Here is a 114,062-nt window from a genome sequence, read left to right on the forward strand (position 1 = left end):
ATTGGTGGAACAATCAGTAGATCACATATCTCTATGCCTGTCTTATTTTACCCGCCCATTACTGGGGATTCCTCAGCGCCGAAGCGGGATTTTTCTTTTTACCCTTTGCGACTCAAGGTCGCCTGACCCTTGCCTAATCCATCTGGGCCGTAAAACGCCTGCGTCTGGTGCGGTTTAAGCACGGCCAGCGCATCATGGGTATAGCGGATTTGATGCTGCAGCAGAATCCCATTGTGCGTATTGGTATCACGCAAACGACGGGTATGCTGCTGAATGCTCTGCCATCGGCGTTCACGATCGCTGTGACCACCATATGGCGCCTGGGTACCGAGTGATTTTTCGGTATTGCGGCGCATCTCGTCCAGATAATTCAACGTGGTCAGCAGCGCGCTTTTGTCTTCTGATATGCGCTGTAACAGGTTGCCATTAACCTGGCCGGCAGAAAGTTGCTGTTGCTCTTCATCCATCACTACGGTGAGTGAAGCCAGCACATCCTGCATTTTGTCTAAGGTGGTCAGCAGATTGTCCATTGGGATCAGTTACCCTCTAAATACGCCTTGGTATCGGCGATCAGCGCATCGGCGATCTTACCGGTATCCATTTTCAGTTCACCATTACGAATGGCGGTTTTCAGTTGTTCAACACGTGCGGTGTTGATGTCTTTACTGCCAGGCTGCATCAACTGCGCCTGAGCGGCACTCAACTTCACTTCCGCACCGCTTTCGCTGGTGGTGGTTGTGGTGGCAGACGTGGTGGTTTGACGCACCTTGCTGCTGTTGTCGTTGGTGTCGCGAGACTGTACAGTGCTCACCGGGTTTAATGGTTGCGTTCTTTCGATGCTCATGGTCTTGCTCCTGTAAGGTCAGTTGGGGGGCAGCCAACTGAGTCAGCATAGGGTAATGTCTTTGTTGATATCTCTATCGGCAGAACAGCAGGGTTCTTTAACGCTTTATAGCGATATCAGAATATTCCCATCCGCGTCGACGCGACCGCTGACCACCTGCCCATTTCCCATGCGTACACGCACCATTTGAGCTGCACTGGCGTTGTTCAGCGCACGTCCTTCGCTGCTGGCATTAAACCCGTTTCCACTCGCCACTACCATCACATTTTGACCCGCTTTAACACGCCATGGCTGACGCAACATGGAAGCGGTTACCGCCTGTCCTGGGGGGATATCGCGCAGCGCAATCGCATCGGCCACGCTGTTGTGATCAAACAGGGCGCGTGGCGGTAATTCATCCAGACGACCGGTTTCCATGCGGAAGTCATTTGGGTCGAGCGTTGTTCCGCGCATCACCTGACGACTGGCCACCAGATATTGCCCTGTGACCTGCACCTGCACCTGCAAAAAGCGACGATTCTGCGCACAGTTAGCTGAAATGCTGAGGTTACCCCACTGGCGGCTGTTGCCCGGGAGCTGCAGCTCCGGCGTATCGCACGTCGGCCACTGTTCTTGTGGCGTACGAATCACCACGGTCATACCCGCCGCGTGCTGCGGATCGCGCGCTTTAAAAAACTGGGTTAACTGAGCGGTTAAATCCGCTGAATAGCCGGGCAGCGCGATGGCCAACAAAAGGGTGGCCAGCAAGGGTGGAAATGTGCGCATAAACGCCTCCTGTCGAGAAGATGGCCTGAGTCTACTCTTCGCGCGAAAAATTCAATGTCAAAAATAGCCGTTATTTTTGCTGCTATTCAGACGATCACCCTTGCTTTTGTCCACTTAAGCTGTCAGCTCAAAATTCTCATTCGCGGAGGAAGCATGCTCGACAAACTCGATGCCGCGCTGCGATTTGGTACAGAAGCGTTAAACCTGCGTGCTCAGCGTCAGGAAATCCTGGCGTCAAACATTGCCAACGCCGATACCCCGGGCTACCAGGCGCGGGATATCGACTTTGCCAGCCAACTGAGCAAGGTGATGGAGAACGGTCGTGCCGAAGGCAGCAGCATGGCGCTGAAGGTGACCTCTTCTCGTCACATTGCGGCAGAGACCAATTCTCAGCCGTCAATGGACCTGATGTATCGCATTCCCGATCAACCTGCCGCGGATGGCAACACCGTGGATATGGATCGGGAACGTACGCAGTTTGCTGATAACAGCCTGAAATACCAAACCGATCTCACCCTCATCAGTAGCCAGATCAAAGGCATGATGAACGTACTGCAGGGGCAATAATCATGGCATTGCTGAATATCTTTGATATCGCCGGTTCTGCAATGACGGCGCAGTCTCAGCGCCTTAACGTCAGCGCCAGTAACCTGGCCAACGCCGACAGCGTCACCGGACCGGATGGCCAGCCTTACGTGGCGAAGCAGGTGATTTTCCAGACCGATGCGGCACCGGGTGCGGCAACGGGCGGTGTCAAAGTGGCTGGCGTGGTCAACGACCCAACGCCCGCCAAACTGGTGTATGACCCGGGCAATCCGATGGCGGATGAAAAGGGCTACGTCAAGATGCCGAATGTGGATGTTGTCTCAGAAACCGTTAACACCATGTCAGCGTCGCGCAGCTATCAGGCCAACGTCGAAGTGCTGAACACGGTGAAGTCAATGATGATGAAAACCCTGACCATGGGTCAATAACGGAGCACGATCATGAGTGTAGCAGTAGGCGTTAACGCCAATCTTGACCCAACGGTCCTCAGTTCTTCCAGTTCTACCGATACCGGCAACAGTGCACAGGACCTGCAGAACCAGTTCCTGACCATGCTGGTGACGCAGTTGCAGAACCAGGACCCCACCAATCCGATGGATAACAGCCAGCTCACCACCCAGTTGGCACAGATCAATACCCTAAGTGGTATTGAGAAGTTGAATACCACCCTGGGCTCTATTTCCGGTCAGTTGACCACCAGCCAGTCACTGCAAAGCACCACGCTGATTGGTCATGGCGTGATGATCGATGGCAGCCAGATCTTGGTTGGAAGCGGCACTACCACGCCATTCGGTGTGGAACTGACTACCGCTTCCACCGCCACTACCGCCACCATCAAAGATGCCAACGGAACAGTGGTGCGCACCATCGATTTGGGCGCACTGACGTCAGGTGTGCATGCCTTCTCGTGGGATGGTACTGATGCCAATGGCGCAACCGTGGCCGACGGCAAATATTCTGTTTCGATCGCCGCCAGTAACGGCAGCACACAACTGGTGGCCCAGCCGCTCAACTATGCCTACGTCAATGGCGTGAGTACGGTCGATGACACCGCAAAACTGGATCTCGGCACCATGGGCTCCGCCACTCTTGATGAAGTTCGTCAGATTCTCTAACTCAATTTAAGCAGGAGACACGCTATGTCTTTTTCTCAAGCTGTAAGTGGTATGAATGCGGCCTCCAGTAACCTGGATGTCATCGGTAACAACATCGCCAACTCCGCCACTGCAGGTTTCAAATCCAGCACCATCTCTTTTGCCGATATGTTCGCGGGTTCAGACATCGGTATGGGTACTAAAGTGGCTGCGGTCATTCAGAACTTCAACGACGGTACCACCACTTCAACCAGCCGTGGTCTGGATGTGGCACTGAGCGGTAACGGTTTCTTCCGCATGACCGATGCCGCGGGTAGCGTGTATTACTCACGTAACGGCCAGTTCACTTTGGACGAAAACCGTAACCTGGTGAACACCCAAGGCATGAGCGTGACAGGTTATCCGGCAACCGGTACGCCGCCAACCATTCAAACCGGTGCTAACCCAGTGGCATTGAGCGTCCCGACCACGCAGATGGCCGCGCGCGCCACCACTACCGCAGGTCTGGTTTCAAACCTGAACTCTACCGATACTGTGCCAACCGTGACCACCTTCAGTGCGTCTGACGTTGATAGCTATAACGCGAAAAGTACCGTGACGGTGTATGACTCACAGGGTAACGACCACGCGCTGGACCTGTACTACGTCAAAGATTCTGCGAGCAACAGCTGGACCGTACATGCGCTTGACTCGACCACTGGCGATGACCTGGGCAGCTTCAACATGCAGTTCAGCACCAACGGCCAGCTGACCAGCGTGACGGACAGCAATAATAATACGACTACCAGTACTGTTTCCCTCACTTTGAACCCATCAGCAACAGCGACTGCCGCTAACGGCGCAGCCGCTAACCAGGTGATCAGCCTGAGCCTGTTGGGCAGTGCACAGCAAAACACCGGCACCACCTCATTCGGAAACCCGACTCAGGATGGTTATGCGCCAGGCGATTTGACCAGCTACGCCATCAACGATGACGGCACCATCACCGGTACTTACTCCAACCAGAAGACTCAGTTACTGGGCCAAATCGTGCTGGCCAGCTTCTCTAACCCGGAAGGCTTGCAGTCAGAGGGCGACAACGTCTGGTCGGCAACCAACTCTTCAGGTCAGGCAGCGATTGGTCTGGCGAACACCGGCACTTACGGTTCACTGACCTCAGGCGCACTGGAAGCTTCCAACGTTGATCTGAGTAAAGAACTGGTCAACATGATTGTTGCGCAGCGTAACTATCAGGCGAACAGCCAGACCATCAAAACGCAGGATCAGATCCTCAACACCCTGATCAACTTACGTTAATACGCTAACGGGATTGCACTATGGATCACGCAATATATACCGCGATGGGCGCGGCCAGTCAGACGATGGAACAGCAGTCTGTGACCGCCAGCAACCTCGCCAACGCTTCAACGCCGGGTTTTCGTGCCCAGCTCAACGCGTTGCGCGCGGTGCCGGTGAATGGTTGGTCACTGCCTACGCGTACCCTGGTGGCGGCCTCTACACCGGGCGCGGACATGACACCCGGCGCGATGGACAACACCGGGCGCCCGCTGGACGTGGCGGTACAGCAAGATGGCTGGCTGGCGGTGCGCACCGCTGACGGTTCTGAAGCTTATACCCGCAACGGCAACATGCAGATCAGCTCGACCGGTATTTTGACCATTCAAGGCAATCCCGTGATGGGCGATGGCGGTCCAATCGCCATTCCACAAGGCTCTGAACTGACTATCGCGGCTGACGGTACCATCACTTCGCGTAATGCGGGTGATGCGCCGAATGCCACGGTACAAATTGGCAAGCTGAAGTTGGTGCGCGCCACGGGGAAAGAGCTGCAGCGTGGTGACGACGGCATGTTCCGTCCGACCCAGGCCACGCAGGCTTCGCGCGGTGCGGCACTGGCCAATGATGCCACTGTTGCCGTGATGCCGGGCGTGCTGGAGGGCAGCAACGTCAAGCCGGTGGAAACCATGGTCGATATGATCGCCAACGCCCGACGTTTTGAGATGCAGATGAAAGTCATCACTAACGTCGATGAAAACGAACAGAAAGCCAATCAACTGCTCAACATGAGCAGCTAAGGCGTAAGGAAAACAGCATGATTCGTTCTTTGTGGATCGCGAAAACCGGTCTTGATGCCCAGCAAACCAATATGGACGTCATCTCGAACAACCTCGCCAACGTGTCGACCAACGGGTTTAAACGTTCACGTGCGGTGTTTGAAGATCTGATGTACCAAACGCTGCGTCAGCCGGGTACTCAGTCCTCTGAACAAACAACGCTGCCATCAGGTTTGCAGATTGGTACCGGTGTACGTCCCGTGACCACCGAACGCCTGCATACCCAAGGCAACCTGTCGCAGACCAGCAACTCGAAAGATGTGGCGATCAACGGTCAGGGTTATTTCGAAGTGCAGATGCCGGATGGCACCTCTTCTTATACCCGCGACGGCTCATTCCAGGTTGATCAGAATGGCCAGTTGGTGACCAATGCCGGTTATCCAGTGCAGCCGGGGATAACCATTCCTGCTAACGCCACCAGCATCACCATCTCGCGTGACGGTGTGGTGAGCGTGACGCAGCAGGGGCAGACGAACCCGGCACAGGTGGGGCAGCTGACGCTGAGCACCTTTATGAACGATGCCGGTCTGGATAGCCTGGGGGAAAACCTTTACCAGGAAACTCAGGCATCTGGTGCGGCCACGCAGAGCACGCCAGGCCAGAACGGCGCGGGCTTGCTCTATCAGGGTTATGTCGAAACCTCGAACGTCAACGTGGCGGAAGAGTTGGTGACGATGATCCAGACACAGCGCGCATATGAAATCAACAGCAAAGCGATCACTACCTCTGATCAGATGCTGCAGAAATTAACCCAGATCTAATCTGGTGTCTTTGGGCCAGCCTGGCTGGCCCGATTAAGAACATGAATAAGGTCAGAACTCCGTGGCGAAGCAAGTGATTCTCAAGCCTGGGCATTGGTTAGTAGCCACGCTGCTACTGACACTTAACGGTTGTGCGTTGGTACCGCGCACGCCACTGGTACAAGGCGCGACCACGGCTGAACCGACGCCATCTGCACCTCCGGTGGTCAACGGTTCTATTTTCCAGGGCGTGGCGCCGCTGAACTACGGCTACCAGCCACTGTTTGAGGATCGTCGTCCTCGCAACATTGGCGATACCCTAACCATCACGCTGCAAGAAAATGTCAGCGCCAGCAAAAGTTCTTCCGCCAATGCCAGCCGCGATGGCAGCAACAGCTTTGGCGTGACCGGCGTGCCGACGGGGCTGAATGGACTGGTCGGTGCCAGCGGCGAGAAAGTGGGCGTCGATGCAACCGGCAAAAATGACTTCGCTGGCAAAGGTGGCGCAACCGCCAATAACACCTTTACCGGCACCATCACCGTTACGGTTAATCAGGTGTTGTCCAACGGCAACCTGCGCGTCGTCGGTGAGAAACAGATCGAAATTAACCAGGGCACCGAATTTATTCGCTTCTCTGGTGTGGTTAACCCACGCACCATCAGCGCCAGCAACGCCGTGTTGTCAACGCAGGTGGCCGATGCACGTATTGAGTACGTCGGAAATGGCTATATCAATGAGGCGCAGACCATGGGCTGGTTCCAGCGTTTCTTCCTGAACGTCTCGCCGATGTAATCGAGGTAATGATGAAAATAAACACTCTGCTGCGTCTGGGCCTGAGCTTACTGCTTGGCATCAGCCTGGTTGCCCATGCTGACCGCATCCGCGATCTGACTTCCGTGCAGGGCGTGCGCGATAACCAGCTGATCGGTTACGGCTTAGTGGTAGGTCTGGACGGAACCGGTGACCAGACCACGCAGACCCCATTTACCACGCAAACTGTCAGTAACATGCTGTCGCAGTTAGGTATCACCGTACCCACCGGCACCAATATGCAGCTGAAAAACGTGGCTGCTGTTATGGTGACGGCCAAACTGCCTTCTTTTGCGCGCCAGGGACAAAACATCGATGTGGTGGTCTCTTCACTGGGTAACGCCAAAAGCTTACGCGGCGGTACACTGTTAATGACGCCGATGAAAGGCGTCGATAACCAGGTTTACGCCTTAGCACAAGGTAACATCCTGGTCGGTGGTGCGGGCGCATCAGCAGGTGGCAGCAGTGTGCAGGTCAACCAGTTGAACGGTGGGCGCATCACCGGTGGGGCGACGGTTGAACGTGAGTTGCAGAGCAACTTTGGCAGCCAAAACACCATTAACCTGCAGCTGAATAATGAAGATTTCACCATGGCGCAGCGCATCGCCGATGCCATTAACAGCCGTGGCATGGGGTCAGCGCAACCTCTGGATGCGCGCACGGTGCAGATTCGCGTATCGCCAAACAACACCTCGCAGGTTCGTTTGCTCTCTGAAATCCAGAACATTGACGTTTCTGTGCCGCTGGAAGATGCCAAGGTGATCATCAACTCCCGTACCGGTTCTGTCGTAATGAACCGCGAAGTGACGCTGAACACCTGTGCCGTTGCGCAGGGTAACCTGTCCGTCACCGTGAACCAGCAGCAGAACGTCAGCCAGCCGAACACGCCGTTCGCCGGTGGTCAGACCGTAACCACCAACAATACACAGATCGATGTTCGTCAGAGTGGCGGGGCACTGCAGCGCGTAAATTCCAGTGCCAACCTCAACAACGTGGTGCGTGCGCTGAATGCCTTGGGTGCCACACCGATTGAGCTGATGTCGATTCTGCAATCGATGGAAAGTGCAGGCTGTCTGCGCGCCAAACTGGAAATCATCTGATGACTGATACGCAATCGATGATGAATGCGGCGTTTGACAGCCGCTCACTCAATGATCTGAAACGTGAAGCTGCCACCGATCCTAAAGGAAAGGCGCTGCAGGTGGCGAAACAGGTTGAGGGAATGTTCGTACAAATGATGTTGAAGAGCATGCGTGAAGCCTTGCCGAAAGATGGCATCTTCAGCAGTGATTCCACACGTATGTATACCTCGATGTACGATCAGCAGATTGCACAGGAAATTGGAAAACGTGGTTTGGGTATGGCGGACCTCATCGTCAAGCAGATGCAGCCGGCGCAGGAACCGGATGAAACCGCAGGGACAGTACCGATGAAGCTGGATAACAGCTTCATCTATAGCAACCTGCCTTCGAACCAGTTAGAGCAGATGGTGCGCAAGGCTGTACCGCGCTTGCCGGTTTCACCTTCCAGCTTGCCTGCGGACAGCAGCGATTTTATCTCGCAGCTGGCGCAACCGGCGCAAGTCGCTAGTCAGCAGAGTGGCATCCCGCATCACTTGATTCTGGCGCAGGCCGCGCTGGAGTCGGGCTGGGGACAACGTCAGATTCTGACGCGTGATGGCAAGCCAAGCTACAACGTGTTTGGTATCAAAGCGGGCGGTGACTGGAAGGGTGCCACCACCGATATCATGACCACGGAATATGAGGGCGGCGTGGCACATAAAGTCCGCGCTACCTTCCGCGTTTACGGCTCCTATATGGAGGCGCTGAGTGACTACGTCAAACTGCTCTCCAATAACCCACGCTATGCCGCGGTGGCCAATGCGGCTACGCCGGAGCAGGGTGCACGCGCCCTGCAGGAGGCAGGTTACGCCACCGATCCAAAGTATGCGCAAAAGCTGGTGGGAATGATCCAACAATTCAAAAACATGGGCGAAAAAGTGGTGAAGGCGTATAGCCAAGATATCACCGATTTGTTCTGATTTTTTGCCTCAAGTTTCACTTAAGCACGCCGATAACCAACATAAGCTGCGGGCGTTCTGGCCCGCACAATCGCACTGATGACTGCCAGCCCGGTTAACGGGAAATTAAGGAACCGAGATGTCCAGCATAATTAACTCAGCGATGAGTGGGCTGAGCGCCGCACAGGCCGCATTAAGCACCACCAGTAATAACATCAGTAACTACACGGTAGCGGGCTATTCACGTCAGACTATCCTGTTAAATCAGGCAAACAGCACGTTATCGGGCAACAGTTATTACGGCAATGGCGTGAACGTCACCGGCGTGCAGCGTGAATATGATGAGTTTATTACCGCCCAGTTGCGCGGTTCCAGCGCCAACTACAGTGCGGTGAACACCCAATATTCTCAGATCTCCAATATCGACGATCTGCTTTCAACCTCGACCACCAGCCTGTCGACATCCATTCAAAGCTTCTTTACCAACGTGTCAAACGTGGTCAGTAATGCTAACGATCCTTCAGCGCGTCAATCGATGCTGAGCTATGCGCAAGGGCTGGTGAATCAGTTCCAGACTACGTCGCAATATCTGACCAACATGCAAAGCAGCGTCAACACGGATATTTCATCCAGCGTTGATCAGATCAACACCTATACCGGTCAGATTGCCGATCTCAACGCGCAAATTGCCAAACTCACCACGTCAGATGGTTCGGCGCCTAATGATCTGTTGGACCAACGTGATCAACTGGTGAATAACCTCAATAACGTGGTCGGCGTTACTGTCTCGCAGCAGGATGGCAGCTACATCGTTTCTATGGGTAGCACTACGCTGGTCAACGGCAAAAACACCACACAACTGGTCGCAATGCCATCCAGCAGCGACCCATCGCGCACCACTGTGGGTTATGTTGATAAGTCTGCGGGCAATGTCGAGATTCCAGAAAAAACCCTGACCACCGGTTCATTAGGCGGGTTACTGGCTTTCCGAACTCAGGATCTCGACACTGCACAAAATCAATTGGGCCAGCTTGCGGCCGCTTTCACCACCAGCTTTAACGCGGTGCAAACCGCGGGTTACGACAGCAACGGCGATCAGGGCACAGACTTCTTTACCATCGGTAGCCCAACGGTGGTAAGCAATACCAAAAACACCGGAACCGCAGAGGTCACCGCAGCATGGTCCGACAGCAGTGCGCTGAAAGCCTCAAATTATACCGTGAGCTATGACGGTACGAATTGGTCGGTCACGCGTATGTCAGACAACGTTAAAGTTACCCCCACGCAGGGCACTGACGCGGACGGCAACACCACGTTAAGTTTCGATGGCCTTGACCTGACGGTCACCGGTGACGCGCAAGCTAAAGACAGTTTCCTGGTGAAACCAGTGCAGGACGTGATCGGTGGAATGTCAGTGGCGATTACGGATGAATCACAGATTGCCGCCGCATCCTCTGCGACCAGCGGTGAAAGTGATAACACCAACGCTCAGAAGATGCTGGATCTGCAGAACTCAAAACTGGTGAATGGCAATGCCACCCTGGCACAAGCCTATGCCACGATCGTCAGCACCGTGGGTAACAAAACCAGTTCGCTGGAGACGGCAAGCACGACCCAAGAGAGCGTAGTGACTCAGTTAACCGATCGTCAGCAATCAGTTTCTGGTGTCAACCTTGATGAAGAGTACGCCAACCTGACTAAGTATCAGCAGTTTTACATGGCGAATGCGCAGGTATTGCAAACCGCCAGCACCATTTTCAATGCGCTGATGGATATCCGCGGCTAAGTCAACAGAGGATAAAAACCCATGCGTTTAAGTACCAATATGATTTTTGACCAGCAGGTACGCGGTATCACTGGTTCACAAGCTTCATGGTTAAAAGTAGGCGAACAGCTTTCTAGCGGTCTGCGCGTTAATAATCCGTCTGATGACCCGATTGCTGCAGCAAGTTCAGTCATTCTGGCGCAGTCGCAGGCTAAGAGTAGCCAGTACGCCACCGCGCGTACCTTCGCGAATCAAAGTTTGTCGCTTGAAGAAAATACATTACAGGGTGTGACCTCTGCCATTCAGTCGGCGCAGACCACTATCGTTAATGCCTCTACCGGCACATTGAGTGACGATGACCGTGCATCTCTGGCTACTCAGTTGCAAGGCTTGCGCGATCAGTTGCTGGGTCTGGCTAATAGCCAAGATGCCAGTGGCCGCTATATTTTTGCCGGTTATAAAACCGAATCGGCACCGTTCAGCGACACAGGTACTGGCGTAACCTATGTCGGCAGCGACGATGCGATCAGTCAGAAGATCAGCGACAGCCGCACGATGACCGTCGGCAATACCGGTGACTCAGTGTTCATGTCTATCACCAGCAATGCCAAAGCCGAACCAGATGGTACTGACAGCGAAACCAATCTATTCACCATGCTGGATACTGCAATTGCTGCATTGAAAGTGCCGCAGGATGATGCCGATGATGCGACTAAGCAGACGTTCCAGGACGCAATGGATAAGACCAACCGTGGTTTGAGCAACTCCCTCAACAATGTGTTAGCCGTGCGTTCTGATGTCGGGATTAAAATGGATGAAGTGGATACACTTGATGCACAAGGCGATACCAATGACACCATTATGGCCACGCAGATGAGTAACCTGGTGGATGTCGATTACACCTCTGCGATCTCCAGCTACACCATGCAACAAACGGCACTGCAGGCGTCCTACAAGACCTTTACTGATATGTCGCAGATGTCGCTGTTCCAACTGAATTCTTAATAACTGACCTGAAAATTTGAGCGTGCTTAAACCGGGCGCGCTTAGTTTCTCCCACCGCCTTTCGAGGCCGTGGGATTTTTTTTGCGCAATTTATTGCGCTTCTTACCGGCAATAAAAAACCCCGAACCAGTCGGGGTTTTGTTATCGCTTTACGGCTTAAGCTTAAACGCTTTCTGGACGTGTAGCCGGTGCTGTCGCCTGATGAGTGGCGCTGTGGCCACCTGCAGAACCACGACCGTCAAAGTCGAACGGTGGGCGAACCCAGTCGCTGTGACGAACCGCTTCAGGTTCCCATGCCGGCGCCGGTGCTTTGGTCATCGGCGCAGTGGCATGATGCTTCCAGCGGGTTTCAGCGTTGTTTACAGCAGTGTCACGCGCGGCAGCGGGTGCATGCGGTTCCGCGACAGGCGCAACAGGCGCTTCAGCAGCAACCGGTGCACTCAGCACTTCTTCCACTTGCGATTCGACCGTTGGCGCCACATCTGCTGGGGTTTGTTCAGCGGTGACGACAGCTTCACGCACGACTTCTGCTGCAGGCTCAACTTCTGCCTCAGGTTCAGCATCTGCTACGGGTGGAACATCTGCGACGGCTTCAACAACAGGCTCATCAGCGGTGATGGCCGGGACCGCGTCTGCCGCCGTCTGTTGCGCAATCTGCTCATCAGCAGCCGGGATCACGGCAGGTTCTTCGTTGACCGGAGCGGCAACAGGTGCCAGATCATCCGTATTCACCACTGGCACTTCAGTGTGTGCCTGCGGTTCAGCGTGATGAACGATCTCTTGTGTTTCAGGCTGCGCGACTTCAGTTGATGCCGCTTCCGCTGCCACAGGTTGAGTATCCGGCTCACCAGTATGCTGATAGCTGTAATCTGGCATTTCGTTCAACGCTTCCGGAGAAGAGAACTGCTCGTGCGTCTGAGCAACCGGATAGGTAATCCAGACTTTGCCTGACGCCATTTCTGGCGAAGCAGAGGCTGATTCCAGCGGCATCGCAGACTGCGTTGGGTAACGCTCGTCACGATAGCGACGACGGCGCTGACCACTCACGCGCAAGTGACGAGGAGAACGACGTGAACGGCGCGGCATATTGGCGCTATCACGGTTTTCGTTGTCATCTTGCTCATCATGGGCCGCTTCAGGTTGCTCATTGAACTGAGTGCGCTGTGCAGTTTCAACCGCAGCGTCTGAAACGCCTGGGGTTGGAATCGCGGCGGTCACATCAGTGGTATCACCCACGCGGACACGCTGATTCAGCTGGCGCGGTTTACGACGCGGCATGACTTGAACGCGTTCTTCTTCCTGGGCAACGTTTTCGTCAACGATATCAGTCTGAACGGCATCAGCGGCTTTCTGATCCTGCTGCTGAGTGCGTTTTTCTTCCTGACGACGACGCTGACGCTCAGCACGCTGTTCACGGCGCTGCTGTTGCTGCTCATCACGCTGCTGCAACTGCTCTTCAGTCAGTGCAGGGCGCTCGCCACGTGGCTCGTTCTGACGCTTATTGCGGCGATTGTCTTGGTTATCACGAGGCTCACGTGCTTCGCGCGGTTCACGCGACTCGCGAGGTTCACGTGCTTCACGCGGTTCGCGAGCTTCACGACCCTGCGAATTGTCGCCATTACGCGGAGTGCGTTCACGGCGATTGTTACTGCGGCGGTTGTTACGACGTTCGCCACGCTGTTGATTGTTCTCACCTTCAGCGGCTTTCTCTTCTGGCTTAACTTCCGCTGGCGCTGCTGCAGGTGCATCACCCGCGAACAGTTTTTTCAAGCCACTCAGAAGGCGAGCAACAAAGCCGGTGCTGGCAACAGCAGGTGCAGCAGTGGCGGCAGGTTTAGCATCGGCTTTCGCCACAGGCTGGCTGGTTTGTTCAGCTTCAACCGGCGCAGGTGGTGCATCCGGCATCACGAACGCGGCAAGTGCTGGCTGCTCAGGACGACGACGCTCAGCATGCTCTTCTTCCGAAGGCAACGCCATCTCAGCTTCATGCAACTTCGGCAGGTGATAAGAGAGAGTCTGCGTCTCTTCACCTTTGCGCACGCGCAGCACGGAGTAATGTGGCGTTTCCATCTGATCGTTCGGCACGATAATGGCACGGACGCCACCCTGGCGCTTCTCGATAGCGCTGACTGCATCACGTTTTTCGTTCAGCAGGTAAGAGGCTACCGGCACAGGTACAATCGCATGCACTTCTTTGGTGTTGTCTTTCAGCGCTTCTTCTTCAATCAAACGCAAAATAGACAAAGAGAGCGATTCGTTATCACGAATGGTGCCGGTACCGCTACAACGTGGGCACACGTGGTGACTGGACTCGCCCAATGAAGGGCTAAGGCGCTGACGCGACATTTCCAGTAAACCGAAACGCGAAATGTGGCTGATCTGAATGCGTGCGCGGTCCTGACGGACGGCTTCGCGCAGACGGTTTTCAACCGCACGCTGGTGACGGACTGGTGTCATATCGATGAAGTCGATAACGATCAGGCCACCAAGGTCACGCAAGCGCAGCTGGCGCGCGATCTCATCAGCGGCTTCCAGGTTCGTATTAAACGCCGTTTCTTCGATATCACCACCGCGCGTGGCACGTGCGGAGTTGATGTCGATAGCGGTCAACGCTTCAGTGCTGTCGATAACAATCGAACCACCGGAAGGCAGACGCACTTCACGCTGGAAGGCGGATTCAATCTGCGACTCGATCTGATAATGGCTGAACAGCGGAATTTCACCGGTGTACAGTTTAATTTTGCTGCTGAAGTCAGGACGACCCAAGGCAGCGATATGCTGACGAGCCAGTTCCAGTACTTTCGGGTTATCGATAAGAATTTCACCGATATCCTGACGCAGGTAGTCGCGGAAGGCGCGCACAATGACGTTACTTTCCTGATGGATCAGGAAAGGTGCAGGGCGGCTATCGGCGGCTTTTTTAATCGCTTCCCAGTGTTTCAGTCGGAAGCTGAGATCCCACTGCAGTGATTCGGCAGATTTGCCCACGCCCGCAGTACGAACGATTAAGCCCATGCCGTCTGGCAGTTCCAGCGCGGAGAGTGCTTCTTTCAGTTCGGTACGGTCATCACCTTCGATGCGACGGGAAATGCCACCGGCACGCGGGTTGTTCGGCATCAGTACCAGATAGCTACCGGCCAGTGAAATAAAGGTGGTTAATGCAGCACCTTTATTACCGCGCTCCTCTTTATCAATTTGAACGATAACTTCCTGACCTTCACGCAGCACATCTTTGATGTTCGGACGACCATGTGCGTTGTAATTGGCAGGGAAATATTCGCGGGAAATTTCTTTCAGAGGGAGAAAACCGTGGCGTTCAGCACCGTAGTCTACAAATGCAGCTTCGAGGCTTGGTTCAACACGGGTGATTTTACCTTTGTAGATGTTGGCTTTTTTCTGCTCGTGTCCGGGGCTTTCGATATCCAGATCGTACAGACGTTGTCCATCAACAAGGGCAACGCGCAACTCCTCCTGCTGAGTTGCGTTAATTAACATTCTTTTCATCGTGACTTACTCGTTATTCTCACATGAGTGATAAAGCTGCGGGCATCGTTACCCATGGACGAGAATCAACCGATGGCCTCGTGTCTTAATGCACTGCCGTCAACCTCACGGTTGTCGTCGGCTAAAGAGGCGCAAATCTTGTCGGTGGCCTGTTTTTCATAAGGAAAACCAGCGCCTGAAGGTGGAATTGCTACAAAGTATTCAGAAATCCACACATCCTAGTCTGTCGTCCAGGCCGCAACCCGCAGCCCGCTAAGTGCCTGATTAAACATCACGTCTTACGCCATTGCTGCGTGTCAGTTTCATCCGGCAAAATACCTTAATTTCGCTCTTTTTCCTGCCTGACTCTTTCCAGGACAGAAACCCCTGCATTATTCCATTGCTCACCAACATATAGCAAGGCGACTTTTGCCGAGCTGTGAAGTTTGTGCATCCTTAACCTGTTCATTTGCAGGGCTTAACCTCACTTTGAGGAAAAAGTCATCATCAAGACCTTTTCCCAACGCGATAAAGAGAGAGTTAAGCACAGAAAAAGGGGTGGCGCTATCCAGGGACACTATTTAGAATCGCCGCCATGAAAACAGAGAATCCCGGCGTACAGTATGTCGCCATTACGGCTGAAAATGCCGGACAACGAATTGATAACTTTTTGCGCACCCAGCTCAAGGGCGTGCCGAAAAGCATGATTTATCGCATCTTGCGTAAAGGCGAGGTTCGCGTAAATAAAGGTCGCGTCAAAGCAGAGTACAAACTGGAAGAGGGCGACGAAGTTCGTATTCCTCCAGTGCGGGTTGCCGAGCGAGAAGAGCAGGCGGTATCGCCTAAACTCGACAAAGTCGCGGCGCTGGCGCATGCCATCCTGTACGAAGACGATCATTTACTGGTGTTGAACAAACCTTCAGGCACAGCAGTTCATGGCGGAAGCGGCCTGAGCTTTGGGGTTATTGAAGGTCTGCGCGCACTGCGTCCGGAAGCGCGTTTCCTGGAATTGGTTCATCGCCTTGACCGTGATACCTCGGGCATTCTGCTGGTGGCTAAAAAACGCTCGGCGCTGCGTTCGCTGCATGAGCAGTTGCGCGAAAAAGGCATGCAGAAAGATTACCTGGCACTGGTGCGCGGCGACTGGCCGTCACATTTGAAAGTTGTGCAGGCTCCTTTGCTGAAAAATATTTTGCAAAGTGGTGAGCGTGTGGTGCGCGTGAGTGCGGAAGGTAAGCCTTCTGAGACGCGCTTTAAAGTTGAAGAGCGCTTTGGCTTTGCGACGTTAGTAAAAGCGAGTCCGGTCACCGGCCGTACGCATCAGATTCGCGTGCACACGCTGCATGGTGGACATCCGATTGCGTTTGACGACCGTTATGGCGATCGTGAATTTGACCGCCAACTCGCGTCAACGGGTCTGGCTCGCTTGTTCTTGCACGCGGCAGCCCTGACCTTCACACACCCGAATACCGGGGAAGTGTTGCGGATGGAAGCGCCGCTGGATAATGCGCTTAAGCATTGCCTTGCACAGCTACGTCAGAAAAAAGCGTGATGCAACGGGCATCAACCTAATGCGTTGATGCCCACTTTTATGAGCATTTCATTCAGCGCAATCAGCGGTAGCCCAATTAATGCATTGGGATCGCGTCCCTCAAGCCGTTCAAACAGACAAATTCCCATCCCTTCACTTTTAAAACTGCCTGCACAGTTCAACGGTTGTTCCTTTTCTACGTAGTAGCGAATCTCTTCATCACTTAAGGTGCGGAAATGCACTTTAAAGGGCTCAACAATCACCTGCTGTTGCTGACTTTGCGGTTGCATCAACGCCAACCCGGTGTAAAAAGTGATCACCTTACCGCTGGCAGCCGAAAGTTGCTGGCAGGCATTTTCAACGGTATGAGGTTTTCCCGTAATCACACCATCCAATACGCAAACCTGATCTGAGCCGATGATCCAGTGGTCAGGGTAATCTTTTGCCAGTGCCTGAGCCTTGGCTAACGCCAGGCGTTGCACCAACGCATGCGCGGATTCATCGGGCCATGGGGTTTCGTCACAATCTGGGGCGGCGGCTATGAACGGCAGGCCAAGCTTAGCCAGCAAGGTCTGACGGAAAGGAGAGGTCGAAGCCAAAATTAACGGAGTCATCATTTTTTTTCAGAATAGATAGCGTAAAGATGACAGTCATTTTAAACTATGCGCCGCACTGGATGCGACTAACGGGTGAAAGATGCTGTAATCCGGCCTTTTTCTTTGACTCTATGACGTTACAAAGTTAATATGCGCGCCCTATGCAAAAGGTAAAATTACCCCTGACGATCGATGTGGCCCGTGCCGCGCAAAAACGCCTTGATTACCAAGGTGTGTATGCACCTGAATTGGTGGCGCGTTTGGCTGAAACGGTCGTGAGTGTGGACAGTGATGTGGAATGCACCATGTCGTTTGCGATTGACAACCAGCGCTTAGCGGTTCTTGAGGGAACAGCTGAAACGCAGGTGACTCTGTCATGTCAACGCTGCAACCAGTCGTTTTCGCATCATGTTCACGTAAGCTATTGCTTCAGTCCTGTCTCTTCTGATGAGCAGGCCGAGGCACTGCCGGAAGCGTACGAGCCAGTTGATATCAATGATTTCGGCGAAATCGACTTGCTGGCAGTCATCGAAGATGAACTCATCCTCGCGCTGCCTGTCGTTCCGGTGCATGATTCTGAACACTGTGAAGTGTCCGACGCGGACATGGTATTTGGGAAGTTGCCTGCAGAGGCAGAAAAACCAAATCCATTTGCCGTATTAGCCAGTTTAAAGCGTAAGTAATAGGAGTAAGGTCCATGGCCGTACAACAGAATAAACCAACCCGTTCTAAGCGTGGTATGCGTCGTTCACACGATGCGCTGACCACCGCAGCTCTGTCAGTAGATAAAGTTTCTGGTGAAACTCATCTGCGTCACCATATCACTGCGGATGGTTACTACCGCGGTCGCAAGGTTATCACCAAGTAATTCTTTGCGGTTACGCAAGGCGATACCTTGACACGTTTGACCCTGGCAGTTGATGCCATGGGCGGGGATTTCGGTCCCTGCGTGACAGTGCCTGCATCCTTGCAGGCACTGGCCTCTCATACGCATCTGGTTCTTCTTCTGGTCGGTGATCCCGACATCATCTCGTCATTTCTTGCCAAAGCGGATTCCTCGTTACTGGGGCGTGTGCAGGTGATCCCTGCCGAATCGGTTATTGCAAGTGATGCCAAACCTTCACAAGCTATTCGTAACAGTCGCGGTAGTTCAATGCGCGTGGCGTTAGAGCAGGTGAAAGAGGGGAGAGCACAGGCGTGTATCAGTGCGGGAAATACCGGCGCATTGATGGGCCTGGCAAAAATGTTATTAAAGCCGCTGGATGGGATTGAGCGTCCGGCGTTGATGACCGTCTTGCCGCATCAGCAGCATGGCAAAACGGTGGTGCTGGATCTGGGCGCGAACGTCGAATCCGACAGCGACATGCTGGTGCAGTTTGCGGTGATGGGCGCTGTCATGGCAGAAGAAGTGCTGGAAATTGCCAAGCCGCGCGTTGCACTGTTGAACATTGGTCAGGAAGAGACCAAAGGGTTGGAAACGATTCGCGCAGCATCTGCGGTTCTACGAGACACACCGCAAATCAACTATATTGGATATCTTGAGGGGAACGATCTCCTCACCGGCAAGACGGATGTGCTGGTCTGTGATGGCTTCGTGGGCAACGTCACGCTGAAAACCATGGAAGGCGTGGTAAGAATGTTTCTTTCTCTGCTCAAGTCGTCAGAGGATGGGAAAAAACGGGCCTGGTGGTTGAAACTGGTCGGGCGCTGGATTCAAAAGCGCCTGGCTAAACGTTTCGGTCATCTCAACCCCGACCAGTACAATGGCGCTTGTCTGTTAGGATTGCGCGGGACAGTGATCAAAAGCCACGGTGCGGCGAATCAACGTGCGTTTGCCGTGGCGATAGAGCAGGCAGAGCAGGCGGTGCGAAGGCAAGTCCCAGAGAGGATTGCTGCGCGCCTTGACGCTGTATTAGCCAGGAGTGACAAAGCGTAGATGTTTACCAAAATTATCGGTACGGGCAGCTATTTGCCTGAGCAGGTTCGCACCAATGCGGATCTTGAAAAACTGGTGGAAACTTCGGACGAGTGGATTGTCACCCGTACCGGCATCCGTGAGCGCCGCATTGCTGCGCCAGATGAAACCGTGGCCACCATGGGCTTTACCGCCGCGCAACGTGCGCTGGAAATGGCTGGCGTTGCTGCCAGCGATGTCGGTCTCATTATTGTGGCAACCACCTCTTCCAGCCACGCCTTCCCAAGTTCAGCGTGCATGATCCAGCAAATGCTGGAGATTAACGACTGTGCGGCATTTGATTTGGCCGCCGCTTGCGCAGGGTTCACCTACGCATTGAGCGTTGCCGATCAATACATCAAAAATGGCGTGGTTAAACACGCGCTGGTGATTGGCGCGGATGTTCTGGCCCGGACACTGGATCCGGAAGATCGCGGCACCATTATCCTGTTTGGTGATGGCGCGGGTGCGGTGGTGTTAGGTCAAAGTGAAGAGCCAGGCATCCTTTCAACGCATCTGCATGCAGATGGTCGCTATGGCAAACTGTTGACGCTGCCTTACCAGGACCGCGCGAATCAGAGTGAGCCCGCTTACCTCACCATGGCAGGCAATGAAGTCTTCAAAGTGGCGGTAACTGAACTCGCCCACATCGTTGACGAGACACTGCAGGCCAATAACCTTGACCGCGAAATGCTTGACTGGTTGGTGCCGCATCAGGCCAACTTGCGCATTATCAGTGCCACCGCCAAAAAACTCGGCATGGGCATGGACAAGGTTGTGGTCACGCTGGATCGCCACGGCAACACCTCCGCCGCTTCCGTGCCAAGCGCACTTGATGAAGCCGTGCGTGATGGCCGTATCAAGCCAGGACAACTGATTTTGCTCGAGGCCTTTGGTGGCGGTTTCACCTGGGGTTCGGCGCTGGTTCGCTTTTGATTGACAGGAACGAAAGATGACACAATTTGCTTTTGTTTTCCCAGGACAGGGATCGCAGACCGTAGGCATGTTGGCCGACCTGGCTGCAGAAAATCCGCAGGTTGAAGCCACATTCCGTGAAGCTTCAGATGCACTGGGTTACGACTTATGGCAGCTGGTGCAACAAGGCCCCGCTGAAGAGTTAAACAAAACCTGGCAGACCCAACCCGCCTTGCTGGCGGCTTCAGTGGCCATTTACCGTGTCTGGCAGAGTAAAAACGGCCCACAGCCTGAGCTGATGGCGGGTCACAGCTTAGGCGAATACTCTGCGCTGGTATGTTCCGGTGTACTGAACTTCGCCGATGCCATCAAGCTGGTTGAACTGCGCGGTAAACTGATGCAAGAAGCGGTGCCAGAGGGCACGGGTGCTATGCAGGCGATTATTGGGCTGGATGATGAATCCATCCGTAAAGCCTGTGAAGAGAGTGCTCAGGGCCAAGTGGTTTCACCGGTCAACTTCAACTCGCCAGGCCAGGTGGTTATCGCGGGCAATAAAGAAGCGGTAGAACGTGCTGGTGCCGCCTGTAAAGCCGCTGGCGCAAAACGTGCGTTGCCGTTGCCGGTCAGCGTGCCGTCGCACTGTGCGTTAATGAAGCCTGCCGCAGAGAAACTTGCCGTTGCGCTGGAGAACATAACGTTCAACGCCCCAGCCGTACCGGTAGTTAACAACGTGGATGTGAAGTGCGAAACTGAGGCTGCAGCGATTCGCAGCGCCTTGGTGCGTCAGCTGTACAGCCCCGTTCGTTGGACGGAAGCGGTTGAGTTTATCGCGACCCAGGGTGTTGACCAATTGCTGGAGATCGGTCCAGGTAAAGTCCTGACCGGTCTGACCAAGCGTATTGTGGATAGCCTGACCGCTGCTGCCGTGAACGATTCTGCTTCACTAAACGCTGCGTTTACACAGGAATAAGAGGAAAAACATGAGCTTTGAAGGTAAAGTAGCGCTGGTTACTGGCGCAAGCCGCGGCATTGGCCGTGCGATCGCGGAAACGCTGGTTGCACGCGGTGCGAAAGTGGTGGGAACGGCTACCAGTGAAAGCGGTGCGGAAGCAATCAGTGCTTACCTCGGCGATAAGGGTAAAGGTCTGCTGTTGAACGTGACCGATGCCGCCTCTATTGAGAGCGTGCTCGAGAAAGTTCGCGCTGAATTTGGCGAAGTGGACATTTTAGTCAATAATGCAGGCATTACGCGTGACAATCTGTTGATGCGCATGAAAGACGATGAATGGGCGGATATCCTCGATACCAACCTGACATCGGTCTTCCGCCTTTCTAAGGCGGTTATGCGTGCCATGATGAAAAAACGCGTGGGCCGTATCATTACCATCGGTTCTGTAGTTGGAACCATGGGTAACGCGGGCCAAACAAACTACGCGGCAGCAAAAGCAGGTTTGATTGGCTTTAGCAAATCACTGGCGCGAGAAGTCGCGTCACGTGGCATTACCGTAAACGTCGTGGCTCCGGGCTTTATTGAGACGGACATGACGCGTGCACTGAACGAAGATCAGCGCTCGGGCATTTTGGCAGAAGTGCCGGCAGGTCGTTTAGGCGACCCGCAGGAGATTGCCAATGCTGTTGCATTCTTAGCCTCTGACGAAGCCTCTTACATCACGGGTGAGACGCTGCACGTCAATGGCGGCATGTACATGGTCTGATAATCACGAAATCATTTGCATTATCTGCGGTAAACACCGCAGAATAGCGCAAAATCGTGGTTCGACCAGCCGGGATTTTGTTGCATCTTTTTCAACATTTTATACACTACGAAAACCATCGCGAAAGCGAGTTTTGATAGGAAATTAAATAGTATGAGCGATATCGAACAACGCGTTAAGAAAATCGTAGCTGAGCAGCTGGGTGTTAAAGAAGACGAAGTGATTAACACTGCTTCTTTCGTTGAAGACCTGGGTGCAGATTCTCTTGACACCGTTGAGCTGGTAATGGCTCTGGAAGAAGAGTTTGATACTGAAATTCCAGACGAAGAAGCTGAGAAAATCACTACCGTTCAGGCAGCGATCGATTACATCAATAGCCATCAAGGCTAATGAATATCTTCAGGCGGTCACTCGACCGCCTGAGTTTTATGTTTGCCCCACATAGCGTTATTTTTTCCCTCCCTGGAGGACGTACGTGTCTAAGCGTCGTGTAGTTGTGACTGGTCTTGGCATGTTGTCTCCTGTCGGCAATACCGTAGAGTCTACCTGGAGTGCTCTCCTTGCCGGTCAGAGCGGCATTAACCTGATCGACCATTTTGATACTAGTGCCTATGCAACACGCTTTGCGGGCTTAGTAAGAGATTTTAATTGCGATGAATTCATCTCGCGCAAAGATCAGCGCAAGATGGATGACTTCATCCAATACGGCATTGTTGCCGGCATTCAGGCTATGGCAGACTCCGGTCTGGTTGTAACCGACGAAAATGCCGGTCGCATCGGTGCGGCAATTGGTTCCGGCATCGGCGGACTGGGTTTGATTGAAGATAACCACAGTTCTCTGGTCAACGGCGGTCCGCGCAAAATCAGCCCATTCTTTGTTCCTTCGACCATCGTTAACATGGTAGCCGGTCATCTGACCATCATGTACGGTCTGAAAGGTCCAAGCATTTCGATTGCAACGGCTTGTACTTCAGGCGTGCATAACATTGGTCATGCTGCGCGTATCATCGCGTACAACGATGCTGACGTTATGCTGGCTGGTGGTGCTGAAAAAGCCAGTACCCCACTGGGTGTTGGTGGCTTCGGTGCTGCACGTGCGCTCTCCACAAATAACGAGAACCCGCAGGCGGCAAGCCGTCCGTGGGATAAAGATCGTGATGGCTTTGTGCTGGGTGACGGTGCAGGCATTGTGGTGCTGGAAGAGTACGAACATGCGAAGAAGCGCGGTGCGAAAATCTATGCTGAAATTATCGGTTTCGGCATGAGCAGCGATGCTTACCACATGACCTCTCCTCCGGAGGATGGTTCAGGTGCAGCAGCGGCAATGGTCAATGCCTTGCGTGATGCGCAACTGAATGCGGAGCAGATTGGCTACGTTAACGCACATGGCACCTCGACGCCAGCCGGTGACAAAGCTGAAGCGCAGGCAGTGAAGTCAGTATTTGGTTCAGCGGCCCGCAGTGTGATGGTCAGCTCTACCAAATCAATGACCGGACACTTGCTCGGTGCGGCAGGCGCCGTAGAATCGATTTATTCGATTCTGGCACTGCGTGACCAGGCCATTCCGCCAACCATCAACCTGGATAATCCAGATGAAGGTTGCGACCTGGATTTCGTGCCGCATACGGCGCGTCAGGTGAGTGGTCTGGAGTATGCTCTGTGTAACTCCTTCGGATTTGGCGGCACCAACGGTTCGCTGATCTTCCGCAAGGTATAATTCATACCCCGCCCAATAAAAGGCCCGCAATGCGGGCCTTTTTTATATTTTGACACGCAGTGGCGTGGAATCTTACGTTCGTCGATGGTATGTAAACAGGCACAGTAGCCAAGGGGATGGGTATGTTGATAAACGGCATAGAGCAGAACGTGCTCTCCGCAAGCGATCGCGCGGTGCAGTTTGGCGACGGCTGCTTTACCACTGCAGCGGTGGTTAGCGGCAGAATTCAGTTGCTGGATGCCCATCTGCAACGGCTGAAAGAGAGCTGTGAACGCCTGTTTATGCCGCTCCCTGATTTAGCATTATTGTCGGCAGAGATGCAGCAGCTGGCCAGTGGTCAGGCTCAGGCCGTATTAAAAGTCATTCTGACGCCTGGTGAAGGGGGCAGAGGCTACAGCCGAGCCGGCTGCGAGACGCCGACTCGCATTCTTTCGCTGGCACCCTGGCCGCAGCACTACGCACGTCTGCAGCAGCATGGCGCAACCCTCGTCACCAGTCCGGTGAGGTTGGCAAGAAATCCTTTGCTGGCTGGGCTAAAGCATCTGAACCGACTTGAACAAGTGCTGATCCGTCGACATCTTGATCAGACCGACGCTGACGAAGCGCTGGTGCTTGACACTGCAGGGACGGTGGTGGAATGCTGTGCGGCCAATTTATTCTGGCGCAAAGGCGAACGCATCTATACGCCGCGCCTGGAACAAGCGGGTGTGAATGGCATTATGCGCCGTTATCTGATGGCGCAAATGGCGATGGCAGGGCAGTGTTGTCAATTGATTGACGGTAGCAGGGACGATGTGCTGAACGCCGATGAAGTGGTGATATGCAATGCCCTGATGCCGGTTTTACCTGTGCGAAAAATTGACGATGTTTCGTTCTCCGCACGCACGCTGTACCAGCAACTGCACGCCAGTTGCCAGACAATGGAAGCAACATGACCCGAATGAAGAAAATCGTCGCCAGCGCCGTGGCGATTGCCGGCCTCGCGGCCGCCTTTAGTTATTGGCAAATCGAACGTTTAGCCGATACACCTTTGACGATCAGCCAGGAAACCATTTATACACTGCCAGCAGGCAGCGGTCGCGTAGTGCTGGAAGCACAGCTGGAAAGTCAGCACATTATTCCTGCCAGCATCTGGTTTGGCCCGTTATTGAAACTGGAACCGGAATTAGCCAAATTCAAGGCAGGTACTTATCGGCTGGAAAGCAATATGACGGTGCGCCAGTTGCTTGAGCTGTTGGCCAGCGGCAAAGAGGCACAGTTCCCGGTGCGCTTTGTTGAAGGCTCACGTTTGAAAGAGTGGTTGGCAGAACTGCGCAAAGCGCCTTATCTCAAACACACCCTGACGGATGATGAATTTGCCACCGTGGCAGCAGCTCTTAAACTGGATGCCAGCCAGCTCGAAGGCGCTTTCTATCCTGACACTTATCTCTACACCGCCAATACCAGCGATGTGGCACTACTGGAGCGTGCGCACGCGCGCATGAACAAACTGGTCGATGAGATTTGGCAAGGCCGCATGGACAATCTGCCGTATAAGAAAGAGCAGGATTTGGTGACCATGGCCTCCATCATCGAAAAAGAAACGGGCGTCAGCGAAGAGCGCGCGCGCGTGGCATCGGTGTTTATAAACCGACTGCGTACCGGCATGAAACTGCAAACCGATCCCACGGTCATCTACGGTATGGGTGACAGTTACACGGGCACGCTGACGCGTAAAGACCTGGAAACGCCAACCAATTACAATACCTATACCATTAGTGGTATGCCGCCAGGGCCAATTGCCATGCCGGGTAGGGCATCACTGGAAGCGGCGGCGCATCCGGAAAAAACCAATTACCTCTATTTTGTCGCGGATGGTAAAGGCGGTCACACCTTTACCACCAACCTCGCCAGCCATAATAAAGCGGTACAGGTTTACCGGCTGGCTATGAAGGAAAAAAATGAAAAGTAAGTTTATCGTCATCGAGGGTCTGGAAGGCGCAGGCAAAACCACCGCACGTGACGCCATCGTCGCGATATTGCATGAGCAGGGGATCAGTGACGTGGTTTTCACGCGTGAACCCGGCGGCACCCCGTTAGCGGAGCAGCTTCGTGTACTGGTGAAACAAGGTATCGAGGGTGAGCAGGTCACGGATAAAGCCGAGCTGCTGATGCTGTATGCCGCACGCGTGCAACTGGTAGAAAACGTTATCAAGCCCGCACTGGCACGCGGTGCCTGGGTTATCGGCGACCGTCATGATTTGTCTTCACAGGCCTATCAAGGCGGAGGTCGTGGGCTGGACACGCAGTTGATGACCACCTTACGCGATGCGGTGCTGGGCGATTTCCGTCCTGATCTGACGCTCTATCTTGATGTCACGCCAGAAATTGGTCTGCAGCGTGCACGTGCACGCGGTGAGCTGGATCGTATTGAACAGGAATCGCTGCGCTTTTTCGAGCGCACACGTGAACGTTATCTGGCCCTGGCAGCCGCAGATCCTACCATCACCACGATTGACGCGACGCAGAATATTGCAGACGTGACATCGTCACTTCAGCAGGCGCTGCGCAACTGGCTGGCAGGTCAGGCGGCATGAACTGGTATCCATGGCTGAACCAGCCTTATCGGCAGATTATTGCCCGACATCAAGCCGGTCAGGCGCATCACGCCTTACTGATTCAAGCCATCGAAGGGATGGGTGATGATGCGCTGGTTTGGGGCGTAAGCCGTTGGCTAATGTGCCAGCAGCCCGAAGGATTAAAAAGCTGTGGCCATTGCCACGGTTGCCAGTTGATGCAGGCGCACACTCATCCAGACTGGTATCGCCTGGAGGCTGAAAAGGGCAAGTCGTCGCTGGGAATCGATGCCGTGCGCGATGTGACTGAAAAGCTCTATCATTTCGCCCAACAGGGTGGTGCGAAGATTGTTTGGCTACCGGATGCCGCACAACTGACCGAAGCTGCGGCAAATGCCTTGCTGAAAACACTGGAAGAACCCCCGGCAAACTGTTGGTTCTTCCTCAGCGTGCGTGAGCCGTCGCGCTTACTGGCAACATTGCGCAGTCGTTGCATGACATGGCATTTGTCTCCGCTCGAAGAAGTACAAAGTTTGTCGTGGTTGCACAAACAACAACCGCAGCCTGAAGTCGTGCTGCGTGCTGCACTGCGTTTAAGTAATGGCGCACCCGCGGCGGCGTTATCGCTGTTGCAACCCGACCGCTGGCAGGCGCGTACCAGGCTGTGTGAAACCTTGCTCACCGCTGTTAATGGGGATGTGCTGCAACTGTTGCCGGCTCTCAATAGCGATGATGTGGCAGAGCGGCTGAGTTGGCTGATTTCGTTGCTAGTTGATGCCATGAAAGTGCAGCAAGGGGCCAGCCAATGGCTCAGTAACGGCGACAGAACCGATGTCGTTATGCAACTGGCACAACATCTCAACAGCAGTGCGCTGAATGCCAGTGCCCAGCAGTGGATGCAATGCCGCGAACAGCTGTTGCATGTTGCTGCGCTAAATCGTGAACTGATTTTGACCGACCGCTTGCTCGCCTGGGGACGATTGATGTCACCCGCGTTAGTCGGCTAAGTAAAAAAGAGAGAAGTATGTTTATTGTTGATTCGCACTGCCATCTTGATGGTCTTGATTATGAAAAACAGCACCGCGATTTGGACGATGTGATCGCCAAAGCGGCGGCCCGTGATGTGAAGTTTATGCTGGCGATTGCCACCACGCTGCCGGACTACTACAAAATTAAACAGCTGGTGGGTGACCGTGAAAATATCGCACTCGCGTGCGGCGTCCATCCACTCAATCAGGAAGCGCCTTACGATGTTGAAGAATTCCGTCGCTTAGCTGCGGAAGAGCAGGTGATCGCGCTGGGTGAAACGGGACTGGATTACTTCTACCAACAGGAAACCAAAGCGCAGCAGCAAGCCTCTTTTCGCGAGCATATCCGTACCGGTATTGCGCTGAACAAACCGATCATCGTTCACACCCGCGATGCGCGTGAAGATACGCTGGCGATCCTGCGTGAAGAGCAGGTTGAAAAGTGTGGTGGTGTACTGCACTGCTTCACCGAGGATCAAACCACCGCCGCGAAATTGCTTGATATGGGCTTTTATATCTCCTTCTCCGGTATTTTGACCTTCCGCAATGCGGAGCAAATTCGTGATGCCGCGCGCTACGTGCCGCTGGACCGCATGCTGGTAGAAACCGATTCTCCCTATCTGGCGCCAGTGCCACATCGTGGCAAAGAGAATCAGCCCGCTTTTACCCGTGATGTCGCCGATTATATGGCGGTACTGAAAGGGGTAGACATTGAAACTCTGGCTGCAGCAACTACCGAGAACTTTTCCCGCCTGTTCCACGTTCCTATGAGCCGTCTTGGCGGCTAATTCGTTTTATTTCGAACTATGAATTAATTGCCTATTACTGTCCTGTGCCGCGTTTAACGCGACGCAGGCAGTGTTTTATTGCTGCTTATTCAGGCAGGTCTGTAAGAAATCACTGAAAGCAATAAAATTTCATCGGCGAAACGTGATAGCCGTCAAAGTAACAATTCGCTATTTATTTTACCCTTCGTAATAAATCAAAAGACGCTCAGCGTCACCCTGGTAAAGGATCCTCCCCCTTTGCCATGCGCACTGCGCAAAAACGCACTCATACTCAGGAGTTTTTATGTTCAAGAACGCATTTGCGAACCTGCAGAAAGTAGGTAAATCGCTGATGTTGCCGGTATCGGTTCTGCCGATCGCCGGTATATTGCTCGGTGTTGGTTCTGCAAACTTCAGCTGGTTGCCAGCGGTGGTTTCTCATGTGATGGCAGAAGCGGGTGGTTCCGTGTTCGCCAATATGCCGTTGATCTTCGCGATTGGTGTGGCGCTCGGCTTTACCAACAACGATGGTGTTTCGGCACTCGCGTCCGTGGTGGCTTACGGCATCATGGTGAAAACCATGGCGGTGGTTGCGCCGTTAGTGCTGCATTTACCTGCTGCGGAGATTGATGCTAAGCACCTGGCGGATACCGGTGTGCTCGGCGGCATTATTGCGGGTTCGATTGCCGCCTACATGTTCAACCGTTTCTACCGTATCAAACTGCCTGAGTATCTCGGCTTCTTCGCCGGTAAACGCTTTGTGCCGATCATTTCGGGTCTGACCGCGATTTTCACCGGTATTGTACTCTCCTTTATCTGGCCACCTATCGGTACGGCGATTCAGGACTTCTCACAATGGGCTGCCTATCAGAACCCGGTCGTGGCGTTTGGTATCTACGGTGTGGTGGAGCGTTCGCTGGTGCCGTTTGGTCTTCACCATATCTGGAACGTTCCATTCCAGATGCAGATTGGTGAGTTCACTAACGCAGCAGGTCAGGTGTTCCACGGTGATATTCCGCGCTACATGGCGGGCGACCCAACCGCGGGCAAACTCTCTGGCGGCTTCCTGTTTAAAATGTATGGCTTGCCGGCTGCAGCGATTGCTATCTGGCACTCGGCTAAACCAGAAAACCGCGCCAAAGTGGGCGGCATAATGATCTCCGCGGCGCTGACCTCGTTCCTGACCGGTATTACCGAACCGATCGAGTTCTCGTTCATGTTCGTCGCGCCGATTCTGTATGTGATCCACGCGATCCTGGCAGGCCTGGCGTTCCCAATCTGTATTCTGCTGGGCATGCGTGACGGCACGAGTTTCTCACACGGCTTGATCGACTTCGTGGTGTTGAGCGGTAACAGCAGCAAAATCTGGCTGTTCCCGATCGTAGGTATCATTTACGGCCTGATCTACTACACCGTGTTCCGTGTACTGATTGTGAAACTGAACCTGAAAACACCTGGACGTGAGGACACGGCAATGGAACAGAGCAGCGCAACCGGCAGCGAAATGGCGGGCAAACTGGTGACTGCCTTCGGTGGTAAAGAAAACATTACCAACCTCGATGCCTGTATTACCCGTCTGCGTGTCAGCGTGGCGGATGTGGCGAAGGTTGACCAGGCGGAACTGAAAACCCTCGGCGCACGTGGTGTGGTGGTGGCCGGTTCCGGCGTTCAGGCAATTTTCGGGACCAAATCCGATAACCTGAAAACCGAGATGGATGACTATATCCGTAATATGTAACGGATTGAGACAGGGGGCGGCCAAATGGCTGCCCCCAACACATTCAGAGATAAACCCGCAAATACTCCGTCAGACACAACAGCGCCATGGCCTGACCATAAGGCATTGAGGTCAGGGGAACCTGACGATAGTAGTCCAGATCGCTGCCCATCGCGGTACCAAACGACACCTGTTTCAACTCCCCCTGTTCATCAATGTTGGCAATCACGCCACGCAGCGCCTTTTCTGCTATCGGACGATATTCCTCGGGTAAGTAACGCTTACGCACGGCTTTAAGAATGCCGTAGGCAAATCCCGCGGTCGCTGACGCTTCTGGATAGCTTTGTGGATCGTCGAGCAAGGTGTGCCATAACCCACTGCTATGCTGGCATTCCGCTAATGCCTTCACCTGGCTGGCCAGCACCTGCTGCAGGAAACGGCGCGTGGCGTGATGCTCAGGCCAGTTCATCATTTCGAGGAAGTCAGGGATCACGATGGTTAGCCAGCTGTTTCCTCGCGCCCAGCGAGCGTTGGCGAAATTGTGGCGGCCCTCAAACGTCCAACCGTGGAACCACAGACCGGTTTGACGATCCATCAAATATTGCGTGTGTATCAGGAACTGATAACTGGCTTCCTCGACAAATTCAGGGCGATCAAATAGCTGTCCGATCTTCGCCAGCGCCATCACGCTCATCATCAGCGTGTCATCCCACAACTGTTGGGTATTCTCATTGTTATAAACGATATGCTGCAAGCCACCCTGTTCGGTGCGCGGCATTTCATACATTACCCATTCGGCCCAACGTTCCAGCACCGGACGCCAGGCTGCGTTCCCGGTCTCCTGATAGCGATAAGCCAGTGTCAGGAAGGGGCACATAGTATTGACGTTTTTGGTGGGTGTCCCTTCCGCCAGCCGGGTATCAAACCAGTCATCGATTATTTTCAGCGTGGTCTTATCGCCGGTTTGCTGGGTGAAGTGCAGCATGCCGTACAGGCCGATACCGTGCGTCCACTCCCAACCGGCCCAGCCTTTGGTGTCTATCACGCGGCCATCATCCAGTCGCAGTAAAAACTCGCCGCTGTGATCGGTGATATTCACGAGATTGTCGGTCAGTTTATGGATTAGCTGTACCAGTTCGCTGCGCGGTAACAAAAATTCAGGTTGGCGCAGCAAAGCGCTGTGCTTTACAGGAAATACAGTCATGGTTCATTCCTATCGTTAATCAGGGTAGGGAGAGGTTGCAAAGGGCTACGGTGCGTGGGGAGCGGCGGTGCAGCAGTCTTGTGGCGATTGAGATAGCCCACATTGTTATTACCCCACAAATTTTCATACGGCATGCCCGCCAGCGTTTCGACGATGGTGCGCGCCTGCGGCGTAATCTGTTCCGGCACGACACGTCCGGCCGCGCGCATCTTCACCGTTTCCTGGCGTAAAACCGTGTGGGTGTGCAGGTTCAGTTTGAAGCGCAACGACACGATAAAGCCGCAGGTCAGCACACACAGCGTACCGACGCTGAGAATGAACAGGATGGTATGGCCTACGGCTGGGGCCTGCTCAGCTTTCCCGGAGGTGAATCCGGCTAACTGCAGCACAATACCCACCATCATGACGGCACCGGCTTGCGAGGCTTTGCGAGTCAAGGTCATGATGCCGGCGAAAATCCCCTCGCGGCGCTGTCCAGTGATCACTTCATCGACATCCGCAATGTAGGTATAGGTATTCCACGGAACGTAGTTGATGCCGCCGCGGCCCAAACCGGCTAAGGCGGAAATCAGCACCAGCAGCGCGAGATTATCATTCATGCCGGTGTACCAAAGCCCTGCGTAAGAGAGAGCGCTGAGGCCGAACAGTATCACCACCATGCGATAGGCCGGGGCAGGTCCAATGCGGATACACAGCGGAATCATCGCCATCACGGCAATAAACTGCAGTACCGCCATGGTACCCATCAGATTTGATGCGATCTGCGCGCTCTGCATCAGCACAAACACCACGTACCAGGTGAACACCGCATTAAACACGTCCTGCGCAATGTAGCCGCCCAGATACATGCCAAGGTGCTGGCGGAAGATGCGAATGCGCAACGTGGAGGCCAGTTCGACATACAAGCGCTTTAGGCTTTGCAGCAACGACAGCTGCGACTTTTGCTCCTCCGCCCGACGCGACTCAGCGGAGAAATCTTCGGGTGCACGTTCCCAGGTGAAACGCCATACCAGCGTCAACACCAGGGCGCAGATCACCGAGAAGACCAGGCTGGCATAGAAGAAGGAGACCGGGTTCTCTTTGCCAAACCAGCCAATCAGCACGCCGGGTAAAAAGGCGGCGAGAATCGAGGAGAGTTGTGCCAGTGCAATACGCGCACCGGAAAATCGGGTTTTCTGCTTAAAGTCATCGGTCATTTCCGGTACCAGCGTTTCATAGGGCACCAGAATCATGGTATAGACCACATCAAACAGCAGATAGGTCAGCAGATACCACCAGAAACTCATGTCACTAATCCACATCAAGCTATAACTGAACACGCAGGGGATGCCGAGCAGAATGAAAAATTTGCGGCGGCCAAAGCGTTTACCCAGCCAGGTGGAACCGAAGTTGTCGGTGAGGAAGCCCATCAAGGGGCTGACCAGCGCATCCAGTACGCGGGCGGCAGCAAAAATGAAGGTGGCTTCTATCGGCGAAAGTCCGCAGAAGGTGGTGTAAAAATAGAGCAGCCAGGCGGCAGTGAGCGCCGTGGTGCCTGCTCCGAGGAAATCCCCGGAACCGTAAGCCAGATAATGGCCCAGACCAATCTTACGAGACTGCATGGCAGGTTCTCCTTGAAATCGACGGATTGCACATCCCTCATTACTCCGTACTGCTTGCCCGGATTGGATAGAAAGTAGAGCGCTGTGACCCGGCAAACCTTCGTCATTTGGCAAGGGTTGGCGGGATAGTGGCAAAATCACAAAGAAATCGACGCGATACCTCTAATTTATAAAACAGTGTTTCATTTTTGTGTTGGTTGGCGATGCAGAAATGCGAGGTGCCGCACAGCGGTTAAGCCAAAAGAAAAAATGGTGCAAAGACAGTCATTCAATGCAAGAAAAGTGGTACTGAGGTTGTAAGAAACAGAATTCCTCACGCATACTGGCGGACTGAACTTAAGGCTTAAGGAAATGCACCATGGCTGAAGAAACGATTTTCAGTAAAATCATCCGTCGCGAAATCCCCGCCGACGTGGTTTATCAGGACGAACTGGTCACTGCCTTCCGCGATATCGCGCCCAAAGCGCCGACGCATATTCTGATCATTCCTAACGTATTGATCCCCACCGCGAATGACGTGCAAGAAGCGCACGAGCATGCGCTGGGCCGCATGATCACGGTGGCGGCGAAAATCGCGAAAGATGAAGGGATTGCCGAAGATGGCTACCGTCTTATCATGAACTGCAACCGTCATGGCGGCCAAGAGGTTTACCACATCCATATGCACCTGGTTGGCGGACAGCCGCTGGGCCCGATGCTGTCCATCTAACCTCAGGCGGACCTTGTGATGCGTCAATGGCTGTGTGGCATGCTGTTACTGACCCTGGCGGGTTGCAGCAGTAACAAACCGATGATCAACACCTCGCAATCGCTGGTGATGGAGTCTTCCGTGTTGTCTGCGGGTATCATCACCGATGAGCCCACGCTGGCAAGCCGTGACGGCCAGCAGCGTGCGTCAAGTGTGCTGTATAATCAGCGTGAAACACCGGTGACCGTGCACTATCGTTTCTACTGGTATGACGATAAAGGCCTTGAGATAACGCCTGAAGAACCGGTACAAACCCAAACCGTTCCCGCGCATGGCAGCACTGAAGTTGTCTCGCAAATCGGTAATTTGACCGCCAGCAAGGTGCGTCTGTATCTCTTTCTCTGAGGAGTAACCTGTGATTCGCAGTGTAAAACGTTCCAGCGCGCTGTTATTTGCGCTGATGCTCACCGGTTGTGTGGTGAAACAGCAAACCCCGGCGCCGGTTGAACCGACCCAGCCGACTACCCCGACGCAACCCGAGCAGCCACCAACGCCGCCGGTGCCACCGCCGGAAAACGTGCCGCAGCCGCCGAAACTGAAAACCATTAACTGGAGTGCCAGCGTGCAGCCGTTAGTGGCGAATATGGTGCAGTCAGCAGGCGTTAATCCTGGCAGCGTGCTGCTGGTGGATCGCATTAAAAACAGTACTAACGGTGCGTTGCAGAGTGATAAAGCCACTGACGCGATTCAAAGCGCACTGGCGAACAATGGCAAATTCACGTTGGTCACTTCCGATCAACTGGCGCAAGCCAAGCAGGCGCTCGGCCTGTCCGCGGATGACAGCCTGAACTCTCGCAGCAAAGCGATTGGCCTGGCGCGCAACGTCAACGCCCAGTATGTGCTTTACAGCAATGCGCAGGGCGATGTGAAGTCTCCGACACTGCAAATGCAGCTGATGCTGGTGCAGACCGGTGAAATCATCTGGTCAGGCAATGGTATTGCACAACCCTGATCTCCAGTTGCAACAACTGCTTCAGCAACAATGGCCGACGGCGCAAGCTGCCGGTCATTTTTTCGCGTTGCCGGGACTCAGTGGCAACAGCGTGCAGGTGCAAACAGATCAGGGCGAGTTGCTGGCGCGCCGCGTGCCGCTGCAACCGATTCCGTTTGTCGATCGTCAGCGTGAATATCGCATACTGCACAAAATGCGCCATACGCAGTTAGGGCCCGCGCCACTTAGCTGGCGTGCCCCCTGGCTTTTACAAAGCTGGTTACCTGGGGAAGTGCTAACCCCGGCGCAATTTAATCAGCAGCGTCCAGCCGTGCTGGCACTGATGCATCGCCTGCATCAACAACCACTGACTGGCTATCGTTTGCGTCTTGCGCCACTGCTACAGCGCTACTGGCAACTGTGTCAGCAACGCCACTGGCGCTGGCAGCACCAGCTGCAACGCTTAATCAAACAGGGCGAACCGCAGCCGTTACGCCTCGCGCCGCTGCATATGGATATCCACGCCGGTAATCTGGTGGCGACGCACGGTGGCCTGCGCCTGATTGACTGGGAGTACGCCGCCGATGGCGATGTGGCGCTGGAACTTGCCGCGCTGTGCGCGGTCGATGGAAAACATGAGGCGGACTGGATTGCCGGATATGCGCAACACAGTCAACTTGACGAACAGGTGCTGGCGCATCAGATGCGCCGCTGGCAGCCCTGGCTGCAACTGCTGATGGCGAGCTGGTATCAACTGCGCGCCGAGCAGAGCCATGATCACACTTTGCAGCAGCTGGCCCGATCCAGCTGGCAGCATCTTTAACTCAGGATTGTCAACATGACTATGAATACCCCCGGCCCGCTGATGTTGGATGTCGAAGGCTATGAACTCGATGCAGAAGAGCGCGAGATCTTGCAACATCCGCTGGTGGGCGGGCTGATTCTGTTTGCCCGCAATTTTCACGATGTCGAACAGTTAGCTGAACTGGTGCGCCAGATTCGTGCGGCTTCACGCAATCGTCTGGTGGTAGCAGTCGATCAGGAAGGCGGGCGCGTACAACGTTTCCGCGAAGGTTTCACCAAGTTACCCGCCATGCAATCTTTTGCGGCCCTGCACGATATGGCTACCGCCGGTGAAGTGGCGCAGCAGGCGGGTTGGCAGATGGCAGCCGAGATGATTGCGATGGACATCGACATCAGCTTTGCGCCGGTGCTGGATATCGGTCACATTAGCGCGGCGATTGGTGACCGTTCATTCCATGAAGATCCGGCAATTGCACTGCAAATCGCACGCCGATTTATCAATGGCATGCACGAAGCGGGAATGAAAACCACCGGTAAGCACTTCCCTGGCCACGGTGCGGTGAGTGCTGATTCGCATAAAGAAACCCCGCGCGATCCGCGTGATGCCGCCACGCTGCGTCAGCACGATATGGCTATCTTCAAACAGTTGATTGATGAGCAGTTACTGGATGCGGTGATGCCGGCACACGTTATCTATACTGAGGTAGATCCTTTACCCGCCAGCGGCTCACCCTATTGGCTGCAAACGGTATTGCGCAAGGAGCTGGGTTTCAATGGGGTGATTTTCTCTGACGATTTGTCAATGGAAGGCGCCGCGGTGATGGGCAGCTACGCCGAGCGCGCCCAGCAGTCACTCAATGCCGGATGCGACATGATCCTGGTGTGCAACCAACGTGCCGGCGCGGTGAGTGTGCTGGATAACTTGACGCCGATCCAGGCAGAGCGAGTGACGCAGTTATACCATCAAGGGCGATATACCCGTCAGACTCTGCTGGCCAGTGAGCGCTGGAAGCAGAATCACCACCAGCTCAGCGCATTGCAGGATCGCTGGCTGGAGCATAAAGCGTCGGGCAGATAAACGCCGCTGCCCGGATTTCATTCCACGCTGAGGATAATCATGATCATCTATCTGCACGGTTTTGATTCCAGTAGTCCGGGCAACCATGAAAAGGTGCTGCAACTGCAGTTTATTGACCCGGACGTCAGGCTGATCAGTTACAGCACGCTTCACCCCAAACACGACATGCAGTTTTTGCTGAAAGAGAGTGACAAGCTGCTGCAGCAAGGGGGCGATGCGCACCCGTTGATTTGCGGTGTGGGGCTGGGCGGTTACTGGGCCGAGCGTATTGGCTTTCTCTGTGGCATGCGGCAGGTGATGTTTAACCCCAACCTGTTCCCGTTTGAGAACATGGAAGGCAAGATCGATCGCCCGGAAGAGTATCTCGATATCGCCACTAAGTGCGTCAACGATTTTCGTGAAAAGAACCGTGACCGCTGCCTGACAATCCTTTCACGCCATGATGAGGCGCTGGACAATCAACGCAGTGCTGCGCTGTTACATCCGTTTTATGAGATTGTCTGGGACGAAGACGCCAGCCATAAATTCAAGAATATTTCCCCTCATTTGCACCGGATCAAAGCCTTCAAATCCCTTGTCTGAGCAAAAACGCGCCGTGTGATGCGGCGCACAGAATGTTTAACATTCTGATAATGCAGCTGAAAGATTGATGTACATCAATTTTCTTATGATCTGACGATTGCGCCGTGATATTCTGCCCTCAGCTCGCGATTTAACGTCGCCAACCCTATGTTTATTAAGGTTTTTAGTAACCATTAATTAACTATTGGTTTACAACTTTGAGGGGGTCTTTGTTGACTACATCTATGGAAAAAATCGTCATTATTGGCGGTGGTGCCGGTGGCTTAGAGCTGGCAACCCAGCTCGGTCATAAGCTTGGCCGCAAAAAGAAAGCCGAGATTATTCTCGTCGATCGCAATCACAGTCATCTGTGGAAGCCGTTGTTACATGAAGTGGCGACGGGTTCGATGGACGAAGGTATCGATGCGCTGAGTTACCTGGCGCACGCACGTAACCACGGTTTCCAGTTCCAGCTGGGATCGCTGACGCAAATTAATCGTGAAACCAAAACCATTGAACTGGCAGAGATCCGCGATGCTAACGGTGAGTTGCTGGTGCCACAGCGTGAGCTGGCCTATGACCGCCTGGTGATGGCGCTGGGCAGTACGTCTAATGACTTCGGTACGCCGGGCGTGAAAGATCACTGCATCTTCTTGGATAACCCGCATCAGGCCCGTCGTTTCCATAATGAAATGCTCAACCTGTTCCTGCGCTTCTCCGCCAGTGAAGGCAGCCTGGAAAAGGTCAATATTGCCATTGTCGGTGGCGGTGCCACGGGCGTTGAGCTGTCGGCTGAGCTGTACAACGCCGTCAAACAATTGCACAGCTACGGTTATAAAGGTCTGGATAGCTCCGCGCTGAATGTTACGCTGGTCGAAGCTGGTGAGCGCATTCTGCCCGCGTTGCCACCCCGCATCTCTGCGGCGGCACATCAGGAACTGACCAAGCTCGGCGTGCGTGTGCTGACGCAAACCATGGTCACCAGCGCCACCGAAGAGGGGCTGAACACCAAAGGTGGCGAGTTCATCAACGCGGATTTGATGGTGTGGGCGGCAGGGATCAAAGCGCCGGACTTTATGAAGGACATCGGCGGGCTGGAAACCAACCGTATCAACCAACTGGTGGTGAAGGATACGCTGCAAACCACGCTGGACGATGATATCTACGCGATCGGTGATTGTGCGTCCTGCGCACTGCCAGCTGGCGGTTTTGTTCCGCCGCGCGCGCAGTCTGCGCACCAGATGGCTTCACGCGCGCTGGAGAACATCCTGGCGCAGCGTAAAGGCAACGCGCTGAAAGCCTATGTCTATAAAGATCACGGTTCACTGGTGTCGCTGTCCCGCTTCAGTACCGTTGGCAGCCTGATGGGTAACCTGATGCGCGGTTCGATGATGGTAGAAGGGCGCATTGCGCGTTTTGTCTACATCTCTCTATATCGTATGCACCAGATTGCGCTCCATGGATATTTCAAAACCGGCCTGATGATGCTGGTGGGTAGCCTGAACCGCGTACTGCGTCCGCGCCTCAAGCTACACTAATGATTTCGGGGCGGTGCAATACCGCCTCACGCTTTCCTCCTGCCGTAACCCCCTGAAAAAAGACAGTTCAGCTTAAGGTTACGGCGGTATTTCACCTGCTCTCAGAACTCTCTGAAAAACTGGCCCTGACCGGTTTCCGCCTCGTTTCCTCCATTAATCTGATGTTGCAATTACGGACCATCTGTAAAACTTATATCCACAAACACGGCGCGGCGCGCACGCCGTTTATGCCTCGGCTACTCAGGATTGGGTAGCGGCAGGATTGCGCGGTAACAACCTTCAGGAGGACATTCCTGTGAATAAATCAATGTTAGCGGGTATCGGTATCGGTGTGGCAGCCGCATTAGGTGTGGCCGCCGTCGCCAGCATGGATGTCTTTGATCGTGGCCCGCAGTATGCACAGGTTCTCTCGGCAACGCCGATCAAAGAGAGCATTAAACAACCGCGACAGGAGTGTCGCAATGTGACGTTAACGCATCGTCGTCCGGTACAGGATGAGAACCGCATCGCCGGTTCGGTACTGGGTGCCGTGGCGGGCGGTGTGCTCGGTCACCAGTTCGGTGGCGGTCGTGGGCGCGATGTCGCGACGGTAGCGGGCGCGTTGGCAGGCGGTTACGGTGGTAATCAGGTGCAGGGTGCATTGCAGGATCGTGACACTTACACCACCAATGAGCAGCGTTGCAAAACCGTCTACGACAAACAGGAAAAAATGCTGGGTTATGATGTGACCTATAAAATAGGCGACCAGCAGGGCAAAATCCGCATGGAAAATGACCCTGGCACCCGCATTCCGCTCGACCGTAATGGTCAGCTGATCCTGAATTCGAATCAGGCCTAATTGGGCAAAGACACGTCACAGCAGCAGTAACGAAAAAAGCGCCGTAAGGCGCTTTTTTTATCACACTAAACCCGGTTCTTCGCCAACTCGCCAATAAAGCTCTGTACCCACTCCATGCGCACTTTGCGTTCTTCTAAATCACGCGTGAACTTCAAGCGGGTTGGGCCATCCAGCTTCCACTGCCTGGGATCTTTTTGCAGCAGGCCGATCAGCCAGCCTGGATCGACATGGTTCTGTGGTGCGAACTCGAAGAAGCCACCTTTTTCACTGGCTTCAATTTTGCGGATGCCCAGCTCACGCGCCTCCAGGCGCAGCCCTGCGACATCCAGCAGATTTCGCGCCGCATCAGGCAACTTACCAAATCGGTCAATCATCTCCACTTTCAGTTCCGCCAACTCTTGCGCATCGCTGGCCGAAGCCACGCGCTTATACAGTGACAAACGTGTATTCACATCCGGGATAAAATCATCTGGCAGCAGAGCGGGCATGCGCAGTTCGATTTCCGTCTGATTGCTGGTGAGATCTTCAAGTGAAGGTTCACGCCCGGCTTTTAGCGCATCCACGGCGTTCTCCAGCAGTTCCATGTACAGCGTGAAGCCAATGGTTTCCATCTGGCCGCTTTGATCTTCACCCAGCAATTCACCGGCACCGCGGATCTCCAGATCGTGTGTTGCCAGCGCAAAGCCCGCACCCAAATCTTCCAGCGAGGCGATGGCCTCCAGACGTTTCTGCGCATCGGTGGTCATCGCTTTAGGATGCGGCGTGAGTAACCAGGCGTAGGCCTGATGGTGCGAACGCCCCACACGGCCACGCAACTGATGCAACTGCGCCAGGCCAAAGTGATCGGCACGCTCAATGATAATGGTGTTGGCGCTGGGTACGTCGATACCGGTTTCGATGATGGTAGTACACACCAGCACGTTAAAACGCTGGTGGTGGAAATCGTTCATCACCCGTTCCAGGTCGCGTTCGCGCATTTGGCCGTGACCAATGGCAATACGTGCTTCCGGTACCAGATCCGCCAGGCGCTGCGCGGCTTTTTCGATGTTCTCGACATCGTTATACAGGTAGTAAACCTGACCGCCGCGTAAAATCTCACGCAGGATCGCTTCACGCACCACCAAACTATCGTATTCGCGGACAAAGGTTTTCACCGCCAGTCGGCGGGCTGGCGGGGTGGCGATAATCGACAGATCGCGCATACCGCTCATCGCCATATTCAGGGTACGTGGAATCGGCGTGGCGGTGAGCGTCAGAATGTCTACATCGGCACGCATCGCTTTAATCCGCTCTTTGTGTCGCACCCCAAAGCGGTGCTCCTCATCGACAATCAGCAGACCAAGGTCGTGCCATTTCAGATCGCTGGACAGCAACTTATGTGTGCCGATCAAAATATCCACTTTGCCTTCGCGCGCCTGCTCAAGCACCTGGCTCTGCTCTTTGGCGCTACGGAAGCGCGAAAGCATTTCGATGCGTACCGGCCAGTTGGCAAAACGATCGCGGAAGTTATCGTAGTGCTGCTGCGCCAGCAGGGTGGTTGGCACCAGCACCGCGATTTGTTTGGCATTCTCAACGGCGAGGAAAGCGGCACGCATTGCCACTTCGGTTTTACCAAAACCTACGTCACCGCACACCAGACGATCCATCGCCAGCGGCTGGCACATATCACTCAGCACGGCATTGATGGCCTGGCCTTGATCCGGTGTGGTTTCAAACGGGAAACCTTCGCAGAACAGCTGATACTGATCGCGGTCATGCTTGAAGGCGAAGCCGGTTTTGGCGGCGCGCTGGGCGTAGATATCCAACAGTTCCGCCGCGACATCACGCACTTTCTCGGCGGCTTTCTGTCGTGCGCGTGACCAGGCATCACTGCCGAGTTTGTGTAAGGGGGCATTTTCATCCGCACCGCCCGCGTAACGGCTAATCAGGTGCAGAGAGGAAACCGGCACGTAGAGCTTGGCATCACCCGCATAGGAGAGCATCAGGTATTCGGCAACAATGCCGCCGGCTTCCAGCGTGGTCAGGCCGATATAACGTCCCACGCCATGTTCCAGATGCACCACCGGCTGGCCGGGATGCAGCTCAGCGAGGTTACGGATCAGCACATCAGGGTTGATGGTGCGACGATTATCCTGGCGGCGGCGACTGACGCGTTCACCCAGTAAATCACTTTCGCAAATCAGTGCACGATGGCGGGTGCTGTCGATAAAGCCGCGCTCGCTGGCACCGATCATCAAACTGTGGGGGTGTTGACTCGCCTGATCAAAGTGCTCGATCGGCTGTGGGCGAAGCTTGATACGTGCCAGCAGCTCTTGCAGGCTTTCACGGCGTCCTTCGCTCTCCACTGAGAAGATAATCTGCCCATCGAACTGCTCGATAAACTGGCGCAGAAGATCAAGCGGGGCTTTGGCCTGTGCTTGCACCGCCAGTTCGGGCAGCGGCTGATAGCCCAGGTTGGTGTTGGCTGCTTTCTCTGGCAGCGTCTCATTGCTTAACTGCATACGCGGCCAGGCTTTCAGTTCACCGAGCAAGGCGTCCGGGCGCAGCCACAGGCTGGAAGGTTCCAGCAGCGGACGCATCGGATCGATACGACGATTTTCATAACGGGCATTGGCATCTTGCCAGAAACGATCGGCGCTGCCGTGCAGATCGCCGCTGTTTAGCACCAGCGTGTTAGCGGGTAGATAGCTAAACAGCGTGGGCAGTTCCTGCTCAAAGAACAGCGGCTGCCAGTATTCGATGCCCGCAGGCAAGGTGCCTTTGCTCACCTGTTGATAGACGTGTTCCGGCTCGCGGCGCACATCAAAAATTTCGCGCCAGCGGGTGCGAAACAGCTCGATGGCGGTTTTATCGGTCGGAAATTCATGGGCGGGCAGTAAATTGATGGCATCAACCGCTTCCAGCGTGCGCTGGCTGTCAACGTCAAACAGACGCAGACTATCGATTTCGTCATCAAAGAAATCAATACGATAAGGCTGGTCGCTGCCCATCGGATAGAGGTCCAGCAGCGCACCACGGGTGGCATATTCACCGTGTTCCATCACCTGATCGACATGGCGGTAACCCGCTTGCTCCAGTTGGTCACGCAGTGCATCGCGCGACAGTTTTTGCCCCTGTTTCATCACCAGAGCATGGCCGTGCAGGAAGCTGTGCGGGCAAACGCGCTGCATCAGCGTGTTAACCGGCATAATCAGCATGCCGCGCGTTAAATTGGGCAGTTGGTATAAGGTGGAGAGACGCGCAGAGATAATGTCCTGGTGCGGGGAAAAGCTGTCATAGGGCAGCGTTTCCCAGTCGGCGAGGTTAGTGACCGGCAGATCGGTGAACTGGCGAATCTCCTCCTGCAAACGCAGGGCAGACTGCATATCCGGGGTAATCATCAACACCGGACCGGGATGACGTTCAGTGATGCTGGCGCACTCCACCGCTTGCGCGGCGCCAATCAGTTCGCCGAGCTGACGATGATCGCCCGCTTTCGCAGGCAGGGTATAACGACGCTGTTCCGACATAAGGACTCGACATTCTCTCCTTGGATTCCAGGGCGTCATCATTCCACAATCCGCCTTAAGGATCATCTGTCGCGGTGCTATTTCTCATTGCCCTTCATACTTCGCGCTGTGGCGGCGCCTGCGAACCCCAGTTACTTACTGGATTGCTGTGTATAGTGCATGCGCGGACGATCAATATTGGCCCATGACAGCTCTTTCTCCAGATGGTAGCTGTGATTGCCGTCGTCCCACTTCACGTAATAGCCGGTTGGCGCATCTCCCTGTTCAAAGACGTTGACGATCTCGCCTTTAATTTCTCCCGATTTATGCTTAACGATACTGCCCTTCGGAAATCTGAACATGGGGTGATCCTCCTCGCCCTTCATACTTCGCGCTGTGGCGGCGTTGGCTGCGCCTGCGAACCCCAGTCACTTACTTCAGTAAGCTCCTGGGGATTCACAGGCTTGCCGCCTTGCCACAGCGAGAATTATTTTGGGCTGACTGCGGTGCCTATTAAAAAGGCTTAATGCGTTGCCGGATTAAAATATGTGCTGCATAAGAAAGTCTACCGCAGAGCGTGTCTAATAAACGCACAATAAGTATCATTATTTTGTCGCAATTTTATGCATTGACGCAGATCGTGACGTATTTAGACGTAACTTTGCCGCAGACTCAGAGGGTTAGAGGTTTCATAAAGCAGACGGCTCCTTTATCATCCCACTACTTATTTTCAGGCAACTGCCAAGACGGATCTCATGTATCAACCAGTCGCGTTATTCATCGGTTTGCGCTACATGCGTGGACGTGCCTCAGACCGCTTTGGTCGCTTTGTCTCCTGGCTTTCAACCATCGGCATCACGCTCGGCGTGCTGGCGCTGGTCACGGTATTGTCAGTGATGAACGGCTTCGAGCGTGAGCTGGAGGGCAATATCCTCGGCCTGATGCCGCAAGCGCTGGTGACCAGCGATAAAGGCAGCATCAATCCGCAGCAGATCCCTGCGCAGGACCTTAAGTTGCAAGGTGTGACGCGCATGGCGCCGCTCACTACCGCGGATGTGGTGTTGCAAAGTGCGCGCAATGTTTCTGTCGGCGTGATGCTGGGCATCAACCCTGACGAACAGGACCCGCTGACGCCGTACCTCGTCAATACCCAGCAGAGCGTGCTGCAACCCGGCCAATATAACGTCATCATCGGTGAACAACTGGCGTCGCAGCTGGCGGTGAAACGCGGCGACCAGTTGCGGTTGATGGTGCCTTCAGTCAGTCAGTTCACGCCAGTAGGGCGTCTGCCAAGCCAGCGAATCTTTACCGTTGCCGGGACGTATGCGGCCAACAGTGAGGTGGATGGCTACCAGATTCTGGTTAACCAGCAGGACGCCTCACGCGTGATGCGCTATCCGCTGGGTAACATTACGGGCTGGCGTTTATGGCTGGAAAAGCCGCTGAACATTGATGCGTTCAGTGAACAGCATTTGCCCGATGGGCTAATAATGAAAGACTGGCGCGAGCGTAAGGGTGATCTTTTCCAGGCAGTACGCATGGAGAAGAACATGATGGGGTTGCTGCTGAGTCTGATCATCGCGGTGGCGGCGTTTAATATCATCACCTCGCTCGGTCTGTTGATCATGGAAAAGCAGGGCGAAGTGGCGATTCTGCAAACCCAAGGCTTAACCCGCCGGCAGATTGTGGCAGTGTTTATGGTGCAGGGTGCCAGTGCGGGCATTATCGGTACCTTACTCGGCACGCTGCTGGGCGTGTTGCTCGCCAGCCAGCTTAACAATTTAATGCCGGTCATTGGCCTGTTCCTGGATGGCGCCGCGCTGCCGGTGGACATCAATGTCTGGCAGGTGGTGACCATTGCGTTGGTCTCTATGATCGTGGCGCTGCTCTCTACCCTTTATCCGTCATGGCGCGCTGCCGCCGTACAACCCGCTGAGGCTTTACGTTATGAGTAATACCCCTTTGTTGCAGTGTCGTGACCTGTGCAAACGCTATCAGGAAGGCAGCGTGCAGACCGATGTGCTGCGCAATGTGGCTTTTAGCCTGCAGCCAGGTGAACTGACCGCCATCGTTGGCAGTTCGGGTTCGGGTAAAAGTACCTTACTGCATCTGCTGGGTGGCCTGGATGCGCCAACCTCAGGTGATGTGGTGTTCGATGGCAAGTCACTGAACGCCATGTCATCTTCTGCCAAAGCTGAACTGCGCAACCGCGAGCTGGGCTTTATTTATCAGTTCCATCATCTGCTGCCTGATTTCAGCGCGCTGGAAAATGTGGCGATGCCACTGCTGATCGGCAAAACCGGTAAAGATGAAGCCGCCTCACGCGCGCGTGAAATGCTGGCGGCAGTGGGGCTGGAAAAACGTGCCGCGCACCGTCCTTCTGAACTTTCAGGCGGGGAACGTCAGCGTGTGGCGATTGCACGTGCGCTGGTGAATCGTCCGCGTCTGGTGATGGCCGATGAACCGACAGGTAACCTCGATGCGCGCAATGCGGATGCGATTTTTGAACTGCTTGGCGAACTCAACGTTCAGCAGGGCACGGCATTTTTAGTGGTGACGCACGATCTCAACCTGGCTAAGCGTCTCAGCCGCCAGATGGAGATGCGTGACGGTCAGTTGAACGACCAACTGACGTTGGGAGCGATCTAATGGCTTCATCATTATCCCTGTTGCTCGGACTGCGGTTTAGCCGCGGTCGGCGACGTGGTGGCATGGTCTCGCTGATCTCCATCATCTCCACCATTGGCATCGCATTAGGCGTGGCGGTATTGATCATTGGCCTGAGTGCCATGAACGGTTTCGAACGCGAACTGAACAAACGCATCCTGGCTGTGGTACCGCACGGGGAGATTGAGCCCGTGAATCAGCCATTCCGCAACTGGCAGCCGATGATCGCGCCGATTGAAAAAGTCCCTGGCATTGTGGCGGCGGCACCGTACGTCAACTTCACCGGTTTGATCGAAAGCGGGGCGAAGATGCAGGCGCTGCAGGTGAAGGGCGTTGATCCGCAGCAGGAGTCGCGCCTCAGTGCACTGCCGAGCTTTGTAGACGGTGATGCCTGGCAACAGTTCGCCGCGGGTAAACAGCAGATCATTCTCGGTGGCGGCATTGCGAAATCGCTGAACGTGAAGCAGGGCGACTGGATCACCATCATGATCCCTAACAACGATGGTGAGAACAAATTGCTGCAGCCGAAGCGTATTCGCTTGCAGGTTTCAGGCATTCTCCAGCTCAGCGGCATGCTCGATCACAGCCTGGCACTGGTCCCCTTGGTTGATGCGCAGAAGTATCTGGACATGGGCGACAGTGTCAGCGGAATTGCGCTGAAGATGAGCGATCCGTTCCAGGCGCAGAAACTGGTGCGTGATGCCGGTGAAGTAACGCACTCTTATGTCTACATCAAAAGCTGGATCGGCACTTATGGCTACATGTACCGCGATATCCAGATGATTCGCGCCATCATGTATCTGGCGATGGTGCTGGTGATTGGTGTGGCCTGTTTCAACATCGTCTCGACGCTGGTGATGGCAGTCAAAGATAAGAGCAGTGATATTGCGGTGCTGCGTACCCTGGGTGCTAAAGATGGGCTGATCCGCGCTATCTTTATCTGGTATGGCTTACTGGCTGGACTGCTCGGCAGCATCAGCGGTGTGGTGGTTGGGGTGCTGGTGGCACTTAACCTTACGCCGATAATCCGAGGCCTGGAGCATCTGACCGGACACCAGTTACTGGCCGGGGATATCTACTTCATTGATTTCCTGCCCTCTGAACTGCACTGGCTTGACGTGATTTCAGTGCTGGTGACGGCGATTGTGCTCAGTTTGATTGCCAGTTGGTATCCGGCGCGACGTGCCAGCCGTATCGATCCTGCACGCGTACTCAGCGGTCAGTAAAGCGATAAACGCAGCCGCCCTCGCGGCTGCGCACATTTTCAGCATCAGTGGCATGCAGCCGTCATGCGTAGCCGCTATTATCGGGAACCATTAACCCGAACAAAACACCCGACGTGCGGCGTTAATCGCCGCAGATTAAGGAGCCTTTATGCGCATACCGCGCCGACGCCTACGACTCGCCCGCGACAAGAAAAACCGCCGCAAAGTGCACCAGCGCTTTCGCCAGCGCATCTTTGAACGCGATCGCAAAGCTGAACTGGCTGCGCATCCGCAACCGCGCGTGGTGGTGCTAACGGGAGCGGGCATCTCTGCCGAATCCGGAATTCGTACTTTCCGTGCCGCTGACGGGCTGTGGGAAGAGCATCGGGTGGAAGATGTGGCGACGCCGGAAGGGTTTCATCGCGATCCGGCCTTGGTGCAAGGGTTTTACAATTCGCGCCGCCGTCAATTGCAGCTACCAGAGATCCAGCCGAATGCCGCTCACAAAGCGCTGGCAGAGATGGAGCAGGTGCTAGGTGATAACTTCCTGCTGGTGACGCAAAACATCGACAACCTGCACGAGCGTGCAGGTAGCCAACGCGTGCTGCATATGCATGGCGAGCTACTGAAAGTGCGCTGTGAGAGCAGCGGTCAGGTGTTGGACTGGACTGAAGATGTGACGCCAGACGATCGCTGCACCTGTTGCCAGTTTCCGGCGAGACTGCGCCCGCATGTGGTGTGGTTTGGTGAAATGCCGTTGGGCATGGAAGAGATTTATCAGGCAATTGAGAAAGCGAATCTGTTTATCGCGATTGGCACCTCTGGCCATGTCTATCCGGCGGCCGGATTTGTGCATGAAGCAAAATTGCAAGGTGCTCACACCGTTGAACTCAATCTGGAACCGAGCCAGGTCGGCAATGAGTTCGCGGAAAGCCACTACGGCTTGGCCAGCGAAGTGGTGCCGGAGTTTGTGCATACCTTTTTACGCGGACTTTATAAGTAGGCTGTATCCGGTTAAGCAATTCGCGCTGAGAACGCTAACCTAAGGGATAATGATTTGACGCAACATGGCGGGCTTCAAGCGCCATGATAATAACGCAGGTTCTTTAGAGGGATGACAAATGGATCAATTACTTGAGCGTTTTCTCAGTTATGTGGCAGTAGAAACCCAGTCAAAACCGCAGGCGCGACAGGTACCCAGCAGTGAAGGGCAGTGGACGCTGGCGCGTCAGTTACAGGAAGAGCTGATTGCACTGGGATTCGTCGATGTCTCCCTGAGCGATCATTGTTGCGTGATGGGCACCTTGCCCGCCAACGTAGACTGGCCGACCCCGGTGATTGGTTTTATCTCGCATATGGATACCTCACCGGACTTTACCGCTAAAAACGTCAATCCGCAGATTATCGAAAATTACCGTGGTGGTGATATTGCGCTGGGCAATGGCGATGAGATTTTATCACCGGTGATGTTCCCCATCCTGCATAAGCTGATTGGTCATACGCTGATTACCACCGATGGCAAGACATTGCTTGGGGCGGATGACAAAGCCGGCATCGCTGAAATCATGACGGCCATGGCGCGTCTGGCAAAAGGGGATATTCCCCACGGCGCGATCCGCGTGGCGTTCACCCCCGATGAAGAAATTGGCCGTGGAACCTCACATTTTGATGTGGAAGGTTTTGCCGCCGATTGGGCTTACACTGTGGATGGCAGTGATCTCGGCGAATTTGAGTTTGAAAATTTCAATGCCGCCACCGTGATGGTGAAAATCACCGGCAACAATGTGCATCCCGGCAGCGCGAAAAACGTGATGGTCAACTCTCTGGACCTGGCGATGCGTTTCCATGCGGAATTGCCTGCTAAAGAAAAACCGCAGTTCACCGATGGCTACGAAGGCTTTTTCCACCTGCACACCATCAAGGGAACGGTGGAACACGCTGAGTTGATGTATCTGATCCGTGATTTTGACGCCGACAGCTATGAGCAGCGCAAAAGAATGATGGAAGAAATCGGGCAGCGTATCAGTAAAGGTTTGCCGAATGAGTGCGGCGTTAAAGTGGAAATCAGCGACAGCTATCGCAACATGCGCGAGAAAGTCGAACCGCATCCGCAAATCATTGAGCTGGCACTACAGGCGATTCGTGATTGCGGCATCGAGCCAGTGGTGAAGCCGATTCGCGGGGGAACCGATGGTTCAGCGCTGTCATGGAAAGGACTGCCGTGCCCGAATCTGTTCACTGGCGGATATAACTATCACGGTAAACACGAGTTCGCATCACTGAATGTGATGTCGCAAGCAGTAGACGTGATCGTGCGCTTGTCAGCGCTGGCAGCGGAAAAGAAATAGCCATAAAAAGGCCCGCGCAGCGGGCCTTTTTATCAGCACGTTCTGTAGCGGCGCGATTCATCACGCCGCTACAAATCAGTGGCATGGCAAGCTATTGATTACTCACCAAAAAACCAATACCCGCTATTCACCAGTGCGGCAAGCTGCGCCAGCAGTGAAGGATCATCCAGCGCATCGCCAAAATCTTCCAGCGTCAACACCTGATTGTGTGCCAGTGCAGCCAGCACTTCAGGATGGCTGCATGCCACGCGTTCACCATTCACAAACACGCCATCGCCGAGGGTCAGTACGCGCAGCCCACCGAGACGCGTCAGCGCATCGCCTTGCTGCAGCGCATCGTAAATCTCGTCAGGTTGGTAGGGCGGTTCAGGCGGCGCGATATCCAGCTCGTGGCGTGACTGGGAAATGAACTCGCCAAACCACTGCTCAAACTGTTCCGGCTGATTGATCACATCCAGCATCACCTGGCGAATGCCTTCTACTTCGGAAGGCAGGATCTGCGACGGGCAATCACGTGAGGGTACATCCGGATCGCTGAAACGATAGCTGCCTAACTCATGCGCCAACATAAAGTCAGCAAAACCACTGATTAATTCACGGCCGTTGGGCGCGCGGAAGCCAACCGAGTAGTTGATGGCGTTTTCCAGCGAATACCCTTCATGCGGGAATCCTGGCGGAATATAAAGAATATCGCCGGGTTCCATCTCTTCGTCGATGATGGCGTCGAAAGGCTCAACCTGCAGCAAATCGGGATGCGGACAGTGCTGTTTCATCGGCACTTTCTCGCCCACACGCCAGCGACGACGGCCGGTGCCCTGAATGATAAACACATCATACTGATCGAAGTGGGGACCCACGCCACCGCCTGGAACGGCGAAGGAGATCATCAGATCGTCGATGCGCCAGTCAGGCAGAAAACGGAACGGGCGCATCAGCGCAGCAGAGGGTTCATGCCAGTGGTTAACGGCCTGAACCAGCAGAGACCAGTTACTTTCGCCTAAATGATCATAGCTTTCGAACGGACCGTGGCTGACCTGCCATTTGCCGTTGTGATGGCTGACAAGGCGGCTATCCACCTCGTTTTCCATTGCCAGACCAGCAAGCTCATCAGGAGAAATAGGATCAATAAAGTTTTTAAAACCACGCTTGAGCACCACTGGGCGTTTTTGCCAGTAGCGCTGAATAAAGTCGGGCCAGTTGATGTCGAGCTGATAGTCCATACGAGTGTTCCGGTTAGGGCCATGAATGCTGGCAAGTATAACAGCCCGCAGCCCTTTCTACTCGCGGTGATGTTCAACTTCCTGACGCTGGAAAATCACTTCCATGCGCGCACCGCCCAGTGGGCTGGTGGTAGCGATCACCTGGCCTGCGTACTGCTCGAGGATGTCTCGCACCACCGCCAGGCCCAAGCCCTGTCCGGGGCGTAAGGTATCTGCGCGCTGACCACGTAAAAAGATCAGGTCGCGTTTGCTCTCAGGAATGCCGGGACCATCATCATCGATAAACAGATGCAAGGCTTTATCAGTTTGCCGTGCGCTAACCTCAATAAATTCGAGGCAGTATTTGCAGGCGTTATCCAACACGTTGCCGAGCACTTCCATAAAATCATTCTGGTCGCCGATAAAGGTCAGCTCTGGCGAGATATCCAGCGTGATGTCGACCCCTTTGCGCTGATAAACCTTGTTCAAGGCAGAGCACAGGCTATCGAGCAAGGCCGAAACTGAGTGCAGATCGCGTTGCAGTGGGTTGTGGTCGGCTTGCATGCTGGCGCGATGCAGGTAGTAACCGATTTGCTGTGAAATACGACTGATCTGCTCCAGCATCACCGGTTCTGCCTGCTCCACGGTCAGCTCTTTTCCGCTGCGCAGTGAGCGTAGCGTACTTTGCAGCACCGCCAGCGGTGTTTTAAGGCTGTGGGTTAAATCCGACAGCGTGGTGCGATAGCGCGTGTAACGCTGACGCTCATTGGTCAGTAGCAGGTTGAGGTTACGCACCAGGCTGCGTAACTCCTGCGGTGGATTATCATCAAGATTTTCACGATGCCCGGTTTCGAGTTCACGGACTTGCGTCGTCAGATGACCAATAGGACGCAAACTCCAGTGCGCAGCCAGCCACAACAGTGGAATGACCAACAGCAGGTTGGCCGCCAGCACATAGCTAAACCATGACCACACTACATCAGAGTGCTGGAGTTCTTGCGGGATCGAATCCACGACCACAATGGTCAACGCTGGCAGATTGGTGGTGGCATCGTAACGGTTCACCGCAACAGAGTGGGTGAAGGTGTCATTGTTATCACTATCCAACTGCTGAAGCCGCTCTTTCACCTCGGAGTTGTTACCGATGGCCGCCAGACTGGTGCGATTGGTGGTGTCAATCTCATAGAAATCCGGCTTCAGAAGCCATTCACGACGGATATTCTTGCGGATGTCGGGCACATCGCGCTGTTGCCACAGCAATTTGCCGTGCTCATCGTAAATAAACACCAGCGTCGGGAAGTTCAGCGTCATGCGCTCGGGCTGCGCGATAGTCAGCTTATTGTTTTGCCATTGTGCGAGGGTAAAGAACAGATTGCTCTCACCACGCATCACGCGATACGTGTTTTTATCGAAGCTCACCACATAACCGACCACCGCCACCATGCCGTAAGAAAGCGACAGAAACAGGACGATAGCGGCTGTTGCCAGCAAAAAGCGAGCACGTAAAGAGAAGGGGCGTTGACGGCGTAACCAATTCATAAATCAGAGATCAAATCGATAGCCCTGGCCGCGCACGGTGTTAATCACTTCGGTCGGGTGGAGCGCGAGAATTTTTTTGCGCAGACGTCCCATCAGGACATCAATGGTGTGACTTTCACGCAGTTCGGCATCGGGATAGAGTTGCAGCATTAGAGAGTCTTTGCTGACCACTTTCCCGGCATTGCGGATCAGCGTTTCCACGATGGTGTATTCAAAAGCGGTCAGTTTGACCGGCTCATCATTTACCGTGACTTCACGGCGAGACAGGTCAACCTGGAACGGCGGCATGGAGATGATCTGCGAGGCGTGCCCGCTGTTACGACGCATCAAAGCCTGCAGGCGAGCCGCGACTTCTTCAATATGGAAAGGCTTGGTGACATAGTCATCGGCACCGGCTTCCAGCGCTTCGACTTTGGCCTGCCAGCCTTCACGCGCGGTTAACACTAGTATCGGCTGACGGATGGCATCACCGCGCCAGCGGCGAATTAATGACATGCCATCTTCATCGGGCAGACCTAAATCGACCAGCGCAATGTCGGGAATGTGTTCCTGAAGGAAATAGTCAGCTTCTTTCGCATCTTCGGCGGCATCCACCTGGTGGCCCATCTCACGTAACTGCACAGCGAGGTGATGGCGCAGCAGTGCATTATCTTCCACAACCAGAACACGCATAGTATTTCCTTACCTTCAAACTCAGTGATGATGGCAAGAGTATATGCGAAGCGAATTAAACAGCATAACAACGCTTGCCCGTCATGCGTCTGCAGTAGGGCAAGATTGCCATGCCAGGGGCAGCCGGTGGGCCGCCCGCAGGGGATTACTTCAGATCATCAACCATCTGGATAGCACGGCCGAGGTAATTGGCTGGCGTCATCTGCTTCAGACGCGCTTTTTCCTCTTCCGGCATCTCAAGACTGTCGATAAACGCCTGCATACCGGCGGCATCCACGCGCTTGCCACGCGTCAGCTCTTTCAGCTTCTCGTAGGGCTTTTCAATACCGTAACGACGCATCACTGTCTGAATCGGCTCTGCCAGTACTTCCCAGTTATGATCCAGTTCATCTAACAGACGATCGCGGTTCACTTCCAGTTTAGAGATACCTTTCAGGGTGGCCTGATAGGCGATCAGTGAATAGCCCACGCCGACACCGAGGTTACGCAGAACGGTGGAGTCGGTGAGGTCACGCTGCCAGCGGGAAACCGGCAGTTTGCTGGCCAAGTGTTGCATCATCGCGTTGGCCAGACCGAGGTTGCCTTCCGAGTTCTCGAAGTCAATCGGGTTCACTTTGTGTGGCATGGTAGAAGAACCGATTTCACCGGCAATGGTTTTTTGCTTGAAGTGGTTCAGCGCAACGTAACCCCAAATATCACGGTCGAAGTCGATCAGAATGGTGTTGAAACGTGCAATGCAATCGAACAATTCAGCAATGTAATCGTGTGGTTCGATCTGCGTGGTGTACGGGTTCCAGGTGATACCCAGTGAGGTCACGAACTGCTCGCTCAGCTGGTGCCAGTCCACTTCCGGATAAGCGGCGATGTGGGCGTTATAGTTACCGACCGCGCCGTTGATTTTGCCCAGCACTTCGATTTTGCCTAACTGGCGCAGCTGGCGCTCCATGCGGTAAGCGACGTTAGCCATCTCTTTACCCATGGTTGACGGGGTGGCTGGCTGACCGTGCGTGCGAGACAGCAGCGGAATATCACGATACTCGTGCGCCAGACCTTTCACCGCATCGATGATTTTGTTCCAGAACGGCACGATAACATCGCGGCGTGCCGTTTCCAGCATCAGCGCATGCGACAGGTTATTGATGTCTTCGGAAGTACAAGCGAAGTGGATGAACTCGGAAACGGCGTGCAGCGCTGCGACATCGGCCACTTTCTCTTTCAGGAAATATTCAACCGCTTTCACGTCGTGGTTAGTGGTGCGTTCGATGGTTTTGATACGCGCAGCATCTTCTTCACTGAAATTGGCGACAATCGCATCAAGGAAAGCGTTTGCGTCAGCATCAAATGCAGTAACTTCCTTGATCTCTGCGGTCGCGGCCAGTTTCTGTAACCAGCGAACTTCAACCTCAACGCGGAACTTCAGCAAACCGTATTCGCTGAAAATGGCGCGCAGTGGGCTGACTTTATCGCCGTAACGACCATCGACAGGTGAGACGGCGGTCAGAGAGGATAATTCCATCAGTGCAACTCCTGAATCGTTAACAATTAAGGGCAGGGCGGCGCTTAATACGCCGGGCCTAGCCGGGATAAAATAGTTTTGGCTTCACGCAGCAAGCGCTGACGCGAGAACATTAGCTGCAGGCGGCCACCGCCAACCTGCTGCCACAACACGGCAGCGCGAATACCGGCCAGCAGCGTGGCGCGGACTTTGCTCTGCACTTGCGAATTCTGTAGAACCTGTGGCGAACCGGTCACCTGAATGCGCGGACCTAATGGACTGATCACATCGACATAAATGCCCGCCATCGCGCTGGTGATGGTTTCTGACTCCAGTTCATAATGCGCCAACTGGCGATCGAGTTGACTAATACGCTGTGCCAGGGTGTTCAGCGCCGATTTGTTACTTTCCAGCTTGCGCTCCAGCACCATCATGCTCAGGGTGTAACGCGTCAGTTCAGCGCCCGCACCCTGACGACTGCCGCTATTCAGCACCGCCATCAGTGTTTCTAATCCCAAATGCAGATTGGCTTCATCGTTACCGAACACGGCAAGCGTCGAACCGGGATTAAGATCCAACAAACTGCGCAGTGATACATTCAGCGCGGCAGTGTTGCAGTTTCCTTGATGCGCTAACTGCTGCACCAAATGGGCGGCCTGGCAAACACCCGCTAACGCGAGCGTAATCTCATAATAGTTCTTAGCCACGCTTAACTCCTGTCATCGCGTCGGCAGCGCCGACCTTAGGCTTCTGCCAGTGGCAGGCGCTGTTCAATGATGCCGCCGCCGAGGCAAACATCACCCAGATAAAATACGGCCGATTGGCCTGGCGTGACGGCCGCAACCGGCTCGTCAAAACGCACTTCGATACGGTCTTCTGCCAGCGGAATAATCTGGCAAGGAATATCGGTCTGGCGATAGCGGGTTTTCACCGTGCAACGCAGCGGTGCGGTGATGGGCTGGCGATCAACCCAGTGCAGTTGCTGCGCAATCAAGCCAACAGACATCAGACGCGGATGATCGCCGCCTTGGGCGACCACCAGTCGATTGCGCGCCACGTCTTTATCCACGACATACCAAGGGTCATCATTGCTCTCTTTACGGCCACCGATGCCCAAACCTTTGCGCTGACCCAAGGTATGATACATCAGGCCCTGATGCTCACCGACAATCTCGCCGTCAACGGTTTCGATTTCACCCGGTTGTGCAGGCAGATAGCGGCCAAGGAAGTCGCGGAATTTGCGCTCACCAATGAAACAGATACCGGTGGAGTCTTTTTTCTTCGCGGTGATTAAATCCAGTTCTTCAGCGATACGGCGAACTTCTGGCTTCTCCAGCTCACCAACCGGGAACAGGCTTTGTGCGATCTGCTGGTGGCTCAGGGTGTAAAGGAAGTAGCTCTGATCTTTATTGCCGTCGAGGCCTCGCAGTAACTGGCTGGTGCCGTCGACATCGGCGCGGCGCACGTAGTGGCCAGTGGCGATGAAGTCGGCACCGAGATCGTCTGCGGCAAATTCCAGGAAGGCTTTAAATTTGATCTCTTTGTTGCACAGAATATCAGGGTTGGGTGTACGGCCCGCTTTGTACTCTTCAAGGAAGTGCTCGAAGACGTTATCCCAGTACTCAGCCGCGAAGTTGATTTTGTGCAGTTTGATGCCGAGTTTGTCACACACGGCTTGTGCGTCAGCCAGATCATCTGCGGCGGTGCAATACTCCTCACCGTCGTCTTCCTCCCAGTTCTTCATGAACAGGCCTTCAACCTGATAGCCCTGCTGTTGCAGTAACCAGGCGGATACGGAAGAATCGACGCCGCCGGACATCCCGACGATCACTTTTTTCTGGCTGTTGTCAGACATGACGCACTCTATGATTACGATAAAAACAGGCGGCGCATTCTATCATGCAGAAGCCGGGCGCGCACCCTCGTGAAAAGGCCACTGGAACGGTGCGACCAGTTGCAGCGGATAACGCTCACCTTGTTGCCACAATCTTACGCTCTCGGCCACCAGCGGTGAACGCAGGCGATTAGCCGTGAGAATCTGCTCTGGCGGCAGCCACCAGCAGCAATCGATGTCACGATCGTGTGGGGAGGTCTCGCATTTTTCGGGCAGATCAAGGCCAAACAGGAAACGCACAAAAGGTGTATCGTCCGGGGCGATCCACTGCTGAACGCCGAGGAAATATTCCGGTTTCGCGTCTATGCCGGTTTCTTCAAACAGCTCGCGCTGGGCGGCTTCGATAATTGTTTCGTCTGCTTCCAGGTGTCCAGCAGGCTGGTTCCAGGTGATGCGGCCGTGGACGCGCTCCTCAACCACCAGTAACTCACCTTGTGCCTGCACAATACAGGCCACGGTTACATGAGGTTTAAACATCCTTCCTCCGAATTTGTTAACTAAAAGTTATTAAAAAATCCAGTTTAGACTGACGCCTCGACTTCGCGCCACGCGCCGCAGGCTAAGTCGCCCAAACTGTATCCACCCATCGCATAGCGAATCAGGCGCAGGGTCGGAAAGCCAATATGTGCGGTCATCCGACGCACCTGGCGGTTACGGCCTTCATATAAAGTGATTTTTAACCAACAGGTTGGAATCGCTTTGCGCTCGCGGATAGGCGGTTGGCGCGGCCACAACCACGCTGGCTCATCCACCAACTCCACGCCAGCGGGCAGCGTGGGGCCATCATTCAAGGTCACGCCACTGCGTAATGGGGATAAATCTGATTCCTGCGGTACGCCTTCCACCTGCACGTAATAGATTTTTCCGGTGCGTTTGCCCGGTTGGGTCAACTGCGCCTGCAGCGCGCCGTCGTTGGTCAGGACCAGCAACCCCTCGCTGTCACGATCGAGTCGGCCTGCGGCATAGACGTCGCTAACGGGAATGAAATCCTTCAGCGTGCGGCGGCCAGCCTCATCGCTGAACTGCGGCAAAATATCGAAAGGTTTGTTAAAGAGTATGACGCGGCGCGGCCCTTTTGGACGCGTGTCCCGGCGCACGGGCTTGCGTGCGGCGGTGTTTGGACGTTTATCCTGGTGAATTCGTTGAGAAGTTTTTCGCATGGTCTTTGCAGTCGGAAACAATCGGCGCATTATAGCGCGAAACGACGGTGATTGGCGTAGCGTAAATATTCAAGTAGTATTGACCCGCATCTTACAAATCATTAACAAAAAATCGCTCGAAGGAGAGGTTGATGGAAAGCAAAGTAGTTGTTCCGGCGGAAGGTCAAAAAATCACCCTGGATCAGGGCAAACTGAACGTTCCGAATAACCCAGTCATTCCTTATATCGAAGGTGATGGCATCGGCGTTGATGTTTCCCCTGTCATGCTGAAAGTGGTTGATGCCGCTGTGAAGAAAGCCTACAACGGCGAGCGTAAAATTTCCTGGATGGAAATTTATACTGGTGAGAAATCAGTAGAACTTTACGGTCAGGACGTCTGGCTGCCGCAAGAAACCCTCGATTTAATCAAAGAATATCGCGTTGCCATCAAAGGCCCGCTGACTACCCCAGTCGGTGGCGGTATTCGTTCTCTGAACGTTGCGCTGCGTCAGGAGCTGGATCTGTACGTGTGTCTGCGTCCGGTTCGCTACTACACTGGTACCCCAAGCCCAGTTAAGCGTCCAGAAGATACCGATATGGTGATCTTCCGCGAAAACTCTGAAGATATCTATGCAGGTATCGAGTGGAAAGCGGGCACGCCAGAAGCGGATAAAGTGATCAAGTTCCTGCGCGAAGAGATGGGCGTGAAGAAAATTCGCTTCCCTGAGCAGTGTGGTATCGGCGTGAAGCCGTGCTCTGAAGAGGGCACCAAACGTCTGGTCCGCGCAGCGGTTGAGTACACTATCACCAACGATCGTGATTCTCTGACCCTGGTCCACAAAGGCAACATCATGAAGTTCACCGAAGGTTCTTTCAAAGACTGGGGCTACCAGTTGGTGAAAGAAGAGTTCGGCGGCGAGCTGATCGATGGCGGCCCATGGATGAAGTTTAAGAATCCGAACACCGGTAAAGAGATCATCGTTAAAGACGTGATCGCGGATGCCTTCCTGCAGCAGATCCTGTTGCGTCCAGCAGAATACGACGTTATCGCCTGTATGAACCTGAACGGTGACTACATCTCTGATGCCCTGGCGGCACAGGTTGGCGGTATCGGTATCGCACCTGGCGCAAACATCGGTGACGAGTGCGCCCTGTTCGAAGCCACCCACGGTACTGCACCTAAGTACGCCGGTCAGGATAAAGTGAACCCGGGTTCAGTTATCCTGTCAGCTGAAATGATGTTGCGTCACCTGGAGTGGTTCGAAGCTGCAGACCTGATTGTTAAAGGCATGGAAGGCGCAATCGCCGCTAAGACCGTGACCTATGACTTCGAGCGTCTGATGGATGGCGCTAAACTGCTGAAATGTTCAGAGTTTGGTGACGCGATCATCGCGAACATGTAATTTGCCTTCAGGCAGAATGCATAACGGGAGCCGATGGGCTCCCGTTTTTTTTATTCGTTTGTACCCTCAGGGGAATGCATACTCTGCGATCGCGGCTGCGATAGCCGCCAAAAATCATGACCACTAGGGTGCTGATACGTTCGCAGTGAGAACTGTGGCAGTATGGCGTAGATGTATTCAAAGATCGCTGATTGTGAGTTCTCATAATCGACCCATAGCACCGATGAGGTGAAACAGTACACTTCGACAGGCAACCCTTCAGGTGAGGGCTTCATCGCGCGCACCACCAGGTACATGTCTTTCTTAATGTCATCGCGCTGTGCCAGCCACGCCGTGAGGTATTTACGGAATACCGTCAGATTGGTCATGCCGTTTTCCGCAAACCAGCGATCACCCACCACGCTGCTGTCACGTCCATCCATCAACGCCGACAGTTGTTCGTTTACGCCACGCACCTGGCTCATCTGTTGCACCATCTCTTGATCGACAAAGCGAATTGAGGTCTGGTCAAGATGAAAACTGCGCATGATTCGGCGTGCCCCTGAGGTGAACATCGCTTGCCAGTTGGTGTAGGTTTCGGTCAGGAAGTTTTTCGTCGGTATACGTGAAAGCGTGTTATCCCAGTTACGAATGGTGATGGTGTGCAGTGCAATATCGATCACTTCACCGCTGAGGCCGTTATCGGGCATTTCAATCCAGTCACCCAATTGCAGCACATCATTGGATGACACCTGAATATTCGCCACCAGGGATAACAATGTGTGCTGGAACACCAACATTAAGACCGCTGCCACTGCACCCAGACTGGAGATAATGATCACCGGCGATTTATTCGACATGATCGCCAGAATCATGATCGCCGAGATAATGTGCACCAGAATCTTACCGACCTGAATGTAGCCCTTGATGGAGTGGTTTTTGCGCTTAGATTTGCGGGAGTAGGAGTTATTAACGATCTCCAGTACTTCGGTAAAGAACAGCGAGAGATAAATAAAGAACAGGATGCCGCAGATGGTTTTAATCGCGATCTGCAGATGCTCCGGTAAATCCGGCATAAACTGCAGCAGATAATAGACCGTGATCACCGGGATAAAGTTGGACAGCTTCTCAGAGAGACGCACATCTTTATCTAACGGTACTTGATTCTTGTGTGCGCTGAAAAACACCTTACGCACCACTTTCACCAGTAAAAACTTACAGATTAAATGAGTAACCAGACCGGCAATCACTAACAGCAGCAGGCTAAACGGGGTAGATAACAGGGAATTGCCTTCAATAAACTTCTGGATATCACTTAAATAATTCATTTCAACCACAGGCCTGACAACGTTGGCGGGAATTCAAACATATTCCTTACAGGGACTATAAGCGACGCGTGCGCATTCTGGGTTTCAGCTCACGAATGCGACAGCGCTTTGCGTGCTGCTTCCGCCAGAAAGTGGCTGCGGCTGCTGTAACGCGCATCATGACCCACAACACGATCAATCTTCTCGATCAACAGATGAGGCATGGTGATATTGATACGCTCGGATTTACCGAGATAGCGCGTGATATCAATCTCCACGTATATCCATATTCCCGGCTGGGGTAGATTGTTCATCCACTGGTTCGAGGGCTCTGGGATCAACAGACCTTTTTCTGCCATTAATTCGAAGTGCGTGTGCAATGCGCTGTGTGCATCGCGCAGCGTCTGCTCCGGGGTGTCACCAGCAAAATAGCACCCGGTTACATCGGGGAAAAAACCGCTTGCGGAGCCATCAGCATCGATTTCAACAAAGGCGGGAAATAGCATAATTTCTCCTGCAGGGTGATGGGGCAATTAGTGCCGATAATTGAGGTTGGCGTCTTTCAGGATCTGCAGCAGGGTGCCTTTCTTAAGGTCCTTTTGCGGATGCGGCACCGTAATAAGGTGGACGAAATCAGGATGTGAGAATTGATGATGGCTACCCTTAATTCTCTCCAGAATCCATCCGTTGCGCTTCAACAGCTTTATCAACTCTGCGCTTTTCATGGCTGTCCTTGAATGGGGATTATACACACGATACACACCTTTGCAATCTGATTGGCACGTCATCGATCGTGGTGATGGCCACACTAGCCATCTCGTAAAGGGAGTTGAATACCGCAAAGTCTCTCTGTGCGAGTTTGTTTCACGGAAAGTGGAGAGTCTCAGCAACACATTCAGCAAAACTTTGAAACAGTTAACACTCAGGCTTTATCAACCGTGCCTTTTGCCGGTGAAACCGTTATCTTCAGCGCTTCAGATTCTGGAGGTGGTATGCAGGGTGTCATCAAGTTTGTAAAAGGCTGGTTGCTGTTTTCGCTGCTGTGGGGTGTATTCATGTGGTTTATGTCATGGCAGGCACAAGGTGAAGCGATCAGCATGGTGGTGGTGAAAAGCTTGTATGCAGGGCTGATTTATCAGGCGCTGATGACCATGGTAGCGCGCTACAAAGCACGGCGTGCGCAAGCCTGATTGCTCACATCTGCCCACACAGCTTTGCGTGATATTGACGCTAATTTGCACTCGCTCAGGCACTCTTAGCCGACGAAATCAGAGCGGGCGGTTGAAGAGATGGGTAGCAAATTTATCGTGGCGTGGTTTTTCCTGCTGGTTTCATTTGGCAGCTGTGCACAATTACCGAATATCCCTGTGAGTATCGCCTTTCACCATGGGCGTCATCTGGATGTGGAAAACAACACGGCAGATGTGGCTGAAACGCCAGACGAGCATATAAAGGAAAGGCAGGACGACGTAGGTCACTATCAGTAAAACGGGGCCATAATGGCCCCCGAATTCAGTTTATTTTCTTCCCAACAGAAAACCGACAATGATGCCAATACTGGCCGCTACAGCGAGACCGGTGGCGGGATTTTCACGTACCGACTTCACCACACAATCTGCGGCATCTTGTACTGCGTAGCTGGCTTGCGCAGGATAACGACGTGCTGCGCCACGGGCTTGATGTTTACGTGAACCGGTGACCTCACCGATTTTCTCTTCAACTGCACCCGCTGCTTCATTCAATTTTGCTTCCGCTTTTCCAGTCATAATGACTCCCTGATGGTTGTGAATGTTACGTTTCAGCGTAGTCACAGAATCTCAGTGCAGCAACTGAGACGCAGACCAGGTTGTAACAGCGGTTTGCAGGATGTGGGAATTCTGTCCAGGCTTGAAAGGTAACCTGCGATGGCTATCACGCCAGCCAAATGGGTCCAGGGGGAACAATGAAACGCGATGTACTGAGTGAAGATGATTACGATGAAGTGTGCCGGGTGATTGGTGATGCCGTCATCGTGCTTTCCGAATGCGGCCATGAAACCAAGCGGGCGGAGATCACCGATTTATTGCAGCGCACCCGCCATCATCGCGCCCATGATGAACGTGACGAACAACGCATGCTGGAACATGCGATTCGCTTGGTGAAACCATAACGCTATTAAGATTTGCCGCGATAGGCGGGATACCAGGTTACTAAAAAATGACGCAGGTGGTCAAAACACCACTCGGCGTCTTCAGCCTGCTGGCAGTAATAGCGAACCGTGACCTTCTCATAGCGCATATGGCGCTGATGCAGCGGCGACCAGCCCCAGTCAAGCACCGCGCGGGCATAGTTCACCAGCGTGCCGCTCTGCATATTATGTTGCTTCTCCTGACGTCCAAGATAGAGTTCGAAAGCCTGGTCCAGACTTTGGGTCTCATCGCTGCTGCCACTGGACAGTGCAGGGCGGAAGGCAATGTCAATAAAACCGCAAACACCGTCCTCGCGCTGTTGCCAGTCACAGGCCAGCGTCATAAACACGCCATCCTGCAAATTGACCTCTTCCAGTAAGCGACGCAAATTTTCGGAATGTTCTCCCGCTGCGATCTCATCAATCCGTTCGGTTTCCACTGTGAGGTCAAAACCACACGGATTCACCGAACCATCGGCGTTGGTGGTGGCGGGGAAGGGAAACTCGATATAGCCGTTATTATCCAGACTCTTTTCCATGATGCAGGTCCGCAGCGTGAGGAAGCCTGACAATAAACCATCTCGCACTGCTAAGCACGTTTAAGGACACGTCCAGGTAATCATGGTGTTCTGATAAGGGTTAATTAGCCTGAACTGCTTATCCGACAGTCGTTGGGCGGTGAACCCCTCGGAGGTGATGGCAGACGGCACATACTGGAATCGGTCGCTGGAGTGCAGGGTACCGCTTTTAACGGCCACACCATCCCGCGTCACCGTGAAGGCGCTGACCAAATCGAAAATACGCGCTTCCGTATGGCCCATCGACTGCCCATAAATGGTCGACACTTCGCCGGGGCAGTCGACACCTTTCGGCGTTGAACTACAGCCAGCCAGTAAAAATAAGAGGGTAAGTAACGCCGTGATTCGCAACATGATCCTGTCCTGGTTCGTTCCCTGGTTTGCAGTGGCCCATAAATGCACACTGATACGCTGATCATAGCAGGTCTGACGCTGCTTCCCATTTGTCATTTGTTTAATCGTTAAGCGGTAAGAATGTAAAGGGGTGACTTTGGTAGCAGATAAACGTTATTCTTGCCAGCGTTGCGCATCAGGTAAGCAAAACAAGGGCAAATCTATGAGAGAAGAAGAAGCCAGTTTAATGATTCTTCAACACGCGATCGACAAACTAGAAGCCGACAAGAAAAAGCAGGTAATGAACTGCGTAGCGGCCCTGCAAGAGGTGATGCAACGCTTCGACTCAGAAGCAGCGGGTCTGGCATTAATGCTGGTCGCTGCGCAGGTTGCGGCAGAGTAATCCCCAAGACAGACCTTTCTTCCCACCCGTTTGAGGTGGAAAATCCATGCAATATAGCTGCTGCTCAGTCGACATCGGCTGACGCGCAGCGATTGTGCAAATTCGCATTAGTCTTTCTCCTGGTTCACTTTCCTGTGGGTTGTGCTAAACCTGAGAGTGAATCCAAAAGGAGGATGAGATGAAAAAGACACTGTTATTGATTGGTACTTTTAGCCTCGGCCTAATGCTGGCGGGTTGTGCATCTGACCATGTAATCCATACCACTGACGGGCAAACCATCGTGGCGCAAGGCAAACCGGTGGTAGATGAAGATACCGGCATGATTACTTACAAAGATATCGATGGTAAGCAACAGCAAATAAACCGTAATCAAATCAAGGATATGAATTCGGTGAACTAACGTTTCTGCCTGATTCAATCCTGACTGGCCCGCATCTGGCGGGCCATTAAACGTCACCCTGCGCCATTCTGTGTTACGCTCCTCTCCACAAAATCCCAACAAAATCATCATCTAACCGCAGTGGAGAATCCCATGAAGGCGATAGCGATTGCCGTTGGCTTAGCGGCGTGCCATATCATGCCAGCCTGGAGCGATACCGAATTTCAAATCACCTGTCCTGGACGCGCAACCATGACCGTCTCCCGTGCGGAATACGGCTTAAGCACCCTGATGTGGCCGACGCGTCACTTCCAGATAGCCGCTGGACAACAGCGCACCAGTATAAAAGGGGGGGACAAGGTGGCCATTACGCGTTTTCGTAACGGCGACCAGTTGCTTGTGAACAAGGACAATGGCGATACGTTCTTTGTCTACGCCAATAGCGATAAGCTGCTGCCGTGTAATCGCACGGAAAAACGCGATACGGAGATCCTTTCACTGGAACGCTACGACGACAGCCAACGGCCTAACTCTTAACGGCCGCCTCAGCGTTATATCAAATCAGTTGCTGCTGGCGCAGATCCAGCGGCGACTGCTCCGCCTCATCAATCGCCGCCAGCCAGCCGGGTAAGTCCACCTTTGCCCAGGAGAGATGGCCGCGCGTGGTACTCATTAGCACCACATCAGGTCGCAGCGCGCGGTAAAGCTCCAGTGACTGTTGCAGCTCCATGGGATTACTTTCCGGTACCAGCACGCTGATCCAACGGTTGTAATCGCAGGTCAGGGTATCACCGACAAACAGGTAGGTTTGTCCGAGTGGCGAGTGATAGAGAAAACTGCTGCTGCCAGGTGTATGGCCCGGCGTGGGCAGCAGATGAAAATCACCAAAGTGGGCTTCCTGTTGCGTAAAGGTCTCATCAGGTTCGATGATCAGGCTGACGGCACCCAGCGAACGGCTATGGCAATAGAGCGCGCTGTTAAAGCGCTGCTGAATCGCCACCGCGCCGGGGGCGGCTTCATGCGAGTGCGTGAGGTAATGGCGAATCACGCCACCGGCATCATTGAGAAATTCATGATCCAGCGGGTGTTCAACCCGACCAATCAGCAAGTTACCGCGCGGGTGGCGCAGCATGAAGCCATGCATCATCACATCGCTTGCGGTTTCTTCTGCGGGAAATTCCGGCGTGGAGATCCACAAATCTTCGTACAGTGGCTTCAATGTCGGTCTCCTGCGGCAAGACGTTAGCGCAATGTCGGGTGGCCGGTGAAGGCGAGTCGGGCTTCGCCATTTTCAAGTTGTAAGGTGGCACTGGCACCCAGTGGCAGCGTGACGGTATCGGCATCGTGACCAAATGCCAAATCGCTGATCACCGGGATTTGATACTGGTCGCGGATGCGCTGCCACACGGTGGCGAAGTCGAAGCCGTTGTCATAGGCCGACAGCGAAGTGCTGGTGAAACTGCCGGTGATAATCGCCTGTTGACGCGCCAAAATACCGCTTTGTTGCAGCTGAATCAGCATGCGTTCGATACGGAAAGGGTGTTCGTTGACATCTTCAATCACCAAAATCCCGCCTTCAATCTGTGGCATCCATGGCGTACCGATCAGCGAACAGATCATCGCCAGATTGCCACCCCAGAGAGTGCCTTGCCAGCGGCCCGCATCAGGACTGAGGCTGCGCCAGCCTATATTGACTGTAGGTGATGTTAGCGTTTGCCAAAAGTGCGACAGGGTAAATTCAGATAATGTCTCCGCGCCGAAATTCCCCGCCAGCATCGGTCCACTAAAGGTGATCAATCCGGTTTGCGCCAGTAAGGCGAGCTGGATGACAGTGAAATCACTGTGGCCGCAGAGTGCGATCGGTTGGTTGAGTAAATGGCGTTGCAGGCCAATGTAGTCAATCTGGTCAAGCAAACGAGACGCACCATAGCCGCCGCGCACGGCAAGAACGATATCGGGTAGCGTCTCTAACGCGGCCAACTGATTAATATCATCAAGACGCTGTTCATCCTCGCCGGCAAACCGCTGGAAACGGCGTGTAATTGCGGAGAGGTTTTCCAGTTGGTGGCCTTCGGCCGTTAAACGACTCACGGCGCGTTGCGCAGCATCCTGATTATGGCAATAGCCGGAAGGGGCGATCAGACGAATGGAGCGAGGGGCGAGCATAGCGTTCATCCTGATATAAAGTGGCCTGCCGATGATGGCGAAATCCGTTACTGATGTCACGACAGCACAAGGTTTTTTACTTAATTAGGATAAACGGTAATTTTGCATTGCGCTGCGCCAGGTATGATAGCTTGCGCCAATCTTATTGCGGAACCAAAAATTAGTGAAAATTCGCCTACTTATGCTATCAGCGCTGTTGCTGGCTGGCTGTGCCAGCGAGCCGGAAAAAACGGTTGTCCCCGAGAAAAATACGCCGTTAACCCAGGCGCCGCCGTCGAAAGTGAATGATGCATGGTCGATGTTTACCGAAGATGCCGCCAGTCATTATGGCGTTGATGAGAAGTTAATCAGCGCCATTATTAGTGTCGAATCGGGTGGGAATCCCACAGTGACCAGCCGTTCCAATGCCGTTGGCTTGATGCAGATTAAGGCGTCGACTGCGGGCCGTGCGGTCTACCGCACCCAAGGGCGTCATGGTCAGCCAACCTCTTCTGAGCTGCGCGATCCGGCGAAGAATATTGATATTGGTGCGGCTTACCTGAAGCTATTGCAGGACTCCGAGTTGGCAGGGATTCGTAATCCCCTGACGCTGCGTTATGCAACGATTGTCTCTTATGCCAATGGGGCTGGGGCACTGCTGCGTACCTTCTCACGTAACCGTGACCGGGCGATCGCCATGATCAACGCCATGACGCCAGATGAGTTTTACCAGCACGTGCAGGATAAACATCCGGCAGCGCAGGCCCCGCGCTACTTGTGGAAAGTCACCACCGCATACCGCACCATTGGTTAACAGGTCCTGGTGTGCATCAATGCGCACCCTACGAAAGCACACCACACACTGTATGGTCGCCATTCATGGCGACCAGCCAATGGCCGAACGATAGCATTAACGCCATTTATGGCGACCAGCCCATCACCGCACGATAGCAATAGCGACCCGCCTGGCCGTATCAATCCACCAACAATCGCGCCGTGGGGTAATCCACAATCAAAACTTTGACGTAGTCGCCACGCAGGGCGCCGCGAATGGCTTGCGCTTTCTCTTTGCCGCCCGCCAGCGCCACCACCTGGGGACACTGTTTCACCTGCGCCAGCTCCATGCCGATCACCGGATCTTCCTCTGCACTTAATACCGGTTTTCCATCCGCATCAAAGTAATGCAGACAGATATCGCCCACGGCACCGCGTTCCGCCAGCGTGCGTAACATCTCTTGATCGTAATAGTTGCCAGAATTACGCAGCAGCGCGGAAGGTTCCAGATCGCCAATGCCGACAATCGCTAAGTCCACCTGATCAAACTTCTCCAGCACTACCGCCACGTCGGGGTTCACCGATAAACGCTGACGATCCTGTACCGAATGCTCAATTGACTGCGAAGGCAGCAACCATGCTGGGCAATCCAGCAGCGCAGCCAGATTTTGCGTCAGGATGGTGGCCTGTACGTTGCCGTTCGCGCCCACGCCGCCCAATAACTGAATCACGCCTTTACAGGGCGCACTCAGTGGATGCAGGGCATCAACCATCGCGCGAATCGTGCCGCTCCATGACGAAATACCAATCAACTCATCCGCGCGCACACGGGTTTCCAGATAGTGCGCGGCGGCCGAGCCAATGGATTGCTTGATTTGCAACGCCGAAGCCTGATCCGGCACATCCACCACGATCACCTGCGGCAGCTGATACTGCTGCTCAATGGCTTTCTCCAGTTCGGGAAACACATTCGCGGGCGGCACCACGCTGATCTTCACCACGCCCTCTTTCACGCTGCGGTTCAGGATGCGTGAGACAAAGGATTGCGATAGCTTCAGCAAGTGCGCAATGTCGGACTGCTTCATGCCTTCCACATAATAAAGCGTGGCTATTTTCACCATCAGCCGCTGTTCGTCCTGTTTTGCCATGGTTTTTTCTCTCTCTTAAGCTGCCTGGTATTGTTAATCAGCCCGTCATAAATAACAACGCAGAACATTTTGTGATCGTTTTCGCTTTTTCAGGATCGGGTGATGGACGTGCTCGATAAGCCAGCGCATAGTCATTATGCATATAAAATCGCAATTGAATATATATTCAAGCGGAGAAAAATCAATGAAAGCATCTGTCCTGAAAGTTACCCTACTGGCATCACTGATGTTGGCATCGGCGGCAACGCTGGCTGCAGATAAAGGCTTGATCGCCATCATCACCCCCTCACACGACAACCCCTTCTTTAAAGCCGAAGCGGATGGCGCGCAGGAAAAAGCCAAAGCGCTCGGTTACGCCACGCTGGTGGCTTCACACGATGATGACGTGAATAAGCAGAACCAGCTGATCGAAACCGCGATTGCGCGTAAAGCCAAAGCGATCATTCTGGATAATGCCGGCGCTGACGCCACCGTGGGTCCGGTACAGAAAGCCAAAGACGCGGGCATCCCGACCTTCCTGATTGACCGTGAGATCAACAAAACCGGCGTCGCCGTGGCGCAGATCGTCTCCAACAACTATCAGGGTGCGCAGCTCGGCGCAGAGAAGTTCGCCAAGCTGTTAAACGGCAAAGGCACCTACGTTGAGTTACTGGGTAAAGAGTCTGATACCAATGCGGGCGTGCGTTCACAGGGCTATCACGACGTGCTGGATGATTATCCAGACATGAAAATGGTGGCACAGCAGAGTGCCAACTGGAGCCAGACCGAAGCCTTTAGCCGCATGGAAACCATCCTGCAGAAAAACCCCGATATCGTCGGCGTGATTTCTGGCAACGACACCATGGCGCTCGGCGCTGAAGCCGCGCTGAAAGCGGCCGGTAAAACCAACGTCATCGTGGTGGGCTTCGACGGCAGCGATTACACCCGCGATTCCATCATCAACAAAGGCAACATCAAAGCCACGGTGCTGCAGCCAGGTTGGGCCCAGGCGCAAATGGCGGTTGAGCAGGTGGATTACTACCTGAAAAACGGCAAAGCGCAGAAGGAAGAGAAACAGCTGATGGACTGCGTGCTGATTGACGACAGCAACGCCTCAAAGCTGAAAAACTTCAACCTGGCGAAATAAGAGGGAGGTCGGCATGAAGGGAAAAACAGCTGGCGGGCTGGTAGTTGCGCTCATGACGCTGATGTTAACCGCCTGCACCGTGGTGGATCTCGATGCAAACGGCAATCCCATCATGCCGAAAGATCCCAACGCCAAACCGGGCTACAGCGATCAAACCCCGCAGCAGATTGCTGAATCCAGCTGGGCAAGCCGGGTACAGCAGCCAGCAGAAAAACAGGCATTGAGCTGGGCGGACATGGAAACCAAAAGCCATACCGTGAAAGCCGGCACCAGTGAAAGCGTGTTTGTGCGTGCGGCTGGCACCGTGACCGCCTTTGATAACAGTAACGATCGTGAACGCAGTTTAACCATGACCATCAACGGCAAACCGGTTCAGGTGCTGATTGGCCCGGTGCTGCGCAGCAATGCGATTCGTGATGCGGCCGGATTCCGCTTCGAAGAGTTTACCAATCAGGTGCAGTACGCGCAGCTGACCAAAGCGCTGAACCGCCATGCCGTGCAGCAGTTACCTGCGGTAGATGCCAGCTGGGTGGGCAAACCCGTGCAGGCGCTGTTGGCGGTCAGCATGAAACCGAACCAGGTGGATGACGTGGTAGCGATTCAGTTGCAGCAGGGGAATCCATGATGAGCGATGAAATCATCTTGCAGGCGAACCAGATGTCGATGCTGTTCCCTGGCACGCTGGCGCTGGACCGGGTGGATTACCGCGTATGGCGCGGCAAAGTGAACGTCATTATTGGTGAAAACGGCGCGGGAAAATCGACGCTGATGAAAATCCTCGCGGGGGTACAGCAACCCACCAGCGGAGAGATGTTCCTCAATGGGCAGAAGGTCACGTTTAGCAGCACGCGTGACGCGGCCCGCCACGGCATCGGTATGGTGCATCAGGAACTTAACCTGTTTGAAAACCTCAGCGTGGCAGAGAACATTTTTCTGGGGCGTGAGATCCAGCGCGGCATTAGCCCGATCAATGAGGCGGAACAGAAACGCCGTACCGCCGCCTTACTGCAACGTCTCGACCAGCCGATTTCGCCGGATGAGACGGTGGGTAACCTGAAAGTCGGCCAGCAGCAGTTGGTAGAGATCGCCAAAGCGCTGGCGGAAAACGCTGACATTCTCATCCTCGACGAACCGACCTCTGCGTTGAGCAAAACCGAAGTCGAAATCCTGTTCCGGGTGATCCGTGAACTGACACGTCAGGGTGTCTCCATCATCTATATCTCACATCGGCTGGAAGAGCTGATGGCGATTGGCGATGTGATCACCATCCTGCGCGATGGCCGTTTTCAGGCGGAAGCCAAGGTCAGCGATATTGATGTGCCGTGGATCGTGCGCGAGATGCTCGGCAGCGAACCGGTCAGTAACTTCCTGCCGCCGAACCGCCAGTTTGGTGCCGCGGTACTGGAAGCAGAGCACATCACCTGCGTCAGCCCCAATGGCAACACGCTGGTGGACGATGTCAGCTTCAACGTGCGCGCTGGGGAGATCGTCGGCATTTATGGCTTGATGGGTGCCGGGCGTACCGAATTATTTGAGTGCCTGCTCGGCAGCCAGCGCAACTACCTCGGCAAACTGTGGCTGGACAGCAAACCCCTGCCGACGCGCCTGCCTACCGCCGAACGCATCCGCATGGGCATGAGTCTGGTGCCAGAAGATCGTAAGCGGGCGGGCATTTTTCCAGTGTCGTCAGTGGCCAGCAATCTCACCATCGCCAGTCTGTGGCGGCGTTTGTCTCACCGCACGGTGATCTCTGAACAGGCAGAGCGTGAGGCCGTCACCAGCACTGTCGGCAATCTGGCGATTAAAATTTCCTCGCCTGATGTCGCCATCAGCGCCTTGAGCGGCGGCAACCAGCAGAAGGTGGTGATTGGTCGCTCTTTGCTGACCAATCCGCGTTTGCTGCTGTTGGATGAACCCAGTCGCGGCATTGACGTGGGTGCCAAAGCCGAGGTGTTTCGCATGATGGTGCGGTTGTCAGAGCAGGGCATTGCGGTGGTGTTTTCCACTTCCGATCTGAAAGAAATCATGGCTGTCGCCGATCGCATCCTGGTGATGTCTGGCGGTAAATTAACCGCCGATCTCCCACGTGCAGAAGCGGAAGAGGCAGCGCTGGTGAAAGCAAGCGCACAAGGATTCTGAACATGAAAAATCAAGGCGCAATGGCGCTCGTGACACCAGGTAAGGCGTTTAACTCACGCGAAGGCTTGATTCTGCTGCTGCTCAAACTGCGCACCTTTATCGCGCTGTTTCTGATTGTCGGCTTCTTTGCCATCACGGTGCCGGATTTCCTCGCGGTGGGCAGCATGGTGATCATGGTAAAACACATCGCCATCAATGCCTTTCTGGCGCTGGGCATCACCTTTGTCATCATCACTGCCGGAATTGATCTTTCGATCGGGGCCACGCTGGGGCTGTGCGGCATGATTGCCGGTTGGCTGATCACCAAAGGGATTGTCCTGCCGATGTTTGGCATCGCCATTTTCCCCAGCGTCTGGGTGATTGTGCCGCTGGTATTAGTGATAGGTGGGCTGATTGGTGCGGTCAACGGCTGGATTATCACCAAATACAACGTGGCACCGTTTATCTGCACCTTGGGCACCATGTACATCCTGCGTGGTGCGGCAATGCTGACCTCTGGCGGCGAGACTTTCCCCGGTTTGCAGGGCAATCCGTTACTTGGCAATACCGGCTTTGACAAAATTGGCGCGGGCTATTTTCTCGGCTTGCCGTGGGCCATCTGGATGATGGTGGTGCTGGCGCTGGTGATTGCTTATGTCGCACGGCGTTTGCCTTTTGGTCGCCAGGTGTATGCGATTGGTGACAACGAGCGGGCGGCTGAACTTTCAGGCGTCAAAGTGAAGTCGGTGAAAATCTGGGTCTACACCCTCTCCGGTTTCTGCGCCGCCATCGCCGGTATCGTAGTCTCTTCACAACTGGTGGCCAGCCATCCGGCGAACGGCACCTCGTTTGAAATGAACGCCATCGCTGCGGTGGTGCTGGGAGGCACTTCACTCGCAGGCGGTCGCGGCACCATCCTGGGGACGCTGGTAGGGGCATTCGTCATCGGGTTCCTTGCTGACGGGTTAATCATGATGGGCGTCAGTGAATTCTGGCAGATGGTGATCAAGGGCATCGTGATCATTGTGGCGGTGATCATCGACCAAATGCAGAGCCGGATGCAGCAGAAAGCCGCCGTGGTGGCGCAAAAGGCGCTGATCGAGGAGGCTGATACCAAAGGTTAATCGGTTGGGAGCGGGCCACACTTGCTTGCTCCCTCTTTTTTTATCCAGATTGAATATATATTCAATAACGCTTGAAAATTCAGAGGTGTCTATGAATCCTTTCAAATATTCGGTAGCCGATCTGGCCGTGAAAGCGCGCGCCGTACGCCGCCGTATTATCCAGCTTAATGCGGGTAGCCCGGCGGGCGGTCATACCGGGGCGGATCTCTCTCAGGTCGAGATCCTCACCGCACTGTATTTCCGCATTCTCAACTGCGCGCCGGATCGTACTAACGATCCGCAGCGCGACATCTATATCCAGTCGAAAGGCCATGCGGTGGGCGGCTATTACTGCGTGCTGGCTGAGGCGGGCTATTTCCCAACCGAGTGGCTGCCGACGTATCAGCACTCTGACTCACATCTGCCTGGCCATCCGGTACGGCAGAAAACGCCAGGCGTGGAGTTAAACACCGGTGCGCTCGGGCATGGCTTACCGGTTGCGGTGGGCATTGCGCTGGCGGCGAAGAAGGATAACAGCAATCGCCGTATTTTTGTGGTGACGGGCGACGGGGAGTTGGCGGAGGGCAGTAACTGGGAAGCCGCACTGGTGGCGGCGCATTACGGCCTCGATAACCTGGTGATCATCAACGACAAGAACAAGCTGCAACTGGCGGGCCATACGCGCGACATCATGAATACCGATCCGTTACCAGATAAATGGCGTGCCTTTGGGTTAGAGGTCACCGAATGCAACGGTAACGATATGGCGTCGGTGGTGGAAACCATAGAGAGCCTGCCACGCAATGGCAAGCCGCAGGTGATTGTGGCGCATACCGAGAAGGGCTTTGGCATCTCCTTTATTCAGGGCAAGCCGGAGTGGCATCACCGTGTACCTAAAGGGGAAGAGATCGCGTTGGCACTGGAGGAATTGAAAGATGAGTAATGCAAAACATCTGGCAACGGTGATGGTGGAAGCCTTTATCGATGCGGTGAATCGGGGTGTCGATTTAGTCCCGGTGGTGGCAGATTCCACCTCAACCGCCAAAATTGCGCCTTTTATCAAGGCATTTCCCGATCGACTGATTAACGTCGGCATCGCTGAACAGACTCTGGTCGGCACGGCGGCAGGCCTGGCGATAGGGGGCAAAGTGGCGGTGACCTGCAACGCCGCACCTTTCCTGATTTCCCGTGCGAATGAACAGGTCAAAGTCGATGTTTGCTACAACAATACCAACGTCAAACTGTTTGGCCTGAATGCCGGTGCCAGCTATGGTCCGCTGGCCAGTACCCACCACAGTATTGATGATATCGCAGTGATGCGCGGCTTCGGCAATATCGAAATATATGCACCGTCCTGTCCGCTAGAGTGCCGGCAAATCATTGAGTACGCCCTGGCACACGTTGGGCCGGTCTATATCCGTCTGGATGGTAAAGATCTGCCGCAACTGCACGATGAAGACTACCAGTTCCGTCCGGGCCAGATTGATGTCCTGCGTGAAGGCAAAGAGATTGCGCTGGTGGCGATGGGTTCGACGGTGCACGAGGTGGTTGAGGCAGCAGAGCAGCTTAAAGAGCAGGGCATCAACGCAGGTGTGATCGCCATTCCATCGATTCGCCCTTGTGATACCCAACGGCTGCGAGAGCTGCTAAATCATTACTCCGCGGTGATAACCGTAGAAGAGCATAACGTTAACGGTGGTGTCGGTAGCCTGGTGGCCGAAGTGCTGGCGGAAGGTGGCTGCGGTATTCCGTTGCAGCGTTTGGGCATCCCGGATGGGCAATATGCGATAGCGGGCGATCGCGCCTCGACGCGGGCGCATCACGGAATTGATGCCGCCAGCGTAGTGAAAAGCGCAGTGGGCATGGTGGCAGGAGCATAAACATGGCGGGACCGTTAATACTGGCAATTGATGAAGGTACCACCAACGCCAAAGCGATTGCGGTGAATGGTGCAGGTCAGGTAGTGGCACGTGGCAGCCAGCCGTTAACGCTGGCGCACCCGCAGCCGGGTCTGGCGGAGCAAGATCCGCGAGCCATCTGGCATGCCGTAAAACAGGCGATTGAAAGTTGTCTGGCTCAGTGTGCCGGGGCGGAGGTGGCGGCTGTAGCCATCAGCAACCAGCGCGAATCGGTGCTGATTTGGCAGCGCGCGGATGGGCAGCCGCTGACACCGCTGGTGAGTTGGCAAGATCGCCGCTCAGAAGCGTTTTGCCGCGATCTGCGCGTCGCGGGCAAAGCACCGCGCATTACCGGTCTAACCGGGTTAGCGGTCGACCCGATGTTCCCGGCAGGAAAACTTACCGGCATGTTGGCGACATTGCCCGATGGTCTGGCGCGTGCACAAGCCGGTGAACTGTGTATCGGCACGGTAGACAGCTGGTTGAGCTGGCAATTAAGCGGTGGTGAATCCTTTGTCACCGACCATGCCAACGCCGCGCGCACCCAACTTTATAACCTGCACAGCGGCGATTGGGATGATGAACTGCTCGCGCTGTTCCATATCCCACGGGCGGCACTGCCGCAGATTGTGCCTTCCGCGAGTGCGCAGGGTGTGGTGACGGTGAATGATATTCCGGGTCTGAAACCCGGCACGCCGATTTTGTCGCGAATTGGCGATTCTCACGCTGCTTTGCAGGCACAGCGCAGTGCCGGTGAAGAAGTGGTGAAGGCCACCTACGGCACGGGTTCGTCGTTAATGATGTCGATGGCCACGCCACTGCTGACGGAAAACGGCCTTAGCACTACGGTGGCATGGCACGATGGTACCTTACGCTATGCGTTTGAGGGCAATATCACCCACACCGGTTCAGGGGCGGCGTGGCTGGGGCGTATGCTGGGCATCAACGATCCGCGTGAGCTGACGGCAATGGCACAGCGCAGCGAGCACAATCAGGGGATCTATTTTGTGCCAGCGCTGTCTGGCTTGGGCGCACCCTGGTGGGATTTAAAGGCGCGTGGCATGGTGTGTGGGCTGACCGATGCCGCCACGCCCGAAGTGCTGGCGCGGGTGGCGCTGGAATCCATCACGTTCCAGATTGCGGATGTGTTCTTCGCCATGGAGCAGGCCAGCGGTGTGCAGCTCCCGGCGCTGTGTGTCGACGGCACCGCCACCGAGAACGGTTGGCTGATGCAGTTGCAGGCCGATGTGTTACAGCGTCCGCTGAAACGTGTTCCCACAGCCGAAGTCTCAGCGCTGGGGGCAGCCTTACTGGCCGGGCGTTTGTTAGGCTGGTGGCAGCAGGGCAGTGAAATGCAGGCATTGCAAGGAGGTTCGGTGATTGAACCGCGAACAGATCGCGCGGCTATGATGCAGGAAACTTATCGCGGTTGGCTGGATGCGGTGGCGCGATGCCGTTATCAGCCTCATTGAAACACCGAGGCCCCCCAAGTCCGCATCAATGTGCACCCTACGAAAACCTCGTTCGATGGTCGTAGGGTTGCCATTTATGGCGACCGACAGGCGCTTAACTGACGAGCATGACGCCACTTAAGCGACTTTGCCACATCACTGAAAACGATTCGCCTTATCCCGTGCCAGACGCTCCAGCGCAAAGATAACCTGTTGTAACTGACGCTCCTGCACCGGTTCAATGGTGGTAAAGCGGAAGCTCAAACGCGGTGTGGTGCGGGTTTCATTTTTGCTGGTGATGGTGCTGCGTTCACCGATGTGCAGCAGCTGCGCGGTGACCTCGAAATGGCCATATTCGCCCAGTTCCACGCGTAGTTTTTTAAAGGTGTCGCCGCGATTCAAGCCCTCTGGCAGCGCTTCATCCAGCAGCACGCCTGCGCCACCCAGCGACAGATCCTGCAAGCGGAAGCGCACTTTGCTGCCATCCGGCCATTCACTGTGGCAATAAAACACCGGTTCCATTGGGGCATTCACGCGGAAGAACTCACGGCGTTGAATTTGCCAAACCAGTTCCGGTAGTGGCGCGGAGAAAGCAGGTAAGCCTTCGAACTCGACACGTTGTAATCCCGTCAGGCCAAATTCCACCTTGGCACCCTGGGTTTCGGCGGCAATATTCAATTCGCCACCCTGTAGGGCTAAATCATTATCCAGCGCATTGCTGCCAAGATCGAAGATCACCTGGTCTTCGTCGGCAGCCAGTAAGCGGCTAATAAACTGTCCGCGCGCAAAGCTCACCATCAGCGGGGTCTGGTAACGTAGCAAGTCCTTCATTACGTTCAATACTGCCAGCGTGCCTCGTTTGAGGTATTGTTCTTTATCGGCTTCTTTCACGTCCTGCTCCACTTATCCGATTGTTATTATCACGGGTGCCAATGCTACCGAGTTGTTATCGGCCTTGCCTAAAAAAGCTTTAGCGTGCTAACGATTATTTTACCGTTGCGCTCACCCGGCACAATGAAAATTCCAGGCTATACTAAGCGCAGTGAACACCTTGATTCATAACGTAAGGAGCAGTAAATGGGTATTCTTTCATGGATTATTTTTGGTTTGATTGCCGGGATTATCGCTAAGTGGATCATGCCGGGTAAAGATGGCGGCGGATTTATCATCACTGTGGTATTGGGTATTGTCGGTGCGGTTGTCGGCGGCTGGATCAGTACTCTGTTTGGTTTCGGTAAAGTTGACGGTTTCAACTTTGGCAGCTTCGTGGTGGCCGTGATTGGTGCCATTGTGGTGTTGTGGATTTACCGCAAAGTGCGTGCCTGATAATACGCGTTGATTTAAAGAAAACCGCACCTCATGGGGTGCGGTTTTTTTATGCGCGGGGGCCCTTAAGGCCTCCCGACTTATCAGAAATCATAACCCACGGTCGCCATTACCGTACGCTCTGCACCGCGGTAACAGTAACCTGTGCCATAACAGGCGGTAAGATACTTTTTATCGGTCAGGTTATTGGCATTCACCTGCAACCACGCCCCTTTCAACTGCGAATCCCATGCACCCAGATCGGCACGCACTGAGGCATCAAACAGCGTTACTGACGGCAAACGGGTGGTGTTTTCATTATCCGCCCACTGCTTACCGATGTAACGCACACCGGCACCGGCACTCAAGCCGTAATCGAACTGATAATGTCCCCAGAAGGACGCCATGCTATTGGGGGTGACATACGGAGTATGGCCTTCGTTGCCATCCACCGAGTCTTTGAAGCGCAGATGATTGAGGGTGTAACCCGCGATAGTGCTCAGGCGTGGTGTGAGCTGATTGCGCGCTTCCAACTCGATACCCTGCGAGTGCACTTTGCCAGAAGGCGTGTAAGTACTGTCGATGACGTTGCGGTTGGCGACATCATTCTGCGTTAGGTCATACAGCGCAATCGAATACATATCGCGCGTGCCAACCGGCTGGTATTTCACACCGGCCTCATACTGTTCCGAGGTGGTGGGTTTCAACTGATTGCCATACGGGTCAGTGAGTGAGGCGGGAGTGATCGCCTGACTCCAGCTGATATAAGGCGAGATGCCACTGTCGAAGGCGTAGAGCAGCGCAGCACGACCGCTGATATGGTCATCCTGGCGGCGACTGGTGCCATTATTCGACACGATGCGATCATAGCGGCCAGAGAGATCCAAATGCCAGCGATCCAGCTGCAACTCATCCTGCAGATAAAGCCCGGTTTGATAGTAGCGGCGGGTCGATTCTGTCCAACTGTAATCCGGCATGGTGCCAACAGCTTCGCCCGTCCATGGATTCAGTGAGCTGGCGTAGCCGCTGGCGTTGCTCAGGTCGTTCTTATAACGATGGTACTCCGCACCTAAAATCACCCGGTGCTGCACTGCCCCGGTGGAAAAATCGGCCTGCAGGCGGTTGTCGTTGGCCCAGGCGCTGAGTGATGAGCGTTCGCCAGAATAGTAACGCGTCAGCAAATCGGGGTTGGTGGCATCCCAACCAATCTGATACACCTGATCGAGATCGACATTCGAGTGGCTATAGCTGGCGGTGGAGTAGAACGACCACACTTCATTAAAGCGGTGTGAGAAGTCATAGCTGTAGATCTGCTCATTACGCTTGAACTGATCTAGCGCGCTATCGCCTTCATAGAAACTGTCACTCAGCTTACGGCCATTGTGGCTATAAAGCGTCCCTTCAGCAGGCACGGAACCGTGATAACCACCGGAAGGATCTTTTTGCAGATAGGCGCGCAGCACCAGGTTGGTGTCTTCACTTGGCTGCCACATCAGCTGCGGTGAAATAGCGTATTTCTCTTCGCGGGTATGGTCATATTGGGTATCACTGTTGCGCGTGATGCCGGTCAGACGAAACGCCCACTGATCATTGATGGCGTTGGTGTAATCAAACGCGGCGCTGTTGGTGGCATTGGTGCCAGTCGACAGGCGGAAGTGACCCTCCTCGGCAAACTGCGGGCGCTTGCTGACCAGATTTACCAATCCACCCGGTACGGTCTGGCCGTACAGCGCGGAGGAGGGGCCTTTAATCACGTCAACGCGGTCCAGGAACCAATTATCGACCTGCAGGATATTAAAGCTGCCGCCATCGCTCATGATGCGCAGGCCATCAAGGAAGGTGTTATCCACATCGCCGCCGTGGAAGCCGCGTAAAGCGATAGTGTCGTAACGCGTTGCCGCACCACCGAAGTTGGTAAACACGCCAGGGGTGTAATTGAGCGCCTGGTTAAGATCCTGCGCACCCTGGTCTTCCATTTGCTGGCGCGTTACTACTGAAATCGATTGTGGCGTGGTGATTAAGGGCTGATCGGTTTTGCTGCTGCCGCTACTGCGCGTGGCGAGATAGCCTTGTGTCGGTGAGTTGGCGCTCTCTTGCGGTTGTGCCGTTACCACTATCGACTCTTCGGCGAAGGTGGCTCCAGGCAGGGCTAAAGCCAGCGCGCACAGCACGCGGCCACGATTGAGGGTAAAAAGCGACATCAGAAATCCTTTAACTTAAAGCAGGCAAAATGGCAGCACATGTAAAAGCACCACCGCAATTGTGAGAATAAGAGTAGAAATTATAGTGATAATTATTATCTTTTAGTGGGCTGTGTTTCAAGATGTGAATTTGAGATAGGTGGGGTGTGAGAGATTCTCACAAGGTGTGCGGTAACCTGGGCGGCCCTTGGGCCGCCCGTATTTAAGACGATTATTTCCCCGCGCTTAACGCTGGCATATTCGGGATATCCCCGGCGTTATTACAGGTCTTATCTTTCGGGCAATACTTATCCAGCAGTTTTAGCGTCACGCCATTGGTCCAGCCGAAGCCATCCTGCAACGGATATTCACCGCCGCCACCGCCGCCCAGCTGTGCGCCTTCCACCACGTACTTCTCAACCAGCTTATGCTCTTTGTCATAAGTCGCCTGCACGTTTTGCAGGAAACGCTGACCAATCTCTTGCGCCAGTTTGGGCTGGTGGTAATGCTCCAGGCCTTCAACGGCAACCCATTGCAGCGGTGCCCAGCCATTGGGTGCGTCCCATTGCTGACCGTTATTCACCGTGGTGGTGACTAACCCACCTGGTTTTAACAGCTGTTTTTCTACCGCTTTCGCCGTGCGATCGGCCTGTTTCTCACTCGCCACCTGCATATAAAGCGGGAACAGTGTTGCCGCAGTCAGCTGCGGATGGATCTGTTTTTTCTGCCAGTCGTAATCGGCATACCATCCCTGTTTTGCATCCCACAGATAGCGATTGATCGCCGCCTGGCGCTTCTCTGCATCAGCAGCAAACTGTTTGGCCTGGTCATCCTGTTTCGCCAGTTTGGACGCCTTAGACAGCACCTGCTCCAGATGGAACATCAGGCTGTTGAGATCCACCGGCGCCAGTTGTGTGGTGCGGATGGAGGCCAGATTATGCGCATCCGTAAACCAACGTGAGCTGAAATCCCAGCCCGATGCCGCGCCAGCACGCAGATCGCGATACACCTGCTGTTTATTGCGGTCCGGTGCTTTGTTAGCGGTGTTCACATCGTCCAGCCAGGATTCGGTGCGCGGAGCATCGCGATCATCCCAATAGCGATTGAGCAAGGTGCCATCGCTGAGCTTAATGACGCGCTTGCTGGCTTGTCCTGCCGCAACCTTATCGCTGTCGGCCATCCAGTAGTCATACTCTTTCTGCAACTGCGGCAGATACTGGCGATAGACGTCATCACCTTTGTGAGTGGCTAACAGATCGACCATCAGGCTAAAGAACGGTGGCTGTGATCGGCTGAGATAGTAGCTGCGGTTGCCGTTTGGGATATGGCCGTATTTGTCGAGCTCGGTGGCGAAGTTGTCCACCATATCTTGCACGCGATCCCAATGGCCGCTCTCCGCCAGACCCAGCATGGTGAAGTAGCTGTCCCAGTAATAGACTTCGCGGAAGCGACCACCCGGTACAACGTAAGGCTTAGGCAGCGGCAGCAGGGAATCATACTGGCTGGCGTTAGGCGTGGAGCGGGTCAGCACCGGCCATAAACCGTTGATATGCTCACGCAGGCTCTGCCCAGCGGGCGGCACATACTTGTCCTGCTCTTTAGGCAAGGTGAAATTGGCGTCAACAAAGTGCTTCAGGTCGAAGTTGCGTTGGCTTTTTTGCATCTGCCAGTCGGCCAGAATCGAAGAGGGGTTGTACTTCGGGACCGCGTCGGCAAAGGTTTTCTGGTCCGGATAAAATTTCGCCTGCTGCACGGCGTTAAACAGTGGCCCCAAACGGATATCCGGTGGCTGGGGCTGGTTGCTCAGCATGCGGCTGTTATCTTCAGCCTGCGCAACGGCAGAACCGGCGAGCAGGGCAGCGCTCAGTAAAAAGGTGAGGCGCGCGGGCGTGAATATGACATTTTTTATCATCGGTTTTTCTCCTTGTCCGAAAAGGTGGTGTGCTAACGCATTGACCACTCAGACAACTTTAGTCGCTAATCCGTCGCTTATCCCCCCAAGGGGGCGGAAATGTGAAGCGTTCGGAATTAATCACGGGAGAAATTGCATTAACTCTAAGGTTTTTGCTTGCTCTGAATCGGTATTTGCCTGAGGCTGAAGGAAAAAAAGGAGAGCTGTATGGAGATCATCTGGTATCACCCCTCATCCAATCCGCAGAGCTGGATTGACGGACTGCATCAACGCATACCGGGCGTCAATGTGCGCCACTGGCAACCGGGTGATAATGCACCGGCCGACTATGCCATCGTGCGTTCACCGCCCATAGAGATGCTCGCCGGACGCCCATTGAAAGGGGTGTTTGCCATGGGGGCAGGCGTGGATGAGATTCTCAAACAGCTGCACGCCCATCCGGAAATGCTGTCCGATGAGGTGCCGCTGATACGTTTAGAAGACACCGGAATGGCGCGTCAGATGCAAGAATATGCCAACTGGTGCGTGTTGGGCTGGTTCCGTCGTTTTGCCGACTATCGCCAACAGCAACAACGGACGCACTGGCAGCAGTTGAAGGGCTTTGAACGCGAGAACTTTACCATCGGTATTCTGGGTGCCGGTGTGCTGGGGCGCAGCGTACTGGAGAGTCTGCGTCAGTGGGGCTTCCCGCTTCGCTGCTGGAGCCGTTCAGCGAAAACCATTGAGGGCGTGCAAACCTTCCACGGTCGCGAGCAGCTGAATGCCTTTCTCGATGGCACGCAAGTGCTGATTGATTTGCTGCCCACCACGCCGGAGACCACCAACCTGATTGATGAGCACGTGCTGAGCGTACTGCCGCACGGCGCCTTTTTCCTCAATATGGCGCGCGGTGCGCACGTGGTGGAAGCCGATTTACTGGCGGCACTGAATAGCGGCCAATTGGCAGGTGCCGCGCTGGATGTGTTCCAGACGGAACCTTTGCCCAAGGATCACCCGCTCTGGTCACATCCGCATGTCACAATCACGCCACATACTGCAGCCATAACATTGCCGGGCGAGGCGATGGATTTCATTGCGGGTGCCATACTTGCTCTGGAGCAAGGTCAGCAGCCGGGCGGTTTAGTCGATCGTCAACGCGGTTATTAATTCACATTTTGTCAGGAGAAGAGGATGTATCCCGTCGATTTGCACATGCACACCGTTGCCAGCACCCACGCCTACAGCACGCTGCACGATTACGTGGTACAGGCTAAGCAGAATGGCCTGAAGCTGTTTGCTATTACCGATCACGGCCCGGATATGGCGGATGCGCCGCATTACTGGCACTTCGTCAACATGCGCATCTGGCCACGCGTGATTGATGGCGTGGGCGTGCTGCGCGGCATTGAAGCCAACATCAAAAACCAGCAGGGCGAGATCGACTGCAGTGGCCCGATGCTGGATGCGCTGGATCTGATTGTGGCGGGGTTCCACGAGCCAGTGTACGCGCCACGTGATAAAGCGCATCACACCGAAGCGATGATTGCGGCGATGGCCGGTGGACTGGTGCACATCATCTCGCATCCTGGTAATCCGAAATTCCCGGTCGATATCCGCGCGATTGCTGAAGCGGCGGCGAAGTATGATGTCGCGCTCGAGATCAACAACTCCTCCTTTACCCATTCACGACCTGGCAGTGAACCTAACTGCCGCGCCATCGCCGAAGCGGTGCGCGATGCAGGCGGGCGTCTGGCCTTTGGTTCTGATTCCCACACCGCATTTACGCTGGGCCACTTTGAACACTGCATCCGTATTACGCGTGAAGTGGATTTTCCTGAGGATCGCGTGTTAAATGTCACGCCACGCCGCTTGCTCGATTTCCTCGAACAGCGTACCGGGAAGCATATTGCTGAATTTGCAGACTTTTAACTTTTTGCCTCAAGGAATTCTGTTGCATGAATGAGTTTTCCATTCTCTGCCGCGTCATCGGCTCGCTGTTCAACCGCCAGCCGCAAGATCCGCTGCTGATGCCGCTTTTCACCGTGCTGCGTGAAGGCAAACTGAAAGATCAGTGGCCGCTGGAGCAGGATGAACTGTTGACCCGTCTGCAACAGAATAGCGATCCTCAGGCGCTGGCGGCAGATTACAACGCGCTGTTTGTGGGCAGTGAGTGCAGCGTGCCGCCCTACGCTTCACAGTGGCCAAACGGTCCAACCGAAGCGGATGTGCGTGCGTTTCTGAGTTCACGTGGCATGCCGTTAAGCGATGCGCCTGCCGATCACTTTGGTGTGCTGCTGTTGGCGGCTTCGTGGCTGGAAGATCAGTCGGCAGAAGATGAGTCTGCCGCGCAGCTGGCGCTGTTCGATGACTATCTGCTGCCGTGGTGCGGTGCATTCCTCGGAAAAGTCGAAGCACACGCCACCAGCGCGTTCTACCGCACGCTGGCTGCGCTGAGTCGTGAGGCAATCCAGACCATGTATGATGAGCTGAACGAAGGCAACGAAGAAGAAGCCTGATTACCAGCTGGCTGCGCTACTGCCGAGCCTGACACCCGGTGTGGCGCAAATCATTGGCGTGCCGGGCACATACGCAGCGGCACGCAGCCTCTCCGCGATCCCCCATGCATTGATCTCCAGCGCACTCAACGCATCGTCGTGCTGCGCGGTAATACCGCTTTGCGGCTGTTGCGGCGCTGAACCCTGTTGTTGCAGTAGCCGCGCCGTGCGAGCCAGGGATAAGCGTGCCTGCCAGCCCACGTGATGCTCACGTCGCTGCCGCAGCCCTTCCAGAACTGCTGCAGCCATCATGTAACCGGTGGCATGATCGAGCGCCTGCACCGGCAACGGGTGCGGTTTCGCGCTACCGCTCCAAATCATTCCGCGTTCAGCAATGCCGCATCCCATTTGCACCAGACTGTCGAAACCACGCCGGTTACGCCAGGGACCGCTCCAGCCCCACGCGGTTAGACTGACATCCACCAATCCGGGGGCAAGTGAGCGGCGGGTGTCGGCATCCAGCCCTAGTTTTTCCAGTGCGTCAGCACGATAGCCATGCACCATTACATCGGCGTGTCTGATTAAATCACGCAGTTGCTCACGGCCAGCTTTGCTTTTCAGATCGAGCCGGGCACAGCGCTTGCCACAGGTGATCTCCTCTTCCAGCGTCGGTTCTTCCCAGCCATAAGGATCGATGCGTAATACCTGCGCACCGAGGCTGGCAAGAAAGCGTGTGCAAACCGGGCCTGCGATAATGCGCGTGAGATCCAGCACGCGTACCCCGAGTAAAGGGCGTGCCGTTGGCAACCGCCAACCCGGCGTCGGGGCTTCTCCGGTGGCCTGTTGGGCAATCAGGGGTTCACTGTTCACCGCCATACCTTGTGGATGCTGTTGCCACTGCTGCTCACTGCGCATTTGCGCGGCACAACCCCCTGCCATCACTACCGCGTGTTCAAGGGCTTCGGTCTGCCAGGTGGCGACCACCTGACTCAATGCCGCGCGGTCAGGATGCTGACCTAACACCTGTTCCATTGCGGCACGATGATGCGGTGCGTTGGTATGCAGGCGGATCCAACCATCCGCAGTGGCGTAGTCACCGGCAAAGGGATCCCATAACGCAGCAGGCGGGCGATTGAGCGGCGTCAGGCTATGCAGGAACCAGCGTGAGGCAAGCCGGACATTTACACTGACCGGGGTTGACTGACCGAGCAAATCGCTCAGCGCCTGGCTGGCTAATCCGATGCTGGTGGCCGCCAGTTCGCTGACGGCGAAGGCAGACTGGAAGGTATCGGGCTGGAGAAAACTGAGTGCAGGGCGCGGGTCCTCACCACGCAATCCCTGCCAGAATTGCTGCCATAGCGCGGCAGCAGATTGAGTATCCATATTAAGTCTCCGGAAAACGCGCGAGACTCAAGCATAGCAGAGGGTTTTTAACGGCGACGCAACCGCGGGAAACGCGCGTGCATGAGTAGGTTACGCAGATTGATCACCGCAATTGCGGTGCCCAGTACCACCAAAGAGGCACCGAGGATTTTAAAGCTGTTCATGCTGTCGCCCAACACCAATACGCCCATCAACACCGCCAGTACCGGCGTCAAAAGGGAGTAAGGCATGATCAGATTGACGTTGTACTTTTTCAGCAGCGCATACCACAGCGTGTAAGCGACAATCGAGGAGGCCAGCGCGCTGTAGAGAATGCCAAACCAGCCGCGCCAACCGGCATGGCTGAGTGCGTAAAACTGCTGTGATTCGGTCAGCCAGGAGGCGGCACCGACAATCGGCACGGCAAGAAAGGAGATCCAGCCCGTCAGGGTAAGCGGTTTAATCGGCGGTGATTTCTTCACGATCATATTGCTTATCGCCCAGCCAAAGGCGCTGCACAGCAAAATACACAGCACCCACCATGCGGGAATGGTCGGGCTGCCAGACAGCACGGCAACACCGCTGAGCGAGATGCCGATACCAAATAACTGCACCAGACGCAGTTTTTCTTTCAGCACCAGCATCGCCAGCAGCATCGCAATCGGCGTGCCCAGCTGGACCACAATTGCTCCGGTACCGGCATCGGTATAGCGCATGCCGACAAACAGCAGCGAGAAGTGCATGAAACCAAAGGTGAAGGCGAGGGTCAGCAGCCACGGCAGTTGCTCGCGGGTGATGCGGCAGAAGGGGACCAGCACGATGGCCACCACCACAAAACGCATCCAGGTGAGAAACAGCGGAGGAAGCTCCAGCAATCCCCACTTTACTGCTACGTTATTGAAAGCCCAGATGGAAACCACCATCAAAACCATAAAGAAATGCCGCACTGCCACAGTGTCATCCTTCACATCAAAGGGGAGTTATCACCGGCTAATCATGGCACGAAGCCGCTAGTTTCTGTGACATTGAGCAAAAATATTTTTCGCATGCGCATGAGCTTATGCAGGAAAAAAATAAGACATGTCCCTGATTTCCTGTCAAAGTGGATGTCCGAAAGCTGGCTCCGTTAAGGAATGAATTCGGAATGACACACACCCGCGCTTTACCTCTTGCCCTGATTCAACTCGAAGTGCCGCCACCGTCGGTTGTGGCGCAAATTGGTGAACAACCCGTCTGGTTTATCGACGCGCTGCAACTGCAGCCTGAAGATTACGTGATTATCCGTCCGCATCTGGGCGAAGAGCTGCCCGCCTTTGACCGCCTCAGTGGCGCGATCCTCAGTGGATCCTGGGCGATGGTAACTGACCATGCCGACTGGAGCGAGCGCACTGCGGCATGGATTCGTGGTGCGCTGGAAGCGGCGTTACCGCTGTTAGGTGTGTGCTACGGCCACCAGCTGATGGCCTATGCGCTGGGCGGCAAAGTGGGTGATAACCCGAATGGCTGGGAGCGCGGACTCAAAACCCTGACGCACGGTGCCAGCCGCGATCCCTGGTTGGGTTCGTTGCCAGGCGAGTTTCAGGCGTGGCTATCCCACCGCCAATCGGTGCTCACTCCGCCACCGCAGGCTGAGGTTTTGGCGAGATCGGAACTGGATGGCTGCCAGATTCTGCGTTACTCCGCACAGGCACTCTCGGTGCAATTCCACCCGGAATTCACCCGCGACATCATGACCGCCTGTTTACCGGCGGGTGTCAGCGATGATGGCGCAAAGGTGGCGGGAGAGGATTGGTCGCGAGAGTTGTTACGCCGTTTCTGGCAGCAAACGCGGCCGCAGCCGCGTGTGCAAGCTCAGGGCGCGTAATGTCGGGTGCAGCGATAGACCCACGCGGGTGGCATGTTTTTTAGCACCCGCTGGCGCTGCCAGGTGAAGTAACGCGACAAATCGGGCTGGGTCAGCGAGGTGTACTGGAACTGCACAAACACACCGCGCGGCCCCAGCACGTCATGCACCGCACTGAGGATCGCTTCGCGGGTTCCCGGCGGCAGCGACAGCAGTGGCAAGCCAGAGAAAATCACATCGTACTCACCGGAAAGATACTCTGCGGAGCAGGCGCGTACCTGCATGCGCGGGTCGCTCCATTCACGCAGGCTGTCAACCAGCTCCGGGCTGATTTCAAACACATCCAACTGTGCCTGAGGGGACATCCTTGCCAGAATGTGCCGTGTCAGTACGCCATCACCCGCGCCGAGTTCGGCGATACGCAGGCTACGATCCCAGTGAACGGTATCGCACATGGTGCGGCACAGCGCGGCAGAGGAGGGCGTGATGCTGCCCATCTTGCGCGGGTTTCGAATAAATTGCTGAACAAAGTTCGCTTTGGCGCGCATTAACGTCAGGGCTGAAGCCAACATCTCTTTCTCCTGATTAGTGTCCTGCTTCATATTGACCACATTCGGCGCGCTTGTTTCGCTTTTCGCTGCATTCTGTTCAAAACTCGGAATAATCCGCAGCGAGGCGCGGGCTGCTGGTTGATAAGTGCCTTGTCTTTTCAGTGCGGTATCAGACGGCGTGATGGTCAGTCGCTTAACTGACAAGCATGAGCGCTTATGCCGAGTTTATAGCCAGGTTGTTACATCTGGCGCTGATGCCTGGTGACTGACCCAAACGATCGAACGGATGCATTTACCAAAATTTTTTAGGGTAGAATCATATTTCTAAAATGAAATGTGACTAATGTTAAACCCTAAGAGATGTTGTGTGCACAATTACTTCCATTAATTCAACTGACAGGCTCATTAAATAAATTGTTTGTTTATTCACCTCATTTTTAACCTCGGAGCGCAAGTTGAAATTGGAGATTTACTGTCCTTTTTATAATAAATATTTTTCGTGGGTGGCTTTGTTTTAGTTGATCAAGTAACGCAATCGATTAATAATTTTATTAAAACTGAAAAATTTAAGGTGTGTTATTGTGACGAGGCTCGCACAATTAATATAACAAAGGCTAAAGCACAATGTTTTTGTGATTAGAATAATCACTGACCATTATCGGTCATTTCAAATGTTATGGAGAACTATAATAAAAGAAATTTTAAGCAGTCAGTTGGATATGATCTCAGGCGGATGGGCAGATGTAGACGGTAGTGGTCGCCGTTCTGCCACGAATGGAGGGTCTCGCTCGGGAGAGTCTAATCATGGCGGTAATAGTGGGAATACAGGAAACAGAGGGGTGCAATCATTCCTTTCACAGAATTCTCCTTATGGCAGTGGTTCAGGAGCAAGTGGTTTTTGGGGAGGTTCAAATTCATTTAGTGGTGGTGGAGTCAGGGGGGGTTACAATGCAAATGCCCGACGTGCAGGCGATAATCATTAATTAGGTCGACATAGCACAGGGTTAACACTCTGTGCTGATAAGGATTACATAATGAGTAAGTATATTGTTTTCTACAAAGACAATAAGTCTAAATTTTTAAACAAAGACTCAGTTAGCCATGCGTTGATTAAGGATTTAAAACAGCAAGGGTACAAAAAACACCATGTAGAAGTGGAAGCGGAAAGTGAGAGTGAAGCAAAGGTACGTTTTAATGAATTTAATAGTGGTTATCTCGACTCTTTACGCCAGTTATCAGGCAGTGCTGTGATTTGTGCGGTAAGTGTGATCGTAATAGCAATCATTTCAATTATTAGATTTTGGTAGCAACGAGATTGACTGCGACACCTATTAGACTGATGTAATAATAGTGAATGGCTTCACTTCGAGGTTAGAAAGGGAAGTTTTTTCTGTTAAAGATACAGGGTGTATCCCGTGTCAAACAATGGCAATGCATGATTCTTTAGACATCTAAGAGAAAAATAATGAAATATAGATTGTCTGATATGGTTACATCCGAATCTGAGAAGATTAAAATTCCTGATGTCTTACATTTTTTATGGATAGGAAATAGTTCAAGAGTTTCAACGCAATATATGGAAGTCTGGAGGCGTTCGAACGTTGATAAGGAAACAATTTTTTGGTGTGAAGGTGACTATCGTTTGTGCCATTTTTTTCACATAACTATCAGTGACCATGTTATCTCCTTGCCGGGTAATGATAAAAGCAATCTGGAGAGATTGCTAAAAAACAAAGCATTCGATTACATATACCCAAAGTTAAACGAAGGGCTGAGGTTTGATGATCTCATTTTCCATTTTTTTGAAGAAAATAACATTGCCTATAAAGTAACTGATGAGAATCAATGCAGTTTCTTGCATTTAGATAAAACCATTACAACTAAAAATATATCAGAGTTGTTTTTAGGTGAGTTTAATGAATTTAAAAGATTTTATTGTTACGAGATTATTTTGAGGGGTAATTTGGCAAGCGCAAGTGACATCGCAAGGCTGATACTCCTCTATAAGTATGGCGGAACTTACATCGATATGGACACCCTGCCATGCACTGAAAATGTGTTTAAATCACTAAATTCATGGAGAATGAGTGAAAATTACGATGAAGATGACTTCATCAAGCTATTCAAAACGAAAAAAATATTGACCAAGCTTGGACTACTGAATGTCACTGATCAGGAATATACAAATCATTACTGTTCAGATAAAGACCATTATTTTTATTCAGACATACTTATGAGGATTAATAGGGATATTGCAAGCTTTTCCGAGCACGATATTATACCGTTAGGACCACTCTATGTGCACAAAAATTTGATGTCAATTGGCGCGGTTGAAAATATCAAAGGTGCTTATTTCAATAACATAATGTCATGCCACCCTTTCTCTAAAGCAATGAAGATTATTCTTCGAACCATGAAGAAAAGATATGCTTTTCTAGAGATGAATGATTGTATTTTTAATTATTCCCATGGCGGGGTAACATGCAGTTATCTATCTCGGATTCTAGGCTGGCGAACAGAACTTATAACCAAAAATTATTGTGTGACTTCCGCTATAACTGGGCCAGGTCTTATAGTTGAGGTGTTGCTGGGTCTTGCTTATGAATTAATGGCTCCGGAATATCTCACTACGCCAAATGAAATTGCGATAGACATGCATAATGAAGCGATGGGCATTGCTTTCTTTAGGCATAATCATTACACCCCAGAAGGCTGTTCTTCTTCATGGAGGAGATAACCATTTTATACACTTCATACTTCAAGTCCCCTCATGGGGCCTACTTTGCAACAGCTGACCGAATTATTCTGCTCTCTAAGAAAGATTAATGTTTTTGATTCATCTTACGATCAGGATCCGGTTGTTAATCGCTGTACACCGAGTGTACTCGCGGAGCGGTTAGCAACCGGCAAATCTTAAACCCTCTATCAGGGTATTTTTCCTTCGGTGCGGTCACAGTTTCCCGTTCTGCGATCTGACAGGCTGACATTGATCGATCAATGTTAATAACAGGTTTCATAGTTGTTATTCGCCACTCTGTCCCGCAAGGAGAAACACCATGCGTTACGCTGCTCCGGGAGAACAAGGTTCTCTCATTACTCTGCAATCGCGTTATGGCAACTTTATCAACGGCGAATTTGTTGCGCCGGTGTACGGTAACTACTTCGTCAACACCACACCGATTAATGGTTCTACCATTGGCGAGTTCCCGCGCTCCGATAAAGCCGATGTCGATAATGCTGTCGCCGCTGCACAAGCGGCTGCCGATGCCTGGGGAAAGACCTCTCCGCAGGCACGATCGTTAGTGCTCCTGAAAATTGCCGATCGGCTTGAAGCCAATCTGGAATATATCGCAGTCAACGAAACCTGGGATAACGGTAAGCCGGTGCGCGAAACGCTGGCCGCGGACTTGCCGCTGGCGGTGGACCATTTCCGCTATTTCGCGGGCTGTGTGCGTGCACAAGAAGGCACAGCGGCCGAAATCGATGAATTCACCGCGGCTTACCACTTCCACGAACCGCTGGGCGTAGTGGGGCAAATCATCCCGTGGAACTTCCCGCTGTTAATGGCGGCGTGGAAGCTGGCTCCTGCATTGGGCGCGGGCAACTGCGTGGTGTTGAAACCGGCAGAGCAAACGCCGCTGTCGATTACGCTGTTTATGGAAGTAATCAAAGATCTGGTGCCACCGGGTGTGATCAACGTAGTGCACGGTTACGGTAAAGAGGCCGGTGAAGCGCTGGCATCGCATCCAGGCATTGCCAAAATCGCCTTTACGGGTTCCACCGCCACCGGGGGCCACATTCTCGAACTGGCCGCTAAAAGTCTGATTCCGTCCACCGTGGAGTTGGGCGGCAAATCACCGAACATCTTCTTTGAAGACATCATGCAGGCCGAAGAGAGCTTTATCGAGAAGGCGGCAGAGGGTGTGGTGCTCGGCTTCCTCAACCAGGGTGAAGTCTGTACCTGCCCGTCACGTGCGCTGGTGCAAGAGTCGATATTTGAACCCTTTATGGCGGCGGTGATGAAACGCATCAAAACCATTAAACGTGGCGACCCGCTGGATACTGACACCATGATAGGTGCGCAGGCGTCGCAGCAGCAGTTCGACAAAATTCTCTCCTATCTGGAGATTGCGCAGAAAGAGGGTGCGCAAGTGCTGCACGGTGGTGGCGTGGAGAAAATCGGTGAAGCCTTCGACAGCGGTTACTACATCCAGCCTACGCTGCTGAAAGGTGACAACAGCATGCGCGTCTTCCAGGAGGAGATCTTTGGACCCGTGGTCGGCGTACTGACCTTCAAAGATGAAGCAGAAGCTATCGCCATCGCCAACGACTCCATTTACGGTTTGGGGGCGGGCGTCTGGACGCGTGACATCAACCGTGCTTACCGCATGGGCCGCGCAATCAAAGCGGGGCGTGTCTGGACCAACTGTTACCACCTCTATCCGGCGCATGCGGCGTTTGGTGGCTACAAAAAATCCGGTATTGGCCGTGAAACCCACAAAATGATGCTCGATCACTATCAGCAAACCAAAAACCTGCTGGTGAGCTACAGCACCCAACCTTTGGGCTTCTTCTAAGTAACAGGGCAGCGGGTGATACCGCTGCCCTTCACAGTAAAAAATGTGCGTCACTTCGTTAATCTGACTGTCATTCAGCCGTGCCACAGTGCCTGCATCACGAATACAGACAATTCCGCTACATTTAAGCCGTGTCTTGACGATATTAGAGAGCAAGGAAACTAAAATAGTGCGCCATTTTAAGGAGAAAACATGAACACACTGCATAAATTTCACGACCAGCACGACGATGTGTTGGATGCGGATGACCAACATATCATCACGGTAAATCTACCCGGTCGTCAGGCGATCTACGTGATTGGTCAAAACGATGATGATGCCGATCTGCTGTTAGACGTGCAAATCGGTGAGAGGTAAGCAAACGGCAATACCCCACCCATAAAAAAATCCGCAGCCATTAGCCGCGGATTTTATGTTTTCAACTCAGCTTAAGCGCTTACTTCACACAGGCTGCACAGTTGTTGTGGATCTGCTGGAAGAAGTCGTTGCCTTTGTCATCCACCAGGATGAACGCCGGGAAGTTCTCCACTTCAATTTTCCAGATCGCTTCCATACCCAGCTCAGCGTACTCCACGCACTCCAGGCTCTTAATACTCTGCTGCGCCAGCACTGCCGCAGGACCACCGATACTGCCGAGGTAGAAGCCGCCGTGTTTATGGCAGGCATCCGTCACCTGTTTGCTACGATTACCTTTCGCCAGCATCACCATGCTGCCACCGTGTTCCTGCAACAGGTCAACGTAGGAGTCCATACGACCCGCCGTAGTTGGGCCAAGTGAACCGGAGGCATAACCTTCAGGTGTTTTCGCCGGGCCTGCGTAATACACCGGATGGTCTTTGATGTATTGCGGCAGACCTTCGCCGTTATCAATGCGCTCTTTCAGCTTGGCGTGGGCAATATCACGCGCCACGATGATGGTGCCATTCAGCGAAAGACGCGTCGAAACCGGATAGGCTGACAGCAGGGCGAGGATCTCGCTCATTGGCTGATTCAGATCGACATGTACCACTTCCCCTTCACCCTGCTGACGCAGCTCTTCCGGGATGTAGCGGCCTGGATTGTCTTCCATCTTCTCAATCCAGATACCTTCGCGGTTGATCTTGGCTTTGATGTTACGGTCTGCGGAACAAGACACGCCCATACCCACCGGGCAGGAGGCGCCGTGACGCGGCAGACGCACCACGCGGATGTCATGTGCGAAGTATTTACCGCCAAACTGCGCACCTAAGCCCAGTTCTTGCGATGCCTTCAACAGTTCTTCTTCCAGCGCCACGTCACGGAACGCCTGTCCGTGTTCGTTGCCTTCGGTCGGCAGCGAATCGTAGTAGTGGGTGGAAGCCAGTTTCACGGTCTTCAGGGTGCTCTCAGCGGAGGTGCCGCCGATGACAAACGCAATATGGTATGGCGGGCAAGCGGCGGTTCCCAGCGACATCATTTTGTCGACCAGGTAATTTTTCAGCTTGGCTGGAGTAATAAGCGCTTTGGTTTCCTGATACAGGTAGGTTTTGTTGGCTGAACCGCCACCTTTGGCAATACACAGGAACTTGTACTCATCGCCGTCCACGCTGTATAGATCGATCTGCGCCGGCAGGTTGGTGCCGGTGTTGACCTCTTTGTACATATCCAGCGCGGCATTCTGTGAATAGCGCAGGTTATCTTCAATAAAGGTGTCGTAGACGCCACGAGAAAGTGCGGCTTCATCGCCACCGCCGGTCCAGACGCGCTGGCCTTTCTTGCCCATGATAATGGCGGTACCGGTGTCCTGGCAGGTTGGCAACACGCCCTTGGCGGCGATTTCAGAGTTGCGCAGGAACTGCAGGGCAACGTATTTGTCGTTTTTACTGGCTTCGTCATCCGCCAGAATGGACGCGACCTGCGCCTGATGCGAGGCGCGCAGCATAAAGGACGCGTCGTGGAACGCTTGCTTCGCCAGTAACGTCAGGGCTTTAGGATCGACTTTCAGGATTTCCTCGCCATCGAATTCCGCTACTGACACGTAATCGCGGCTCAGCAGATAGTATTCGGTATCATCTTTGGCGAGAGGAAAAGGATTCTGATAATAGAAGGGTTTGTTCGACATGTTGGCTCACTTAGCTTCGTGTTGCCCGCCAGCATGACGGGCGACAAATAGGCGATCTGTTTTTCGATTTTTCTCTCGCCAGCCTCCGCAGGGGCTGACTGGCGAGCATCATAACACTTTCACGGTCATACGCGGCTCCGTTTTTAACATCGGAGCAACATCATCAGAACATCATCACCATCCATGGGTAGGCGATAACCATCAGAGCAACCAGGAAGATGGCACCAAAGATGGTCCCGAGACGCCAGTAGTCTTTGGTTGGCAGGTAGCCGCTACCGTAGTAAATCGGGCTTGGGCCGGTGCCGTATGGGGTGATAATGCCCATCACACCCAGAGAAACACACATCATCAAACAGAATACCGGCATATTGATGCCTGGGATGGAGGCCGCAATGGTCAGCATCGCTGGCAGCAGCGCGGTGGTGTGCGCTGTGGTACTGGCAAACAGATAGTGCAGTAAGTAGAAGGCCACCAGCAGTACCACAGCCGAAACCTGTGGGTCATAACCCTGCAGTAACTGCGCACCTTCTTTACCCAGCCAGGCGATAAAGCCAACGCGTGCCAGACCATCTGCCAGTGCCACCAGAGTGGCGAACCAGGCAAAGGTGTTCCATGCCGCTTTATTGCTGGTGATATCGTTCCAGTTTAGTACGCCTGTCCACAGCATCAACACAATCACTAACAGTGCGGCCATTGCCGGTTCAATCCATGCGGCAGCGAAGATCCACATCATCAGCGCGGATACCACAAACACCAGCAGCAGGATTTCATTACGGCTCAGACGACCCAGCTTTTCCAGTTCAGCGGTGGCCCAACGTGGCACTTCGTCATTAACCTTCACTTCCGGCGGATAGAGCCAGTAGGCCAGTAACGGCATGGTCAGAATCAGCAGCACACCCAGCGGCAGGAAGGCGAGGAACCACATGCCCCATGAGATTTCGAAGCCAACGACACTTTTCACCAGCGCCAGCGCCAACAGGTTAGGTGCCAGCGCAGAGAGGAACATCGAGCTGGTGATACAGGCGGCGGTAATCGCGACCCACATCAGGTAAGAACCAATTTTACGCGCGCTCGGATCATTAGGTTTTGAACCGTACAGCGGTGGCAGGTTAGCGATGATCGGGTAGATAGTACCGCCACTGCGCGCGGTGTTAGACGGGGTAAAGGGTGCCAGCAACAGGTCGGCAAAGGTGATGGCATAACCCAGCGTCAAACTGCGACGACCCAGATACTTCACCAGAATCAGCGCCAGACGGCGACCGAACTGGGTTTTGTCATAGCCAGCCGCAAACATAAAGGCACCGAAGATCAGCCAGACCGTGGAGTTGCCGAAGCCACTCACCGCCCATTTGAACGACTGGGCCGCGGTTTTGAACTTAGGGTCCGCCAGTTCAGCCGGGCTAAACAGCACCCACTGGCTGAACAGCGCGATGACGACGACACCTGTCAGGCCGATAACGGCACCGGGCAGCGGTTCAAAGATCAGTCCAACGATGACGCCAACAAAGATGGCAAAGAAGTGCCATGCATAAGGTTCCAACCCGGCAGGGGTAGGCACCAGCAGCAACAGCACCGCGACGATGATAGGCAGGCACAACATGATCAGGCGGTTCTTTTTCCCCGGCGCCGCAGGGGGCGCTTTAAGGGATTCACTCTGGGTTGTTTGTGTGTTCATAGTTTTGGTCTGCAAGTTATGGAGAATGCGATTGATCGTCAGGGGCACACTGTTTTTTTAGTCTCAACATGCGTGGCCAGGACAATTTAAAGTTGCTCTTTAATGAAACATTGCTTTGCAAATTCGATACGCGAATTATCAATTGAATGCAGCTATGATGCGATTAATTAAAATATCTATTTTGATCTAGATCAATAAAAAATATGCACTCTTTTTTAATTTTTAGACTTTGCTTTTTATTTAATTTTCTGTCTGCTGTGGATTAAGCGTCTGCGACGAGCGAAACGCAAAAAATCAAGCAAAATGGGGCAGGGTGAGCGGTTTTATCTTTATGATAGTACTGGGTTTGTTTTAAATGTAAGTAAAAAGTTGATTTTTGTCAAGTCTTGGTTAAAACTTAGCGGAGCGCTAATTACAGCAATGAGCATCAAATTCTATTTCTAAACGTAAAACTTATATAACTAACAATCTGGGTTATGTAACTAAAGAAAATGGTATATTTACGCCATGAAATCGGACCACTCAAATAATTATAAAATTGCTCCGAACTGCAAAAGAATTGAATACACAATTTCTTAATTCTGGAGTTGCTCATTATGAATAAGCTCACCCCCATCCTTAACCCGCTTACGCTACCGAAAGGTGCGGTGCTGAAAAACCGTTTGGTGATGGCACCCATGACCACCTGTACCGGCTATTTTGACGGTGGTGTCACCAGTGACCTCGTTGAGTATTACCGCGTGCGTGCGGGCAGCATCGGTACGGTGATTGTCGAATGCTGCTTTATTGATAACCGTGGCCCGGCCTTCCCGGGTGCCTTGGGTATCGATAGCGACAACAAAATTGCCGGCCTGGCAAAAATCGCCCATGCCATCAAATCCGAAGGCTCTAAAGCCATTCTGCAGATCTACCACGGCGGCCGTATGGTCGAACCGGCGCTGATTGGCGGTAAAACCCCTGTTGCGCCCAGCGCGATTGCTGCACCACGTGAGGGGGCCACTAAACCGCAAGCGCTGACGGCGGAAGAAGTGGACGTGATGATCACTAAGTTTGGTGATGCGGTGAACCGCGCCATCAAAGCGGGCTTCGACGGTGTCGAAATCCACGGAGCCAACACCTATCTGATTCAGCAGTTCTACTCGCCTAACTCTAACCAGCGTGATGACAAATGGGGCGGCAGCCGCGACAACCGCGCACGTTTCCCAATGGAAGTGCTGGAAATCACCCATAAAATGGCGGACCGCTTTGCCGCTGCTGACTTCATTATCGGCTACCGCTTCTCGCCGGAAGAGCTGGAAGTGCCCGGCATCCGCTGGGATGACACTATGTATCTGCTGGAAAAACTCGCCGCGCGCGGTCTGGATTATGTGCACTTCTCCGTGGGCCAACTGCTGCGTCCCTCCATTGTCGATACCAAAGATCCAACGCCACTGATCACCAAATATCTGGCGGAACGCTCTGCGACTCTGGCGAAAGTGCCGGTGATTGGCGTGGGTGGTGTGGTCAATAAAGAAGATGCTGAGAACGCGCTTGAGCACGGCTTTGATCTGGTTGCCGTCGGTAAAGCCTGTATTGCTTACCCTGACTGGGCCGACCGCATCATTAAAAACGAGCACATGGATCTCTACATCGACAGCACCAAGCGTGAAGCGCTGACGATCCCAGAACCCCTGTGGCGCTTCTCGCTGGTGGATGCGATGATTCGCGACGTCAGCGATGGCCATCGTAAATACAAGGCGGGCGTCTATCAGGCGAAAGTCGAAGCCGAAGCGCTGAAGCTGAAAATCAACGTCACGCTGGATACCGACCGTATTACCGACATCTCATTGGTGCCGGACCCAAGTCTGGACGTCGACTTCACCAGCACCTTTGAAAGCCTGCGTGAACGCATCCTGGTGGCCAACAGCCCACACGTGGATGCCATCACCGGTGCCACTACCCAGAGTGAGGCGCTGAAAAAAGCCGTGTCTCGCGCCATGACCACATCCAATAAAGAGTATGTGATTGAAGAGGGCGGCAACCCGAACGCACCGGTCAATTACGACGTGGTGGTGGTTGGTACCGGCGGTGCAGGTCTGGCTGCCGCCATTCAGGCGCACGACGACGGTGCTCGCGTGGTGATCATTGAGAAGATGCCCACCATCGGCGGTAACACCATTAAAGCCTCAGTGGGCATGAACGCGGCAGAAACCCGTTATCAAAAACTGAAAGGTATCAAAGACAGCAAAGAGCTGTTCTACGAAGAGACGCTGAAAGGCGGAAAGTTCAAAAACAACCCCGTGTTGCTGCGTGAATTTGTGGAGCAAGCACCGGAAGCGATTGAGTGGCTGGCAGCGAAAGATATCGAGCTGTGCGATATCACTATCACCGGCGGGATGAGCATTGACCGTACGCACCGTCCCGAAGATCGCTCTGCGGTCGGTGGCTTCCTGATCAGTGGCCTGGTCAAAAACGTCAATAAACGTGAAATCGAAGTGCTGCTGGAAACCTCAGTCTCTGAGATTCTGGTAGAAAACGGTGCCGTGACCGGCGTGAAAGTGGTGGATGAGTATAACGACAGCCGTATCCTTAACGCGAAAAGCGTGATTGTCGCCACCGGTGGCTTCAGCGCCAACCGTGAGATGGTGGTGAAATATCGCCCTGAGCTGGATGGTTTTGTTACCACTAACCACAAAGGTGCCACCGGTAGCGGTATCGCTATGTTGCAGAAAATCGGTGCGGATACTGTCGACATGGGCGAGATCCAGATTCACCCAACCGTTGAACAGACCACTTCTTACCTGATCTCTGAAGCGATGCGCGGCGGCGGTGCGATTCTGGTCAGCCAGGCCGGTAAGCGTTTCTACAACGAAATGGAAACGCGTGACAAAGTCTCTGCCGAGATCATCGCGCTGCCAGAGAAAAGTGCGTGGATCGTGTTCGATGAGCAGGTGCGTGCTAATAACAAAGCGGCTGACGAGTATATCGCTAAAGGCTTTGTGATCAGTGCACCAACCCCACACGAGCTGGCGGTCAAACTCAACATGGATCAGGAAGCGCTGCAAACCACGCTCGGTCGCTATAACGAGTTCGTTGCGAAGCAGGATGATGAAGATTTCGGGCGCAAAACCGCGCTGCGTCATCCGCTGAATCAAGGACCGTACTTCGCCATTCGCATCGCCCCGGGCGTGCACCACACCATGGGCGGCGTCACCATCAACACCGACACCTCAGTGCTGGATGCACAGAAACAGGTGATTCCAGGCGCGTGGGCGGCCGGTGAAGTGGTCGGCGGGATTCACGGTGCGAACCGTATCGGCGGTAACGCGGTGGCGGATATCATCATCTTCGGTATCAAGGCTGGCCACAATGCGGCTAAACTGGCGTTAGGTCACTAAGCAAGTTGGAGGTCACCATAAATGGTGACCCTACAAAGTTTATTGCGGTGTTCTGTAGGGTGCGCATTGATGCGCACCTGGCCGCTTTCATGAGGCTAAAATGTCAACTGACGCCGGCACCTACAATTACTCCGCCGTACTGATGGGTTCCCCCATTCTGCTCAAACTCTTCGATGACAATCCCACCTTAGCGCGTCAGGTTTTTCAACTTATCAAGCAGCAGGAAAACCTGTTCACGGTTAACCGTACCGAATCAGAAGTGATGTCGATCAACCACGCCGCGGGCCGCCATCCTGTGCGCGTCAGTGACGCGGTCTTTCGGCTGATTAGCGTGGCGCATGCCGTGAGCATCTCCCCGGGCAGCGCCTTCAACTTCACCATTGGTCCGGTGGTGAAACGCTGGAAGATTGGCTTTCAGGGACGTGAAATTCCCCCCGCAGAGGAGATTGCCGCGCTATTGCCGCTGACCGATCCCCATCAGGTGATTCTCAATGAGCAGGATCGCTCGGTGTTTCTGCAGCAAGCGGGTATGGAGATCGATCTCGGGGCCATCGCCAAAGGCTATATCGCCGACGTGGTGCAGGCATTTTTGCGCCAGCAGGGTGTCGCGCAGGCGTTGATTAATCTCGGCGGTAACGTGCAGACGCTTGGCTCTCCGCCACATGAGCCACAGGGCTGGAGTATCGGCCTGAAAAAACCCTTTGCCGGGGATGAGCTGTTAGGGGTGCTGCAGGTGCAGGGTAAATCGGTGGTGACATCGGGGATTTATGAGCGCTACTTCGAGCTGGACGGCAAGTGCTGGCATCACATCTTCGATCCGCACACCGGCTATCCGTTGGATAACGAGCTGTTGAGCATCACCGTGATCTCCGATCGTTCGCTGGATGGTGACATCTACACCACCTTGCTGTACGGCATGGGCGTGGAGCAGGGGCTGGCGTATCTTGCCGACCAACCCGAGCTTGACGCGATATTTGTCACGCGCGATCGGCAGATCATCTGCTCTTCGCCGCGCCACTTCCATTTCCAGCAGCGCGACTTCAGTTGGCAGCTTCGTTACTGACAGTACTGTTGCAGCAGCGAATGGTATTCCGGCTGTAAACGATAGCGATACACCGGGCGGCCCGTCGCGCCATAATGAATGCTGGTAAACAGAATATTAATCTGCGCCAGCCAAATCAGGTATTTACGGCAAGACACGCGGGAAATATTCACCTCTGCTGCCAGTTCATCCGTGGAAAACTCATGGCCGGGATGCGCATCAATCCACTGGCACAGCGTGCGCAGCGTTTGCGGCGTTAAGCCTTTCGGCAGGCGCTTGTTGTCATGCTGGGTGGCCGGGTTGCCGTGAATCAGCAGGTCAACATCGGACTGCTGATAATAGTGCTGATTATCCATCAGCGACTTCTTCTGTCGCCAACTGGTGAGCGCTTCTTCGAAACGCGGAAACTGGAATGGCTTGATCAGGTAATCCACCACGCCATAGTGCAGCGAGGTTTTAATGTTTTCGGCATCCGCCGCAGAAGAGATGATGATCACTTCCACCGCACTCTGCGCCTGGCGCAATTCTGGCAGCAGATCGAGGCCATTTTCCTGCTGCATGTAGATATCCAACAACACCAGATCGATCGGCGTGTCGCTATTAAACAGGAACTCTTTGGCCTGCTTCAGGGTTGAAGCCGTGCCACAGCAGTTGAAGCCTTGCACCTGGCCGATAAACGATCGGTTCAGTTCGGCAACCATGGCGTCATCATCGACCACTAACACATTGATCATGTGGATTTATTTCCTCCATCCCAGGGAAGTTGTACTAAAAATTGCGTAAACACGCCAGGTTCTGATTCAACACTCACACCGCCACCGAGGTTTTCTGTTTGTTGTTTTAACAGGAACAACCCTACGCCCCGGTTTTCACCTTTGGTCGAGAAGCCCTTGTCAAAAATGGTGGCAAGGTGCTCCGGCTCAATGCCTGGACCATCATCGCTCACTTCACAGGCCAGCCAACCGTTTTGATAGTGCAGCATCAGGTGAATTTCACCTTCGGTTTGCTCGCTGAGCGCGTCAATCGCATTCTCCACCAGATTGCCGATCACGGTGATCAGGGCCGCCATTTGATCTTCATTGCCGCTATCCGGCACGAAACTGGCATCGCTGATGGTGAGACGATGACCGCAATCCGAAGCGCGATTAATCTTGCTGAGTAGAAAACCAGCAATTACCGGTGACTTAATTTTATCCAGCAGATAGCCAATCTCAGTCTGGTAATTATTGGCTGTTTTCAGGATATACGCTTCGACCTGCGTATAGTTTTTCATGTGCAGCAGGCCAAGAATCACGTGCAGTTTGTTCATAAACTCATGCGAACGCTCACGCAGCGCATCGACGTAGTTTACCATGCCGGTCAGACGCTGCATCAACTGGCTGATTTCGGTCTTATCCCTGAAGGTGCAGACCGCACCAATAATGCGGCCCTGACTGTGCACGGGTACGGTATTGCTCAGCAGCAATCGGCCATTCACATTTAACTCTTCATCACGCCGTGCGCGACCGCTGTGCAGCACCGCTTGCAGATGGTCATGAATCATGGACGCATCACCGCTAACGTTGCCATTGGCCAAGGCGTTGTTAAGCAAGGTGCGCGCTGCCTGATTGACCAGCGTCACTTCGGCCTGATCATCCATCGCCACCACGCCTTCCTTCACCGAGTTGAGGATCGCCTGGCGCTGCTCGAACAGAGTCGAAATTTCATACGGTTCCAGGCCAAACAGAATGCGTTTCAGCACGCGCACCAAAATAAAGGTGCCAATCGCGCCCGCCACGGTGCCGATCAGGATGGTCCACAATATGCTCCAGCGGCTTTCGTTGATTTGATCGGCAACGGCGCTGAGTGAAATGCCCACGACCACCACACCAATCTGCTTATGCTGCGCATCATAAACCGGGGTATAAACGCGCATCGCACGGCCCAATACGCCCTGATTCACCGATACGTTCTCGTGACCCAGCAGCGCAGGTTCAATGTCATTGCCAATAAAGTGTTGGCCAATCAGCTCAGGATTAAGGTGCGAATAGCGAATGGTGTCCATGTTGGTCACCACCACAAAAAGCAAATGATTGCTCTGCTGCACTTCTCTGGCGATGGGTTGGATCGCGGTGGTGTTGGGCGGTAGTACCAGCGCGCGCTGTATTTCCGGCAATTTGGCCAGTGTACGCGCCACGGCCATCGCTTTCTCTTCCAACTGCGTTCGCGTAGCGGCACCAATCTGGAAGAAATAGAACATATGCACGCTGAGCAGCACCAGCACGATCACTGCGCTGAGCATCAGTGTCACCAGGGTGTTGAGTTTCATTGGGCGTTTACGTGCGGGTGTTACAGGCTGTGGCGTGCTCATTGGCGCTCCCTGAAAGAAGAGGGGGCTATTATGACGGTTAAATGTAAAAAGGTCGTCATAAACTCACAAGGACCTGAAGTTGCCACGCGATGTACGTCTGTGGTGCGCAGGTTGCACCAATAATTTTCGCATAGTCCCCTTTGTTCACCCCTTTTCCCCTTATCACGGTTCAATTGTGATTGGCACGACATCTGCATAGGTTTTGTTGGCTTGTATACAAGGCCGCATACCAGTCAATCACCCTGGAGGGGTAAACATGCGTAACAATGACAAAGAGAACATCAACGCACAGCGTCGTCAGATGATGAAATATTCCATGCTGGCACTCGGCGGTGTCGCACTCAGTGGCGTGTTAGGCAGTACATCGGCACTGGCAGCAGATGATGAAATTCTGATTGGCTACTGGCCGATTGTGGGTGGTTTACCGTTATACGCCGGTATTGAGAAGGGCTTCTTCAAACAAGCCGGGTTGAACGTCAAGGCGGTTAAATTTGCCAGCCCGCAACAAGTGGTTGAAGCGATGATCACCGGTCGCATTCATGGATGTGCCAACGGCACCGCAACCGGCGCGCTGGGCCTGGGGGCGATTACCAGCCCAGACTTGTTCAAAATTATCTGCTCTAACCCCTCAAATGAAAAAATGGTGCTGGATGAGTTCCTTGTGCCGATGAACAGCACGGCAACATCCATCAGCGATCTTAAGGGTAAACGTATTGCCAGTGGTCCGGGCATCCAAAACGTTACCATGGCAAAAATCATTCTGGAGAAAAACGGTTTCACCGACACCAAAGTGATTGAGCTGCCTGTTGGACAGCATGCGCCGTCACTGGCCGCCGGACAAATTGATGGCGTCTACACGCTGGAACCGACCGGGACCGTGGCGCGTATGAAAGGCATGGGTAAGGTTCTTGAAACCGGCGTGATCGCCAAATATGTACTCGGTGATGCCAGCGCACCTTGGTTTGGTGGTGCCGCAGCGCTTACCAGCAGTTTTATCAACGCGGACAAGGCGCGTGCACAGCAGGTTATTAATGCCTATGGCGAAGCCGTGAAGTTCATTCAACAGCAGCCAGAAGAGGCTCGGCAATATGTGGCAGGCTATACCGGTATTGAAGCTGGATTGGTGAAAGAAGTGCCATTGCCGGGGTTCGTTATGTATGACCAGCTTACCGGTGACAACCTGCAATGGTTCCAGAAGTTTTATGACGTGTTCGCGGAACGCAAAATTTTCAGCAAGCCATTACAGGTTGAACCCTTGATCTACAAAGCTTAAGGAGAAGCGAACATGCTGAAATGGCGATCCAAACTGATCCCCCTGATTGGCCCGATACTGCTCTTTTTGTTATGGCAAACGGCGGTCAGTGCCAAATGGCTTAATCCTGTATTGCTTCCCTCTCCGGGGGAAACCTTGGGGTATCTCTTGGGGGCTTTGACCGATGGCAGTATGAATCAGGACATCGGCGCAACGCTGTATCGCACGCTGATGGCCTTTATCGTGGCCGCGATTATCGGTGTGCCGTTGGGCGTGATGCTAGGGAGCAGTGAACGGCTCTATCGCAGCGTCGAATTCCTGGTAGATTTCTTCCGCTCAACGCCATCTTCGGCGTTAATCCCGTTATTCATGCTGATTTTCGGTATTACCGATACCAACAAGATTGCTATTGCTGCCTTTGCAGCGGTGTTAGTGATTCTGTTCAACAGCGCCTACGGCGTGATGAATGCGAAAAAGACCCGCATTATGGCGGCGCAGGTGATGGGCGTTTCACGCTGGCACGTATTTAAAGACATCATGTTGATGGAAAGCCTGCCGCAAACGTTCGTGGGTTTGCGCACTGGCGTTTCCATGGCGTTGGTCATCGTCATTGTTGCAGAGATGTTTATTGGTTCTGAAACGGGGTTGGGCCATCGCATCATAGATGCGCAGCAACTATTCAATATCAAAGACATGTATGCATCGATTCTGATCACCGGTGCCTTTGGTTATTTATTAAATCTGGGGTTTCTGCTGATTGAGAAACGCTGCGTGCACTGGAGTGGCAAAGCATGAGAAACACGGAATATCCGCAACCCAATACCCATGTCACCATTCGCGGGCTGGATAAAAGCTTTGCGGGTCAACCGTTGTATCAGGATCTCAATCTTGATCTGCCGAAAGGCAAGATTGTGTCGATATTTGGCCCCAACGGTTGTGGTAAATCGACCTTGATGAATATGATTGCCGGACTGATCCCGATTGATCGTGGGCAAATCCTGTTCGATGGAAAAACCCTCGCCGAGACTAACATTGGTTATGTATTCCAGAACTATCGTGACGCGCTCTTTCCCTGGCTCACCGCCTGGCAGAACATCGCCTATCCGTTAAAGCGCCTGGGTATGAAGTCTGCGGCGGTGAAAAAGCGGGTGAGTGAACTCTCGGAGATGTTTGACATCCGTTTTGACCTGCAGCGCTATCCCTATGAGCTTTCGGGTGGGCAACAACAGACGGTGTGCATCATGCGTGCGCTGGCCACTGAGCCAGAAGTGATGTTTCTGGATGAGCCGTTTTCAGCACTGGATTTTGAGATGACACTGTTCATCCGTGACAAACTGCAGCAGGTCCAGCTGTTGACTGGCGTGACGATGTTGATTGTTTCGCACGATCTGGAGGACGCGGTCTTTCTCGCGGATGAAATCCTGCTGTTGACGCGTCGGCCGACGCGCGTGGCTGAAATCGTGCCTTTTGCACTACCGCGTCCGCGTACGGCAGAAATAATGAGTGACCCGGAGTTTGTCAGAGTGAAAGCGCACACGCTGGCGGTGTTTAAACGGGAGATGGCGGGGTAGAGTGAACATGCACAACGTCGTCGGACGTTGTGCATGTGTGGGGGATTAACCCTGCTTCACGCGGTTGGCAAAGCTCTTACGCAGCTTCTGCAGTTTCGGTGGGATCACCGCCATGCAGTAGCCGTTGCGCTGACCGGCACCATCCCAGTAATCCTGGTGATAATCTTCTGCCGGGTACCACTCTTTCAGCGGCTCAATGGTGGTGACCACGGGCACATTGAGATCGGCCTGTGCACGGGCAATGGCGGCAATCGCTTCTGCTTCCTGCTCTGGGTTCGCGGGGAAAATTGCAGAGCGATACTGCGTGCCCACATCGTTACCCTGACGGTTTAACTGGGTTGGATCGTGTGTCGCAAAGCTGATATCCAGCAGGTCGCCGTACTTCACCTGCTCGGGATCGAAACCAACACGGATCGCTTCGGCATGACCGGTTGCACCGCTGCACACCTGCTCGTAGGTCGGATTCGGGCGCTCGCCGCCGGTGTAACCACTTTCGACTGACTCCACGCCAATCACATCTTTAAACACTGCTTCGGTACACCAGAAACAGCCACCGGCGATCACCGCATATTCGGTTGCCATCGTTTTTTACTCCTGTCAGGTCGAAAGCAATACTGTGAGGGCGCTCGGGTGCGATTTCAACAGACTCAAATTAACATTTCTGGCTTAAAATCGCGGTGTTTATCGAGCACGCTATTGCTCATGATGGTAAAGCGTCCTTCGCCAGTGTAGTGCAGGGTGGCTGGAAATTCCGGTTGCTCGGCAACATGAGCTTTGACGATCTCGAAGATGAAGAAGTTGTAGTTGTTCACCATTGAGTCGTCATACAGTTGGCACTCAAAACTGGCAAAGCACTCGTCGATCAACGGCGCGTTGACCACGCTGGCGGGTTCGGGGGTGAGTTTGAAGGCATCAAACTTATCGACACGATCACCATGGCTATTGCCTATCGCCACCACGCTATCGACCAGATCAGCGGATGGCACATTGATCACGCACTGGCCGCTTTGGCGAATCAACTCATGGCTGTAATTGCCGCTGGCGATCATGCAACCCACCAGCGAGGGGGAGAACTCCAGTATGGTGTGCCAGCCCAGCGTCATGATGTCGTGATGATCTTCAAACTGCGAACTCACTAACACCACCGGACCCGGCTCCAGATATTTCCTCGCCTTGCTCACCGGAAAGTCAATTTTGTGCAGGCGTTGGCTCATTATGCGTCTCCTTTTTTCACAGAGATAGAGTAAGTGTAGCTGCCAGGCTTTACTGAACCGGCATTTCACGGCATGGTAGAGCGTCATTTTATCTGGAGCTGGTTAATGGAATCTGCGTCTGTGTCCACATCTCGTCCTGTCTTACATCTGCTGTGCGGCAAAATTGCCGCGGGAAAATCGACGCTGGCGCATCAACTGGCACAAGAAAACGGAGCCGTCATCATCAGCGAAGATGCCTGGCTAGCGCATCTATTTGCAGAAGAGATGCAGGATGTCGCTGATTACGTGCGCTGTGCGGGCAAACTGCGCAATGCGATGACGCCGCACTTAATCGCGTTATTGCAACGTGGCGTATCGGTGGTGCTGGATTTCCCAGCCAACACCTTGAGTCAACGTCAATGGATGAAAGCGGTGATCCAGAGTGCGCAGGCAGAACATCAACTGCATTTCCTTGATGTGCCGGACGCACTGTGCAAGAGCCGTTTACGCGCGCGCAATGCTGAAGGCAGCCACGACTTTGCGGCGACAGATGCGCAGTTTGAGCTGATCAGCAGCTACTTTACTGCACCGGGCGCGGATGAAGGGTTTAATGTGGTGGTGCACGGTTAACATCGATTGAACGGTATAAGGCGTAAGAGAAGAAACGTCGCCCGAATTGAATGAGCATAATAAAAAATGTGGATGAGGAGCGTTCCTTGCTCCCGGTCCCGGTAATTATCAAAGTGAATCATCAGGATCCTTTGTGACTACTTTTCCCACCTTTTTTACCTGCCTCGGAGGCCTTTTGTGGATCGTCTTTAAAACTGCCTCCACTCTGTTGGCCGCCTTTCTTACCTGCTTCAGACGCTTTTTGTTTGTCATCCGCAAAGTTACCTGAACCGCCTCTATGTTGAGCCATGGTATTGCCTCTTGATGCGTGATCATTAACATGATGGGAAAACACATCATGTGCTTTTGCATCTTTAATTTTAATTGCGAAATACATCGCTTCAAGCGCGACGGCTGAATAAAAAAGTATCACGTTGATAATATCAAGTTTATTTTCATTGTGGGCGAAGTGATTTGTTATTTTCTTGCATCGTTATGTTATTTTTCACTAATAAGCCAAGCGTGTAAGTCTTGATATTATTTATTCGACTCCTTAATCACAATTTTTGCTTATTTAAACCGCGCGAATACTACAGCGACTAAGCTTAACTTACCCATTCCGGGTAGCTGGAGGTAAATATGTCAGAGCGTCCAGATCCAGATAAAGTGATACCGCTGCCGGGTGACGATGAACCGTTACCGGATGACGACGATGATGATCAGGATTTGCCTGATGAGCAAAAGCCTAACATCTAAGCGTTAAGCGAAGAGCCGCTTTGGGGCGGCTCTGTTGTTCCATCAAAAGGACTAATCTGACGGCTCACTGCCATCTATTGATGGCGAGTCATAACGAACATACTGCCGTATCGCTTCATGCAGGGCACGGTTGCGATCTGAATCCAGTCCACGGGCTTCATATTCCCTGGCCATCTGAATCAGAACTTCATCGTACTTACCTTTAAACGTGATGTTGTTCAGCGCAACCTGTTTGATCATCAATTCGCGCAGCACTTCTGTTTCAATCTTCAGGTACTGTACCGTTGCTTCCAGTTCCTTGATTCTATCCTCAGCTGACATTATTACTCCCTAAGCAAATACGAACGGCGTTCGGTGTGAATAAAGTATTGTGCATCAGGAATATCGCATTGAAATTGATGTTATTCAACCCATGCCAGTCAGAATCGGAAATAAGCGAGACGTAGAATCCATACCATTTGAAGACTGTTTATGTTTGGATTATTAAATCGTACGCTTTGTGCTGGGATTGCCTTGAGAACATGCATTGAATTGAGATGTGATGACACATAGTGAGTAATAAATGAATATTTTGATGGGTGCGCTAAAAATGCACCCCATGTAAAACCCTATGCATTCATGTAGGGGCGCCATTCATGGCGACCGTCATGCAGCATCCTGACAGGTAGGTGCGCATTAGCCATTCGGGCAATGTGCACTTTCTTGAGTAATATTTCTAATCATATCTACTACAAGTTCGGCGATATTCCTGTCTGCGTCCAAATCAGGATCATAGATGGTCACTGTTATGCCGCAGCAGCGGGAAGGGTTAAACAGGGTTTGGCAGACTTTGACAAGGCGTTGAGAAGATAAGCCAGGCTGACCGGGGCAATCGACCGCTGGCATTTCATCACTGTCCAGCACATCCAAATCGAGATGAATCCAGTAAGGCATTGCAGGAAAATCATCAAGGCGTTCATTTATCAAACTGACGAGCTGGCTATCCTGCAACTTCAGTGCGTCAAAAACAGTGATGCGCCGAATATCAGTCTCTGCGATGTCAGGCCATTCATAATCCTCCAGCAGTGATTCGCGCTCTCCCAGTTGAATAACGGCTTTATCCTCAATCAAAGGGCCATCAATGCCGGGCCACTGTGTGAGTAACGGCTCGCCACGGCCAGTGACAAGTGCGAGATCCATACCCGCCGCCGCGCCGGGACGATCTCCATACCCACGCTTCCAGTTGCCTGGATGACGAAAATCGCTGTGACCGTCGATATGCACAAGGGCAAGGTTACCAAGTTGACGTCTGCAACCCAGCAAAGCACCGGGCAGTATTGCGCAGTCACCCCCAATTAAAACAGGTTTTAATTTGCAGCGAAGGGCAGCTTCTACTTCATCTGCCAGATGCAGATTAAGCTGTCTCAATTTATGACCGTTTAAAATGTCTGTGCATGGTTCACTCTCAGGGCTGTATTCAGGGCAGGGAACCGTTACGATCTCGAAGGCTGAGAAACATTTATCCAGTCCCTGCTGCATCAACACTGACGGAGCGCGATACGTTCCAGGAATGTGCCCTTCATAGAGCGGGTTAAGCCCAAGATTAGACGGAACAAGAATAATTTTTTGCATTATCATCCTGCTGTTGGCTGAATGCGCGTGGGTATTTAACGAGTATCATTCAGTGAACTAGTCTTGTGGTTACTGGATTATAGTCTGGGCTTTTTGCGAAAGTGATTTTGGATAGGGCGGGGAGATGCTCTGCTATGGTCGATCAGCAGATGTGCGCCATGGAGTCTCCATGATTCTTGCTAGCAATGTCGTGTGGCAATCAAGTGGGAACATGTTAATCCTCCTTTTGCATCAAAGTTCTGTGATGCCATTTGCCTGGCACACCTACCGTCTGACTACACCACATATCGCTTAGGCCAAGCGCTTGAGCATGTGGATAGCAACTCCGCCGTTTCGTTCTTCACTGCGTTCAAATTTATAGCCCAACGATGCGTAAAGGCGAAGATTCACTTCAAACAGCGAGTTCGTGTAGAGCCGGACGACATCTAAACCGGCTTGAACTGCCAATTGCTCTACATGGGCCATCATCTTTCTTCCATAACCGCGTTTTTGAAAACGCGGGTCAACAGCGACGTTTTCAATGAGGATATCTTCCTTGCGCTGAATTGTTTCAACGAGCGCGGCCAGCTCTTTGCCACAGAACAAAAGGTCAACTCTGTGTTCTTTGATGAATGCAGCATGATCTGCCTTCATCGGAAGAGGTTCTCGACCAATCACCGGCACCCACTTGGTGTAAGCCATTCTGGTTAGTGCCGTAACGGCCTCTGCATCACTTATCGTTGCGATTCGCATCGTCTCGGTCATGATTTTTATTTCTCTCTTAATGACGTGGGCTGGGCGCTCAAATTTAACACAAGGGTTCTGTTACGATCAGATTTCAGCTTAGGGCAAAGGCGATACCGTACTCTCCAGAATCCTTTTTGCCTGAGAGTAGTCGTAGCTGGTCAGTTCAATCTTGTTATCGCTAAGATCGCTGAAGTACAGGGACATGGATACATCGTGATCGCAGGCGGTAAACGGGATATTTTTGGCATTGAGAGCAGCGACTAAATCGACAAATGCCGCAGCTTCTGCAGTGAAAGCTATCGTATGGCCGGGAGACTGATTTTTTCTGAGAAAAAGCGAAAGTGACGCGCCGTGATTCCTGACAACCAGCGGCCCTCCCTGCTCGAACCAGAAGTACAACGAGTCATCGCGGATAAAACCGAGAACATCTTCGTACCAGCGCTCAGCCAGATCAATATCATCAACATACACGTGTACATGGTCAATCTTCGTTATTTTCACAGTGTTGCTCCTGTATAGGTGTAACTGGAAAGATTCCCTCAGTTATTGTTTACAGGCAACCCACCTAGGCACGTAACAGCACGTGATTTAACATAAGACTGCTTCGGTCCTCTTTCCCGGAGATCCCAGCGTGTTTATGAGGCCTCCGGGCTTAAATGCAGCCCTTTCCTTGCCCGACGCGAAAATCTGCCATGCTAATTTTGGACCTACTGCATGGCTATGCACGTATAGAAAAAAGGGCGGTCACAACAGATTTTTTTCGCCGATGCGGCATTTGAGGAATATATCTATCACGTGTTAAGTAATATGTGATTCGTCACTCCGCATCACTCTTTTAAGACATCCTGGCACGGTAAAAAGTCGGCTGAGAGTGATGACATGTCGGTGCATGAGTAGAGAACTTAATACAGCCGACTGAACCAAATGATTTAGTTCTGTGTATCTGAAGCTGCGTGAAGGAAAACTAAAGCTGATGCGCGCACTTAATTCAAGTTCAGTAAAACTTATCCCCTCATTCTTATTGATATCCTCCGGGCTAGTATGTAAGTGTAAAAAAACACCCTGGCATAAGAACTGCCAGATCTGAGTCAATTTAGAAGATAGGTTTTATGGATGACGACAACGGATTGAGAGTTGCGCTATCGCCGGTGCAGATGGCTGCGGTTCTCTCAGACAGAACTGTTAGTGAAGGGGAAACCCTGAGTAATCGAATATACGGCGGCCTGAATCTTGCTGGTGGCGTTGTTGAAATGTTCGGTGCCAGTGCAATGTGTGTAGTGCCTGAACCCACAATGCTCTCCAAAGCTGGATGCATTTTCGTCGGTACGCACAGTCTGGATACCATACAGGCTTCAATCAGACAGGTCTGGACGGGGCGCAAGATAACGACGGACACCTATAATTCCACCGTCGAGCTTGCAGAGGAACTTGGTGCTGACACCAAAACCGCAATGAAAGTCGGTACAACAGTTGACCTAACGCTTCCCCTCGGCTTTGCATTAGCTGTGGGGGCCGTGCGCATCGTGTCAATCCGCTCCGGAAGTATCAGCCTGGCCGCGCATGAAGCTCTTTCTTCTGGGTCAACCGGCGGTCATACACTCGAACGCCATATTGGAAAATCTGCTGAGGAGCTTATTGCTCGGCTGGAAAGGCGTCCTGCATTATCTGCGACAAGTAGCTTTCGTACCCAGCGCGAAGCTGAGCAGATAATAAGCCGCGTCATCAGAGATAATAAGAATCAAATTGAAATGTGGGTGAAGCATCTCCCGGCAGGCATGAACGCTAAAATGGAGCTGGAAAGCGTTTTTGCCGGGCAAACCGGGATAATGGTTCGCAGGGGCTCATCTGAGGTCATCCGCTGCTATCGCGTTCGGCTGGTACTGCGTTTTCAGAACTGGCACGGCAAACCCTATTTCGTACTCACCGCTTTTCCAAAGGCCTGATATGCACCGTTCCGATTTCAACGAGTTAAGCTGTTTCATTACAATATATTTCGGTCAGGACTACGACCTGATTGATGATACGGTTCAAGTTGAGCCGAAAATACGAATTTTTCTAGAACAAGAACACCGGGCAAGCTGGTATGGACTTGTGGCCGATATCGAACGCTTTCTTAGCAAAAGTGATGCCCCGGGAACGTTGTTTAACCATTACTTCCGAGATGAATTTGCTCCGGAACTGTGGGGTACGACCGCAGAAGACTTTCTTCATTTGGTTCTCAGAATGGTTAACGATGCAATCAAAGAGTATGAGGATAATCAGGACCAATCATAATCCACTGAAAGCTGTACGCTTGAGTGCGGGGGCAGCTATGAGCGATCTGCGGACGTTTGAAATTGAGTCTCCATGGATCTTGCTAGCAATGCTGTGTGTCAATCAACCGGGAACATGTCAATCCTGCGCACATTTGAAATAAGATTAATTATGCTACTTCTGCTTTTAGCAAGGCGGGCACAAGACAGAACCAGCGAGCCGCTTTGCGCTAAGGGCGGAATTAATGAAACATTTGAGAATGAGCATGCGAAAATTATCTACCACATGTTTCTGGATGATGCTTTATCATCTGTATCAATCATGATGGTTACGCTAATGAAGGGTAATATGATAACAATTGAAAAATCAGATTTTTTTAATGCAGAGTCTCAACAGTTGATAGAGAAAATGTCATCAGAGCTTGCCTCCATTCCTGGTGATCAGGGAAAAAGTAATTTCATTATTGATCTCGCAGATGAGCGGGGATCTCTGTGGGTTGTTGCCAGAAATGATAAGGGGGAAGCAGTAGGGTGTGGGGCTATACGTCCGGTAACAAGCAAGACAGCAGAACTCAAAAGGATGTATTCAGACAGAAGCCTTCCTGGCATTGGGAGCGCATTACTCAATTTTTTAGAAATTTCATCTAAAGGCATGGGCTACACCGCGATGTGCCTTGAAACCCGGCAGTCGAACCATAGAGCGGTGAATTTTTATATGAAAAATGGCTATAAAATCGTTTCCAATATCGAACCCTACGAAGGTCAAAAAGATATTTTGTGTTTTTTGAAAATATTGCTGCACGAACAGTAATCGTAAAACGGATTCTGCTTAATACTGCCGTTCACGATAAAGTAGAGCTACCGTTTCTGTGTTCGGAGCTGTGAAGCCGCTTTGAGCGAAAACCGGACATTTATCTCTAGACAGAAGCTTGGAGATTCCAAATATGATTTGTCCGGTAAAGTCAGAAGATTGTTGCAGCAATGTTAAGGGGCGCTCGATTTAAAATTTCATTTTTATATCCAAGTCTTCAATGTTTATTTTTTCAATGTGATTATTAGCTAGATCAATAATACCACTACCATAGAAATAAATTCTGGGGTAAGAGGAAAATCTTGTGGTTGTTTGGCCAACTTCAACATTCATAAATTCCTTGGTTATGTTTTCCTTGTTTTGATGATAAATCCCCGTGTCAATGAAAAATTCAAGGCTACATATTCTAAAGTTATAAGAATACTCAAATGCATACTTATTGTCAGGTAGTTTATATCCCGAATACATTGATGGGTCTTCCGTTCCCTCTATGACATCAAAATTAAAGTCTTTACACATCCTAATTATTGCACCATTGAAACCAGACGATTCATATAAAGATGCGCACTCATCCAAACTTAAATTGTTCATATGAATTGGAGTGAAATCCTCAAATTCATCTTCAATGGTTTCTATGTACCTCTCTTCTATTTCTTCTATCTTTCGATGTGAAAAACTATGGAGCTCTTGGTCTACATGATTAGTTATAAATTCATTTAACGAGTTATAGATTAAAAAATCATTTTGTAATCCAAGGTTGGCTATATCTTCTTTTAAATCAGAATGGAACTCTTTTGTTTTTTTGTCTGGGGACATAAAGTCATGTGAATTGTTTGTAATGAAAACAATCTTATCTCCCAAATCCCCCTTGTGTAAATATTGTGTCAGGCTATTCCATATTAAGGCATCTCGATAGCCTTTCTCATTGTCTCTGAATGGCCGTTTGGAAAATATTGCTTTATTTAATAACAAGTCGTTATCGATATACGATGATGGTATGATGTGTGTATTGGGGAACATCTTCAATAATTCTTTTTTAAAGCTAAATTCTTTTACCTCGTCTTCCAAATCATCAATGAAAAAATCATTTTCTGATAATTTTCTTACCCTTCCTTTTAGTTGTGATATTTCTCTTTGTAACCTTTCAACTTCCTCGTCGTATTTCTTTTGAGTTTCTTCAAATACAACAAAAGGTAAAATAAGTTGATTTCCCGTTGTGTTTTCAATGTAATTAGACAGCACTTGAAACATAGCGCCAGACATCTTCCAGTTATTATAGAATATGTTTGTATCTATTAGTATTAACATTTCATTCCTTCGATTGATTTTCGTTAAACTACTAATCTTTAAATAACCTAATAGAAGGTTTTCTTCAAGTTAATAAATCTCAATTGAGTTTTATTAATATCTGCTTCATTTCTTACAAAAATGAATGACGAATTATCTTGTCAAAAATCAATCGTAAAAACAATGTAATAAAATCTGCAGGCTGAACTACCCCCAGTCGTTTAACATGCAATTGATTTAGAAAGGTCCGCTTCTGGCACAGGCTGTGTGAAAACCCTGACCCAAAACTGAAGTGCGCGCATCTACGCAAAATCTGGGAATGC

116 protein-coding genes are annotated in these 114,062 nt (G+C 53.2%); 72 read left to right on the top strand and 44 right to left on the bottom strand.

Annotation, left to right across the window (positions count from 1 at the left end):
* Positions 1-98: 98 nt before the first annotated feature.
* From flgN to flgA, 3 genes are all read right to left on the bottom strand, one after another.
* The gene (gene flgN, locus QMZ30_RS12095) at positions 99-530 is read right to left on the bottom strand and encodes a flagellar export chaperone FlgN (RefSeq protein ID WP_283227577.1); all 432 of its coding nucleotides are present in this window, start codon (positions 528-530) and stop codon (positions 99-101) included.
* Positions 531-535: 5 nt separating this feature from the next.
* Complete coding sequence (flgM, locus tag QMZ30_RS12100; RefSeq protein ID WP_283227578.1) at positions 536-844, bottom strand: flagellar biosynthesis anti-sigma factor FlgM; 309 nt, start codon at positions 842-844, stop codon at positions 536-538.
* A 105-nt stretch (positions 845-949) separates the two neighbouring features.
* Positions 950-1,609: a flagellar basal body P-ring formation chaperone FlgA gene (gene flgA, locus QMZ30_RS12105; protein WP_283227579.1), complete on the bottom strand. Its 660-nt coding sequence runs from the start codon at positions 1,607-1,609 to the stop codon at positions 950-952.
* A 153-nt stretch (positions 1,610-1,762) separates the two neighbouring features.
* Here flgA and flgB point away from each other — a divergent pair, with 153 nt between their 5' ends.
* The 11 genes from flgB (at position 1,763) to flgL (ending at position 11,704) form a co-directional block, all read left to right on the top strand.
* The gene (flgB, locus tag QMZ30_RS12110; protein WP_039333634.1) at positions 1,763-2,176 is read left to right on the top strand and encodes a flagellar basal body rod protein FlgB; all 414 of its coding nucleotides are present in this window, start codon (positions 1,763-1,765) and stop codon (positions 2,174-2,176) included.
* Between the two features lie 2 nt (positions 2,177-2,178).
* On the top strand, positions 2,179-2,583 hold the full coding sequence (gene flgC, locus QMZ30_RS12115) for a flagellar basal body rod protein FlgC (protein ID WP_034830669.1): 405 nt from the start codon (positions 2,179-2,181) through the stop codon (positions 2,581-2,583).
* Between the two features lie 12 nt (positions 2,584-2,595).
* Positions 2,596-3,270 (top strand): flagellar hook assembly protein FlgD, encoded by a 675-nt coding sequence (flgD, locus tag QMZ30_RS12120; RefSeq protein ID WP_039333636.1) that lies wholly within the window; start codon positions 2,596-2,598, stop codon positions 3,268-3,270.
* 24 nt (positions 3,271-3,294) lie between these two features.
* Complete coding sequence (gene flgE, locus QMZ30_RS12125; RefSeq protein ID WP_283227580.1) at positions 3,295-4,545, top strand: flagellar hook protein FlgE; 1,251 nt, start codon at positions 3,295-3,297, stop codon at positions 4,543-4,545.
* A 20-nt stretch (positions 4,546-4,565) separates the two neighbouring features.
* A complete protein-coding gene (locus QMZ30_RS12130) occupies positions 4,566-5,324 on the top strand; it encodes a flagellar basal body rod protein FlgF (protein ID WP_283227581.1) in 759 nt (252 codons plus the stop codon).
* Between the two features lie 17 nt (positions 5,325-5,341).
* Positions 5,342-6,124, top strand: a complete 783-nt coding sequence (gene flgG, locus QMZ30_RS12135; protein WP_039333642.1) for a flagellar basal-body rod protein FlgG — start codon at positions 5,342-5,344, stop codon at positions 6,122-6,124.
* A 61-nt stretch (positions 6,125-6,185) separates the two neighbouring features.
* Positions 6,186-6,896, top strand: coding sequence for a flagellar basal body L-ring protein FlgH (locus QMZ30_RS12140; RefSeq protein WP_039333644.1), 711 nt, complete (start codon positions 6,186-6,188; stop codon positions 6,894-6,896).
* Between the two features lie 11 nt (positions 6,897-6,907).
* Positions 6,908-8,014, top strand: a complete 1,107-nt coding sequence (locus QMZ30_RS12145; RefSeq protein WP_283227582.1) for a flagellar basal body P-ring protein FlgI — start codon at positions 6,908-6,910, stop codon at positions 8,012-8,014.
* Entirely contained in the window at positions 8,014-8,955 is a 942-nt protein-coding gene (gene flgJ / locus QMZ30_RS12150; protein ID WP_039333648.1) for a flagellar assembly peptidoglycan hydrolase FlgJ, read from the top strand. Before QMZ30_RS12145 ends, flgJ begins: the two co-directional genes overlap by 1 nt.
* Positions 8,956-9,073: 118 nt before the next feature.
* Positions 9,074-10,720, top strand: coding sequence for a flagellar hook-associated protein FlgK (gene flgK, locus QMZ30_RS12155; RefSeq protein WP_283227583.1), 1,647 nt, complete (start codon positions 9,074-9,076; stop codon positions 10,718-10,720).
* A gap of 21 nt (positions 10,721-10,741) precedes the next feature.
* Positions 10,742-11,704, top strand: a complete 963-nt coding sequence (gene flgL, locus QMZ30_RS12160; RefSeq protein ID WP_283227584.1) for a flagellar hook-associated protein FlgL — start codon at positions 10,742-10,744, stop codon at positions 11,702-11,704.
* A gap of 162 nt (positions 11,705-11,866) precedes the next feature.
* Here flgL and rne read toward each other — a convergent pair whose 3' ends face one another.
* Positions 11,867-15,208, bottom strand: a complete 3,342-nt coding sequence (gene rne / locus QMZ30_RS12165; protein WP_283227585.1) for a ribonuclease E — start codon at positions 15,206-15,208, stop codon at positions 11,867-11,869.
* Between the two features lie 574 nt (positions 15,209-15,782).
* Between rne and rluC the strand changes: the two genes are divergently transcribed.
* Positions 15,783-16,739 carry a 23S rRNA pseudouridine(955/2504/2580) synthase RluC gene (gene rluC / locus QMZ30_RS12170; protein ID WP_283227586.1) on the top strand — a complete coding sequence of 319 codons (957 nt, stop codon included), beginning with the start codon at positions 15,783-15,785 and terminating at the stop codon, positions 16,737-16,739.
* An 11-nt stretch (positions 16,740-16,750) separates the two neighbouring features.
* Here rluC and QMZ30_RS12175 read toward each other — a convergent pair whose 3' ends face one another.
* Complete coding sequence (locus QMZ30_RS12175) at positions 16,751-17,332, bottom strand: Maf family protein (protein ID WP_502921480.1); 582 nt, start codon at positions 17,330-17,332, stop codon at positions 16,751-16,753.
* Positions 17,333-17,475: 143 nt separating this feature from the next.
* Here QMZ30_RS12175 and yceD point away from each other — a divergent pair, with 143 nt between their 5' ends.
* The 14 genes from yceD to ptsG all read left to right on the top strand — a co-directional run bounded on the left by yceD (position 17,476) and on the right by ptsG (position 29,703).
* The gene (yceD, locus tag QMZ30_RS12180) at positions 17,476-17,997 is read left to right on the top strand and encodes a 23S rRNA accumulation protein YceD (protein WP_058973586.1); all 522 of its coding nucleotides are present in this window, start codon (positions 17,476-17,478) and stop codon (positions 17,995-17,997) included.
* Between the two features lie 14 nt (positions 17,998-18,011).
* Entirely contained in the window at positions 18,012-18,182 is a 171-nt protein-coding gene (gene rpmF, locus QMZ30_RS12185; protein ID WP_007885783.1) for a 50S ribosomal protein L32, read from the top strand.
* Positions 18,183-18,209: 27 nt separating this feature from the next.
* On the top strand, positions 18,210-19,250 hold the full coding sequence (gene plsX, locus QMZ30_RS12190) for a phosphate acyltransferase PlsX (RefSeq protein ID WP_283227588.1): 1,041 nt from the start codon (positions 18,210-18,212) through the stop codon (positions 19,248-19,250).
* Positions 19,251-20,204, top strand: a complete 954-nt coding sequence (locus QMZ30_RS12195; RefSeq protein WP_283227589.1) for a beta-ketoacyl-ACP synthase III — start codon at positions 19,251-19,253, stop codon at positions 20,202-20,204. It begins immediately after the preceding gene.
* 16 nt (positions 20,205-20,220) lie between these two features.
* The gene (gene fabD, locus QMZ30_RS12200; protein WP_283227590.1) at positions 20,221-21,153 is read left to right on the top strand and encodes an ACP S-malonyltransferase; all 933 of its coding nucleotides are present in this window, start codon (positions 20,221-20,223) and stop codon (positions 21,151-21,153) included.
* Positions 21,154-21,163: 10 nt separating this feature from the next.
* On the top strand, positions 21,164-21,898 hold the full coding sequence (gene fabG / locus QMZ30_RS12205; protein WP_039333672.1) for a 3-oxoacyl-ACP reductase FabG: 735 nt from the start codon (positions 21,164-21,166) through the stop codon (positions 21,896-21,898).
* A 153-nt stretch (positions 21,899-22,051) separates the two neighbouring features.
* Positions 22,052-22,288, top strand: coding sequence for an acyl carrier protein (gene acpP, locus QMZ30_RS12210; protein ID WP_007885774.1), 237 nt, complete (start codon positions 22,052-22,054; stop codon positions 22,286-22,288).
* An 85-nt stretch (positions 22,289-22,373) separates the two neighbouring features.
* Complete coding sequence (fabF, locus tag QMZ30_RS12215; RefSeq protein WP_283227591.1) at positions 22,374-23,615, top strand: beta-ketoacyl-ACP synthase II; 1,242 nt, start codon at positions 22,374-22,376, stop codon at positions 23,613-23,615.
* Positions 23,616-23,737: 122 nt separating this feature from the next.
* Positions 23,738-24,550 carry an aminodeoxychorismate lyase gene (gene pabC / locus QMZ30_RS12220; protein ID WP_283227592.1) on the top strand — a complete coding sequence of 271 codons (813 nt, stop codon included), beginning with the start codon at positions 23,738-23,740 and terminating at the stop codon, positions 24,548-24,550.
* Positions 24,547-25,566, top strand: a complete 1,020-nt coding sequence (mltG, locus tag QMZ30_RS12225; RefSeq protein ID WP_283227593.1) for an endolytic transglycosylase MltG — start codon at positions 24,547-24,549, stop codon at positions 25,564-25,566. Before pabC ends, mltG begins: the two co-directional genes overlap by 4 nt.
* Entirely contained in the window at positions 25,556-26,191 is a 636-nt protein-coding gene (gene tmk / locus QMZ30_RS12230; RefSeq protein WP_283227594.1) for a dTMP kinase, read from the top strand. Before mltG ends, tmk begins: the two co-directional genes overlap by 11 nt.
* Positions 26,188-27,177, top strand: coding sequence for a DNA polymerase III subunit delta' (holB, locus tag QMZ30_RS12235; RefSeq protein WP_283227595.1), 990 nt, complete (start codon positions 26,188-26,190; stop codon positions 27,175-27,177). Before tmk ends, holB begins: the two co-directional genes overlap by 4 nt.
* Before the next feature lie 17 nt (positions 27,178-27,194).
* Positions 27,195-27,986, top strand: a complete 792-nt coding sequence (locus tag QMZ30_RS12240; RefSeq protein ID WP_283227596.1) for a metal-dependent hydrolase — start codon at positions 27,195-27,197, stop codon at positions 27,984-27,986.
* Positions 27,987-28,269: 283 nt separating this feature from the next.
* Positions 28,270-29,703, top strand: a complete 1,434-nt coding sequence (gene ptsG / locus QMZ30_RS12245; RefSeq protein ID WP_058973578.1) for a PTS glucose transporter subunit IIBC — start codon at positions 28,270-28,272, stop codon at positions 29,701-29,703.
* A gap of 43 nt (positions 29,704-29,746) precedes the next feature.
* On the opposite strand, the gene bglB is transcribed toward ptsG, so the two are convergent.
* Together bglB and QMZ30_RS12255 are read right to left on the bottom strand one after the other, a co-directional pair.
* Positions 29,747-30,886: a beta-galactosidase BglB gene (gene bglB / locus QMZ30_RS12250; RefSeq protein WP_283227597.1), complete on the bottom strand. Its 1,140-nt coding sequence runs from the start codon at positions 30,884-30,886 to the stop codon at positions 29,747-29,749.
* Positions 30,883-32,487 carry an MFS transporter gene (locus tag QMZ30_RS12255; protein WP_283227598.1) on the bottom strand — a complete coding sequence of 535 codons (1,605 nt, stop codon included), beginning with the start codon at positions 32,485-32,487 and terminating at the stop codon, positions 30,883-30,885. Before QMZ30_RS12255 ends, bglB begins: the two co-directional genes overlap by 4 nt.
* A gap of 358 nt (positions 32,488-32,845) precedes the next feature.
* Here QMZ30_RS12255 and hinT point away from each other — a divergent pair, with 358 nt between their 5' ends.
* The 8 genes from hinT to QMZ30_RS12295 all read left to right on the top strand — a co-directional run bounded on the left by hinT (position 32,846) and on the right by QMZ30_RS12295 (position 38,985).
* On the top strand, positions 32,846-33,196 hold the full coding sequence (gene hinT / locus QMZ30_RS12260) for a purine nucleoside phosphoramidase (RefSeq protein WP_283227599.1): 351 nt from the start codon (positions 32,846-32,848) through the stop codon (positions 33,194-33,196).
* Between the two features lie 18 nt (positions 33,197-33,214).
* Positions 33,215-33,580 (top strand): YcfL family putative periplasmic lipoprotein, encoded by a 366-nt coding sequence (locus QMZ30_RS12265; protein ID WP_058973014.1) that lies wholly within the window; start codon positions 33,215-33,217, stop codon positions 33,578-33,580.
* 10 nt (positions 33,581-33,590) lie between these two features.
* Entirely contained in the window at positions 33,591-34,187 is a 597-nt protein-coding gene (gene lpoB / locus QMZ30_RS12270; protein WP_283227600.1) for a penicillin-binding protein activator LpoB, read from the top strand.
* On the top strand, positions 34,174-34,989 hold the full coding sequence (thiK, locus tag QMZ30_RS12275; RefSeq protein ID WP_283227774.1) for a thiamine kinase: 816 nt from the start codon (positions 34,174-34,176) through the stop codon (positions 34,987-34,989). Before lpoB ends, thiK begins: the two co-directional genes overlap by 14 nt.
* 15 nt (positions 34,990-35,004) lie before the next feature.
* Positions 35,005-36,048, top strand: coding sequence for a beta-N-acetylhexosaminidase (gene nagZ, locus QMZ30_RS12280; RefSeq protein WP_039333699.1), 1,044 nt, complete (start codon positions 35,005-35,007; stop codon positions 36,046-36,048).
* A gap of 39 nt (positions 36,049-36,087) precedes the next feature.
* Positions 36,088-36,630, top strand: a complete 543-nt coding sequence (ycfP, locus tag QMZ30_RS12285) for an alpha/beta hydrolase YcfP (RefSeq protein ID WP_283227601.1) — start codon at positions 36,088-36,090, stop codon at positions 36,628-36,630.
* Between the two features lie 212 nt (positions 36,631-36,842).
* Positions 36,843-38,147: an NAD(P)/FAD-dependent oxidoreductase gene (locus tag QMZ30_RS12290; protein ID WP_153011455.1), complete on the top strand. Its 1,305-nt coding sequence runs from the start codon at positions 36,843-36,845 to the stop codon at positions 38,145-38,147.
* Positions 38,148-38,442: 295 nt separating this feature from the next.
* Positions 38,443-38,985, top strand: coding sequence for a glycine zipper 2TM domain-containing protein (locus QMZ30_RS12295; protein ID WP_034822117.1), 543 nt, complete (start codon positions 38,443-38,445; stop codon positions 38,983-38,985).
* A gap of 65 nt (positions 38,986-39,050) precedes the next feature.
* Here the strand turns inward: QMZ30_RS12295 and mfd are convergent, their stop codons facing one another.
* Both mfd and QMZ30_RS12305 read right to left on the bottom strand, forming a co-directional pair.
* Positions 39,051-42,494, bottom strand: coding sequence for a transcription-repair coupling factor (gene mfd / locus QMZ30_RS12300; protein WP_283227602.1), 3,444 nt, complete (start codon positions 42,492-42,494; stop codon positions 39,051-39,053).
* Between the two features lie 131 nt (positions 42,495-42,625).
* A complete protein-coding gene (locus QMZ30_RS12305; RefSeq protein ID WP_039330664.1) occupies positions 42,626-42,835 on the bottom strand; it encodes a hypothetical protein in 210 nt (69 codons plus the stop codon).
* A gap of 393 nt (positions 42,836-43,228) precedes the next feature.
* On the opposite strand from QMZ30_RS12305, the gene lolC reads away from it, so the two are divergent.
* From lolC to pepT, 5 genes are all read left to right on the top strand, one after another.
* On the top strand, positions 43,229-44,428 hold the full coding sequence (lolC, locus tag QMZ30_RS12310; RefSeq protein ID WP_283227603.1) for a lipoprotein-releasing ABC transporter permease subunit LolC: 1,200 nt from the start codon (positions 43,229-43,231) through the stop codon (positions 44,426-44,428).
* Positions 44,421-45,122: a lipoprotein-releasing ABC transporter ATP-binding protein LolD gene (gene lolD / locus QMZ30_RS12315; protein WP_039330660.1), complete on the top strand. Its 702-nt coding sequence runs from the start codon at positions 44,421-44,423 to the stop codon at positions 45,120-45,122. Before lolC ends, lolD begins: the two co-directional genes overlap by 8 nt.
* Complete coding sequence (gene lolE / locus QMZ30_RS12320) at positions 45,122-46,366, top strand: lipoprotein-releasing ABC transporter permease subunit LolE (protein WP_283227604.1); 1,245 nt, start codon at positions 45,122-45,124, stop codon at positions 46,364-46,366. The genes lolD and lolE overlap by 1 nt, the downstream gene beginning before the upstream one ends.
* Before the next feature lie 148 nt (positions 46,367-46,514).
* Positions 46,515-47,348 (top strand): Sir2 family NAD+-dependent deacetylase, encoded by an 834-nt coding sequence (gene cobB / locus QMZ30_RS12325; RefSeq protein ID WP_039330656.1) that lies wholly within the window; start codon positions 46,515-46,517, stop codon positions 47,346-47,348.
* A gap of 118 nt (positions 47,349-47,466) precedes the next feature.
* Positions 47,467-48,693 (top strand): peptidase T, encoded by a 1,227-nt coding sequence (gene pepT / locus QMZ30_RS12330; protein ID WP_283227605.1) that lies wholly within the window; start codon positions 47,467-47,469, stop codon positions 48,691-48,693.
* A gap of 98 nt (positions 48,694-48,791) precedes the next feature.
* Here pepT and QMZ30_RS12335 read toward each other — a convergent pair whose 3' ends face one another.
* The 8 genes from QMZ30_RS12335 to rluE form a co-directional block, all read right to left on the bottom strand.
* Positions 48,792-49,913, bottom strand: a complete 1,122-nt coding sequence (locus QMZ30_RS12335) for a ribosomal protein uL16 3-hydroxylase (protein WP_039330653.1) — start codon at positions 49,911-49,913, stop codon at positions 48,792-48,794.
* Positions 49,914-49,970: 57 nt separating this feature from the next.
* Positions 49,971-51,431 (bottom strand): two-component system sensor histidine kinase PhoQ, encoded by a 1,461-nt coding sequence (gene phoQ, locus QMZ30_RS12340; RefSeq protein ID WP_283227606.1) that lies wholly within the window; start codon positions 51,429-51,431, stop codon positions 49,971-49,973.
* A gap of 3 nt (positions 51,432-51,434) precedes the next feature.
* The gene (gene phoP, locus QMZ30_RS12345) at positions 51,435-52,103 is read right to left on the bottom strand and encodes a two-component system response regulator PhoP (RefSeq protein WP_039330649.1); all 669 of its coding nucleotides are present in this window, start codon (positions 52,101-52,103) and stop codon (positions 51,435-51,437) included.
* A 145-nt stretch (positions 52,104-52,248) separates the two neighbouring features.
* Positions 52,249-53,619, bottom strand: a complete 1,371-nt coding sequence (purB, locus tag QMZ30_RS12350; protein ID WP_283227607.1) for an adenylosuccinate lyase — start codon at positions 53,617-53,619, stop codon at positions 52,249-52,251.
* Between the two features lie 44 nt (positions 53,620-53,663).
* Positions 53,664-54,305 carry a high frequency lysogenization protein HflD gene (gene hflD, locus QMZ30_RS12355; RefSeq protein ID WP_283227608.1) on the bottom strand — a complete coding sequence of 214 codons (642 nt, stop codon included), beginning with the start codon at positions 54,303-54,305 and terminating at the stop codon, positions 53,664-53,666.
* Positions 54,306-54,340: 35 nt separating this feature from the next.
* Positions 54,341-55,453 (bottom strand): tRNA 2-thiouridine(34) synthase MnmA, encoded by a 1,113-nt coding sequence (gene mnmA / locus QMZ30_RS12360; protein WP_058973024.1) that lies wholly within the window; start codon positions 55,451-55,453, stop codon positions 54,341-54,343.
* Between the two features lie 42 nt (positions 55,454-55,495).
* On the bottom strand, positions 55,496-55,969 hold the full coding sequence (locus tag QMZ30_RS12365) for an NUDIX domain-containing protein (protein WP_039330642.1): 474 nt from the start codon (positions 55,967-55,969) through the stop codon (positions 55,496-55,498).
* Positions 55,970-56,013: 44 nt separating this feature from the next.
* Positions 56,014-56,682, bottom strand: a complete 669-nt coding sequence (gene rluE, locus QMZ30_RS12370; protein ID WP_283227609.1) for a 23S rRNA pseudouridine(2457) synthase RluE — start codon at positions 56,680-56,682, stop codon at positions 56,014-56,016.
* A gap of 101 nt (positions 56,683-56,783) precedes the next feature.
* Here rluE and icd point away from each other — a divergent pair, with 101 nt between their 5' ends.
* Complete coding sequence (gene icd, locus QMZ30_RS12375; RefSeq protein WP_039330638.1) at positions 56,784-58,034, top strand: NADP-dependent isocitrate dehydrogenase; 1,251 nt, start codon at positions 56,784-56,786, stop codon at positions 58,032-58,034.
* A gap of 50 nt (positions 58,035-58,084) precedes the next feature.
* On the opposite strand, the gene QMZ30_RS12380 is transcribed toward icd, so the two are convergent.
* From QMZ30_RS12380 to QMZ30_RS12390, 3 genes are all read right to left on the bottom strand, one after another.
* Positions 58,085-59,341: a mechanosensitive ion channel family protein gene (locus tag QMZ30_RS12380; RefSeq protein WP_283227610.1), complete on the bottom strand. Its 1,257-nt coding sequence runs from the start codon at positions 59,339-59,341 to the stop codon at positions 58,085-58,087.
* A gap of 89 nt (positions 59,342-59,430) precedes the next feature.
* Positions 59,431-59,826, bottom strand: a complete 396-nt coding sequence (locus QMZ30_RS12385) for a type II toxin-antitoxin system HicB family antitoxin (RefSeq protein WP_283227611.1) — start codon at positions 59,824-59,826, stop codon at positions 59,431-59,433.
* Positions 59,827-59,853: 27 nt separating this feature from the next.
* Positions 59,854-60,045, bottom strand: a complete 192-nt coding sequence (locus QMZ30_RS12390; RefSeq protein WP_283227612.1) for a type II toxin-antitoxin system HicA family toxin — start codon at positions 60,043-60,045, stop codon at positions 59,854-59,856.
* A gap of 267 nt (positions 60,046-60,312) precedes the next feature.
* Between QMZ30_RS12390 and QMZ30_RS12395 the strand changes: the two genes are divergently transcribed.
* Positions 60,313-60,510, top strand: coding sequence for a DUF6404 family protein (locus QMZ30_RS12395; RefSeq protein ID WP_283227613.1), 198 nt, complete (start codon positions 60,313-60,315; stop codon positions 60,508-60,510).
* A 99-nt stretch (positions 60,511-60,609) separates the two neighbouring features.
* On the top strand, positions 60,610-60,807 hold the full coding sequence (locus tag QMZ30_RS12400) for a hypothetical protein (RefSeq protein ID WP_283227614.1): 198 nt from the start codon (positions 60,610-60,612) through the stop codon (positions 60,805-60,807).
* Positions 60,808-60,837: 30 nt separating this feature from the next.
* Here the strand turns inward: QMZ30_RS12400 and QMZ30_RS12405 are convergent, their stop codons facing one another.
* On the bottom strand, positions 60,838-61,086 hold the full coding sequence (locus QMZ30_RS12405) for a DUF883 family protein (RefSeq protein ID WP_039330626.1): 249 nt from the start codon (positions 61,084-61,086) through the stop codon (positions 60,838-60,840).
* A gap of 176 nt (positions 61,087-61,262) precedes the next feature.
* Here QMZ30_RS12405 and QMZ30_RS12410 point away from each other — a divergent pair, with 176 nt between their 5' ends.
* A complete protein-coding gene (locus QMZ30_RS12410) occupies positions 61,263-61,469 on the top strand; it encodes a DUF2767 family protein (protein ID WP_034822002.1) in 207 nt (68 codons plus the stop codon).
* Between the two features lie 5 nt (positions 61,470-61,474).
* Here the strand turns inward: QMZ30_RS12410 and QMZ30_RS12415 are convergent, their stop codons facing one another.
* Together QMZ30_RS12415 and QMZ30_RS12420 are read right to left on the bottom strand one after the other, a co-directional pair.
* Entirely contained in the window at positions 61,475-62,026 is a 552-nt protein-coding gene (locus QMZ30_RS12415) for a hypothetical protein (protein ID WP_283227615.1), read from the bottom strand.
* Positions 62,027-62,086: 60 nt separating this feature from the next.
* Positions 62,087-62,419, bottom strand: coding sequence for a hypothetical protein (locus tag QMZ30_RS12420; protein WP_058973030.1), 333 nt, complete (start codon positions 62,417-62,419; stop codon positions 62,087-62,089).
* Positions 62,420-62,621: 202 nt separating this feature from the next.
* On the opposite strand from QMZ30_RS12420, the gene QMZ30_RS12425 reads away from it, so the two are divergent.
* The 3 genes from QMZ30_RS12425 (at position 62,622) to QMZ30_RS12435 (ending at position 63,717) form a co-directional block, all read left to right on the top strand.
* Positions 62,622-62,801 carry a hypothetical protein gene (locus QMZ30_RS12425; RefSeq protein ID WP_039330614.1) on the top strand — a complete coding sequence of 60 codons (180 nt, stop codon included), beginning with the start codon at positions 62,622-62,624 and terminating at the stop codon, positions 62,799-62,801.
* 178 nt (positions 62,802-62,979) lie between these two features.
* Complete coding sequence (locus QMZ30_RS12430; protein ID WP_039330613.1) at positions 62,980-63,201, top strand: YgdI/YgdR family lipoprotein; 222 nt, start codon at positions 62,980-62,982, stop codon at positions 63,199-63,201.
* 132 nt (positions 63,202-63,333) lie between these two features.
* Positions 63,334-63,717, top strand: a complete 384-nt coding sequence (locus QMZ30_RS12435; protein WP_039330612.1) for a hypothetical protein — start codon at positions 63,334-63,336, stop codon at positions 63,715-63,717.
* Positions 63,718-63,736: 19 nt separating this feature from the next.
* Here the strand turns inward: QMZ30_RS12435 and QMZ30_RS12440 are convergent, their stop codons facing one another.
* Both QMZ30_RS12440 and ldcA read right to left on the bottom strand, forming a co-directional pair.
* Complete coding sequence (locus QMZ30_RS12440; protein WP_039330611.1) at positions 63,737-64,399, bottom strand: MBL fold metallo-hydrolase; 663 nt, start codon at positions 64,397-64,399, stop codon at positions 63,737-63,739.
* Positions 64,400-64,422: 23 nt separating this feature from the next.
* Positions 64,423-65,346, bottom strand: coding sequence for a muramoyltetrapeptide carboxypeptidase (ldcA, locus tag QMZ30_RS12445; protein ID WP_283227616.1), 924 nt, complete (start codon positions 65,344-65,346; stop codon positions 64,423-64,425).
* Positions 65,347-65,509: 163 nt separating this feature from the next.
* Between ldcA and emtA the strand changes: the two genes are divergently transcribed.
* Positions 65,510-66,139: a membrane-bound lytic murein transglycosylase EmtA gene (gene emtA / locus QMZ30_RS12450; protein ID WP_072214989.1), complete on the top strand. Its 630-nt coding sequence runs from the start codon at positions 65,510-65,512 to the stop codon at positions 66,137-66,139.
* A 160-nt stretch (positions 66,140-66,299) separates the two neighbouring features.
* Here the strand turns inward: emtA and QMZ30_RS12455 are convergent, their stop codons facing one another.
* Entirely contained in the window at positions 66,300-67,247 is a 948-nt protein-coding gene (locus tag QMZ30_RS12455) for a sugar-binding transcriptional regulator (RefSeq protein WP_283227617.1), read from the bottom strand.
* A 184-nt stretch (positions 67,248-67,431) separates the two neighbouring features.
* Between QMZ30_RS12455 and QMZ30_RS12460 the strand changes: the two genes are divergently transcribed.
* The 7 genes from QMZ30_RS12460 to QMZ30_RS12490 all read left to right on the top strand — a co-directional run bounded on the left by QMZ30_RS12460 (position 67,432) and on the right by QMZ30_RS12490 (position 74,964).
* A complete protein-coding gene (locus QMZ30_RS12460; RefSeq protein ID WP_058973915.1) occupies positions 67,432-68,373 on the top strand; it encodes a D-ribose ABC transporter substrate-binding protein in 942 nt (313 codons plus the stop codon).
* Between the two features lie 13 nt (positions 68,374-68,386).
* Positions 68,387-68,998 carry a DUF2291 family protein gene (locus tag QMZ30_RS12465; RefSeq protein ID WP_283227618.1) on the top strand — a complete coding sequence of 204 codons (612 nt, stop codon included), beginning with the start codon at positions 68,387-68,389 and terminating at the stop codon, positions 68,996-68,998.
* A complete protein-coding gene (locus QMZ30_RS12470; RefSeq protein ID WP_283227775.1) occupies positions 68,998-70,512 on the top strand; it encodes a sugar ABC transporter ATP-binding protein in 1,515 nt (504 codons plus the stop codon). The genes QMZ30_RS12465 and QMZ30_RS12470 overlap by 1 nt, the downstream gene beginning before the upstream one ends.
* Positions 70,513-70,514: 2 nt before the next feature.
* Positions 70,515-71,615, top strand: coding sequence for an ABC transporter permease (locus QMZ30_RS12475; protein ID WP_283227619.1), 1,101 nt, complete (start codon positions 70,515-70,517; stop codon positions 71,613-71,615).
* 91 nt (positions 71,616-71,706) lie between these two features.
* On the top strand, positions 71,707-72,537 hold the full coding sequence (locus QMZ30_RS12480; protein WP_283227620.1) for a transketolase: 831 nt from the start codon (positions 71,707-71,709) through the stop codon (positions 72,535-72,537).
* Positions 72,530-73,474 carry a transketolase family protein gene (locus QMZ30_RS12485; protein WP_283227621.1) on the top strand — a complete coding sequence of 315 codons (945 nt, stop codon included), beginning with the start codon at positions 72,530-72,532 and terminating at the stop codon, positions 73,472-73,474. Before QMZ30_RS12480 ends, QMZ30_RS12485 begins: the two co-directional genes overlap by 8 nt.
* A gap of 2 nt (positions 73,475-73,476) precedes the next feature.
* Entirely contained in the window at positions 73,477-74,964 is a 1,488-nt protein-coding gene (locus QMZ30_RS12490; protein WP_283227622.1) for an FGGY family carbohydrate kinase, read from the top strand.
* Positions 74,965-75,099: 135 nt separating this feature from the next.
* Here QMZ30_RS12490 and QMZ30_RS12495 read toward each other — a convergent pair whose 3' ends face one another.
* Positions 75,100-75,834, bottom strand: a complete 735-nt coding sequence (locus QMZ30_RS12495; RefSeq protein WP_283227623.1) for a flagellar brake protein — start codon at positions 75,832-75,834, stop codon at positions 75,100-75,102.
* A 186-nt stretch (positions 75,835-76,020) separates the two neighbouring features.
* On the opposite strand from QMZ30_RS12495, the gene QMZ30_RS12500 reads away from it, so the two are divergent.
* Positions 76,021-76,269: a GlsB/YeaQ/YmgE family stress response membrane protein gene (locus QMZ30_RS12500; protein ID WP_039330600.1), complete on the top strand. Its 249-nt coding sequence runs from the start codon at positions 76,021-76,023 to the stop codon at positions 76,267-76,269.
* An 83-nt stretch (positions 76,270-76,352) separates the two neighbouring features.
* Here QMZ30_RS12500 and QMZ30_RS12505 read toward each other — a convergent pair whose 3' ends face one another.
* Together QMZ30_RS12505 and treA are read right to left on the bottom strand one after the other, a co-directional pair.
* Positions 76,353-78,449, bottom strand: a complete 2,097-nt coding sequence (locus QMZ30_RS12505; RefSeq protein WP_502921477.1) for a TonB-dependent siderophore receptor — start codon at positions 78,447-78,449, stop codon at positions 76,353-76,355.
* A gap of 211 nt (positions 78,450-78,660) precedes the next feature.
* Positions 78,661-80,340 carry an alpha,alpha-trehalase TreA gene (gene treA / locus QMZ30_RS12510; RefSeq protein WP_283227624.1) on the bottom strand — a complete coding sequence of 560 codons (1,680 nt, stop codon included), beginning with the start codon at positions 80,338-80,340 and terminating at the stop codon, positions 78,661-78,663.
* 207 nt (positions 80,341-80,547) lie between these two features.
* Between treA and ghrA the strand changes: the two genes are divergently transcribed.
* From ghrA to QMZ30_RS12525, 3 genes are read left to right on the top strand one after another with little or no spacing between them, the layout of a single operon-like run.
* On the top strand, positions 80,548-81,486 hold the full coding sequence (ghrA, locus tag QMZ30_RS12515) for a glyoxylate/hydroxypyruvate reductase GhrA (protein ID WP_283227625.1): 939 nt from the start codon (positions 80,548-80,550) through the stop codon (positions 81,484-81,486).
* Between the two features lie 24 nt (positions 81,487-81,510).
* Entirely contained in the window at positions 81,511-82,248 is a 738-nt protein-coding gene (locus QMZ30_RS12520) for a phosphatase (RefSeq protein WP_283227626.1), read from the top strand.
* Between the two features lie 26 nt (positions 82,249-82,274).
* Entirely contained in the window at positions 82,275-82,835 is a 561-nt protein-coding gene (locus tag QMZ30_RS12525; RefSeq protein WP_283227627.1) for a TorD/DmsD family molecular chaperone, read from the top strand.
* On the opposite strand, the gene QMZ30_RS12530 is transcribed toward QMZ30_RS12525, so the two are convergent.
* Together QMZ30_RS12530 and QMZ30_RS12535 are read right to left on the bottom strand one after the other, a co-directional pair.
* The gene (locus QMZ30_RS12530) at positions 82,836-84,197 is read right to left on the bottom strand and encodes a CoA transferase (protein ID WP_283227628.1); all 1,362 of its coding nucleotides are present in this window, start codon (positions 84,195-84,197) and stop codon (positions 82,836-82,838) included.
* Positions 84,198-84,244: 47 nt separating this feature from the next.
* A complete protein-coding gene (locus QMZ30_RS12535; RefSeq protein ID WP_283227629.1) occupies positions 84,245-85,129 on the bottom strand; it encodes a DMT family transporter in 885 nt (294 codons plus the stop codon).
* 191 nt (positions 85,130-85,320) lie between these two features.
* Here QMZ30_RS12535 and QMZ30_RS12540 point away from each other — a divergent pair, with 191 nt between their 5' ends.
* Positions 85,321-86,040 carry a glutamine amidotransferase gene (locus tag QMZ30_RS12540; RefSeq protein ID WP_283227630.1) on the top strand — a complete coding sequence of 240 codons (720 nt, stop codon included), beginning with the start codon at positions 85,321-85,323 and terminating at the stop codon, positions 86,038-86,040.
* On the opposite strand, the gene QMZ30_RS12545 is transcribed toward QMZ30_RS12540, so the two are convergent.
* Positions 86,028-86,591 (bottom strand): class I SAM-dependent methyltransferase, encoded by a 564-nt coding sequence (locus QMZ30_RS12545; RefSeq protein ID WP_283227777.1) that lies wholly within the window; start codon positions 86,589-86,591, stop codon positions 86,028-86,030. The two genes, QMZ30_RS12540 and QMZ30_RS12545, sit on opposite strands and share 13 nt — an antisense overlap.
* 1,013 nt (positions 86,592-87,604) lie before the next feature.
* On the opposite strand from QMZ30_RS12545, the gene QMZ30_RS12550 reads away from it, so the two are divergent.
* The 4 genes from QMZ30_RS12550 to QMZ30_RS12565 all read left to right on the top strand — a co-directional run bounded on the left by QMZ30_RS12550 (position 87,605) and on the right by QMZ30_RS12565 (position 91,504).
* Complete coding sequence (locus QMZ30_RS12550) at positions 87,605-87,877, top strand: hypothetical protein (RefSeq protein WP_283227631.1); 273 nt, start codon at positions 87,605-87,607, stop codon at positions 87,875-87,877.
* 158 nt (positions 87,878-88,035) lie between these two features.
* On the top strand, positions 88,036-89,307 hold the full coding sequence (locus tag QMZ30_RS12555) for a TcdA/TcdB catalytic glycosyltransferase domain-containing protein (RefSeq protein ID WP_283227632.1): 1,272 nt from the start codon (positions 88,036-88,038) through the stop codon (positions 89,305-89,307).
* Positions 89,308-89,626: 319 nt separating this feature from the next.
* Positions 89,627-91,147 carry an acetaldehyde dehydrogenase ExaC gene (gene exaC, locus QMZ30_RS12560; protein ID WP_283227633.1) on the top strand — a complete coding sequence of 507 codons (1,521 nt, stop codon included), beginning with the start codon at positions 89,627-89,629 and terminating at the stop codon, positions 91,145-91,147.
* Positions 91,148-91,339: 192 nt separating this feature from the next.
* The gene (locus QMZ30_RS12565) at positions 91,340-91,504 is read left to right on the top strand and encodes a hypothetical protein (protein ID WP_283227634.1); all 165 of its coding nucleotides are present in this window, start codon (positions 91,340-91,342) and stop codon (positions 91,502-91,504) included.
* Positions 91,505-91,583: 79 nt separating this feature from the next.
* On the opposite strand, the gene fumA is transcribed toward QMZ30_RS12565, so the two are convergent.
* Both fumA and QMZ30_RS12575 read right to left on the bottom strand, forming a co-directional pair.
* Complete coding sequence (gene fumA, locus QMZ30_RS12570) at positions 91,584-93,227, bottom strand: class I fumarate hydratase FumA (protein WP_058973617.1); 1,644 nt, start codon at positions 93,225-93,227, stop codon at positions 91,584-91,586.
* A gap of 163 nt (positions 93,228-93,390) precedes the next feature.
* The gene (locus QMZ30_RS12575; protein ID WP_283227635.1) at positions 93,391-94,902 is read right to left on the bottom strand and encodes an anion permease; all 1,512 of its coding nucleotides are present in this window, start codon (positions 94,900-94,902) and stop codon (positions 93,391-93,393) included.
* A 596-nt stretch (positions 94,903-95,498) separates the two neighbouring features.
* Between QMZ30_RS12575 and QMZ30_RS12580 the strand changes: the two genes are divergently transcribed.
* Together QMZ30_RS12580 and QMZ30_RS12585 are read left to right on the top strand one after the other, a co-directional pair.
* Positions 95,499-98,279 carry a flavocytochrome c gene (locus tag QMZ30_RS12580; protein WP_283227636.1) on the top strand — a complete coding sequence of 927 codons (2,781 nt, stop codon included), beginning with the start codon at positions 95,499-95,501 and terminating at the stop codon, positions 98,277-98,279.
* 100 nt (positions 98,280-98,379) lie between these two features.
* Entirely contained in the window at positions 98,380-99,342 is a 963-nt protein-coding gene (locus QMZ30_RS12585) for an FAD:protein FMN transferase (RefSeq protein WP_283227637.1), read from the top strand.
* Here the strand turns inward: QMZ30_RS12585 and dcuR are convergent.
* Both dcuR and QMZ30_RS12595 read right to left on the bottom strand, forming a co-directional pair.
* Positions 99,336-100,055: a two-component system response regulator DcuR gene (gene dcuR, locus QMZ30_RS12590; protein WP_039334778.1), complete on the bottom strand. Its 720-nt coding sequence runs from the start codon at positions 100,053-100,055 to the stop codon at positions 99,336-99,338. The two genes, QMZ30_RS12585 and dcuR, sit on opposite strands and share 7 nt — an antisense overlap.
* Positions 100,052-101,671, bottom strand: coding sequence for a sensor histidine kinase (locus tag QMZ30_RS12595; protein WP_283227638.1), 1,620 nt, complete (start codon positions 101,669-101,671; stop codon positions 100,052-100,054). Before QMZ30_RS12595 ends, dcuR begins: the two co-directional genes overlap by 4 nt.
* A 256-nt stretch (positions 101,672-101,927) precedes the next feature.
* Here QMZ30_RS12595 and QMZ30_RS12600 point away from each other — a divergent pair, with 256 nt between their 5' ends.
* From QMZ30_RS12600 to QMZ30_RS12610, 3 genes are read left to right on the top strand one after another with little or no spacing between them, the layout of a single operon-like run.
* Positions 101,928-102,944, top strand: a complete 1,017-nt coding sequence (locus QMZ30_RS12600; protein WP_283227639.1) for an ABC transporter substrate-binding protein — start codon at positions 101,928-101,930, stop codon at positions 102,942-102,944.
* Positions 102,945-102,956: 12 nt separating this feature from the next.
* Positions 102,957-103,718, top strand: a complete 762-nt coding sequence (locus QMZ30_RS12605) for an ABC transporter permease (protein ID WP_039334786.1) — start codon at positions 102,957-102,959, stop codon at positions 103,716-103,718.
* Positions 103,715-104,494: an ABC transporter ATP-binding protein gene (locus QMZ30_RS12610; RefSeq protein ID WP_283227640.1), complete on the top strand. Its 780-nt coding sequence runs from the start codon at positions 103,715-103,717 to the stop codon at positions 104,492-104,494. Before QMZ30_RS12605 ends, QMZ30_RS12610 begins: the two co-directional genes overlap by 4 nt.
* 45 nt (positions 104,495-104,539) lie before the next feature.
* Here the strand turns inward: QMZ30_RS12610 and msrA are convergent, their stop codons facing one another.
* Positions 104,540-105,076 (bottom strand): peptide-methionine (S)-S-oxide reductase MsrA, encoded by a 537-nt coding sequence (msrA, locus tag QMZ30_RS12615; RefSeq protein WP_039334791.1) that lies wholly within the window; start codon positions 105,074-105,076, stop codon positions 104,540-104,542.
* Between the two features lie 65 nt (positions 105,077-105,141).
* Complete coding sequence (locus tag QMZ30_RS12620) at positions 105,142-105,708, bottom strand: flavin reductase family protein (protein ID WP_283227641.1); 567 nt, start codon at positions 105,706-105,708, stop codon at positions 105,142-105,144.
* A 105-nt stretch (positions 105,709-105,813) separates the two neighbouring features.
* On the opposite strand from QMZ30_RS12620, the gene QMZ30_RS12625 reads away from it, so the two are divergent.
* A complete protein-coding gene (locus tag QMZ30_RS12625; RefSeq protein WP_283227642.1) occupies positions 105,814-106,317 on the top strand; it encodes a P-loop nucleotide/nucleoside kinase family protein in 504 nt (167 codons plus the stop codon).
* Between the two features lie 121 nt (positions 106,318-106,438).
* Here QMZ30_RS12625 and QMZ30_RS12630 read toward each other — a convergent pair whose 3' ends face one another.
* From QMZ30_RS12630 to QMZ30_RS12650, 5 genes are all read right to left on the bottom strand, one after another.
* Positions 106,439-106,606, bottom strand: a complete 168-nt coding sequence (locus QMZ30_RS12630; RefSeq protein ID WP_283227778.1) for a con-10 family general stress protein — start codon at positions 106,604-106,606, stop codon at positions 106,439-106,441.
* 497 nt (positions 106,607-107,103) lie between these two features.
* Entirely contained in the window at positions 107,104-107,373 is a 270-nt protein-coding gene (locus QMZ30_RS12635) for a hypothetical protein (protein ID WP_283227643.1), read from the bottom strand.
* A 354-nt stretch (positions 107,374-107,727) separates the two neighbouring features.
* Positions 107,728-108,663 (bottom strand): arginase family protein, encoded by a 936-nt coding sequence (locus QMZ30_RS12640; protein ID WP_283227644.1) that lies wholly within the window; start codon positions 108,661-108,663, stop codon positions 107,728-107,730.
* Between the two features lie 291 nt (positions 108,664-108,954).
* Entirely contained in the window at positions 108,955-109,407 is a 453-nt protein-coding gene (locus QMZ30_RS12645) for a GNAT family N-acetyltransferase (protein ID WP_283227645.1), read from the bottom strand.
* Between the two features lie 78 nt (positions 109,408-109,485).
* A complete protein-coding gene (locus QMZ30_RS12650) occupies positions 109,486-109,890 on the bottom strand; it encodes a VOC family protein (RefSeq protein WP_283227646.1) in 405 nt (134 codons plus the stop codon).
* A 608-nt stretch (positions 109,891-110,498) separates the two neighbouring features.
* Between QMZ30_RS12650 and QMZ30_RS12655 the strand changes: the two genes are divergently transcribed.
* From QMZ30_RS12655 to QMZ30_RS12665, 3 genes are all read left to right on the top strand, one after another.
* Positions 110,499-111,332, top strand: a complete 834-nt coding sequence (locus tag QMZ30_RS12655) for an RNase A-like domain-containing protein (protein ID WP_283227647.1) — start codon at positions 110,499-110,501, stop codon at positions 111,330-111,332.
* A gap of 1 nt (position 111,333) precedes the next feature.
* A complete protein-coding gene (locus QMZ30_RS12660) occupies positions 111,334-111,663 on the top strand; it encodes a contact-dependent growth inhibition system immunity protein (protein ID WP_283227648.1) in 330 nt (109 codons plus the stop codon).
* 72 nt (positions 111,664-111,735) lie between these two features.
* The gene (locus QMZ30_RS12665) at positions 111,736-112,452 is read left to right on the top strand and encodes a GNAT family N-acetyltransferase (protein WP_349306831.1); all 717 of its coding nucleotides are present in this window, start codon (positions 111,736-111,738) and stop codon (positions 112,450-112,452) included.
* Between the two features lie 189 nt (positions 112,453-112,641).
* Here QMZ30_RS12665 and QMZ30_RS12670 read toward each other — a convergent pair whose 3' ends face one another.
* Positions 112,642-113,760 carry a PIN domain-containing protein gene (locus QMZ30_RS12670; protein ID WP_283227649.1) on the bottom strand — a complete coding sequence of 373 codons (1,119 nt, stop codon included), beginning with the start codon at positions 113,758-113,760 and terminating at the stop codon, positions 112,642-112,644.
* Positions 113,761-114,062 lie beyond the last annotated feature (302 nt).

It is taken from the genome of Pantoea sp. EA-12, assembly GCF_030053355.1.
GTDB lineage: Bacteria > Pseudomonadota > Gammaproteobacteria > Enterobacterales > Enterobacteriaceae > Pantoea > Pantoea vagans_C.

Coding starts and splice junctions, on each gene's coding strand:
- flgN (WP_283227577.1), bottom strand. CDS start 530: ATGGACAATCTGCTGACCACCTTAGACAAAATGCAGGATGTGCTGGCT.
- flgM (WP_283227578.1), bottom strand. CDS start 844: ATGAGCATCGAAAGAACGCAACCATTAAACCCGGTGAGCACTGTACAG.
- flgA (WP_283227579.1), bottom strand. CDS start 1,609: ATGCGCACATTTCCACCCTTGCTGGCCACCCTTTTGTTGGCCATCGCG.
- flgB (WP_039333634.1), top strand. CDS start 1,763: ATGCTCGACAAACTCGATGCCGCGCTGCGATTTGGTACAGAAGCGTTA.
- flgC (WP_034830669.1), top strand. CDS start 2,179: ATGGCATTGCTGAATATCTTTGATATCGCCGGTTCTGCAATGACGGCG.
- flgD (WP_039333636.1), top strand. CDS start 2,596: ATGAGTGTAGCAGTAGGCGTTAACGCCAATCTTGACCCAACGGTCCTC.
- flgE (WP_283227580.1), top strand. CDS start 3,295: ATGTCTTTTTCTCAAGCTGTAAGTGGTATGAATGCGGCCTCCAGTAAC.
- QMZ30_RS12130 (WP_283227581.1), top strand. CDS start 4,566: ATGGATCACGCAATATATACCGCGATGGGCGCGGCCAGTCAGACGATG.
- flgG (WP_039333642.1), top strand. CDS start 5,342: ATGATTCGTTCTTTGTGGATCGCGAAAACCGGTCTTGATGCCCAGCAA.
- QMZ30_RS12145 (WP_283227582.1), top strand. CDS start 6,908: ATGAAAATAAACACTCTGCTGCGTCTGGGCCTGAGCTTACTGCTTGGC.
- flgJ (WP_039333648.1), top strand. CDS start 8,014: ATGACTGATACGCAATCGATGATGAATGCGGCGTTTGACAGCCGCTCA.
- flgK (WP_283227583.1), top strand. CDS start 9,074: ATGTCCAGCATAATTAACTCAGCGATGAGTGGGCTGAGCGCCGCACAG.
- flgL (WP_283227584.1), top strand. CDS start 10,742: ATGCGTTTAAGTACCAATATGATTTTTGACCAGCAGGTACGCGGTATC.
- rne (WP_283227585.1), bottom strand. CDS start 15,208: ATGAAAAGAATGTTAATTAACGCAACTCAGCAGGAGGAGTTGCGCGTT.
- rluC (WP_283227586.1), top strand. CDS start 15,783: ATGAAAACAGAGAATCCCGGCGTACAGTATGTCGCCATTACGGCTGAA.
- QMZ30_RS12175 (WP_502921480.1), bottom strand. CDS start 17,332: ATGACTCCGTTAATTTTGGCTTCGACCTCTCCTTTCCGTCAGACCTTG.
- yceD (WP_058973586.1), top strand. CDS start 17,476: ATGCAAAAGGTAAAATTACCCCTGACGATCGATGTGGCCCGTGCCGCG.
- rpmF (WP_007885783.1), top strand. CDS start 18,012: ATGGCCGTACAACAGAATAAACCAACCCGTTCTAAGCGTGGTATGCGT.
- QMZ30_RS12195 (WP_283227589.1), top strand. CDS start 19,251: ATGTTTACCAAAATTATCGGTACGGGCAGCTATTTGCCTGAGCAGGTT.
- fabD (WP_283227590.1), top strand. CDS start 20,221: ATGACACAATTTGCTTTTGTTTTCCCAGGACAGGGATCGCAGACCGTA.
- fabG (WP_039333672.1), top strand. CDS start 21,164: ATGAGCTTTGAAGGTAAAGTAGCGCTGGTTACTGGCGCAAGCCGCGGC.
- acpP (WP_007885774.1), top strand. CDS start 22,052: ATGAGCGATATCGAACAACGCGTTAAGAAAATCGTAGCTGAGCAGCTG.
- pabC (WP_283227592.1), top strand. CDS start 23,738: ATGTTGATAAACGGCATAGAGCAGAACGTGCTCTCCGCAAGCGATCGC.
- mltG (WP_283227593.1), top strand. CDS start 24,547: ATGACCCGAATGAAGAAAATCGTCGCCAGCGCCGTGGCGATTGCCGGC.
- tmk (WP_283227594.1), top strand. CDS start 25,556: ATGAAAAGTAAGTTTATCGTCATCGAGGGTCTGGAAGGCGCAGGCAAA.
- holB (WP_283227595.1), top strand. CDS start 26,188: ATGAACTGGTATCCATGGCTGAACCAGCCTTATCGGCAGATTATTGCC.
- QMZ30_RS12240 (WP_283227596.1), top strand. CDS start 27,195: ATGTTTATTGTTGATTCGCACTGCCATCTTGATGGTCTTGATTATGAA.
- ptsG (WP_058973578.1), top strand. CDS start 28,270: ATGTTCAAGAACGCATTTGCGAACCTGCAGAAAGTAGGTAAATCGCTG.
- bglB (WP_283227597.1), bottom strand. CDS start 30,886: ATGACTGTATTTCCTGTAAAGCACAGCGCTTTGCTGCGCCAACCTGAA.
- QMZ30_RS12255 (WP_283227598.1), bottom strand. CDS start 32,487: ATGCAGTCTCGTAAGATTGGTCTGGGCCATTATCTGGCTTACGGTTCC.
- hinT (WP_283227599.1), top strand. CDS start 32,846: ATGGCTGAAGAAACGATTTTCAGTAAAATCATCCGTCGCGAAATCCCC.
- QMZ30_RS12265 (WP_058973014.1), top strand. CDS start 33,215: ATGCGTCAATGGCTGTGTGGCATGCTGTTACTGACCCTGGCGGGTTGC.
- nagZ (WP_039333699.1), top strand. CDS start 35,005: ATGACTATGAATACCCCCGGCCCGCTGATGTTGGATGTCGAAGGCTAT.
- ycfP (WP_283227601.1), top strand. CDS start 36,088: ATGATCATCTATCTGCACGGTTTTGATTCCAGTAGTCCGGGCAACCAT.
- mfd (WP_283227602.1), bottom strand. CDS start 42,494: ATGTCGGAACAGCGTCGTTATACCCTGCCTGCGAAAGCGGGCGATCAT.
- QMZ30_RS12305 (WP_039330664.1), bottom strand. CDS start 42,835: ATGTTCAGATTTCCGAAGGGCAGTATCGTTAAGCATAAATCGGGAGAA.
- lolC (WP_283227603.1), top strand. CDS start 43,229: ATGTATCAACCAGTCGCGTTATTCATCGGTTTGCGCTACATGCGTGGA.
- lolD (WP_039330660.1), top strand. CDS start 44,421: ATGAGTAATACCCCTTTGTTGCAGTGTCGTGACCTGTGCAAACGCTAT.
- lolE (WP_283227604.1), top strand. CDS start 45,122: ATGGCTTCATCATTATCCCTGTTGCTCGGACTGCGGTTTAGCCGCGGT.
- cobB (WP_039330656.1), top strand. CDS start 46,515: ATGCGCATACCGCGCCGACGCCTACGACTCGCCCGCGACAAGAAAAAC.
- pepT (WP_283227605.1), top strand. CDS start 47,467: ATGGATCAATTACTTGAGCGTTTTCTCAGTTATGTGGCAGTAGAAACC.
- QMZ30_RS12335 (WP_039330653.1), bottom strand. CDS start 49,913: ATGGACTATCAGCTCGACATCAACTGGCCCGACTTTATTCAGCGCTAC.
- phoQ (WP_283227606.1), bottom strand. CDS start 51,431: ATGAATTGGTTACGCCGTCAACGCCCCTTCTCTTTACGTGCTCGCTTT.
- phoP (WP_039330649.1), bottom strand. CDS start 52,103: ATGCGTGTTCTGGTTGTGGAAGATAATGCACTGCTGCGCCATCACCTC.
- purB (WP_283227607.1), bottom strand. CDS start 53,619: ATGGAATTATCCTCTCTGACCGCCGTCTCACCTGTCGATGGTCGTTAC.
- mnmA (WP_058973024.1), bottom strand. CDS start 55,453: ATGTCTGACAACAGCCAGAAAAAAGTGATCGTCGGGATGTCCGGCGGC.
- QMZ30_RS12365 (WP_039330642.1), bottom strand. CDS start 55,969: ATGTTTAAACCTCATGTAACCGTGGCCTGTATTGTGCAGGCACAAGGT.
- rluE (WP_283227609.1), bottom strand. CDS start 56,682: ATGCGCCGATTGTTTCCGACTGCAAAGACCATGCGAAAAACTTCTCAA.
- icd (WP_039330638.1), top strand. CDS start 56,784: ATGGAAAGCAAAGTAGTTGTTCCGGCGGAAGGTCAAAAAATCACCCTG.
- QMZ30_RS12380 (WP_283227610.1), bottom strand. CDS start 59,341: ATGAATTATTTAAGTGATATCCAGAAGTTTATTGAAGGCAATTCCCTG.
- QMZ30_RS12385 (WP_283227611.1), bottom strand. CDS start 59,826: ATGCTATTTCCCGCCTTTGTTGAAATCGATGCTGATGGCTCCGCAAGC.
- QMZ30_RS12390 (WP_283227612.1), bottom strand. CDS start 60,045: ATGAAAAGCGCAGAGTTGATAAAGCTGTTGAAGCGCAACGGATGGATT.
- QMZ30_RS12395 (WP_283227613.1), top strand. CDS start 60,313: ATGCAGGGTGTCATCAAGTTTGTAAAAGGCTGGTTGCTGTTTTCGCTG.
- QMZ30_RS12400 (WP_283227614.1), top strand. CDS start 60,610: ATGGGTAGCAAATTTATCGTGGCGTGGTTTTTCCTGCTGGTTTCATTT.
- QMZ30_RS12405 (WP_039330626.1), bottom strand. CDS start 61,086: ATGACTGGAAAAGCGGAAGCAAAATTGAATGAAGCAGCGGGTGCAGTT.
- QMZ30_RS12410 (WP_034822002.1), top strand. CDS start 61,263: ATGAAACGCGATGTACTGAGTGAAGATGATTACGATGAAGTGTGCCGG.
- QMZ30_RS12415 (WP_283227615.1), bottom strand. CDS start 62,026: ATGGAAAAGAGTCTGGATAATAACGGCTATATCGAGTTTCCCTTCCCC.
- QMZ30_RS12420 (WP_058973030.1), bottom strand. CDS start 62,419: ATGTTGCGAATCACGGCGTTACTTACCCTCTTATTTTTACTGGCTGGC.
- QMZ30_RS12425 (WP_039330614.1), top strand. CDS start 62,622: ATGAGAGAAGAAGAAGCCAGTTTAATGATTCTTCAACACGCGATCGAC.
- QMZ30_RS12430 (WP_039330613.1), top strand. CDS start 62,980: ATGAAAAAGACACTGTTATTGATTGGTACTTTTAGCCTCGGCCTAATG.
- QMZ30_RS12435 (WP_039330612.1), top strand. CDS start 63,334: ATGAAGGCGATAGCGATTGCCGTTGGCTTAGCGGCGTGCCATATCATG.
- ldcA (WP_283227616.1), bottom strand. CDS start 65,346: ATGCTCGCCCCTCGCTCCATTCGTCTGATCGCCCCTTCCGGCTATTGC.
- QMZ30_RS12455 (WP_283227617.1), bottom strand. CDS start 67,247: ATGGCAAAACAGGACGAACAGCGGCTGATGGTGAAAATAGCCACGCTT.
- QMZ30_RS12460 (WP_058973915.1), top strand. CDS start 67,432: ATGAAAGCATCTGTCCTGAAAGTTACCCTACTGGCATCACTGATGTTG.
- QMZ30_RS12465 (WP_283227618.1), top strand. CDS start 68,387: ATGAAGGGAAAAACAGCTGGCGGGCTGGTAGTTGCGCTCATGACGCTG.
- QMZ30_RS12470 (WP_283227775.1), top strand. CDS start 68,998: ATGAGCGATGAAATCATCTTGCAGGCGAACCAGATGTCGATGCTGTTC.
- QMZ30_RS12475 (WP_283227619.1), top strand. CDS start 70,515: ATGAAAAATCAAGGCGCAATGGCGCTCGTGACACCAGGTAAGGCGTTT.
- QMZ30_RS12480 (WP_283227620.1), top strand. CDS start 71,707: ATGAATCCTTTCAAATATTCGGTAGCCGATCTGGCCGTGAAAGCGCGC.
- QMZ30_RS12485 (WP_283227621.1), top strand. CDS start 72,530: ATGAGTAATGCAAAACATCTGGCAACGGTGATGGTGGAAGCCTTTATC.
- QMZ30_RS12490 (WP_283227622.1), top strand. CDS start 73,477: ATGGCGGGACCGTTAATACTGGCAATTGATGAAGGTACCACCAACGCC.
- QMZ30_RS12500 (WP_039330600.1), top strand. CDS start 76,021: ATGGGTATTCTTTCATGGATTATTTTTGGTTTGATTGCCGGGATTATC.
- QMZ30_RS12505 (WP_502921477.1), bottom strand. CDS start 78,449: ATGTCGCTTTTTACCCTCAATCGTGGCCGCGTGCTGTGCGCGCTGGCT.
- treA (WP_283227624.1), bottom strand. CDS start 80,340: ATGATAAAAAATGTCATATTCACGCCCGCGCGCCTCACCTTTTTACTG.
- ghrA (WP_283227625.1), top strand. CDS start 80,548: ATGGAGATCATCTGGTATCACCCCTCATCCAATCCGCAGAGCTGGATT.
- QMZ30_RS12520 (WP_283227626.1), top strand. CDS start 81,511: ATGTATCCCGTCGATTTGCACATGCACACCGTTGCCAGCACCCACGCC.
- QMZ30_RS12525 (WP_283227627.1), top strand. CDS start 82,275: ATGAATGAGTTTTCCATTCTCTGCCGCGTCATCGGCTCGCTGTTCAAC.
- QMZ30_RS12530 (WP_283227628.1), bottom strand. CDS start 84,197: ATGGATACTCAATCTGCTGCCGCGCTATGGCAGCAATTCTGGCAGGGA.
- QMZ30_RS12540 (WP_283227630.1), top strand. CDS start 85,321: ATGACACACACCCGCGCTTTACCTCTTGCCCTGATTCAACTCGAAGTG.
- QMZ30_RS12545 (WP_283227777.1), bottom strand. CDS start 86,591: ATGTTGGCTTCAGCCCTGACGTTAATGCGCGCCAAAGCGAACTTTGTT.
- QMZ30_RS12550 (WP_283227631.1), top strand. CDS start 87,605: ATGAGTAAGTATATTGTTTTCTACAAAGACAATAAGTCTAAATTTTTA.
- QMZ30_RS12555 (WP_283227632.1), top strand. CDS start 88,036: ATGAAATATAGATTGTCTGATATGGTTACATCCGAATCTGAGAAGATT.
- exaC (WP_283227633.1), top strand. CDS start 89,627: ATGCGTTACGCTGCTCCGGGAGAACAAGGTTCTCTCATTACTCTGCAA.
- QMZ30_RS12565 (WP_283227634.1), top strand. CDS start 91,340: ATGAACACACTGCATAAATTTCACGACCAGCACGACGATGTGTTGGAT.
- fumA (WP_058973617.1), bottom strand. CDS start 93,227: ATGTCGAACAAACCCTTCTATTATCAGAATCCTTTTCCTCTCGCCAAA.
- QMZ30_RS12575 (WP_283227635.1), bottom strand. CDS start 94,902: ATGAACACACAAACAACCCAGAGTGAATCCCTTAAAGCGCCCCCTGCG.
- QMZ30_RS12580 (WP_283227636.1), top strand. CDS start 95,499: ATGAATAAGCTCACCCCCATCCTTAACCCGCTTACGCTACCGAAAGGT.
- QMZ30_RS12585 (WP_283227637.1), top strand. CDS start 98,380: ATGTCAACTGACGCCGGCACCTACAATTACTCCGCCGTACTGATGGGT.
- dcuR (WP_039334778.1), bottom strand. CDS start 100,055: ATGATCAATGTGTTAGTGGTCGATGATGACGCCATGGTTGCCGAACTG.
- QMZ30_RS12595 (WP_283227638.1), bottom strand. CDS start 101,671: ATGAGCACGCCACAGCCTGTAACACCCGCACGTAAACGCCCAATGAAA.
- QMZ30_RS12600 (WP_283227639.1), top strand. CDS start 101,928: ATGCGTAACAATGACAAAGAGAACATCAACGCACAGCGTCGTCAGATG.
- QMZ30_RS12605 (WP_039334786.1), top strand. CDS start 102,957: ATGCTGAAATGGCGATCCAAACTGATCCCCCTGATTGGCCCGATACTG.
- QMZ30_RS12610 (WP_283227640.1), top strand. CDS start 103,715: ATGAGAAACACGGAATATCCGCAACCCAATACCCATGTCACCATTCGC.
- msrA (WP_039334791.1), bottom strand. CDS start 105,076: ATGGCAACCGAATATGCGGTGATCGCCGGTGGCTGTTTCTGGTGTACC.
- QMZ30_RS12620 (WP_283227641.1), bottom strand. CDS start 105,708: ATGAGCCAACGCCTGCACAAAATTGACTTTCCGGTGAGCAAGGCGAGG.
- QMZ30_RS12625 (WP_283227642.1), top strand. CDS start 105,814: ATGGAATCTGCGTCTGTGTCCACATCTCGTCCTGTCTTACATCTGCTG.
- QMZ30_RS12630 (WP_283227778.1), bottom strand. CDS start 106,606: ATGGCTCAACATAGAGGCGGTTCAGGTAACTTTGCGGATGACAAACAA.
- QMZ30_RS12635 (WP_283227643.1), bottom strand. CDS start 107,373: ATGTCAGCTGAGGATAGAATCAAGGAACTGGAAGCAACGGTACAGTAC.
- QMZ30_RS12640 (WP_283227644.1), bottom strand. CDS start 108,663: ATGCAAAAAATTATTCTTGTTCCGTCTAATCTTGGGCTTAACCCGCTC.
- QMZ30_RS12645 (WP_283227645.1), bottom strand. CDS start 109,407: ATGACCGAGACGATGCGAATCGCAACGATAAGTGATGCAGAGGCCGTT.
- QMZ30_RS12655 (WP_283227647.1), top strand. CDS start 110,499: ATGGATGACGACAACGGATTGAGAGTTGCGCTATCGCCGGTGCAGATG.
- QMZ30_RS12660 (WP_283227648.1), top strand. CDS start 111,334: ATGCACCGTTCCGATTTCAACGAGTTAAGCTGTTTCATTACAATATAT.
- QMZ30_RS12665 (WP_349306831.1), top strand. CDS start 111,736: ATGGATCTTGCTAGCAATGCTGTGTGTCAATCAACCGGGAACATGTCA.
- QMZ30_RS12670 (WP_283227649.1), bottom strand. CDS start 113,760: ATGTTAATACTAATAGATACAAACATATTCTATAATAACTGGAAGATG.